The following is a 115,343-nucleotide window of genomic DNA, read 5'->3' as shown; positions in this document are numbered from 1 at the left end:
TCTATGACGATGCCCTTGCCCTTCTGGAAGACCAAGAGAGAAGCGGTACCCAAATCGATTCCTAAATCGCCTTTTTTCATACAAGACCTCCCGCGTTGCCTATATGGCGTGCTCGGTGGGATTTGAACCCACAATCTCTGGATCCGGAGTCCAGCGCTCTATCCGTTGAGCCACGAGCACTCAATAACCTGCGGACCTTCCGAGTTCAGATCGACCATCCCATCGAGCTCTTCTCCACAAGCGATTACTATTATATCGTAAGATGAAAAGTCAATATCGTCAACAATATTGACGGGTTTCATCCCTCTTCTTACGAAAGAAAGGAAGACTTGAGGATCCTCGACAAGGACACCCGGCTCAGTTTCAAGACAATCAAGACCTTCAATCATTGCAGATCGCGGCCTATAAAACAACACTCTACTTTCTGAAGCCAGCCTGGGTAGGTCTCTGCAAACGCCTCTTTCTTCTTTTACCTCCCATTTTTTCGACATTCCGGACGAATAGTTCCGCAGGATCTGGATAGCACTGAAAACATCCCTCGCTTTAGAGAAGTCTTGTCCGGCCTCACTCGAAAGACGCCTGGCAGTTTCGGTTGTAAGGGTCTCATCGACCAGGAATACTCGTCCAGGGAAGATACTCTTGACTTTCTCTGCAAATGAAACGGCCTTCAGAGTGGACTCACTGAATCTACCGGACATTGATATGGGGAGGCCGATTACAATCTCCTCAATTCCCTTCTCCTCAATAATCCTCAGAAGATTTTTTTTGTAGCCGGTGTGATCTATTGCGAATAGAGGAATTTCGATGTTCTCAACCTGTAATGCCAGTCCTATTCTGGATGTTCCGAAATCAATCCCCAGTCTAATCATAGAATGACTTCACGGGATTCTCATCGCACAAAGCGGAATACATAACTTCTACGTTATGTTGCTTGAGAAGCACCAGAACTGAATCGACAACATTTGAAGAAACTGCGATGGAAAGCGAACATCCGGGGAATAGACCGGGTGGTGTGGGGAAAACCTTTGTCTGGAAACCATGATTCCTCAGTAATGATAGAACTTTGATTATATCTCCTTGGGAGACTACTATCAGAGCATCCAGCTTACGGGTATCAACCAACCTTCAGCACCTCTTCGGCATTGGTTAGACTCCTTAATAGCCCCCTTGTAGTCATAGTAGATAACTTTGTAGCGAACCATCTCGTCATTCTCTTCTCTGCCACACCTTCTCTGTATCTCAGGGTCTTCTTCACCTGTGTCGTGTCGAGGGCTGCTTCCGAGTTACTGTACCAGACACCGTTGTCCGCACTCAACAACTCCATTTCCTCAAGCATTGAGAGGAAGACCTTAGAGATACCGTCTTCAAAGCTCAGAGCCTTCTTTATGTCTCTCTCCGACGCAGGGAGTACCTCTTTCAAGTCCTGATAAACGGCTTCCAACTCCTCAACAGTGGGAAACAAACGGTCCATTTCGCTTGTGTTTGAAACGAGGTCCGCCTTGTTGAAGGAGAGATTCAAGAAAAGTTCGGAATCTTCACCGGGCCTTGTAGCAACGGCATCGATTACTTCCAGGAAGTTTCTCGGAGCACTGTAAAAGACAATATTTGAATTGCCCAGTGTAACCCCGAGACCATCACTTGAAGGAGTCGTTATAAGGACCCGAATCTTCTGTCTTTCGACAAGAGAGTAGATAACCGATCTCTGGAAATCCTTGAGAAGATAGTTGTAGAAAATCAGTTCACCGTTTTGCAGAGCGTGAGACAACCTTGAACCCATAGATTTTGCAAGAGAAACCGTCTTGTGAGGAGAGTCAACAATTACTGCCACATTTTCCCCGTGGCCTACTATTGACATCACCTGCTCCACTTTCTTTCTCGAGCCGCGGTTGTCTATAATGCCAACTCTCTTTATTGGACTTGGTTTATACACGTGCGAGATTCTCTTGTCCAGGAAGAACTCTTTGAGGTCATCACAGAAAATGCTTCCAGAAAAACCGGAAATGCCGAGAACTTTATCGATGTTATTGAAGAAACCTTCAAGGTCTGGATGATCCTTAAATATGCCGGAAAGAATATAAGACGGTTCGTCAAAGATTATCTCGCCGGCTGAATCCGAAATTTCGTTGAATCTTTCAACGAAGAAGGGTAATGTAACGAAGACAACTGGCTCGTCCAGTTTGCCTCTGTAAAGTGAATTGGCAAAGATTGGCTTTATCGAATCCAGATAATGCTGCAAAGAATAATATGTGTGGGCAAGTGTGCCATTGATGGCAGAAACAATGAAAGTTCTCTTGCCCTTCTGATAATTCTTCAGAATCTTGAGCGCAAGGAACGGATTCTTCAGCCTTATGTTACCGAAGATTCCCCAGGGATTCTTCGCACTTACGTCCATGAATTCCGGACACTTATGTGACACCTTCTTCTCCAGTTCAGCTATTAGCGCCGAGACGTCCGACTTAATCTGCAAGCCCGGTTGTTGGTTCTTCCAGTCTCTTATGAACTCAAAGACAAAGTTCTTGTCTCTAACTTCCTCTTCGAATACGGGATCAATGTACAACCTCGCGTCAGACAAGGAAAGTTTTACACTCTGCAGTCCATAAAGATTATCATTCTTTATAGAGGCAATGGCGTCTACCTTGAGAAGGTTTGGCTTGACATACTTGAAATCATCGAACATGGTGCCCATGTTGTAACCTATTGCAAGAGTCTTTCGGTCTCCAGAGCGCAGTATGAGTTTCACATGGTCGCTTCCGCTACCAAACATCTTTGCCTTTTCAATGTTCAAGCCTTTGATCAAGAATTTCGGCTCGGGATTGGAATGCCCAAAAGGTCTCAACAATTCAAGCTTATCGAGTATCGAGGGGGTAATAGAATCAAGAGTAAGAACATCGTCAACGTCAATCTTGAAAACCGGCTGCTTCAAACCGTATAGCTTTATGTAAGCATCGTTAATTGCAGACCTGAATTCCGATATTTTTTCTTTGTCAATACTGAAACCGGCCGCCATCTCATGCCCGCCGAACTCCCTCAACAGACCCGAGACCTCGTTAAGCAGGCTTATTATGCTTACACCGGCAGGGCTTCTTGCGGAACCCTTTCCATCGGAGCCGTTTGTAGCTATCAAGAACACCGGCTTGTTGTGAATCGACACGAGTCTTGACGCGACAATCCCAAGCACTCCCAGATGCCAGTTGTCGCCATCTATAACCAGCGCGAAATCGTCTTTGAAACTCGCAGTATTCTCAAGATCCCTTTCCGTTTGTTCAAAGATTTTCGCCTCGATAGTCTGTCTGTTCTGATTGTGCTTCAATAGACGGCTAGCAGTGTTCATTGCCGAATCCATATCTTCGCTAATCAATAGTTCAAGTGCCACAATTGCTGAATCCATTCTTCCCGCAGCGTTGAGTTTTGGGGCAATCTTGAATGCAATGTCCTGTGCAGTAAGGTTTTCCGAAGGAATTCTCAGGTAAGAAAGAAGCGCTTTTAATCCGAGTAGCGGACTGCTCTGAATCTTTGCCGTTCCTTCTTTAACAATGTAGCGATTCTCATCTCTTAGAGGTACTATATCCGCAATCGTACCGAGCGCCACAATATCCAGGTACTCCTCGGGATCTATAGGACAGTGAAGGGTTTCGTTCAAAGCGACAAGCAACTTGAAGGCCACACCAACCCCGGCCAATCCTTTGAAAGGATAATCGTCGTCGGGCCTCTTTGGGTTGACAACTGCGTCGGCAGGCGGGAGGAGATCTTTCACTTCGTGATGGTCCGTAACAACAACGTTGAATCCGATCTCCTTTGCGAACTTGATTTCGTCAAAGGAAGTGACTCCGCAATCTACGGTTATGAGGAGGCTGTGCCCCTGATCCCTCAAATCTTTGATTGCGTCCTTGCTCAATCCGTAACCTTCTTCGAGTCTCAGAGGAATGTAATAGCTAACATTGAATCCCATCCTCTTCATTGCGAGGTATAGGAGTGCGGTGCTCGTCACACCGTCGACATCGTAATCGCCAAAGACGACTATGCTTTCGTTTCTATCGCGGGTCTCGATGATCGTACGAACCGCCAAAGGCATGTCTTCAAGAAGGAAAGGATCGTGGAGAATCGTCTTGTCGGGATTCAGGAACTTCATCGCTTCAACTTCGTTATCTATTCCACGCGTTACCAGTAATCTCGCCAAAAAAGCGTCAATGCCCATGAATTCGACCAATCTGTTTACGGCCTCATCATCGGGCTTTAGGAGAAGCCACTCCTTTCTCATAAAGATCCACCCTCTCTTTTTTTCTTTTGAGAAGATTATACCATTCTGACCAATAGCCCGGAGAAGTTGACGACTTGTATCCCAAGAAATGGTGTTGTACAATCTATGTATGAGACTAGACGCCTTTGTGTCGAGATTTGGGCGCTTCAGCCGAAGTGAAAGCAGGAGAATAATTAGAAGCAATGGAGTGAGTCTAAACGGAGTCCTCACGAACAATCCTTCTGAAGTAGTTGATGAAACAGACACTGTCATTGTTGACGGAAGACCTCTAGAGGCTTTTTGGAATGTTTATATTGCCCTTAACAAGCCTGAAGGTTACGTTTGCTCAAGAGAAAGAAGCGAAGGCAGAAGCGTATTCGAACTCATCGACGCGAACTTCTCGGCAGATCTGTCAACTGGAGGAAGGTTGGACAAGGACGCAACGGGACTTTTGATACTCTCTAACGACGGCAAGTTCATTCACGAAGTGATTTCGCCCAGAAAGCTTGTTGAAAAGGAATACCTTGTGGAAACAGCCAAAGAGATAACCAAGAAAGAGATTTCCATGATTTCACAAGGGCTCTTCATTGGAAACAATGAGTTTTCGAAGCCGACTCATGTCGAGCAAATCGATCACTTTCATATGAGGATCGTTCTAACGGAAGGCCGATACCATGAGGTAAAGCGACTTGTTTCTGCATCAGGAAACAAAGTAATCCAGCTGCATAGAAGGCGGATTGGATCTTACTGTCTATCTGAGGAGCTACGACCAGGAGACTGGCAGCTTCTCTCAGAGAACGACAGGAAAAAGATAACCGGGACTTGAGTCCCGGTTATCTTCGAAGCAACGAACGAATGTCAGTCTATCCTTGAAAGATTGAACGAGAGATTGTGATCTCCCTTTCCAAAGTAACGGTATGTCACCGACACGCGATACCCGTCTAGCACCAGGACTACCTCGTAGTATCCGGGATCTAGTTCTACAACTCTGTTGGTTCTGCCATAGTCTCTCCCGTTTATGAATATTCTTGCGTTAGAAGGATCTGAAGAAATGGTGATTCTTGCGACTGGCCTTTCCTCAACAAGTATTATCTTCGTTGAAGAACTCGTTCCAGCGGCAAGATTTACTTCCTTACTATCGGTGATATAACCTGATTTCTCTACTCTTATAGTATGTCTTCCGGCATCCACATCGATTGAGAGCGGTGATCTGCCGACATAAACGTTGTCAACAAAGACGGACGCATTGGTTGGCTCTGTCTCAACGGTTAACCTTGCCTTCTTTGCGTACAGGGTAGCGCTGACCTGCCTATCTCTATCAAGCGAAACGCTTGTGGAGAAGTCATCATATCCATTCGCAGTAACTCTAACCGTGTAGGTTCCTTCTCTCAAGTTAAGGTTCAGCGGTGTTCTCCCCTGATAGCTACCATTGATGTACACCAGAGCGTTCGAAGGCGAACTTGTAACGCTCAATCTGTACTCTCTCACTAGAGGCGACAGAGTAATCGACTTGGATATCGAACGGTCGAGCATAAAGCTTTCGGAATAAGTCTCATAACCAGACCTCTCTATTCTGAGGTTCTTCGTTCCAGCTTCGAGAGTTACGTTCAAAGGAGTGCGACCAATATAGGCATTGTTTACATAGACATCTGCCCCGGAGGGACTAGTAATTACTGAGAGCTGATAGTTCTGGACGATCGGGGTCAATGTAATTGATTTGGATATGTTCCGGTTTAGAACCAGTGTTTCCGTGTAAGTCACATAACCGGACTTCGAAACACTGAGATTCTTGGTCCCTTCTTCCAGAGTTACATTCAAAGGTGTCCGACCTATCAGACTTCCATCGATATAGACAACAGCATCACTCGGGTTCGTGACGATCGAGAGCTGATATTCGCTGACGAACTTCTTAAGGTCTAGCTGAACATCAACGGTTCTCCCGCTTATCACTGAGAACTGTCTGGTTTCGCTCCTGAAACCACTCTTATAAGCCGTAACAATGTGGTTTCCATCATCTAGATCCATGCTGAGCGGGCTTGTGCCAACCATCTTGCCGTCAATATATATCGTTGCGCCTGACGGGGTCGTAGTTATTCTTGCGCGTCCCGTGCTCGGCATTATGTCCAGGTAGAACCAGGTTGTGGAGACTGCATACTCCTGTTTGTCGATTACGGGTATTACTTTTGACACGACAAAGTCCTCGGCCTTAGAACTTGCTTTTGGAAAAATGTCTCCCGCTTCGGCCTTGGCCATCAGGGCATCCAGAAATCCAAGAGGCATCGTAGATGCCACTATTTGGAATATCTCCTTACCGCCACCGGTTTCGCTTGTCAACTGAAGCCTGTATCTCGTATTGGCGTTTTCCGTTGGAAGCGTGTACGTTACTCCAGCTTTCAGGAAATTGTTGCGGTCAAAACCATTTGGAAATATCAGCTGAATCTCGCCGTTGGGAGTGATATCGTAAATTGCCACATAGGCATCCTTATTGACTTTGAAATAAGTCTTTACCTCCTCGCCGGAGTAATATAGAGAGCCTATGTCTCTGTCCAGCCAAATTGAAACTTCAAGACCTCCTTGTGGTTCTTCAGGCACGATAATGACCTTCTGAAGATCGTAAGAAACTATACCAAACAAAGATATCGCCAGAAACAAACTGAGAAAAACAAGAATTATCTTCTTCACAATCCATCCCTCCTATCATCAGATATTAATTAGACTCGTCTTCGTCACTCTCGTTCAACAGTACTTCAACATCCTTACAGCTTCTACTATACTTCTTGACAAATGTAATCAATATCATCGAAACAACTGTCCCGAATAATAGACCGTACAAGCTTCTCAGCAGTCCCGTCCAAAGTGGGACGGTGGCATGACAGAAGGTATTGACGATCGACACTATCACAAGAGATCCTCCCGATGCAATGACTGGAGCGAGTTTTCCCTTAATGTTGAAAGAGAAGTGAATCAGGATGGCTAGCAAAGGATATGCAAGTAGCTCTTTGAAACGTGGACGAACCAGCAGGAGATTGTCTAGATAGTCCCTTACCATTCTTTCGGAGTCAAGAACAAAGGAAAAGTTTCCACTTCTTAGAATGTAGTAACCGGCCGCTATTCCGGCAAACACAAATACCAGCAGGTCGCCCTTAGATATTTTTCTGGAGACACTCTTCATAAAACCGGTTACGAATAACCAACCGGGGAGGGCAACAAGAGATACTTTCACACCCCTGAAGAGCTCTAGACCATTCTGGAATTCGACTCCGACCATGGATGCGTTGATAGAGATTCCCAGAAAAACAGAAAGCGAAAAGAATAGTAGTAACCCTCTGAAAACCCCGGTATCTAGAGAAGACAACCTTCTGTAAATCGCAAACTCCCCTGCAATTGCTGCCAGAGGCAGACCGATAGTCGGGAAAAGTAGAAATACAACTGTGATTCCAGCGGCGCCAAGCGGACTAACTGATAGGATCAACACAAATATGAACAACGCTGAAAGCAATTTGAATCTTGATGAGCCAGCCCTGGGAGATGTTATTTCGTCAGAGATTAGGTCCTGTTCATACAGCTCCTCGTAGGTTTTGTGAACTAGCTCATCATAGTCGAAATCAACCGGAGGAGTTAAGAAAAGCAATGCGTCAACACTTCGCTCCCTAACTGATCTAATGTACCTCGTTACAGCTCTATCGATATCGTAATTTGGATACTCTTTCTTCTTCAGATTGTGGACGCGGAAAACCAGAGACTTGTTATCTCGGGCCTTTAAGACGTCAAGAACATACTGCCCTCTTTCGTCAAACTCCATGTAGCCAGTATAAGCGCAATGACTATCCAGAATAGAAGCGAGTTCCGAAACAGGGTACGGAGAAACCCCCGTAAGTATCACAGGAACCTGCAAGTCTAGAATTTCCTCCAGTCTATTCCAGTCATCTCTAAGATCCATAAAGATAACCGCAGAGCCAAGTTCTGAAATTTCCGCCAGATTATCTACGTAAATCAGCTGCTTTGATGGAACGCCGTCAACCTTCTTCTCGGTAACAAGAGCTGCACGGTTGTACTTAGAATCCAGGGAGACTCTCCAAGGAATATATAGAAGAGACATAAGCAGACCAACAACAAAAACAACGATAACTATGCCGTTCCCAAGACTGATTACATTCTTCTGTTTTTCGTTTCTTCGTCTTCTTCGAGGCTTCTTAGGTCTAACGGGAACTTCCGCCAATACTTATCTCTCCTCCCGATCAGAAGATAAAGAAATAATACTACACCGACAACAAATGGGGAATATGGAAGCAAAAAAACAATCCTCCATTTTAAAAGCATTGAACGAACAGTGGATCCAAACACATTCAAAAAAGCGGTGTCTATTTCTCTTTCAGTAGAGAACTCATTGACAACTTCCAGTAGTTTGTTGTACGAATTCCTCTTGATAATGTAGTCGGCAAAGCTTGCCACTGCCCCGTAGAAGACACTTTGATCATCCTTAACCGGGTATCTCTCCTCGTATTCTGTGAAGTCAAAAAACGCTACTCTTAAAGCCGACCTCCTAGTCCCGGTGTGAAGGTTCTGAAATCCCTCGGCAATCACCTCATGATACCACAGCGGAATTTCGTCAGGATTAATATCCCTGATTCTCAGGTACTCAAAGAAATAAACATGGGCGAGTTCATGCCTCGCAACTCCCGGTTTATACGAAGAGGTGTAAAGAAAGATTTGATATATTCCATTATTGTCTATTGCCGCAGGCTGCTCGTGACCTTCACCCTTTAAAATCGTAAGACTGTATTTTACCGAGAAACCATAGATTTCTGAAAGCTCTGCATTCGCTTCCTCAATCTCACTTCTGATCTCCGCCTGACCTGCCACCGGGAGTGAAGAGAAAACAACCACAATAATGAGAAATACAAATCTTATTCGAGGCAACCCAGCACCCTCTTAAGGTCGCCGGGGAGTTCAGAGATGATCTCTATTTCTTTTCCGTCATTTCTAGCGAAGGAAAGCCTTGAACAGTGAAGAAAATATCGCCTGAGCCCCGTTTCTTTCTTGAAGTCTCTATTGAACAGTCTGTCTCCATACACATCGTCTCCGACAACTGGATAACCCGCTTCACTTAACTGTCGACGGATCTGGTGCTTCTTTCCAGTAAATAGATCGATCCACAACAAAGACGTCGTACCATAGCTCTTCTCAACTGTGAAAGCCAGGGATTCGACGAATTTCTCTCTCTGCGAAACAAGTTTTCCTCTCTTTTCAGGAAATCCCTTCACAAGAGTGAAGTAACCTTTTTCGACTCCCCGTTCTCTGAATAGCTTTGAAAGCTCTCTAGCAGCCTCCGGGGATTTCGCGAAGAGGATTACACCAGAAGTGTGTTTATCAAGCCTGTGAACGGGGCGAGGAACAAAACCTTTCGAATTCCCGTACGCCATCAATCCTTCAACCAGGGTGATTATCTGGATTCCCTTACCGGGATGAACGGAGATTCCTGAAGGTTTGTCAACTGCAACTATAAGATCATCTTCGAACAAAATGTCGAGTGGAATGTGTTTAGGCGTCAGTTCGCGCGATTCTTCGAGACGCTTCAGTTTCGAAGGATCTCCCGAGAAGACTACCTGAATCTTATCGCCTATTTCCATTTTCCATGAGCCGTCTCTGATTTTATTCCCATTGACCCTAACATTGCCCCTTCTCAGCAATTTGTATATTGAGGAGAGCTTCAAATCGGAAAGCTCTTTCCTCAAAACCCGGTCCAATCTCTCGTAAAAATTTTCTTTTGTTACTTTGAACTCCCTTTCGATCGAAATCACTCCACTCAAATTAAAGGGGGCATTAAGCCCCCTTAGAAAATTCAATCCTCAACGCCTAGACCTTTGCCGATACTCTCCACAATATCCCCAACTGTGGAGATGTTCTCGATCTGCTCGTCTTCAACCTTGAAATCAAATTCGTCCTCAAGTGCCATTACCAGGTCGACCAAATCGAGTGAATCTGCTCCGAGATCCTCGGTCAAATCTGAATCCATGGCGATTTCATCTTCCTCGACTCCAAGCTTCTCAGAAATTATTGTTTTTACTCTGTCGAATACTTCATCAACTGTCAAAGGACATCCTCCCTTCGAGATCTTTCTCAAATTGCAATAATTATAGTGATACCAGGCTCCAAAGTCAAATTCTGGATTCCTAGAAGCTTTCATTATTATATAATAATTTGAAGGTCTTTACTTCTGGAGGTTTGCTATGAGACTCTATAGAGAGATGAAAGAAACAGTTGCCAGGCGCCTAACAACTTTTCCGAAAGTTGCGATGATACTTGGGTCGGGACTGGGTTACCTTACTGAGCAATTTGAAGAACCCTTGGCAATAGATTACAGAGAAATTCCGGGATTTCCCACAGCTACCGTTGAAGGTCATTCAGGCAGGCTAGTCTTCGGGACATTCCAAGGACTCCCGGTGGTGGCAATGGAAGGACGTTTTCACTTCTACGAAGGTCATAGAATTGAAGACGTTTCCTCACCAATATATCTCTTTAAAGAACTTGGCGTAAGCAACTTGCTCATTACAAATGCTTCTGGCGGAATAAACAGAAGCTTCTCTCCCGGGGATATAGTTGCAGTGACAGATATCATAAACTTTGGATTTCGCAACCCTCTGAGGGGAGAAAATGACCGCCGTTACGGCCCGAGATTTCCCGACATGTCGGAGATAATTGATTTTGCCTGGCTAAAAGTCTTGAAATCAAGGCTCGAGAAAGCAAAGATAGATTTGAAGGAAGGAACCTACTGCTGGACTCTGGGACCGAGTTATGAAACGCCTGCAGAGATAAGGGCTTTTGAATTCTTCGGGGCAGATCTCGTGGGGATGTCGACGGTCCCCGAAGTAATCACCGCGAGACATTGTGGCATAAAGCTTCTGGTTTTATCGTGCGTGACAAATATGGCATCTGGGATCCTCAAGGAGAAGCTCACTCATGCCGATGTGGTGAAAACGGCAAACAGAATAAGACCCAAATTCACTGCAGTTGTCCAGCACGCGGTTGAGTCGATTAAGGAGACTGAACAATGATAAGGAAGATCACCAGCATTGTATCATGCATACAGAAGGCCAACGACATTCTCGTTGTGGGTCATATAATGCCAGACGGTGATTGTATCTCGTCAGTGGTGTCACTTTCGATGGGACTCGAGAAGTTTGGCAAGAAGGTTACACCGGCAATTGACTGGAAGATTCCGGCGAATTTTACAGTCTTTCCCTGGATAGATAGAATTAAGGATTTCAGTAATGATGTTGTGGAGCCCAATCTAATAATCATTGTAGACGCTTCATCTCCAGATAGAATCGGTAGATTTGAACAGCTTTTGCGAAAAGGAATCCCTTCAGTGGTTATTGATCACCACGCAACCAACACCTATTTTGCAGACGACTGTTGGGTAGATCCATCATATTCTTCGGCTGCTCAAATGGTTCTTGACCTTCTAAAACTCATGGATGTTGAATATGACGCCGATCTCGCACTGATGAACTACATAGGCATTGCAACAGATACTGGTTTCTTCAGATATTCGAATGTAGATAGCTCGGTTTTCGAGGCCGCTGCGGAGCTTGTGAGATTAGGAGCCGATCCCACCTTCGTGGCAACGTCAATCCTTGAAACAAGAAAGATCGAAGAACTTTTCCTTGAGAGGGATGCGATCGACAATATAAAGATGCTATCAAACGGCAGGTTTGCATATTCCTACCTTGAGTTGGAGGATTTTGAAAAGTACTCACTCACAGAAGATGATTTTGTGGGTTTCGTCGGCGATCTGAGATCGATAAAGAGCGTTGAAGTTGCTCTGTTTGCCTCAGAAGCGAGTAAAGGAGAAGCTCATGTCTCGCTGAGATCGAAGAGCTACTTCGACGTTAGCAAAATCGCCGTTGCGTTTGGAGGGGGAGGACATCAAAAGGCTTCCGGTTTCACTCTGAGATACGACGACAATCTAGAGGATGCTCTTGCCGAAACGATTGAAATGATAGATTCTCAACTTCAACAAAAAGAAAAACATTAGGCTATTAATCTAGCCAGAAGCTGTATGAACTGGGTTATAGGCCACATAATAAGCTGGATTATCCCCATGAGTGACAGCACGAGAAGTGTCAGTATTCCATATAGTTCATATTTGACAAGCCAGTTCACTTGGCTCTCCGGAACAAGCATTGTAACAATGTTTGCCCCGTCAAGAGGGGGTATAGGGATCAAGTTGAAAAGCGCAGTGTTAAGATTTATCACCATTGTCCAGTAAACAACGTCTGCTAAATAACTTGCGGGAAAAGAGCTGACCGTTTCTGGCATGAAGGTGGAGAACCTGTGAAGACCGGAGAGATAGAAGATCAGACCTGTGATAACTCCAAGCGAGAAGTTCGCAATAGATCCGGAAAGTGCCGTCAGTATTGCCTTGAAATACTTGGCTTTTCTGAGCTTCCAGTAGTTGACGGGAAACGGTCTCGACCAGCCGAACTTGAAGAAATAGAACATTAATAAACCGACAGGGTCAATTCTTCTGATGAAGCCGGGTCCTCCCCATTCCGGCTTGGTGGCTTCGAAACGTCTCGCGGTTATAAAGCGAGCATACTCATGGGAGAGTATTGCCGCAGCAATGGCGGGAGTTAGACAAAAGAAATTCCTCATCATCTCAAACATCTTTCTCATCCCTTCCCGATAGAACGACGGTTATCTCTCCCTTCACTTCGGAAAACGCGAACTTCTGGATAGCGTCAGAAACGCATCCGAAAAAAGACTCCTGGAAGAGTTTGGTCAGCTCTCTTCCGATGAATATCTCTCTGTCGCCAATAATTTCAAGGATTTCGCGCAATGTCTCCATTAGTCTGAATGGTGACTCGAAGAATACAATGAGGCTTTCGCCGTAACTGCCCCGAGAAATCTTTCTCAACAGTCTTCTCCGATTCTTGCCTCTAGGCAGAAAGCCGAGAAATGTGAAATGACTTCCTGGAAAACCGCTGACAGCAATTGCCGACGTAACGGCACTTGGACCTGGTGAAACGTCAACTTCAAAACCTCTATCACGGCAAATCCTGATAATTTTGGCCCCTGGATCAGAGATGACGGGCATTCCTGCGTCACTGGAAAGTGCGATCTCTGCTCCTTCGTCAAGTTTTCGAATTATGAAAGACAGTCTTTCTTCCTGGTTATGCATATTCAGGGATACCACATCTTTGTTTTCTATCCCTAGAGAGGAGAGAAGTGACCTCATTCTCCTCGTATCTTCTGCAAGGATCAAATCGGCTTCCTCAAACACTCTCTTCCCTCTAATCGTCATGTCATCGAGATTTCCAATGGGAGTGCCTACGATCCAGAGTTTCCCCTTTTTCTCAGTCACTTTCGACCTCCAAGAGGAAGCTTCGACGCAACTCCTGATCTTCTTGGAAACTCACTCGGAGTAGCTCTTTCCTTCTCGTAAACTACCATAAACCTCTTCGAACCGTCAGAAAGTCTGTACTCTTTTTCACACGAGAGCCGTAATCCAAGAACTCTTTCTGCTGCATCAGAAAACACCTTCTCATCAAGCCACCCGGGACCCTTGTAAAGGTAGATGTATCCCCCAACCTTAACTAGAGGAGCCGCGAGTTCCAGCGAAATATCGCATCTGCCAACTGCCCTCAAGAAGGCTGAGTCGAAAGTCTCTCCTGCTTCTTTTGCGAATTCTTCTGCTCTTGCTGTCTTTACGGCAACATTTGTCAGGTCTAAATCCCGGGCAAATCTTTCGATCTCCCTGGTTTTCTTTGCGATTGATTCAAGAAGTGTCCAGTTTGACTTAGGAAAAGAAATCGCCAAAACAAGACCTGGGATCCCGCCTCCACTTCCAATGTCTATGCAGCGGCCCGATAGAGAAGAACCTTCAAACGGAATAATGGTGTCTTCGATGTGAACTGTCATTGCTCTTTCAAATTCCTTAATTGAGCTTAGATTGTGGGGAGAAGAGAGCATGAGCTCTATAAGTTTTTCATATTTCGCGAAAAACGACGGCTCAAGAAATTCACTCGAGAAAACCATTTTTCATTCCTTTTCTATACATGCGTATGCTTCGTGATTGTGAATTGACTCCTGACTGATCGCTTCGACTCTGTACCAGTTGATCCGACTATCATCTTGAAGAAGTAAGACGACTTCTCGCGAAAGATCTTCCACAAATCTGGGGTTGTCGAAAGAGTGCTCGGTGATGAACTTCTCGTCTTCTCTTTTGAGCAAAGAAAAGATTGGAGCACTTGCGGATTTCTCGACATACTCGATGATTTCTTCAATCCAAACAAGCGAATTCATTCTTACGGAAACAAAAACCTCTGCCCTTTGATTGTGAGCACCTCTGTCACTAATCTCTTTTGAGCAAGGACAGACGGTCATGACCGGAACCTTGACTCCAAGGACAAAATCAAACGTCCCATCCTTCATTGCAATGAAGGAACACTTGAATGAGCTGAAACTCTCACTCCCGCTTATTGGAGCTTTCTTTCTTATAAAGTAAGGAAACTCAACCTTGATATGAGCCACATCGGCTTTCAAGGAGTCTCTCATGTCATTCAAGATTGACTCCATGCTTCTGGGAGTGATTTTCTTGTGGTGTCTCTCAAGGACCTCTACGAATCTTGACATGTGAGTACCACGAAAATCCTTAGGAAGATCCACAAACAGATCGAATTTCCCCACAGTATTCTGTGTTCCGAATTTTCTGTCTAGTACTACTATGGGATACTCAATTGACTTTATCCCGACCATGTTGATTTTGATGTTTCTCTTGTCCTTCTCATTCTGAACGTCTCTCAAGATCAAACACCCCTTGAATCTGTGGTCTCAAAGAGGTATAATCAGCTAAGTGGAGGCGTATCCTAACTGGCTAAGGAGCCGGTCTTGAAAATCGGTGGGGTTGACGCCCCTTGTGGGTTCGAGTCCCACCGCCTCCGCCAAAACCGGGGGTTTCCCCGGTTATTTCTTTAGCGGACCGAAATCGGAAAAAGGCCATATAGTCAACATCGGACTACCGATTATTGCCTCCTCTGGAACGAATCCAAAATACCTGCTATCGAAGCTATTTGCTGAGTTATCACCCATCATAAATTGGAACCCTTCCGGCACGGTAACTCTTACCACTCCCGTTGACGGATCCTGAGTGATGTACTTCTCCAGACCGAGGGGCTCCAACTCTGTTTCGAAGAACTCAGTATATTCGATCAGCCCCTTATAGGCCTGATAAAGCCTGTAATAAGGGGAGAATCTCACCGAGGGATCGTCGGGGTGAGCCAAGCCTAAATAGAAGCTGGGATCGTAAAACACTCCCTCTCTAACATAACGCCTTTCTTCAAGTGCAGGTGGAATCTCTCCATTTACGTAGAGCTGGTATACGGGATTCGCCGCAGTATAATCAGGCGCTCTTCTGAGTTCAAGAACGTCTCCAGCCTTTCCCACCAATCGCTTTACATATTTGACATGACCCCTGTACTTGGCTGGAGAAAAAAGATCCATGAATTTATCAAACCCTCTGAGATACTTCTGAGACTCAATATCCACATAAGGCGTCCAGAACACCACTATGTCCCCGTAATCAGGCTCTCTGTATTCGTAAGTGATCTTCTCCACAAACAATCTGGCGGGAGGATTTATGGTTGGTATCATTGAACCTGTCGGAACCAGCATTGTCTCAAAAACAAACAAACGAATAATCGTACCAAATACGACAGCATAAAGAATCGCCTTTCCCCACTCCTTAACTTCGTGGAGAAAGCGCGATTCCTTCTTGTCAGAACCCTTTTTCGACTTTTTGGCAGACACTTAGCCTCAGTCCCTTTTCTCTTTTATCTTTACCTTACCCTTCACGTCTCTAATGTAGTAGATCTTCGCTCTTCTGACCTTTCCCCTTCTAAGAACTTCAATCTTCTCGAGAGAAGGGCTTGTGAACGGGAATATCCTTTCTACACCAACACCCGCGGCTCCTACTCTTCTGACTGTAAAGGACTTACCCGTCCCGCTCCCTCTTATTCCCATTACAATTCCCTCAAAGGCCTGAATTCTTTCTTTGTTGCCCTCTTTGATTCTAACGCTTACTCTGACGGTATCGCCCGGGCCCATCTTTGGCAGGTCGTCCCTCAAATGCTCATTTTCCAGAGATCTTATGTACTGATCCATCTTTATCCCTCCTAACTTCTACTGTATCTTCATGAATTAATCTATCTAAAACTATTGCAACTGCTGCTCTCACAGAGAGGTGGTTAAAATCCGAATTCGCTCTAAGCGGTTCAAGAGCATAGTCGCAAATCTTCTCAATTTCACCGGGTAAGCCCCAGCTTGTTCCAAAGAGGAGAAGATGGGGTTTTACACTTTTGACAATTATCCTTCGCATGGCATCGAAAGTGATTCTGTCTTTTCCCCTCTTTGCCGAAGTAAAAACGAGGTCGGGCCTCTGTCCTTCGATTTCTTCTATTTGCTCTAGAACATCTTCCATGTATGATGCCCTCTCAACTACTTTAAGCGCTTCACTTCTGCTGGGGTTGTATTCCCTTCCAAACTCCTCAAGCCAGTAATTTAGAACGTTATCTACTATCTCTCTCTGAGCCGGGAGATTACTTACCACGAAGTAACCCTTGACATTGTATGTTCTGCACGTTCGGGAAATATCGTGAACATCCAGATTCGTGACTGCGCTGGAAACGATATTTCCATGTCTGCCCAAAACAGGGTAATGAATCAAAGCGAGATATATGTTATTCAGCATCCTTTTTCAGCTCCTTGAAGAGCAACAATAGTGCTTTCTTGTCAGTCAGGTCAAAATCATGCTTGAGAAAGATATCCGGCCTTCTTTCGATAGTTCTGAGCAAACTTTCCATTCTTCTATGAATCTCTATCATTTCATGGTTCCCACTGAGCAATACTTCGGGCACTTCCATGCCGTTTACTTCTCTGGGCCTCGTATAATGAGCATAATCAAGAAGATCTGAGAAGAAAGAATCGTTAATTACCGACTCCATATCACCGACAACTCCTGGAACAAACCTTGAAATGACCTCTATCATCAACAGTGCCGGGATTTCTCCACCGCTGAGTACGAAATCACCGATCGAAATCTCCTCGTCAATGGAACTCATTGCCCTTTCATCTATTCCCTCATAACGCCCGCAAACAAAAACTATGTGGCTAAGCTTACTCAGTTCAAGAGCTTTTTTGTTGTCAAAGAGCTTGCCCTGCGGAGACGGATAGACAACGTGGGGCTTGCTGTCATCCGAAAAGCGACTTGCAACTGCTTTGATTATTGGTTCAGCCTTCATTACAAGGCCGCTCCCCCCTCCGAATGGGTAGTCATCGGTTGTTCTGTGACGATCATCGGTGAAATCTCTTATATCGACCGATTCAAAAGCAATTATGCCGTTTTTAATAGCCCTTGATATTACCCCCCAGTTGAAGACCGTTTCAAATAGCTGGGGAAAGATCGTCAATACCTCTATCTTCATTCGGGCTTGACCTCTTCGAATTCCATAGATCTGGCAACAATCGTCTTATCTTCAAAATTGAGCTCGAGAATGTAGTCTCTAATTATTGGAATAAGCTCTTCACGAACAGTCAAGTCCTCTTCACGAACGACCACCATAACATCATTTGCTCCAGTTTCGATGATGTCATTTACAGTTCCTATGAAACGCCGGTTCTCATCGAATACACTACTCCCAAGAATCTGAAAGTAATAATACTCTCCCTGTTTCAACTCAGGCAAGACACGTTCTTCAACGTATATATGGAAGCCTACAAGCCTTTCTGCTTGACCCATAGAGTCTATTCCCTCGAAATGCAAGATCCAACCTTTGGTGGCTCTCCTGGCTCCATCGATTGAAGTTACAAACCGCGAACGGGTCTTTTCATCATAAAGCAGAACCTCCTGGATCTCTTTGAAAGCCGTTTCATCTTCAAGAGCGACTTTTACCTTCATCTCGCCACGAAGTCCGTGAGGCTTCACTATTCTCCCGATTGGAACCATTTCCTCCAAAGACTTCTCTTTCAGTTCGCTCATCTTACCACCTTTAGGATGAAACTCTCCTTTGATGATCCGGCGAGTGCGTTGAGGAGAACATTGATTGACTTGATAGTTCTACCGTCTTTTCCAATTATTTGGCCGACATCTTCCTCTGCAGCGCTGATTTCAAAGACCATGTTTCCGTTTTCGTCTACTGCTTCAGTAACAGTTATCCGATCGGGCTCCCTCACTATTCCCTTCAGAATATGTTCTAGCACTTCCTTCATTACTCTGCTTTCTCTCCCGATTCCTTGACATACTTCAGCTCGTGGACCTTCTTCATAACTCCGAACCTTGCAAGAATCGATCTTGCGGTCTCAGTCGGCTGAGCACCTTTCATTATCCAGCTTACTGCCTTGTCTACATCGACACTCATAATGCCGGGATCTCTTATCGGATCGTAGAATCCCAGAGAGTCAATATAGGCCCCGTCTCTACGCTTTTGTGAATCCACTACGACAAGCCTGAAAAACGGCCTGTTCCTTCTACCCATCCTTGTAAGCCTAATCTTTACCATTCTTTTCGTGCACCTCCTGATTCTCTACTATCTAAAATGAAAATCCTTTCATACCTTTAAGTAGTTTCCCTTTTCTTCCGAACTGCTTCATCATACTCCTCATCTGATCGTACGACTTAAGGAGTTTGTTGACATCCTGAATAGTTGTTCCGCTACCTCTCGCTACTCTTTGCTTTCTAGAATAGTTCAGAAGCTTTGGATTCCTTCTCTCTTTAGATGTCATGGAGTGGATGATCGCCTCTGTTCTCTTCATGCTCTTTTCGCTTCCTGCAAGATCAACGTCTTTAGGGGCGCCAGGTATCATCTCCATGATGTCTGCAATCGACCCCAGCTTTTTTACTTCTTTCAGTTGATCAAGGAAGTCCTCAAGATCAAATTTGTTCTTGAGAAATTTCTCTTCCATTTCTTTGGCCTTTTCTTCGTCAATGTTATACTGTAGCTTATCGATGAGCGACAAAACATCGCCCATTCCCAGTATTCTTCCTGCAACTCTGTCTGGATGAAAGGCCTCAATACCGTCGGGCTTTTCCGAGATTCCAATGAACTTGACGGGTTTTCCCGTTACATGCCTTATTGAAAGAATTACTCCGCCTCTCGCGTCGCCATCAAGTTTTGTGACAACAAACCCGGAAAGCTCGAGCGCTTCGTTAAATGCCTTAGCTGAGTTCACGGCGTCCTGTCCAGTCATGGCATCAACAACCATTAATATCTCATCGGGCTTAACAGCGGAAACGATTTCCTTCAACTCTCTCATCATCGCATCGTCTATGTGAAGTCTACCCGCGGTGTCTAGAATCACCACATCATTTATGTTCCTAACCGCCTGCTGCATTGCTTCCTGAACTATCTTTGCGGGATTCTTTCTGTCGCCCGTGAAAACAGGCATATCAATCTGTTTTCCAAGTTGCATCAGCTGATCAATTGCCGCTGGTCTGTACACGTCCGCAGCTACAAGAAGAGGTTTTCGGCCTTCCTTTCTCAACAATGTACCCAGCTTGGCCGTAGTAGTCGTTTTCCCACTTCCCTGAAGACCCACCATCATTATCTTCGAAGGCTGGCTAGAAAGCTTCAACGGAACCGACTTCTCGCCAAGCATCTTGATCAGTTCGTCTCTGACAATCTTTATAAACTGCTGATCAGGCGTGAACGATTTCAGTACCTCTTCTCCAAGCGCCTTCTCAGTGATGCCGCCTATAAACTCCTTGACAACCTTATAGTTGACGTCCGCCTCCAGAAGCGACAACTTGACCTGCTTTACAGCATCTTCTATATTCTTCTCAGAGATTCTTCCCTTTCCACTTAGCAGCTTGAAAGCTCTGCCCAGCTTTTCCTGGAGATTCTCAAACATCTGAACACCTCCGCAGCTTGAAAAGTATACAACGGGCCAGCGTTTGTATGTTGAACTTATCTGAACAACAACAGCGATTATCGGGCAACTATATTAATTTTTAGTTACCGTGAAGGTATCAATATACTTAATTAATCTATGAATCTTCGAAGAAAGTGTTTCTAAGGATTAATGTCAGTCATCCATCTTGGCATCGGAGAATTCTATAAAAAAGACCAAAAGAGGAAAATAGCTTCTTAGCCCCAGTCTTTCGCATTCAGTTTTTTGTAACAATCTCTACAAACCGCGATGTATTTTTCCATACCACCTATATCTATTTCACTGTCAGTTGGACCTGAAATTCTGTGAGTAACGGTGGCATTGTACTCACCGCATATGTGACAGACAGCCTTCTTCTTTATCACCTCGTCTGCCGCAGCCATCAGATTCGCGGTTACGGCAAAAGGCCTGTGCTTGTAACTTAAATCGAGACCAACACAGAATACATCTACACCACTGAAGATTATCTCTTCTACAATGCGAAGGAGGTTTTCGTCAAAAAAGTTGATTTCATCAATAAAAATCGCGTCGAGTTTCCCCTTTTCCTTGGACACGATTTCCTTGATTTCGGAGGAATCGTAAACATTTATCGCTTCCGCCATCTGACCGGAGTGACTTACAACATGATCAGAAGAGTATCTGTCGTCTATTACTGGTTTAAAAACCTTTATTCGCTTCTTTCCAAGTGTGTAAATTTCAATCATGGAAAGAAGCGTCGAGGTCTTTCCCGAATACATTGGTCCCACTACGACCGTGAGCTTACCGGACATATCCTCAACCCCTTATCACGTAATTAAGACTGCTCCTTATCCCAAGCACAAACTGCTCGACCGACCTGGTCTGTGAGCAAAACTCTCCGCTTACCTTTACTGCTTCTCCAATAGCTTCTTCTGGAGATGCTCCATTCATGAGAAGCAGCGAAAAAACCGATCCAAATATATCCCCGCTTCCGAAACGATTCTTCCCAACCACGGGTGGCAAATAATCTTTACCAGCAAAGTAAACGCCCTTTTCTGAAGCCTTTATAATCAGGCGCCTGTCGCTTTTTTCAAATGACATGTACTCATTTGCCAGAATAAAATCATACTTCCCCAGTCCATCGAGACCTTTGAACTCATGAAAGGGAGATGGATCAACAACTTTGATCCTCGACTTCACCGAACTAATAACTGATGCCGCTTGCTGACCAATTTCCAGAGTACTGTAGACCAGATCGTACTCTTCATCGATCAGAATTCCTACCAGCTCTTGATTTACGTCGACAGGCTGAGGTTTCTGCACGGCAATGACATCGGAACCGCTGAAGAGAAAAATACCGTGTGCACAATCAGGCATAACGGGGACTGATCTGAAAGACCACCGATCAGAATCGCAAACACCAAAACAACTCAAAAATAGGACTTCAGCACCGAGTAACGAAAGACAGGTTGCCACATTGAATGCCGATCCTCCATCTGTCTTGACTATACTGGCTTTGTGACCGCTGCCCGATACTTCAACATCCTCTAGGTAACCTCCAAGAACCAGGGCCCTAAACTTACTTCGTTCTGTAAAGTCTGTCACCGGCATCTCCTAGACCCGGAATTATATAGGCATGGTCGTTGAGTCTTTCGTCGAGAGCAGCCGTAAAGATCTTCACGTCGGGATGATTCTTCTCAATGAATCTTACACCCTCCGGAGCAGCGATGAGACACATTAGCGAGATTTGTTTCGCCCCGGCTTTCTTCACTACTTTCAGAGCCCACGATGAGGACACTCCCGTTGCCAGCATAGGGTCTAGAACGAATAGCTGAGTATTTTCATCAACACTCGGAAGCTTTGAATAGTACTCCACCGGCTGTATTGTGTCGGGATCTCTATATATTCCGATGTATCCGACCGAAGCGTTGGGCATCAATGAAAGAACTCCTTCCACCATTCCCAGGCCGGCCCTGAGGATGGGAACGACCGTCACTTTCTTATCCTCTATACACTGGCCCACCATCTTCACCAGCGGTGTCTTGATTTCCTTATCGTACGTCGGTATATGTCTCGTCGCCTCATAAGTAAGGAGTAATGTGATTTCTTTTAAGAGCTCCCTGAATTCCTTCGGACCGGTCTGATCATCTCTCATTATTCCAAGCTTATGTTGAATAAGCGGATGGTTGACTACCGTAAGCTGGTCAAACACCTGCATCACTCCTGTGAATCAGATCTGAATAGAGTGGGAATTTGCTTGTTAGCGTCTTGACTTCCTCACTGATCTCTCTCACTTTTGTCTGTGAGATCTCTCCCTTTTCTCCCTCTATGCTCTCTAGAACTCGAATAATTAAATCGGCAATCAAGGGCATTTCTTTCTCAGTCATACCCCTTGTAGTAATCGCAGGAGTTCCGATCCTTATTCCACTGGTGACAAAAGGTGACCTGGTTTCTTTTGGGATAGTATTTTTGTTGACCGTAATGTCCGCTTTTTCCAGGGCCTTTTCCGCAGCTTTTCCAGTAACATTCATAGGATTCAGATCAACGAGGAACAGATGTGTGTCTGTACCCCCAGATACTATCCTAAGACCTTTTTCCTCAAGCGACTTCGCCAGTCTGCGAGTGTTGTAGATGATGTTCTGCTGATAAGCCTTGAATTCGTCTCTTAGAGCCTCGCCAAACGAAACTGCTTTTGATGCGATCACATGCATGAGCGGGCCACCTTGAGTACCCGGAAACACCATCTTGTCAACCGACTTTGCGATCTCCTCATTATTTGTGAGAATCATTCCCCCTCGCGGCCCTCTCAGGGTCTTGTGCGTCGTAGTCGTCACAACATGTGCAAAATCTAGGGGGTTAGGGTAAAGTCCTGCGGCTACAAGGCCGGCAAAGTGGGCCATATCTACCATCAGAACGGCGTGTACCTCGTCGGCAATATCTCTGAATTTTTTGAAATCGATTATTCGGGAATAAGCGCTTCCGCCGGCAACAATTACAGAAGGTTTAGCATCAAGAGCAACTTTCCTCACTTCATCATAGTCGATTACCTCGGTTTCCTCATTGACTCCATAAGAGACTGCATTGAAGAGTTTCCCGGAGAAATTGACCGGAGATCCATGAGTTAGATGGCCCCCGTGGCTCAAAGACATACCCATAATCGTATCGCCTGGCTTGGCAACTGCCAGATAAGCAGCCATGTTTGCCTGAGAACCCGAATGGGGCTGGACGTTGACAAACCCTGCATCAAAAAGTTTCTTGGCTCTCTCACGCGCCAGATCTTCAACTTCGTCAACGAAGACACATCCTCCGTAATACCTTCTGGAAGGATAACCCTCTGCGTATTTGTTCGTCATGACCGATCCCATTGCTTCCATTACAGCCCTGGAAACAAAATTCTCTGAAGCGATCAACTCAAGCCCGTTTCTCTGTCTTTCAAGCTCTTTGAACATTATGTCGAAGACTTGTTTATCAGTTTTCTCTAGAGATTCCCACATCCAAATAACCTCCTCCAGATTCTATTCAAACATTCCTCTCAGCGATACGTCATATGGCGGCCTCGCAATTCCCTTTTCCGTGATTATTCCTGTTATCAAACTCGATGGGGTTACATCAAATGCTGGATTCAAACACCTCACGCCTTCCGGCGCAATTTGTTGATTGCCTATGTGAGTTATCTCTCTATGGCTCCTCTCTTCTATCGGTATTTCTTCTCCAGAAGCGGTTGTGAGATCCACAGTGCTCAGTGGGGCAGCTATGTAGAAAGGAATCCCATGCCTCTGGGCAAGTATTGCAACGGAATACGTCCCAATTTTATTCGCGGCATCGCCATTAGCTGCAATTCTATCTGCTCCGACTAGAACCAGGTCAATGAATCCCTTCTTCATTACCCATCCTGCCATGTTGTCACATATTAGTGTCACGTCGATCCCTGATTTAATGAGTTCCCAGGCCGTCAACCGCGCTCCCTGAAGATAAGGGCGAGTTTCATCGGCGAAGATTTTGATTCTCTTACCCTGTTCCACAGCAGCTCGCATTACCCCGAGAGCCGTGCCGTAATCGACTGTTGCAAGAGCTCCGGCATTACAGTGAGTTAGAATTCCATCTCCATCTCTCACAACCGTTGCTCCATTTCTTCCTAACGATTTATTGATTTCTATATCCTCTTTTGCAATACTCAGGGCCGCTCGCTCGAGCGACTCGATGAGTTTCTTCCTTTCCAAACCCCAGTTAGAATTAAGAGCGTTTTCCATTCTGTCCAGGGCCCAAAAGAGGTTCACGGCTGTGGGCCTACTCTCGGAAAGCCTTTTCTTAACAGTTGTCATGTGATCCAACAAGACTTCATCGGAAGCATCCAGTACTTCCTTTGCACCTAGCAGATAACCGAAGGCTGCAGTGGCGCCTATTGCTGGAGCACCTCTGACTATCATTTCTCTTATCGCAACATATACTTCTTCATGGTTCCTGCATTCTACATACTCTTCTGCCGTAGGAAGCTTCCTCTGATCAATCATTTTCAGGCGGTCTTCGCTCCACTCAAGTGTCAAACTTTTGAAATGACTCACTGAACTTTCACCCTTTTCACTATCTCCCTCACTGTTTCGCGGTAAGCGGTTTCCAGCTCAGATCCTCTCATGTTAGTCACAATGCTTTTCCCGGTGTCTGAAAAACCTACGAGTGCGGGATCAAATGGAAGAGAACCGATAAGCGGAATGTTGAAGAGATTTTCAAGTTCCTTTCCTCCGCCCTCGCCAAAGAGTCTTATCACTTCTCCGCAGTGTGGGCACCTCAAATAAGACATATTCTCGACAATTCCAAGAATATCTCTGTGCATGGTCTTGACAAGATTAATCGCCCTCTTCACGTCCTGAACGGCAACTGCCTGGGGAGTAGTGACTACAACGGCCACAAGATCGGTTAGAGTCTGCAGAACGGTGAGCGGCTCGTCTCCCGTCCCTGGAGGAGAATCGATTACGAGAAAGTCTAGTTCACCCCACATAACATCCCCGAGAAACTGGTAGATCGCTGTCGTCTTCATCGGCCCACGCCAAATCACCGGAGCATCCTCTTCAACGAAACTTGAGATGCTAATAACCTTCAGGTTAGGCAGAGCCTCGGGAGGGAAAATCTGTCCTTCTACAACTTCGGGCTGCTTTTTCAGACCGACCATCCTCGCTACGTTGGGTCCATGGAGATCTATATCCATCAGACCGGTCTTGAAGCCTTCATCTGCCAAAGCTAGCGCTAGATTGACCGCGACCGTCGTCTTGCCAACTCCCCCCTTTCCAGACATAACGAGTATCTTATTCTTTATTGACTTAACGTTGTCTCTTATGGTTTCCATTCTCTCTGCCATTTCTTTTGGATTCACTTTTCTTCACCTTCATATTCAATTCTCATTGACATATCAGCCGTTTTGCCAAGCATAGCCGAGACAGAACAGTATCTTTCCTGAGAGAGGGTAACCGCCTTTTCTATCTTATCCTTCGGTAGATTCTTACCCGAGAAGTGATATACGAGTTCGATGCTCGTGAATACTTTCGGATGTTCCTTTGCATACTCATAATTTGCAGAAATCCAGTACTCGTAGTCCGTAACCTTCATCTTGGAGAGAATCGAAACTACATCCATTGAAGTGCAACCCATCAGCGCGGCCATTACCATCTCCATTGGAGCTGGCGCCGATCCATCGCCTCCAGAACTTTCATTTGCATCCATATGTATATCATGGCCAGAAGGAGTCTTTGCATAGAAGGCCATCTTTCCTATTCTCCTTGCAGAGTATTCCATCTTCCTTCATCTCCCTTCAAAAAAAAAGGGCCTGAGCCCCTTTTAATTTCCATTCAACGCCGATTTGGCGATTTCACAATACTCCTTGAACGTTCCAAAATCGTTGACTGCAAGATCGGCAAGCATTTTTCTGTTTATGTTTACTCCTGCAATCTTCAAACCATGAATCAGATCGTTGTACTTAGTTCCTGCGATTCTTGCGCCAGCATTTATTCTAGTAATCCAGAGCTTCCTGAAATCTCTCTTTCTTACTTTCCTTCCTGCGTACGCGTACACTCCGGATCTTATGTAGTACTGCTTTGCAAGTCTGTACCTTCTACTGAGGGCACCTCTGTATCCTTTAGCGGCTTTCAAATATCTCAGCTTTTTCTTCTTAGAGTTTACTCCACCTTTTACACGCATCTAAATCTCACCTCACAACAGGGTCAAATGCCCAGGCTTTTCTTAACTTTCTTCTCATATCCGCCCTCGACCAGTTTCCACTTTCTGGCCTCACGACGGCTGCTTTCGCTCTTCTTACCGGTATTATGGCCAGTTCCAGACTGATTTCTCATGATCTTTCCACTACCGGTCACCTTATACCTTTTGGCACTTGCCTTATGAGTCTTCATTTTTACTTTGTTGCCCATTATCTTTACCTCCTTGAGGAGTTGTCTTTGGCTTAAGGATCATCCACATATCTCTCCCCTCCAGCTTTGGAGGCCGATCGATATCGGAAATCTGCTGAAGCTGATCTGCAACTCGTTCGAGAATCTCTCTCCCTTTATCTGAAAAGACAATTTCCCTTCCTCTGAACATAATTACCACTCTTACTTTGCTTCCCTTTTCAAGAAACTCTTTGATCCTGTTCGTCTTGGTCTGGAAATCGTGTTCATCGATTCTAATCCTGAACTTCATCTCTTTAAGCTGGGACTGCTTAGTTTTCTTCTTCGCTTCCTTCTTGCGCTTGTCTTTTTCGTACTTGTACTTCCCGTAATCCATGATCCTTGCGACTGGCGGATTCGCCGCAGGTGCTACAAGAACAAGATCCAGTCCCTTTTCTCTGGCAATTCTCAAAGCTTCTGACGTCTGGACTACCCCAAGCTGTTCGCCGTTCATGTCAACAAGTCTAACCGTCTTCGTCATTATTTCGTTGTTCTTCGGAGTTGAGTCACCTCTTGCGATACTACATCACCTCTCAAAAAAAATTGGCGGAAAATCCCGCCATGTCAATAACCCTTCTTTCAGGTATCGACCCCTCAACCTTAGGGCGGGGGTGGGAGAACTTCTCCACTTAATCTTCTCACTCTGGTGAGCCGTGCAGGGATCGAACCTGCAACCTATTGATTAAGAATCAATCGCTCTGCCTGCTGAGCTAACGGCCCACTAACGGTATTTATTCTATCTCATGCGAATGAACCTGTCAACCGGGTTTCAACGGTAAAGATCGTCTCTAAAGTTGGAGAAATAACCGTGTGAATCACGGCTCTCTCCGAATCGATACTTCTTGACCAGCCCAATGTCGATCTCGGCAGAAGCAAAACCTTCGGCTCCTCCGCAATCTACAATAATCTCGCCTGAAGGTGAGATTATTCTGCTTCCTCCAACAAAGTTCATTGTCTTATTTGTACCGCACTGGCTAGAGGCGACCAGGAAGCATCCATTCTCTATTGAGCGGGCTCTGGTTGCTGTCTCAAAGATCAATTTCCTTTCCCTTCCAAAGGCAAATGGAACCAGGAGAACCTCTGCCCCCTGTTTACATAGCTTTCTTGAGATCTCTGGAAACCCTATTTCGTAACACATAAGCACTCCGAACTGGATTCCAGAGAACTCGAAAGTCTTGAATTCACTACCGGGAGTGAAGACTTTCTTTTCATCGCGGAAAAGGTGGGTTTTGTTGTAGTAAATCGGTTCTAGATAAGGCAACATTATGACAGTAGAGTTGAAAAAACCTCCGTTCGTTTCGTTTGCGATTCCACCTACAACTGCAATATCATTGTAGTCTGCAAGAGCAGAGAGAACCTCCACGGTCTCTTCTTGCATTTCAGAGGCATTGCTTATAGTCGCCTCATCTGTGCCGTACCCGCTGTTGAACATCTCGGGGAGAAGAACAAGATCTACATTTTCTTCAACGAGACTCTCTATGTAACTGGTAATCTTCTCCAGATTCTCCCCAGGGGCATCATTATCGGCTCTGAATTGAACAATCCCAATTTTGATCTTTCCCGTGTTACCCATTTCAGCCTTCACCATCCTGTTCAAAGGGACTTCTAACTAATGGCTTGTAGATTCTCCTGATGTCTTGAAACGCAACAAGAGCGATCAATGCAATACCAAGGATCAAACCGCCGCTTCCAAGTCGCATCCATGCAATTCTGCTTAACGCAGTTCCAACCAGAATCCAGTATCCCAGGGAAAGGACGACCGATAGAGATCTTCTGTGGTGAAAAAGCCCATAGAACCCCGAGACTCCCTGTGCTACTGCAAGGATTACAACTTCGCTTCTGTAAACCATGCCTGCCGTGTCTTGAAAATAGCCAAATAGAATTACAACATAGAACAAAGTAAGCGTCAAATTCTGAATCCTGGCAACCCGCTCAGTTTTGCTACCGAGGATCACTCCGATCAGGACCAGGGAAACCACAATCGCCGAGAGCATAATAGAATAGTTCAGGAATGGCATGATAAAGAGAAGAAACAGAGAAAAAATTATCCTGTATATCATCAGTAACCGTTATCTTCCAGCCACTTCTGAGCGTTTTCTTTTGCTTCCTGACCTTGAACGATAAAATCGGGCTGGAGTTCGAGTTCAAGTACCTTTCTGTAATACTGGGCCGCCAGATCCTTCTTCTTCCAAACCTGATAAAGCACCGCCAACTCATAATAGCTGTTGAGATATCCCGGATCGTTTTCGATAGCCTTCATGAACCGCTCTTCCGACTTCCCGTAATTTCTGTACGGCCAGGGTGTATCACGATCCCTCATGCCCTTAGCAATGAATGGGAATGGGCTATCAGGCATCAGTTCCATTGCTTTGTCAATACTCTTGTCGAAATCCGATATGAGAAACATGGACTGAATTATTCCTGCCATCTGAGCGAGTTGTCCTATTGCCGCTCCCTTAACATAGTAGGCCATTCCATATGAGTCATCCATTTTTATTGCCTGTTCTGCAAGCTCTCTTGCCTTGTTATAATGAGTCTCTCTTGTCTTCTTATCCTCTATCCAGTTCGCGTATTCCCGGTGACAATCCGCGAGAAGAGTGAGGATTTCTATATCTTCCAGGTCCTCAGACTCAAGTTTTTCAATGAACTCGGCCATCATTTCGGTGTCTTCCATGGCCCTTATTTGAACAAACTCGGAAAGCAACGCTTCGTATTCAGAAGCAAAGAAAACCGATGAAAAGACAATCAAAAAAATGATCACAAGCATTTTCTTCATAAAACAGCACACCTCCAAACGAAGATTGTATGATAGGAATATTATATAACTACATGAGGGAAAGATTGACGGAGGTAGGTTAATGAATAGATTTGTTGTGGTCAGGTATGGAGAAATCGCTCTGAAGAAAGGGAACAGAAAGCTTTTCGAGAAAGTCCTCGTAAACAACATAAAGAGGCAACTGGGAAGATCGACAGTCGAAAGAATCAGAGGACGGATAATCGTCTCTGTTCCCTCAGAGAGACTAAGATCGTCGATAGAAATAATGTCCAGAACGTTTGGCATACAGAACTTCAGTGTCGGAACATGGACTTCCTATGATCTGGAAGATATTTACCTGACCTCGGTCGATCTTGCAAAGGATGAAATGAAGAGAGGAAGAAAGACTTTCAAGGTTGAAACCCGGAGACTGGACAAGAGATTTCCTCTAAAAAGCGTTGAGCTGAATCCCCTCGTTGGGGAGAGAATTCTCGAAGAACTCCCTGAAACGAGTGTAGATATTCACAATCCTGAATTCAAGATAGAGATTGAGATAAGGGATGAAGGAGTGCTGATCTCGAGTGGGAAGACAACAGCAAGCGGAGGTCTTCCCGTTGGAGTTAGCGGTAGGGCTTTGTTGCTGCTTTCGGGCGGAATTGATAGCCCTGTAGCAGGGTGGCTGGCTCAAAAGAGGGGGTTGGATCTCGATGCAATACACTTCTCCAGTCCTCCTTACACCGGAGAAAGATCATTTGACAAAGTTCTGTCACTAGCGAAAACTCTCTCAATCTATAACGGTGGAAGAGAGTTCAGGCTATATTCCATGCATTTTACCGACGCTCAGATTGCAGTCCATAAACACGTTGAAGAAAGATATAGCCTGGTCTGCCAGAGAAGACTGATGATGAAAATCGCAAGTAAGATAGCAGAAGCTCAAAGAATAATCGCAATCGTTACGGGAGAGAACCTGGGCCAGGTTGCAAGTCAGACCCTTGAAAACTTGAGAGTTATCGAAGAACAGACTGAGCTAATAGTGCTCAGGCCGCTACTATCTTACGATAAAATCGAGACAATAGAGCTCGCGAAACAAATAGGCACGTTTGAAACGTCGATTTTGCCATACGAAGATTGTTGTACTGTTTTTGTTCCCTCGAATCCAGTAACAAAGGCGAGGCTTTTCGACATAAATCGGGTCGAAGCTGGACTAGACCTGGAATGTCTTGCAAAAGATATAATTGAAAAGTCCAAGATGTACCGGATAAAGAATGGCGATATACTGGAGGTAAAGAGCATTGAGATTCCTGAAGAAGCTTCTTAGCTTACTCGTAACTGTCTGGATTGCCGTGCTCGGAGTTCTCTACATCTGTGTTTATGGCGGTATAGTCATTCTAATTGGAAATGTGATCGGGAAATTCAAAGGGAAGAAAGAGAGAAAGACCTTCATTTCAAGAGAGGTCTCTAGATTCGGCAGGGCGGCTTTCGTGCTTTCGGGGTCAAGAGTAAGGTTGTCTGGTAAGGAAAACGTTCCAGAGACTGGCCCCATGGTTATCGTCGCAAATCATCAAAGCGCATTCGATATACCTCTTATACCCGGCTACGTCTACCCAGAGATAGCTTTCATTGCAAAAAAAGAGCTCTCAAAGATTCCTGGCATAAGCTGGTTCATAAGCGCGCTGGACGGAGTATACATTGAAAGAGGAAACAGATTACAAACGGCCGGCGCAATGAGGAAAATATTCAGAATTCTGAAAGAGGACGGAACGATTCTTCTTTTTCCAGAAGGGACACGAAGCGAGGCCGGTGAAATTGGGAAATTCAAAGAAGGGAGTCTATCAATTCCCTATAAACTTGGTGTGAAGGTCCTCCCCGTGGCACTTGACGGAACACGCAATCTTCTCAGGAAGAACAGCTTTCTGATCACACCTTCGAGAATCTCTCTTTCTGTTTGCAAACCTATCCTTCCCCAAGATTTCAATTCCGAGGAAGACTTCAGCGGAGAAGTCTATAATATAATTAAGGCAGCTTTGGAATCAATGAGAAATTGAGGTGGGTTCTATGTTACAGGTAAGACTGAGGGGCCTTGCTCTTGACCAGAGTAATTCCCCGGTGGTAATACTTGAAGTTGAAAAGACTAACAAAGGTTTCGGAATATGGATCGGACCGTTCGAGGCCGAAGCTCTTGCCCTCGCGATTAGCGGAAAGGACTTCCCAAGGCCCTTAACATATGACCTATTTGTAAATACGGTTACTCAACTTGGCGGGGTATTTGAAAAGGCGGTGATCGGACAGGTTAAAGACAATGTTTATTACGCTTCTCTGCACTTGCAGGATAGAAGCGGACAGCTTTACGTTGTCGATGCACGTCCTTCCGATTGTCTTGTGCTTGCCGTCAAAAAGGGCTTCCCGATTTTTGTAGAAGATTCGGTGTTTAAAGAGAGTTCGATCGACCTAAGCAATCTACAGACCGACGCGCTTCAGCACGGCCAGGAAGAAGATACTGAGGGTTTCAAGAAGTTTGTCGAGAATCTCGATATCGAAGAGCTGAAAAAACATTTTAGGAGCAAGGAAGACGATAGTGAAACTAGCTGAATTCTCTCCCTTTTTCAATTGCAAACTCAAGAACTTTCTGGACGAACTCCACATATCCAAGCCTTTCAAAGATGTCGTCAGCTATACTCCGCTGGCTGGAGGCAAGAGGCTCAGGGCATATCTAATCTGGGAACTTTCCAGGTACACGGGGTTTGGAGAGGAAAACGCTTTGAAGGCTGGAATTGCCGTTGAGCTGTTTCACAGCGGGAGCCTGATTCACGATGATCTACCTGCCATAGATAACGACACTATTCGGCGAGGCCTGCCATCAAGTCATATCAAATTCGGTGAATCCAAGGCAATACTTGCGGGAGATTTTCTTATGCTTTTTCCAGGCAGGGTCTTTTCCTCCCTTGATCTTGAAACCAGATACATTCATCCCATTCTAGAGCTGTGGCAAGAGACATCACTTAAAGTTGTAGAGGGTGAATTCGATGACGTCTTTCCAGAAGACGAATCCATAGAACAGATGGAAAGGATCCATGCTGCAAAGACAGGAGCTCTTTTTGGCTTCTGCTTCGCTGCCCCCTTCATAAGAGAGAAAAGAGAAAAGATAGACGAGATGTACAAACTCGGTGTGAGATTCGGAAAACTCTTCCAAATGATGGACGACATAAAGGACGTCATTTCTACCGAAAGTGAACTTGGAAAGACACCCGGAAAAGATGGGAAACAGAATAGACTGACTATTCTATCCTTCGAGTCTCTTGAGGAGGCCCAGATAGAGGTCAAGGAGTCGTTTCATTCGATTCTCGGAGAAATAGACTCTTTTACCGACCTCAAGAAAGAGATGAGAGATATATACTATCTGATTGCCAGAAGATAAATTAAAATCCAAATAGCCTCGCCCTCAACGCTTTTCTGAAGTGATCGGCGTCTGTGTACCTCTTGTCTGCAACTAGAGACATTGACTTTTCCAGAATTCTTCGTGCCTTCCTGGGGAATAGATCTAAGACAAGTGGAATTCCCTTAATCCTCTCTGTCGAAGGAATAGGATCCTCTCCACTCAGGAGAAAGAAAAGGATACCTCCTACGGAATAGACGTCCCATGAATAGCTTGGAGTTGAAGAAGATAAGAATTTCTCGGGACAGGTGTAACTCAAAGAAACAACCTTAGAAAGTGAATTCATCAAGTAAACATCTTTCAAACAGGCTGCGCCGAAATCCATGACCTTTATTTTTCCTTCATCTGTAAGCATGACGTTGGTCGGCTTTAAGTCACCATGAATGTAACCTCTTTCATGGATCGAGGACACACCCTTAAGGATTTCATCGATGATTTCTAGAGCTTCAGACTCATCAACAACTCCATCGGACTTCACCGAGTCTCTTAATGTTCTTCCGCTTATAAATTCCATAACATAGTAAGCTGTGTTGTTCTCCGTAAAAAGATCAAGTACCTTCACGACCCTATCATCGTCGATTTTAGACATGATTGTGAATTCTTCTGAAAAAGAAGAAAGCCTTTCGAAATAGGCTTCCTTCAGATCGCTGCTTATGGGTTTAACGAAATTACCTTCCCTTTCTGCACCTCTTGGAAAGAACTCCTTAACAGCCACGCTATTTCCGGTATGGAAGTCTGAGCATAAATAGGTCATGCCAAAACCGCCCCTTCCAAGGGGCTCGATAATTCTGTAACGTTTTTTCAAGATTGTTCCTTCGTTGAGGTAGTATTGTATTGTGATCACCTCTAGTAGAATAATATCATCATTGATGTAAAAGGTGGTAGCTGAATGTTTGTAGACTTTCACTGTCATTCTGATCATTCCGACGGCACGGACTCGGTTGCGGCAATAGTGCAAAAGGCTGCGGACAAAGGAATCTCCATTCTCTCTGTTACCGACCACGATACACTGGCTGGCCAGAATGAAGCCAGGGAACTGTGCTTGAGAGCTGGAATAAAGTACATAAGGGGAGTAGAGATAAGCTGTGACTTTCATGAGACCCTCGATGTTCTTGGTTACGGTATGGTTTTCGAAGCTTCGTCTATGGAAGAAGAGCTCAGACAGTTGAGGCTTAAGAGAGATCTTAGGAACACAAGGATTCTCTCGAGGCTGCGATCTCTCGGTGTTCAGATTACCGATGAAGAGCTGGAAAGTTCATTTCCCGGTGAAAGTCTGGGAAGACCACACATAGCCAATCTAATTGTGAGAAAGGGTTATTCTGACTCAACAGAAAATGCCTTCAAAGAGTTTCTAGGAAAAGATGGAAAAGCGTACGTTGAGAAAGAGAAGCTATCCATAAAGAGTGCAATTGAACTCATTCTCTCCGCTGGGGGTGTTCCCGTCCTAGCCCATCCTCTTTCGATGATGCTAGATCGAAAAGAAACGATAGAGATCATTAGGACAATGATACGTTACGGATTAAAAGGCATGGAAGTGTTTTACAAGACCTATGAAGAAACAACTCGAGAAGAGCTTTTCGAAATCTCAGGAAACCTCGGATTGATAGCCACGGGCGGCAGTGATTATCACGGGAAGCACAAGAAAGATCTCGAGCTCGGGATTGATATTCCAGACTCTGCAGTTTCCAGATTCCTTGAATCCTTACCCGCCGACAACGGCCTTAACTATTAGGGCTTCCGAGTTGTCTCCAGAAACGTATTAAGATTTGCGATCTTACCGTTCTCAGTCACAATATACTGATCATAATCGATCGATAGAGAACTGAGCAGCTCGCTAAATCATGTTTCCTTCGGTATTTATAGTCTCATCTCTAAAATTGCCCTTCATGAGCTCTTGCCGATCGAATAACTGGCCAGGGCGATAGATGCCAGTTTAGAAGCAGCCGAATCGGCTCTGGATACAATAACGATTGGGGCAGTTGCACCCAAAATAAGACCGGCGATCGTTCCACCGGCAAGATAGACGGCCGACTTGCCCACAAAATTACCACTTGCAATATCCGGTACGACTAGGAGATCGGCCTGCCCTGCTACCGGCCCGGAAATCTTCTTGATTTGTGCCGCTGCAAGCGAAAGCGCATTGTCCACACCTAGAGGCCCATCGATTACACAATCGCTGATCTGCCCTCTTTGGCTCATCTTGGAAATAACGGCCGCATCGATAGTCTCTTGCATATCTTCGTTCACAACCTCAACAGCAGCAATAAGCGCGACTTTTGGTTTTTCATAGCCTATTGACTTCAGAAAGGCAACGGCGTTCTCGATTATCGACACTTTTGTCTGTAGATCCGGGCGGATTATCATTCCTCCGTCGGTTACGAAAACAACCCTGTCGACTACCGGAACATCCATAGCCGCTATGTGGCTCAAAACCCTTCCCGATCTTAAGCCCCATTCTTTGTTCAGAACCGCTTTCAGGAGAATCGATGTCTTCAACAGTCCCTTCATCACAACATCGGCTTTGCCGGAACTAACTAACTTTATCCCCTTCTCGCAAGCTTCTTCGGGGGAGGAGGCGGGTATCAACTCTCCCTCAAGTCCTTCTTCTTTCAAGATTTCGAGAGTCTCTGCTTCTCTGCCAACAAAAACCGGCGTCGCGATCCCTTCGTCAAATGCGTGTTTGAGAGCCCTTATCCCCTCTCTATCTTCTGATCCTATAAGAACAACTCTTCGAGTACCGCCTGCCTTGGCAAGCGAAACAAGTTCAGAAAAGTCTTTCAACAAAAACCCTCCTTGACACCGATTTGCACTTCTTCCCAAAGGAAAGTATAACCCATACGGAAGTCAAGGAGAAAGTTATCTCTCTTGAGCAGGTTTAATTATGATGCATTACGGCAAAATTTGTAGGCAATTAAACCATCTCCTTAGTACAGAGGCCGGCGCATCTTCTGGCAACCTTAAAAAAATAGATCTTTCCTCCGAGATAGCCCAGCCTTTGAATCAGTTTGCCGCATCTTGGGCAAGGGTTCCAGCAGGTCACTTTTTCCATTGACGTTCTATGCCCTTTGGGATTACCAAAGAAGTCCTTTTCGGAATCCCTGCCTCCATGCGGAGCCATCTCCTTTAGAATGCTCCTTATTGAAGAAAACATTGTGCCTTTCTCCTCATCGCAAAGACTCTCCATCTTGATTCTCGGGTGAAGACCTGACGTCGACGATATATTGAAGCGTTTCATTTCCCAAACCGGTGATTCGCTGCTCTTTTGCAAGAGAAGACTTCAAGCTGTGTTTGCCGGCTCCTTAACAGCCGAGCATATCAAGAAAAAAGTAAGCCTCGTTGAACTGATCGCCAAGCGGTGAAGGCTTTTCCTGAGCCGCAAGATAGTACTTGTTGTTGAATTCTCCTTCACTGAAGCGCCAAATGCCACCGTAAAGCTTGGTTTTCTCATTAAAAAATGTTCCGTCACTGAATATTATTCTCAGCTGCGATTGGGTTCCGGCGTTTCGACTTTATCGTGAAAGGCATTTGCCGCTCCATCAGACAAGAGTGATCCTCTGCTTTCAAAGCATATCTCTACGATTCCACCCAGTTCTCGTGAAGAAGTAAAAAGTAACCACACAATTCACCGGATTCCCGTATTGTAAAGATCGCGAAATGGAAGGAGTATTTTCTAGACTTTATCGGTACTTCAACCGTCTTTGCCTTTTTGTCCGAAAGAGTTTCGTCGATCTGATTTGCAAGAACCAATGCCCCCGGTATCTCGATCATTCTTAGCCCCCACTAATAACTACTGTCAAGTGTCGCAGGGGGTCCTTCCAAATCGAGAAGTACCAAATTCTTCCTGTCGTTCACTTGCTTCTTCCGAAGACTCGAACTGTCACAAAAAGAGAAAGGCCGAAGAGAATCACTATGGTACAGCAGGAATGTGCTGCATCAATCTTCGACCCCACTTACAAGTTATCCGCCAATTTCAGTATAATGACGTACATGAACCGTCTTCGAATAGAATCTTCTTGAGATACTGTTCCTCTCAAGAAAGCAGAGACAAAACTGTCTAAAGAGTTTCTAGATCCCCAGCTCCTTCTTCATCTGTTCAAGCTCCTCATCGACTGCAAAGGAGCTCTTCGCCGCATACTTCTCTTCCAGAGCCTTTGCTTTGTCAATCGGCTCAGTATTGAGTTCGGCCATGGCATTTGCTTCATCAAGCATCTTCTGTGCCTTTTCTTCCAGTCTCCCAACCGCATCCATTGCTCCCTGCGTCTTACCTGCCGAAGAACTGACTTCATTAATCTTCTTCTGAGTTTTTGCGACGGCCACCTTAGCTTTGATCATTGCGCGTCTGTTTTTGAGAGACTCAATATCCGAAACTAGCTTGTCGTGCATCTGGCGCATTTTAACAGCGTTTTCGTGGGCTGCCGCGTAAGCCGTCATTAGCCCTGCGCCCACGTTTTCGAGCTCCTGCTTCTTTGCGATAAAGACCTTTGCGTCTCCGTCGTTTCTTGCCAGCAATGCCCGCTTTGCAAAGTCAGCGTATTTTGCCACTTCTGCCGCATTTTCATCGACCAGTCTCTTCGTTCTCGTCTCCTCTGCAATTACACCTGCAGTTCCTCGCTTCACTTCGGCAAGATCCTCGGTAAGTTCACGAAGGTGCTGGTCGATCATCTTCGAAGGATCTTCCATCTTGTCGAACAAAGCATTTACATTTGACTTGATAATGTCATTGAACCTGTCAAGAATACCCATCTTTTCCTCCCAGAATCAAGCCTCTAAGGCTCGTGTGATAGTTTCAACTTTCTTTTGACTCATTTCCTTCATCTTTCTTCTCATATTTTTTGGTTAATTCCTCAACTTCCTGATCTCCGAACTTTTCAAGAGGGGTGTTCAAGATCTCTTGCGTCTGCTTCGCCTCGATATTCTTCTGTCTCTTCACATTGCTCCACCAGAAAAGCAAGAGCACAATCACTGCTATGATTCCTATTACAATGAATACCGGAATCCAGGGAGATCTGGTTACAGTCATGATCCTGTCTGCCGCGTCGCTGAATGCCTTGGCGAAGAACTCTTCATCGGCAAAGTTATCGTAATAATAATACTTGTCTATATAATCGAGAAGGATGTCGGCAGCCTCGTTGTCGATAACTGTCTTCGCCTGATTACCGCATACATATCTATCCATATAACCGTCGCCGTATTCGAAAAAGACTATGAGACAATGGGCTTCGTCTGTGAAAAGTTTGTCGTAAAGTCCACCAGCGAAATCCGCGAGGTCATCATCAGTTGGATAGTGAGAGCCGTTTACTGTATCTGTTATGTACAGATAAGGTTGAACGCCCGTCTCCTGATAGAAGTGTTTCATGCCGTTGATAAGAACAGAGTCTTTGTTAATCCACCCGAGCTCATCTGTATAATACCCGGTTTCGTTAACCGATCCTTTTGGCAGCGGTTCTCTCGCGATCGTTGATTTCGTGATCTCGATATTTCCAGGATTACTCCCACAAGAGGAGAATGTCCCTGAGACAACCAGTACAATCAGTATTATAGCGATAACGATCACACCAAATGCAAAGACGCTGCAGCCACTGCATCCGGCGGTGTTCACTCCAGACCCACCCGTAGTCGGCCTCTTGAAACCTCCGACAGGAATTCTGAAGGGCGATGTAAAAACCTTTTTGCGGGAAGAACTACCAAATATACCAGAAGGGAATGAGCTTCCAGGCCTGGAAGTGCTTCCCCTGGAGCTGCTTGAGCTGCTGCTCGAGGATCGGCTGCTTCGACTGCTGCTGAACGATCCTCCGCTTCTTCCGCCACTGCTTCTGTTGCTGGATGACGACCCGCCGCTACTCCTTCTAGCCAATGCTTATCTCCTTTCAGGCAAGCAACCCTTTTCAGCTAATTATAGGCCATCCAATCTGGAATTGCATAAGAATTAATGAGTGTTAAAAGTAGTTGAAGCCACCCATGCTTATCTTTACTAATGGCTCGTTGCCGCACAACGCAGTTTTCATTCGTGGCCAGCGAGTTCTTGTTTTTTAGCGTACAGCGATTCATGGGATCGCGATGATGAAATAAGTTCAGATAACGAGATGTAGCGTTTTTTCGGAGTAACCATTCGATGTCATCTTGGGATCCGGGATCTGGTTCCAAGAACGAACAACGAAGAACCGGTCTTCTCGGCGGAGAATGTCAAACTATTCCAGGAGGCTTTCAGTCCTCCGCAAATTCCTGACAGGTTACCTGCCGCTTCATTTCTTGACTCTCAGTTCCTTGCTTTCGGAGATGCAGATTTCCAAGCTATGTGAAGCAAACTCCACTCGGTCGACTTTATCGCTTTTTGACAAGACACACAACTGTTTCCACGTGCCATGTCTGGGGAAACATATCGAAAGCCTTTACCGTAGAGATTTTGTAGCCTGACTCTCTGAGCTTTGCGGTATCTCTCGCCAGGGTAGTAGGGTCACAGGACACATAAAACACCATGGAAGCGCCGAACTTATCGAGAAGCCCAATCTCCGAACCGACTCCGGATCTGGGCGGATCGAGAATTATCGTAGAGTAGTGACGCTGATCAGACTTGAGAAATTCAATAACATCGCTCGACACGATTTCGATCCCAAACATTCCGTTAAGATTCGAATTTGCCTTGAGAGCCTTAACAGATACGGGATTCGATTCTACCGCGGTGACACTGCCCATCTTCTTCCCAACGGTGATAGAGAATGTTCCTATGCCACTGTAAAGATCAAGAAGAGAGTCGCCAGCCGTATCCTTCATCTCATTAAATATATGACTGACAATCGACTCCGTAACTTCGAGATTGTTTTGAAAGAAGGCTACGGGCGGAATCTCAAACTTTCTTTCGGAAAGCTCCTGGTCGATTACCCCTTCCCCGAAAAGCGTTCTCGAAACGCCTCTCATAACTACCCTGTCGTTCGCATTCATAAGATGAACGAGCGTCGAGACATAGGGAAGCTTCTTCCTAACCTCCAAGACAATACGGTTTTCATCGGGAAGACATTCTCCTTTTGTAACAAGTATTGCCATGATTTCTCTTCCGTTGCCTCTTAGAATTACATGCTTGAGTTCGCCTCTTCCAGTAACCCTGTTATATGGAATGATTGCCGTTTTCCTCAGTATCTCCTCGAAACCCGATCTGGCCTTTTCGAAGTCTTTCAGGCCCAACACACAACCCTGGCAACTAACGGGAGAGTTGCTATTCCTCCTATAAAGACCGAGAGAAAGCCCATCTTTCCCCCCGTGACACACATACTCCATCTTAAGTCTGTAATTCGTCTCTCTTGGTGAAGGAACAATCTCAAAGTCCTCCAGTTCAATCTTTCCTACTCTTTTGAACTGCTCACTAATTACCTCTCTCTTCCAGAAAAGCTGTTCTGAATAGTCAAGTGTCTGCCAGTCGCATCCGCCGCATACCGGAAAGTTCCTGCAAAGCCTTTCTCTCCGGCTATTTGAAGGGACAAGCACTCTCTCAACCTTCATCGTATGGAAGTCGCTTCTTCCCTTTTTCTTGCTAGCTTCAACAACTTCGCCTGGATAACCCGCATCGAGCAAAGCTACTTTCCCGTCAGCTGTTCTGGCGAGAGAGAAACCTCCTGCGATTAGCTTCTCAATACGAAGTTCTTCCATTACATACTATCGGGAGCCTCAACGCCAAGAAGCTCTAATCCGCTCCTTAAAATGTTCTGAATCGCTTCGCACAAAGCTAACCTTGCACCTGAAAGTGCCGGGTTCTCCGGGTCTACAATGATATTCTTGTTGTAGTAACCGTGAAATGCCCTGGACAGATCCTCCAGATAAGACGTTAGACGGTTTGTTCTGTAATCTGCGACTACCGAATCCAAAATCTCAGGAAAAATCGTCAGCAGCTTGATGATCCTCCTGTCTTCCTGAGAATCGAGAAGCTCAAGCGAATCTCTCGATCTTTTCACGTTCTTCTCCTTAGCAGTTCTGAATACATTGCTTATTCTTGCGTTGGCATACTGGACGTAAAAGACAGGATTGTCATTCGATCTCTGCCTTGCCAGATCTATGTCAAAAAGCATGTGAGTGTCAGGATCGAACATCGCGAAGAAGTATCTCGTCGAATCCACTCCAACAGCTTCAACCAGCTCATCCAGGGTTGTGAATTCCCCTCTTCTGGTCGACATCTTTACCACTTCACCCTCTCTTTTGAGATTTACGTACTGGTGGACAATCACATTCAGAAATCCATCTTCTATTCCCAGGGCCTTCATAGCAGCATTCATCCTAGGAATGTGGCCCATGTGATCCGCACCCCAGATATCAAATACCTTTTTGAAACCCCTATCATGCTTATTGTAATGATAAGCAATGTCGGTCATGAAGTAAGTATAGCTTCCGTTCGATCTCACGAGGACCTTATCATCATCCTCCACAAAGTTTGAGACTTTAAGCCATCTCGCCCCTTCCGATTCATATATCAACTCTTTTCTGTCAAGCATGCCAATTACAGAGTCAACAGTTCCATCGTCTATCAGAGAGCTCTCAAAGAAGACGTTATCAAACTCCACTCTCAGCCTCTTGAGTGTTCCCATAATATCTTCCAGCATCTTGTCGAGAGCATATTTCTTGAAAAAAGCTTCGGCCTCCGAGTTCCAAACCGCCTTGAAACGCTCTCCGATCTCACCGGCAAGTCCCCTGGCAATATCGATCAAATACTCACCCTGATAGCCATCCTCAGGTAGCTCCTCTTCTACACCGAGGTATTGATTGTATCTAACCCACAAAGAGCGGCCCAGGAGTCCAATCTGCCTTCCCGCGTCATTTATGTACATCTCTCTTTGGACTCTGTATCCTCTTGAAGAAAAGATTCGGCACAGAACATCTCCAAATACTGCCTGGCGCCCATGACCAACTGTAAAGGGTCCCGTTGGGTTGGCGCTTGCAAATTCAAACTGAATTCTCGTATCGCCCTTTCTCTTCCAGAAATCCGGCGCATCGATCAACTCCGCCAGTACAGAGGATAGATATGTAATGGAGAAATCAACGTTTATGAATCCTGGTCCGGCAACCTCCACTCTGCTATAGTCGGCTTCGTTGCCGAGTCTCTCGCAGATTATATTAGCGATTTCTCTCGGACTCTTCTTCAAGATCCTCGAAAGAATAAACGCGGCATTTGTAGAAAGATCACCAAACCCCTCAGGAGGTATCTCAACCTTAAAATCGATTTTGTCATCATAAATGTCAAATTCCTTCAGCACTTTCTTTATTGAGTTCTCCAGCTTCTCCTTAAACACAATCCACCTCCTAATCTGGCCAATATACCTTAGCATACAAAAGCATAACACCGCATTGTTGTGATATGGTTTAATCTGCGTTTCCTCGTACGAATAAACGCAATTGAAAGCATAGTCTTATATATGTATTATATTAGAGATAACTAAAACAAGGAGGGTTAAGATGGGCGTAAACCTTAAAGGAAAGAGCTTTTTGACATTGCTTGATTTCACGACAGACGAGATTCGCTATCTACTGGATATTGCAAGACAGGTGAAGGTCGAAAAGAGGGCCGGTACGCCGACAAGTAGATTTGCAGGGAGAACGCTTGCCATTGTATTTGAGAAGCGCTCAACAAGGACAAGAACTGCTTTCGAAACTTCCTTCGGTGAAGAGGGCGGCCATGCGGTCTTTCTCTCAAAGGACGATATTCATCTTGGAGTGAAAGAGGATTTGAAAGACACGGCAAGAGTACTAGGAAGAATGTTCGATGCGATAGCGTTCAGGGGCTTCAAGCAAGAGACTGTTGAAGTTCTGGCGCAGTGGTCTGGCGTTCCTGTCTATAACGGGCTTACCGACCTATACCATCCAACCCAAATTCTTGCGGATTTCATGACTATCGAAGAAAGCCTCGGCAGCCTGAAAGGACGAAAGCTGGTCTTTGTGGGGGATTCCAGAAACAACATGGCCAACTCCCTCATGATAGGGTCCGCGAAGATGGGGTTGCATTTCGTAGCGTGCGGTCCGGAGAGACTTCACACCGATCCGGCTATTGTCAGCAAGTGCAAAGAGATCGCAAAACAATCCGGAGCTACGGTCGAGGTCACTGAAGATGTCGACTCTGCACTAAAGGACGCCGATGCAGTCTATACAGACGTCTGGGCATCGATGGGTGAAGAGGACAAGCTTCAAGAAAGGATTGCTCTGCTTAAACCTTATCAGGTTAACGCTAAGATGATGAAAAAGACCGGAAAGGCAGAGACTATCTTCCTTCACTGTCTGCCTGCCGTGAAGGGAAATGAAGTAACCGAAGATGTCTTCGAAAGTCCTGCCTCTAGAGTCTTCGAGGAAGCCGAGAACAGAAAACATACAATAAAAGCAGTAATGATAGCCACACTGCTATAGGGGGAAGTATGAAGAGAATCGTAGTTGCAATAGGCGGCAACGCGCTCAACAAACCAAATGAAAAACCTACAGCAGAAGTTATGGAGAAGAACCTGCTCTCGACGACTGCCTATCTTGCAGATCTTGTAGAGGAAGGTTATGAGCTTGTAATTACTCATGGCAATGGACCGCAGGTTGGAAATCTCCTTGTTCAGCAGGATATCGCGAAGGACGTTTTCCCTCCCTTTCCGATCGACGTAAACGATGCAATGACACAGGGTTCAATTGGTTACTTGATAACCCAGACTTTGAACAATGAACTTGTCAAGAGAAACACAAGAAAGAATATAGCGTGCGTTCTGACTCAGATAGTTGTGGACAAGAACGACAAGGGTTTCGAGAATCCTTCCAAACCCGTCGGACCGTTTTATGATAGTGAGACGGCCAAAGAACTCGAGAGAACCAAAGGCTGGACCGTCAAAGAAGATGCCGGAAGAGGTTATCGACGTGTAGTGCCTTCACCTATGCCCCTTGACGTTCTTGAAATCGAACCTATTAGGGAGATGATAAAGGACGGCACCATCGTCGTGGCGGCTGGCGGCGGTGGAATACCGGTGGTCAGAGACGAATCGGGACAAATTAAAGGCGTCGAAGCCGTCATTGACAAAGACAGAGCTTCTGCCCTGCTGGCGAAGTTAATTGAAGCGGACGCACTTGTTATCCTTACAGGAGTAGACTACGCGTACATAAACTTTGGAAAAGACAACCAGAGGGAACTGAAGGAATTGACTGTAAAAGAAGGAAGAGAGTTGATGGAAGCCGGTCACTTTGCTAAGGGAAGCATGTTGCCAAAGATAGAATCCGCAATTGAATTTGTCTCTCTAACCGGAAAGGAAGCGATCATTACTTCTCTGGAAAATGTAGATCTCGCGCTCAAAGGAGAGTCGGGCACAAGAATCGTTGCATAGACAGAAGTCGGAGAGATTCTCCGGCTTTTTTTGTTTTTCCTGTAACCATGTGATATAATCTGTGTTATACGAATGATTGAAAGGAGTGACGACAGTGCGCGGTCAAGAAACAAGAGAGAGAATAATGGAGGCTGCTATACAGGTCATCGCTGAAGAAACGATCGAAGGCCTGAGCACACGTAAGGTTTCAGGGATAGCAGAAGTGAACCTTGCGGCTATTCACTATCACCACCGTTCCAAAGAGGGAATGCTAATCGATCTATCAAGGCATATTCTCAACAACTACGTCCTACCGAGAATCGAACCACTCATCGATCAAGGCAAACAGCCTGTAGAGATTACAAGAGATCTTTACGCAGAACTGTTGAAGCTCTATTCTGAAAGGCCAGATATAATGGTTTCTCTTGTATATCTCTGGCTTCACGGAATGAAGAACAAAAGAGTGAGGGAGATCCTTATCAATGCGAGGGCCGACTTCTACGATAGATTAGAGAGAGCGCTAGGATCTTCAATGTCAATGAGACGTGCTTCCAAAGTGTCTCATCGTCTTCTATCTTACATAGCAGGCAAAATCATGGAAATGGCAGTTGATGGTGAGATGCCTGACGAAAAGGAAGTAGACGAAATAGCCAAACTTCTTTCATAGTTTGATTTCTGCGGAAAAACTATCAGGAAAGGCAACGTAAAATCCCTTCCGATGATTATCGGAAGGGTTTCTATTGGTTTATAAATCCCAGATTAAACTGGATTCCTACAAAACTGTACGCAGGAAAGGGGCTGAAGGAAGAGAGGTCATCTTCTATCTCCCATTTTAATGTACCAACAAGCTCGACACTTTCGAGGTTGATAAAGTAAAATTGCTTTCCAATTTCCAGCCTTCGCCTGGCGGAGAAACCAACAGAGGTATAACTTTGCTTCTGCGTCTCGCCAGCAACCTTCTGAAATCTGCCAAGGGTAGCGTTGACAATGCTCAAATCATTATCGAAAAACACTTCAGCCTTCAATTGTCCGCCAAGAAACGAGGCATCGGGAGCGGCGTATTCATAAAGCCCTCCTACCTCTAGATAAACAACGTTGAAATCATATCCTAACTCCGCGATTACTCTCGCTTCTTGAAGTGAGGAGAAGGAAACGCGGGAAGCAAAATGAAAGTTTTCATCGTAGCCCACGGTGAAGTAAGGACCTTCATCAGTGAACCAACCGGCTTCAAGAAAGGAAAGAATTCCAATTCTCAGTCCAACGTCTTTGAAACCAGCCATTGCTCTGACAGATCCAGGAGCCATCATCCTTGATGAATGCATCGAGCCAAATGAAACAAATGCAATAAGAAAAAAGACTGTCAGGATAATATATACTCTTTTCATAAAGGCACCTCAAAAGATATTATACATATTGAGTATACAACAGATTTGTCACTATTCTCCGGTGGAGGGCTATTATGAAGAAAGCAAAGTTCTGGGTTCTTGGATATTTCATAGCAGTGTTCATGACACTCTTTCTCTTTCCTACTACCTCAAGGGTTCTCGGACTGGCCTTTATATTTTCGCTAATTATCAACACACCGGCTCAATTTGTCAGTAGAAAGATCCCTAGGGGAGCCCTAAGCATAGTAACCGGCATAGCTCTTCTATCGTTTATGTTCTTCCTTATCTACAGAGTAGTCCCAATAACCATCAATGGTGTGAAAGGCCTTTCGTTGGAGCTGGATTCTCTTTTCAATGGCGGTACATTCGACAAGTGGCTGGAGAAGCTTCCCCCATTCATTTCTGAAGCGATAGTCGACATAGTCGAGAGCGCATCCCAGTGGTTGAGTGATGCAGCAATCATGATTGGGCAATACGTTGCCTCAAACATCACTTCATGGATTACAGGTGTTGTCTTGCTGATTATTGCGGGTTTTGTGGTCGCAAGAAAGACCAATATGATCCAGAAAAGCGTGCCCGTGCTCTTTCCCGGTTGTGATCAGGACAAGGTGAGCAGCTTTTTTCATTCATTGTACAAGGATTTTCAGACCTACATTGGCGGCCAGCTGATAATTGCTCTTGTTGTTGGAACAATAATCGCTATCGGATCGGCCATTCTCGGTATCCCGAATGCGATATTCCTCGGTTTGCTGGCGGGAATCACTAATTTTGTCCCTTATCTTGGCGTGGTTGTTACATCGATTCCGATGATCGTGCTTTCTTTCGTAAGCAAAGGGCTTTGGGGGGTTGTTGGAGCCATCGTCTTGCTGGTCTTCGCCAACCAGATGGAGATCTGGTTCCTGTCGCCGAAAATTCTCTCGAACAGAGTTAAGATTAACTGGTTCATCGTGCTGGTATCGATAATAGGGTTTGGCGAACTGCTGGGCGTCTTTGGCGTTGTTTTTGCAGTTCCAATCCTTATATTCATAAAGAGGTACTGGATGGATTTCATTCTCAGTGAAAGGAGTGGTAGTAATTGGGAATCTACGATAGAGACTGGTACAAAGAAAGCCAAAATCAGGAAAGAACACCACCCCGAGGAACCGACAGGTTCTCAAGAGGATTGATTGTAGGACTGATAATCGGATTCCTAATAGGATTCCTTGTATTTGGCTTCATATAGTCCTGTTAGAAAAAAGGGACGGGTCATTTCTCGTCCCTTTTTATGAAGACATTTACAGGAGTAACGCACTTTCTAGAAGACGTAGGACATATAAGGCCTGATCTCGAAAATCGGTCTTTCATACCCTCCGTTCTTCTTGAAATAATCTCCAAAGTATAGAGAGAAGTCGCTTCCGAACGTAAAGTCCCTGTAAGGGATCATTGCATTGAGCTTCAAGATGTTCGCATTAACAGTTTCACCAACTGGCCCGCTCCAATCTTCAGGAGCCGTAAACTCACCGGGGTCGTCTTCCGGCTCTTCCATGTTCAAGTAAGGGGTTTTCAGAGTAACTTCTCCCTGTTTGAAGTATTCATATACAAAGGAGATTGAAAGCCCATTGGTCATTATTGCATTAGCCATAATCGAGAACCCATTGAGATCAGGTCCGTACTTAAATCCCAGAGGATAATCTGTGAAATCCCTGCTTCCTGGAAGCTCGGACTTAGTGTAGATTCTGTTTGTGAATGTGAGAAACGGCTGCCAGCGATTGTACATCCACGTGTCAGTGTGATAGAGCTCTACAGAGGCAAGAAGCAACATTCCCTTAATATCCACCGCGTATCTAAAACCACCACCATAAGCCAGGGCAGTTGGTTTGCCCCGCGCCCCGGCCTCAGTAGAACCGAAAGAGACGTCATCTATGGCGATTTCTCCGTAGAGTTCAATACCCTTGAAAGGAACCAGAGAAAGGTCAAGCGAGGCCATGACGTTTGAGAAGTCTTCGCCGTATGTATTGTGGAAGATTATGAATGGATTGGCATCGTTCAGATCGGGGTGTTTCCCTCCAACGACGTTAAGTTCTCCTACACCGATCCTCCCCCACGTCGAAAACTGAACATCGAAGCGGTGCCCAATGATAGTCTTCGCTCCTTCGGTGTACGGCCTTCTCTGGTTCAGATCCCACACTTTCCCCTGTTTTACCCACTCTTCATCGTTCAGGAGTGAAGTCGGGGTTATAACCAGAAAAGAATAGGTAAAGTGGCCGCTCTTCCAGAGAGGCGTAGTATATGAAGAAGAGACATTGTCGTAATAAGACGATGCGTCACTTATAGTCAATCCATTTCTCATAGGTCCCCAGGCCACCTTGTATCTACCCAGCGAAGCATAGAAGTTATCACTAGAGTAGGACACGTAACCGAGTGTTGGCCAACTCATGTCAAGCGCCTCCAGTTTTCCCTCAAAGAGCTCCACTGGAAAGTTCATATACGGCTTCGAATCAAAGTTATCGCCGTGACTGATGTAGCTCCTGTAGTCTTTCGGGATGTCGAGATTTATGAAGCCCGTGACATTGTCGGATACTTCGCTCTCAAAACCCAGCACAAGCCAGGGCTTCAAAGTATCGTACCGATACCTCAAATAAAGAGGAACAACAGACTGCAACCACCCCTTTTGTTTGAAGGGTTCGAAGTTATGTATCATGAACTGCGGAGTAACTCGGAGAAAAACGTCGGTTCCAGCCGCGGTCTTTACCGTAGGCTGCTCAACCTGGACTGAAGCAAATCCCTCTGGAATTGCAGTATTTGCAGTAAAGAGAGTTCTCCCATCAACCAGGTTTCTGCCCAAAAACAAGTTGTATTGATCTGTGCCCTTGAACATCAGGGTTCCCTGACTACCAAACACTGTCGCTAACAGTGTAAAGAACAGAAGCAAGGTAAACTTCTTCATCTGCGATACCTCCCTATAGTAGTGAAAACATTCTAATAAAACCGACATTTATCCCGAAATCAACCTTTCTGGAAAAGGTCAGCTTACCGGCAACGAAGAGAGTTGTATTTTGATTTGCTGCATAAAAACCTTCTCCAGTCAGAATGAAAGAAGTGGTTATCGGCTTCTTCGGTCCATACCACTCAGGATCGAAGGGTGGAGAATACGGAGAATCTATGGTGACTGAACCGGCTCGCAATAGTTCTGCAGCGATTTTCAACGAAACGTTCTGGCTCTCGTATTCTATGCCTATCAGCGTTAGTGTCGAATCCGGGCCATAAGGGAATCCGTAGAATCCCGTGATGACGGGCCAAGAGTCTAGATGTAATACATTGAATCTATAGGGATAAGTGAACTTTCCTATATTTGTTCCCCTGTTGTAGAGATACGTGGTGGAATGGTAGTGCTCCATCCTGACTCTGAGGCCACCGTCTTGCAGAAGAGTTTTATCTCTAATTTCATGCTCCGATTCATCTAGTTTAGGTCCAGTATATGGCCTGCCATCGGAAATTCTCCAGAGAAAACCTGCAACCCAGCCAAATGCCGTTGGATTGGAATTCGAGCTTTCTGATGTAAGTCTGAAGTCATCAAGTGTGAACTCTCCGTAAGCCATTACATCGCTTAGTTTAACCTCTGCTGCAAGTGTGGCAGTGACATTTGAGTTGCTTTGATAGGTATGGTGGTAAATCAAGAACGGTCCGAGGTCCTGCAGATCGGGATAGACACCATAAACAAGATTCTCCTCACCAAACGTAACTTTCAAGTTTTCGTTCATGTAACCGAAGCGATGACCCAAAAGCGTCTTTGGCCCGCCGCTTATCGTTCTGTCGGCAGATACTGCGAAGAAATCATAAAGATACTCACCTGATTTTGCCTGCCCGTTCAACTCTATCCACAGGTGGTCGAAATACGGAAGAAAATTTGAGATAACAAAGCTGTAAGTTGAAACTCCGAGACCGAGCTTCCTTCTTCCCAACGATATGAATGAATTTGAATCTCTCCGTTCGAAGTAACCCAGTCTGGGAAAGTTCACGTCAATGGCAGGAAGAAAGGAAGTCGTGGAAAGCGGCAGATTGCTTAACCAGTCTCCCATCAGGTAATCCGAAAACTCCTGTCTCAAGTCCATATTCACGTACAACTGCGAATTACCGATCGCTATCTCCATACCCCCCGAAAAGATCGCCGGAATCCGCATATACCTGTCTAAATCTTCTAAATCGGGAACGTAGTTGCTCGCGACAGAGGGGATATTATCGAGAGATAATGAAGGTGAAAGAGTCACGTGCAGGCCGGTGCTTCCCAGAATCATTAGTGGTATGATAAGCATCAATAGAGATAAACAACATTTCGACAATGGATTCACCCCCATAAGAATTTTACACCAGGAGGACTGATAATTGGTGCCGCTTTTTCTTTCTGGAGCCTCTTCCAGCGCTCGTGAGACAGCTACAGAAATCTTTATCTACTCAAATCTAGGCGTTATGGCTCTTTTCAGTCAGTTTTTCCAGAGCAAAGGCTTCTCTTCAGTCGAAATCGGAATTCTAATGGCGGTTACTCCTATACTTTCAGTAATTGCCAATCCCTTCTGGTTCAAGAGGTCAAGAAAAAGAGGCGGCGCTTTGGTAATGGGGACGCTTTCGATCGTCTCCGCGATCACCGTATGGGGTGTCTTTCTGACTCCAACCTTTGAAACCTCATTGATTGCGATGTCCCTTTTTGCATTCTTTGCGGTCAGCATCGTCCCAATCTCAGAATCCGTAGTAGTACCGTCTTTGAGGAGCAAGGGAAAACGCTTCAACATGGCAAGGGCATTCGGTACTGTAGGTTATTCGGCAACTGCCCTAATCTCTGGAATCGCATTGAGGGCAGGCTTCGTAATGATCTTCATAATTGCCAGCGTATCGCTGCTGACAGCTGCCGCAGTGAGCAGAGCTTATCCGTCAAAGCGGATGCTTGGAAGGAGTGAAAGCGAAAGGAATTCCACGCCATTGCCAGTCGAATTCTACTTGCTTGTGCTGGCAGGAGTTGCATCGATTACAGTCGGTGCGTTTGGATCAACCTTTCTCCCTCTTTTGACCAGTGAAATGGGGTACGACCTTTCATCGGTAGGTTTCTCCTTTTCGTTGATGGCACTCTCAGAGGTGCCTTTTCTTCTTTTCGCCGAAAAGATCATAGATAGAATAGGCAATACCAGACTGCTTCTTGTGGGAATCTTTGCTACGGGGCTAAGATGGTTCCTGACTTCAATTGCTCCATCTTTTCCAGTCTTTCTACTATTTCAAGCTTTGCACGGAATCAACTACATTGTGGTCTATTATTCCGTTACAAACTTCATCCACAAAAATTTCGAAGAAAACAAAGCAACAAGGGCGCTCACAATCTACTGGATGTCAACTATGGGGCTGAGTTATCTCCTGGGTTCAGTCATGGGAGGCGTTTTGATACGTGCATTCGGTATTAGGAGAATGTACACCATTGCCGGGATTTCGGGAATGGTAATGGCCGCCTTTTCTTCACTACTCTTTGCGGCCCTTCGTAAGAGAGGGAGATTTACCAACCGGTAACTCTAATCCCGATTCATTTAGTATACTTTCTCTATGAGGCAAAAAAAGAGAGGGTGGTTAGATGAAGGCATTCGAAAATATAAGACAGACTGGAATCGACATTTCAGAAGATCTAAAGGCTTATCTAGAAAAAGATCCGACAGTTTCCAGAAAGTGGCATGTCTTTCTCTTTTCTGCCGGGTTCCATGGTTTACTGCTGTACAGGATCTCCAACCTTCTATGGAATGGAGGCCTCGGTCTTTTCGCGAGAATTCTACATTATTTCTCAAGAGTTGCTTATTCTATGGACATTCATCCCGCCGCAAGAATTGAAGGAGGAGTCGTCATTGACCACGGCTCAGGGGTAGTAATTGGTTCCACCGCATCGGTAGGCAAAGGAACACTGATTTATCACGGCGTAACCCTTGGTTCAAAAAACGTCATGACGGGAAAGCGTCATCCGGACGTTGGACGAAACGTAGTGCTAGGTGCGGGAGCCAAGATTCTTGGTCCTATATATGTATGCGATAATGCAAGAGTGGGGGCAAATAGCGTCGTGCTCGAACACGTGCCTCACGGCTCTCTTGCAGCGGGTATCCCCGCAAGAATTCATGTACCAACCGTAGAAAGGGGGAGAAATCAGGATGAACCTGTTTGATGCGATAGGCAATACACCGCTTCTGGAACTAAGTTCTTTTGGCCATTCTGCAAAGATCTTCCTGAAGATTGAAAAGAATAACCCCGGCGGCAGCATCAAGGACAGGGCCGTTCTTGGAATGATTCTTGATGCTGAAAGTAGAGGAATCCTGAAAAAGGGAATGACCATTGTGGAGCCGACAAGTGGAAATACCGGCATCGCAATTGCAATGCTTGCGGCCCCAAGAGGCTACGGAGCGGTCCTCTTCATGCCGGAATCTGCAAGTATCGAACGTGTAAAGATAATGGAAGCGCTTGGTGCTGAAGTAGTGAAAACTCCCTCCGAAAAGGGGATATCGGGTTCCTATGACGGGGCAAAGACCTATCTGAAAAACAACACGGACTCCTTCATGCTCGATCAGTTCAACAACCAGTCGAATCCAGGATACCATTACGCTTCGACAGGCCCTGAGATATACTCTCAAGTTGGGGAAGATATCGACGCTTTCATATGTGGAATGGGTACTGGGGGAACCGTTTCCGGTGTCGGAAGGTTCCTCAAAGAGAAGAAACCGGACGTGTACATCGCGGGAATAGAACCCGAAGGATCTCCCTTCATTTCAAAGGGAAGAAGCGGAAGTCATAAGATACAGGGAATCGGTCCCGGTTTCAAACCGCAAACGCTTGATCTTTCATTGCTGGACGAAGTGATGACGATTGAAGACGAAGAGGCGCTTTCAATCATGAAATGGCTGCACAAAAAGGAAGGGCTACTCGTAGGAATTTCGTCCGGAGCCAACGTCGCCGGAGCTTTACAGCTATCAAAAAAAGGATTCAAGCGAATTGCAACAATCGCCCCGGACACCTACGAAAGATATTTAAGCGTAGATCTCAACTAGATTTAAGTAACAGCAATGCTCCCGTGTTCTTTCCGGTTTGCCAATCTTCTTGAAGCAGCACGGCCATTTCCATTCCGTTGAAGACGAGATCGACCGGATACCCATCTAACTCTACAAATTCTATCGTAATTCCTCGACTATCAAGAACCTCGAGTGTTCCAGTAACGGTCTCCAGAACGTAAATTTTATCTTCACTGTGAACGACTTTTATCGGACCGCGACCCATTAAATCAAATTTCTTGGTACTGTAGGTGGACAGGTCTACTGTCATTATCTGGTCTTCGCCGGTCAATGCGATCCAGATCTTTCCGTCGTGAATCACGGGAAAATTTGGATATCTACCCAGCTGAACCGTGGTGATCTCAGCTAAATCACTCTTAGAAAGAACCTTGAGATTTTCATCCACATATGAAACCAGGAAGATTCTTTCTCCCTCTAAAAGAATGTAAGATGGCCGTTTACCGACATTTGCTTCGTTTACCAGATTACCCCATTCATCAAATACGAGAAGCCCTTTTTCGGTCTCGTGGGAATGTGTAAGAAGATTATAGTTATGGAAGAGCGATACGAAAAAGAAATTAGAATCTTCCGCTATAGATAGAGCTATGACCGGGAGCTTCTGCCTCTTTATTATCTCCCTCTTGGATATGTCCAGCAGCAGGAACTCGAACTCATTAGTCAATATTCCAACCTTTCCATCTATGAACGATCCGGTGATTAGCCTGCTGGATGTTGGAATCTCGTCGATCTTTTTCCATTTACTAGGATGAACGGAAGCGTCCACAACAATCAACCTGCCACTGTAGAATCCGAAGCAGTAGAGTTTCCCGTCCCTGTAGATGATATCGTTGATTCCATCATTGCGCATCGAGTCGAAGATCGTCACAGGTCTGAAATTTGCATCGAAGACTATTAACTCGGAGTCGCCCTTAACGAGAGTTATGTAATAAGTACCACTGCTGTTCTTAATTTTCAGCAGTCCGGATGGCATTATGCCCAAGGGATACCTCTGGCCGAGCGTAATCGCTCCCATTCCCGAAACAGCTATAATACAGGCAAATAAGAGAATAACAGTTACTAATCTACTCAAGGCTTCTTCACCACGTACACAAGAAGATCCTCTTTGAAATTCGATGCCGTATCGAAGTCATGGGTATATACATCGATCTTATTTCCTTTGATCGAGCTCCCGGTATCCTCCACAACAAAGAAGCCCTTGTTTGGAGAAGATGAGAAGAACGGAATATAGACAATTGAACCAAGAGGAATTACAACTGGATCTGCTGCTACCGTTCTATATCCCTTAACGAAATCGCCGCTCGCAGTCATCTTGAATGATGGCGACGTAGGATTCTTTGCATCATCCCATTCGGTGTACATAGTCACTTCAAAAGTCCCGACATTCTCGAATATTATATCGGCTGGATTGACAGGCACATCGGCTTTCCAGAACTCGAAATGAAGATTACCTTTGGCATCCGAGGCCGATCCGATAGTATCCCCAACCCTAACAAAATCACCCTTCATAACCATGCGGCTGCCCAGACGCGCGTATACGGTCTTCATGTTGTTTCCGTGGTCCACCACAACCATCTCGCCATACAAATCATTTACTCTTTCCGAAAGTATGACCTTTCCCGGAAGAAAAGCCGTGATTCTTGAGCCTGGAGGCACGGTAAGGTCCATACCGGGATTTGCATAACCATAGTCGTAGCTTCCAAAATTAGATTCTATCGAATCCACAAGAAAATCCACGCCAAGATTCAGTCCAAAATGAGTGGCAATGGAAGCCTTGGCCATGAGATTGTCCAAAGAAAGCGGGATCTTTATCTCATCGCCACGATAGATCAGATCCCAGTTCTTGATTTCAGGATTCATCGCCTTAAGCTGTTCCACCGTTACCCCATACGCTTGAGCAATGCTCCACAGGTTATCGCCCGATTTAACAATGTAAGATACATGGGAAGTCGGTTCAATTGTCTCGTATGCGGCTGCACCGAGCCTGCTTCTTATATCGGAAATCTCTCCCAGGAAAGTGGCCATCGTCACAAAGTTCTTCTCTTCAGGCTCCTCCTGCCGCTCAATGCTCTGGAGATTATCGGCGAGTTCGCGCGTTCTGGAATCCATTTCGTCTATTCTAGAAACGAGTTCGTTGAAGACCTCAGAATCTATCACAGATGAACCTACGGTCTGCTCCAGCTCGGCAAGTCTTCTTGCCAAGGAATCATACTTAGCGCTGTCAAGAACGGAGATATCGGTTCTGGCGGCGAGCTCCTCAACCTTGTTAACGAGTTCTTCGTACCTGCGATCATCTTCATCGGATTCCTGCTGTACAACGACAACTTCTGCGCTCTTTATCTCCTCGATCCTCTGGAGCAGCTCTTCATACTTCGCCTCGTCAATGGAACTATCGTAAGTGCCAATCTCGGAGATTCTCTGAACTAACTCCGAGTACCTCGAAGAGTTTAGTGATTCAAGCGCCTGAACCTTTCTGTTCAGGTCATCGATTTCCCGAGTAATTATGTTGTTTTCCACAGTACTGGTTAGAACTCCGTCGATTTTGTCGTAGAGTGTTTTAACGATCGCTGCGGAAGATGCTGAATCTATAACCGACTCGGCAAGCATGTTCTTGATTATCTGAAGCTCCGCCCTAACAGCCTCAAGTTCTTCATAACCGGCATATGTAGGTTCAATTGCCTGAACGAAATTTATCCTGAAAGCAAGCTCCTCGACGGCATCCTCTAGCTGGGCAAGCTTCTTCTGGCCAGCTGCCAGAGAATCGATTTTTTGTTCGAGCGCATCCATTCTTTGGGTAAAATCATCCCTCGTAATAAACGGGAAGTCACACCCCGTGAAGAAAACCATGATAAGTACCAGAAGAAATAGAAGGGCACTTTTTCTCAACTGAATCAACCCCCTCCCGCGGGAATAGTGATAAATTCAAGAGGCAGAAAAGTCATGTCAATCTCCCTGCCTGCAAAAAACTCCTTCAAGAGACCCAGACCGGAAACAAGATAATCATACTCGCCCAAAACCTCTATCACAATGGGCGAAATTTGAGTCGGTTCATCATTAATTATAACAGTTGCGCCTACACAGCGTACATATGTGTATGGCATTATCCTCTTACCGTTGAGCGAGATCTCCGTGGCCCTCAGAGCGTATAACTCGTTCAAGATCATCAGGATATCGCTGTCATGAAGAATGCTGCTCCCCTTGAAGCCCGATTCTATTCTTATGCGAACGCCTTTTCCGACTTCCTCTTTATAAGACTGATCAGCCTGACTTGAAAACGCGTTAACATTCATGACCGCTTTCTTCAGATCAGCTGTGCTCGATTCGAGCAGCTTCTTCAGCTCTTCAACCTGCCACTCGAGAGATACGATCTTTCCCCGTACCCCTTCAATTTGAGTCGAATAGTCGACGCTTTCTCCACTGTCCAGTGAGTCGATGGATCTCTTTATCAGCTTCAAATCTGAGGAAAGCTGTGCGATGGAATCAAGCACGGGAGTACTGCTCAAGGAGTTCGAGACATAGTTAATATCTGCGATTATTCTTTCAAAGTCCGTAATGATTCTCGAAAGATCCTCTCTCACTTCAACAGAGGAAAGAGAATCTAAATTCGTGTTAAGGAGGGAGACTCTTTCAGACATCTGCTGAAGTTTGCTCTCGATCTCTCTCGTGCTTAGGCTAGAAATCATTTCATCGCCGAACTGCTTCAGAAAATAGATATTAAAGAAAGAACCCAAGGCCACAACAATGATCAAGGCAATAAGAAAAAACCATAATCCTTTCAAATCCTTCACTCCAAAACAAAAGCGGCGGCAACTCCGGCCGCCGCAGAGTCCACGACACTATTTTACCTTTTCCTTCAGTTCCTTTCCAGGTACAAATTTCGGAACTTTTCCGCCCGGTATAGTGATGGGCTTCTTGGTTCTCGGATTGACACCCTTTCTGGCCTTCCTTGACGCCACCATAAATGTGCCAAAGCCAACAAGTCTTACGACATCACCCTTTGAAAGAGTCTTCTCGATGATGTCGATCACCGTGTCAAGGGTCTTTCCAGCATCCTTCTTAGTAACACCTGTTTTCTCAGCGATTTCAGCGATGAGTTCTTTTTTGTTCATTCTGTTCCCCCCTTCGCATGAGATGTCGCTATTATTCTACCACTCAGAGCTCAAATTACCAAACTCCTCATAGAGGGCGATCTTGGCCTTTGCGGGAGAAAAAAGCACGCTGAGATCGCAAATTCGGCTCCGGGCTCTCAATTTGGCCTTCATAGCTGATAAGCCGTCGTCGGAGACGCTAATTCAGTGTATAATTGGGTATGGAGGTGGTTCTTAATGAGGAAATTCGTTGCAGTGTCAACTCTGCTTTTCATCACTCTCTTTTCTTTTGGGGTGAATTACATCAATCCAGTAGGCCCAACGTTGATTCCGATAGCCGAGCTGCTCTCCTCTAATTTATCAGAAGAGATTCCCGGTCTCGAGATCAATCTCTGGAGAAGCGTAGATGAGGCTATTTCGATGATGGTTACCGAAAAGGCACAAATTGCCCTTCTTCCCGTCACTGTAGGGGTTAAACTCGCATCGTCCGGTGTAGACATAAAGCTAGCAGCCGTCAGCATGTGGAACGGTTTCTATTTCATATCTACAGAAAAGACGATAGAAGACATTGAGGACCTGGTCGATACAGAAGTATATACTCTTCAGGCACCGGGACAGACTGCAGATACTATCCTTCGCGGTGCTCTCGAGTCGAAGGGATACGAAGTCGGAAGAGACCTGGATATTGTCTATGTCGGTGGGGCAGAGGCAGTTCAGTTGCTCGCCGGGGGCAAGGCCAAGGTAATTCTCGTGCCCGAGCCCTTCGCATCGCTTGCCGAAACACGTGTGCAAGGTTCGATAAGATCGATGCCAATAGAAGATCTTTGGGAGAGTTTCAACGAACAGAGGATTAACATCCCCACATCGGGAATATTCGTCAGCGGCACTCTCGACAGAGGCGTTGCGGAGTCGTTCCTGCTTCTGTATCAGCAGTCTATGAATCTCTCTCTTACAAACAGGGAAAAAACCGCTGCAACCGTATCGGAAAAGATGGGCGGATTCCCTGCACCGGTACTGCAAAAGGCAATGGATACGGCAGGTTTCCTCTTTTTGACGGCCGAAGATGCGAGAGAGGACATTGCGATCTACCTTAATAGACTCAAGGAACTTGATCCAGAGCTAACGGGTGATTTCGATATCGATGCTCTCTTCTTCTAGAAAGAGGACGTTGGCCCCAATCGTCTCGGTAGGCTTTCTGCTGCTGGGGTGGTTCATCGCATCTGCAATAGTCTCGAGCGACCTGTTGTTGCCCGGCCCGTTAGAGACAATGGAAGAATTTCTAAGAATCATCTCGAGCAGGAAGGGTTGGTCGGACATCGCGGAAACTTGCGCAAAGGCATTCCTCGGATTGTTCATTGCGCTGGGTCTTGGCCTTGCTGTTGGTTTCGTTATGGGACTAATCGATGTATTATATGAGCTGATTAAGCCGATAGTAGTTATCCTGCAATCTATACCAATTGTGTCGTGGCTGGCCCTGGCAATATTCTGGTGGGGAGTTGGCTTCTCCTCCCCTGTATATATAGTATTCCTTACCTTGTTTCCGATCTTCACAATAAACATAGCAGAGGGCGTAAGAAACGTGGATAAGAAGCTTGTCGAAATGGCCAAGATTTACAAGATTCCCAGGAATACAGTCTTCGGAAAGATCTATCTCGCTTCTGCATTTCCTTTTATCGTATCTTCCATGAGAGCGGGAATAGGAATAATGTGGAAATCAGTTGCGGTAGCCGAGTTTATGGTGGGAGCATCAGGGATAGGAAGAGCAATGTCAGACGCAAAATACTCCATAAACATAGAAAGGGTCTTCGCGTATACACTTGTTCTTGTTGTTCTGGGTATTTTGACGGAAAGGCTTCTCGACATGATCATCAAAAGGGGTAGCCGGTATGCTCTTAAGAGTTAGCAATCTCAGCAAGGCTTTCGACGGAGAAACAATAGTAGACAGATTCTCCTATTCTGTTGAAGGCGATTTCTTTCTCACAATTCTTGGAAGCTCGGGGTGCGGAAAAACGACTCTTTTGAGAATGATAAGCGGTATACTGAAACCGGATGCAGGTAGGGTCGAGCTCCAAAGCGAGAGGCTGGGATTTGTTTTCCAGGACGACAGATTGATTCCATGGCTGAACGCCTTCCAGAACATCTCGATAGTGTCTCCAAAATCTAATCCTGTGGAGTACCTCTCGTTTGTGGGCCTAAAAGGTCATGAGAATAAGTATCCTTCACAACTAAGCGGTGGAATGAGGAGGAGACTGAATATCGCAAGAGCACTCGCATTCAACCCCGATCTGATTCTCATGGACGAACCCTTCAACTCTCTTGATGTCGTGATAAAGGATCGACTCATCGAAGATATTCAGAAATTATGGACTGGCAGGAAAATCAGCATCATCATGGTTACTCACGATCCTTCAGAGGCAGCCAGGCTTTCAACGGATATAATACTTGTACAAGATAGGTTCTCTAAGGTCGACGAAATCAAACTGGGAGATCCCCTGGAAAGGAGTCCCGACGATATCGACTTGATCTCTAGAGATCTGCTATCCAGAATGAAGAAATTTTCTTCTTATCTTCATTGAAACGAGAGTGTTTCGCAATACCCTTGCTGTAGTATTTGCTGGCACAGAGGTGATTTGTATGGCTAAGATTCATGAGTTGATTGTTGATCTTAACAGTTTCGAATTCAAGAAGACTATAGATTTAGTTCTGGATCCGGGTTTCACCGATGAGATCAAGCTCTTGAGCAACGTAGATGTGCACATCGAGCTTTACAAAGATAAAGATTCGATTATCGTTACCGGTTCCGTAAAAACCGTCGTAGAAGACAGATGCGCCCGCTGTCTGAAAGTACTATCCATTCCAGTTGAAGGAACAGTTGAGGCAACGTATGTGCAAAGGGATTCTCTTCCACTGGTAAGAGAAGGCGCAGGCGATGATTTGGAGAATCTCTTGCCACTTGAAGGCGATCTCCTGGACTTGTCAGATCGAGTAATTGAGGCTATAATTGTTGAGGTTCCTCAAAAGGTTCTCTGTAAAAAGGATTGTGCAGGTCTTTGTCCGTTTTGCGGAGCGGATCTTAACGAGGAGCCAAATCATTCTTGCCAGAAGAAGGAAGAAATGCCTGATGGCTGGCACAAAGCGATAGCTGAGCTTAAGGGAAAATTGAAGAGTTAGATATTGGAGGGATTAGCGTGGCCGTTCCAAAGCAAAAAAGAAGCAGAAGCAGGACTCACTTGAAGCGAGCAAAAATGTATAGCTCAATAAAGGTCGCTGTTTCTACGTGCCCAAACTGCGGTGAACCAAAACAGCCACACAGGGTTTGTCTACATTGTGGCTACTATGGAGGAAGACAGATTCTTGAGATCGGTGAGTAATAAATGCAAAGCATAAGAATTGCCCTCGATGCCTTTGGTGGAGATAATGCTCCTCAGGTCAACGTAGACGGTGCCTTTCTTGCTTTGAAGGAGTTTCAGGATCTCGAAATATTACTGGTAGGCAGAGAAGAGGATCTCAAACCTCTGATAAAAGAATCTCCTGAGACCTCAAGAATTTCAATAGTAGATGCCAGAGAGGTTTTTCCAATGTCGGAGAAACCTTCTCTTTTGCTGAGGAAAAAAGAGACTTCTCTATACAAGGCAGCTATTCAAGTAAAAGATGCGAATGCCGATGCTCTGGTATCTGCAGGTAACACCGGTGGAGTGCTTGCAGCGGCGCTCTTTGTCGTGGGCAGAATCAAGGGTGTCGATCGTGGAGCAATTGCGGTTCTTGTTCCTTCCAAGAATGGCTTCACCATACTGATCGATGCGGGAGCAAATGCCGAGGCGAGGGCAGAACACTTGAGGGATTTCGGCACTATGGGTTATGAGTACGCGAAACTCCTGGGGAGAGAAAAACCGAAGGTAGGGCTGCTCAATGTCGGAGAAGAGCAGGAGAAGGGAACGGAACTCACGAAACTTGCCTTTGATTATCTCAAGAATGATCTGGGCGACTCTTTTGCGGGAAACGTCGAAGGCCGCGACATCAATTATGGAGACGTTGATGTCGTAGTTTGCAGCGGGTTTGACGGCAATATCGCGATGAAGACTATGGAAGGAACGGGCAAGTTGATTTCCGCCACGCTTAAGAAAGAGATCAAGAAAAGTGGTCTTTATGGAATTATAGGTGCTCTCTTTCTCAAACGTGCGCTCGGAAGACTGAAAAAAACGATGGATCCCAGCGAATATGGCGGGGCATTCATTCTCGGAGTCAAGGGAGCGGTTGTCAAGGCTCATGGAAATTCAAACGCCCTTGCAATAAAGAATGCAATCAGAGTCGCCTACCAGGGAGTGAAAGGCGACTTGATAAAAAAGCTAGAAGAGAAACTCGGGGGAAAGTGATTTGTGCGGAATAGTCGGGATGGTAGGGAAAGACCTTACTATAAGGAAGCTTGTCGATGCCTTGAAAAAGCTCGAATACAGGGGTTATGATTCTGCCGGCGTCGCAGTTAACAGTCGTGATGGTCTCCGGGTTATGAAGGCCGTTGGGATGATTTCCTCCCTCGAGAAGCTTCTTGGGGACGATCTCGACTCGAGTGTAGTTCAGGGAATTGCCCACACCAGATGGGCGACTCACGGAGGCCCCTCCGATTTCAATGCGCACCCTCATACGGATTGCACCGGAAAGATTGCAGTTGTGCACAACGGGATTATCGAGAACTACGATGTTCTTCGTCTCGATCTCGAGAAAAAGGGTCATATCTTCAAATCTGTGACTGACACAGAGACTATCGCCCATCTCATCGAAGAACACTATTCGGGAGATATAATTTCCGCAGTCAGACATGCTCTGCTGGATCTTGAAGGTGCCTACGCTATCGGCGTAGTTCATCAGGATCATCCCGACGTAATTGTCGCAGCAAGAAAGGGCAGTCCTCTCGTTGTAGGATCTACCGGGGAGAGCGGGTTTCTCGCCTCAGATGTCACACCTTTATTGAGGTATATAAGAGATGTATACTTCGTCGATGATGGAGAGTTCGTGGTTATTCGCCCGGAAGGCATAAGCATATCCAGAATGGACGGAACGAGCGTCAGAAAACCCTCCACCAGGATAACCTGGAGTGAAGACTCTGCGGAAAAGAGCGGTTACGAGCACTTCATGCTTAAGGAGATATTCGAAGAGCCCCAGACTTTGAGGAATGCCCTGATGGGCAGGATACGGGGTGGCGTGCCGAACTTCAATGAGATCGAGCATTTAAGAGAAGAAATAGAGAAGGCCAGATCGCTCACTATTCTTGCATGTGGTACGAGTTTTCACGCCGGGTTGGTCTTTCAAAGATTCCTCCAGGACTATACAGAAATAAGAGCAGAGGTTGAAGTCGCTTCAGAATTTCGATACAGAAGATTGCAGGAAGGGTTTAGCGATCTCGTGGTCGCGATTTCACAATCCGGAGAGACGGCAGACACTCTTGAGGGCATTAGGAAAGCAAAGAAGCTTGGAACAAAGATCATTTCACTTACAAATGTCGTTGGGTCAACTATCTCAAGAGAAAGCGATGCGGTAATCTACATAAATGCCGGTCCCGAGATAGGTGTTGCTGCGACTAAGACTTATGTTGCCCAGCTGGCGGTCTTGCTTCTCCTGGGAGCGGCCATTGCCGACATTGCCGGTAGAAGCGGGTTCGACATCCCGAAGATCGTAAACGAGCTGGAAGGAATGCCCACCGTATTCGAAAATACTCTCCCAACAGCAGACGAGCAGTGTAAGAGATTGGCGGCCGAACACTCGGATTATAAGCATTTCATGTACATAGGTAGAGGATATAGCTACGCATCCGCTCTTGAAGGAGCTTTGAAGCTCAAAGAGATAAGCTATATTCACGCCAGCGGTTATCAGGCCGGAGAACTGAAACATGGGCCGATTGCGTTGCTTGACAAAGACTTCCCGGTCTTTGCAATTGTCCCCGAAGACGAACTGAAATCGAAGATGATTTCAAATATCATGGAGACACGGGCCAGAGACGCAAAGGTACTGGCTCTGTGCTCCGAGAATGACAAGGAAGTAGCAAAGTCGGTAAACAGCCGAATAGAGGTACCGCGAGTTCTGGATCCAATTTATCCGCTCGTTATGTCACCCTATCTACAGCTCTTTGCATACTATGTCGCCGTCAAGAAGGGACTTGATCCCGACAAACCTAGAAATCTAGCAAAGAGCGTCACAGTTGAATAGAGTTAAATCTGACGATTAGTGTAACATGATAGATGAAACAGGCATTGTATGAAACATATGAGTTGAAGCTACTACTCTGGAATGAAAGCGAAAGAAATCTACTGAGTCCTGCTTGAACCGGGGGAGTGTGATCTTCAGAAAGTGCTTCCTCTGTGGATACTCGTCGTTTGTTCGATCAAAGGGACCTTCAGGAGTAGTAAGGAAGTTCGGCTATTCGTTCGTGGGCAAGTGTCTATTCATGATCAGTGAAGTGGGCTTGAGAATTTTGTGAATTAGGCGGACGGTCAACGGAGAACTGAGAACGTGTCTATAATGGGGGAATCAATCTTGGATAAAGTAGTTAAGGAAATTGCTGAGATAATTGACGAAAAACTTGGAGAAGACATAGTAATACTTGATGTCTCGAAGGTGTCAAACCTTGCAGATTATTTCGTGGTGACTACGGCAAATTCCGACCCTCATATGGACTCGCTACGGGAGGCGATACTGCAATACATTGAAAGGGAAGCCGTAGAGATTATCTACTACGATAAAGGTAAGGGTTACAACTGGATGGTGATTGACGGTGGTTATTTCATCGTCCACATTTTCAGTAAGAAGGGAAGAGAGTTCTATTCTCTCGAGGACCTATGGTTGAACGCAAAGAGGTACACATACAGAGATCTCGTCAAAGACGAGGATAACACACGGCAATAATCGCATTCGGTCCCGGTGCCCTCATTGCGGGGGTCGATCGATGGCGAAGCCGGAGGAAAACCAAAACGGAGGTGTATTTGTGTCGGTAGTATCAATGAAGCAGCTTCTCGAGGCCGGAGTTCACTTCGGACATAGGACGAGAAGATGGAACCCCAAGATGAAACCCTATATTTACGGTGAAAGAAAGGGTATCTACATCGTAGACTTACAGAAGACCTTGAAGCTCATCGAAGAGGCCTACGACTTCGTCAGAAACTCCGCTCAGGAAGGGGCTACCTTCTTGTTCGTAGGTACGAAAAGACAGGCTCAGCAGATCGTCGAGGAAGAAGCCAAGAGATGCGACTCTTTCTACGTAAACAACCGCTGGCTCGGTGGTCTTTTAACGAACTTCACCACGATAAAGAAAAGAATCGAAGCTCTGAAGAACTTCGAAGAAATGGAAGAGTCTGGAAAGCTTTCTGCCCTGCCTAAGAAAGAGCAGAGCATGATAAACAAGAGACTCGACAAACTGAGAAAAAACCTCAGCGGTGTCAAGGAAATGCAGAAGCTTCCCGACGTTATCTTCATCGTTGATCCGAAACAGGAAGAGATCGCCGTCGCGGAAGCAAACAAACTGGGAATAAAAGTAATCGGAATCGCTGATACCAACTGTGACCCGGATGTCATCGATTTTATTATCCCGGGAAACGACGATGCTATAAGAGCGATCCAGCTAATAGTGCATACGATGGCAGACGCAATCCTCGAGGGTCGCGAGGGCCTCGAAGCGGCTGCAATCGAATCGAAGAAAGTGACTACCGAAGAAGAAGCCGTTGAAGTTTCCAGCGAGGAAAACGATACTTCTTTAGAGGACCTTGAAGATGTCTCTGACGACGAAGAGGACGACGAATAATACAATCGGTAGGTTTCTGCTAAGGAATCGATCATGATCATTTTGAACAAGGGGCAAAATGCCCCTTGTTTTTTCATAGCTGAATCTTCGCGAGAAGTGTAGACAATCTGTTCTGCTTACGAAAAAGATCTAATGCTTACCAACGCTTGAGATCAGAATCTCTTCAATCTATACGGGATCCGTATGGTTATCTAGATCATATCAGACTAAATGTCTTCAGGGTGATATTTAGCATTATTACGAAGAAAACTGTGAACAGAGCTCCCATTAGCAGTTTTATCTTCGCTGCGGCCTGCGTGGACGTCATGAACTCCTGAATCTTCTTCGTCGACGAGCTGAAGTAAGCTATCAGCGTGATTGCAATTATCGGAACTGTGAAGCCTAGATTGTAAGCAACAAGGAATCCCAGCGCCCTTCCAGTTACGCCGGAGCTGTTTATGATATAGACGATCGTGGGAAGGTAAACCTGACCGGTGCACATGAACTCTACAAAAGAAACGAGAATTCCAGTTACGAGCGATGCGATCCATATGGTCTTCGCCCTCGCGTTCTTTCTAATAATCTCGTGCGTCTTCTTTTTCAAACCAGGTGTAAGCTCAAGGATCGCCTTCTTGTTCCTGTATCTCATCCTGTAGAAATCAACGACCGAAAGTACAGCGAGTAGCCCTGTGAAGATCGCCATAGCGGGATAGAAGATTAGCTGGAACACCTTGGAAATGCTCTCGACGTATCCCACAGCTCCCAGAAGACCGGTTCCCATGGCGAGATAGGCCGCAAAGATCCCCACGGCAAAGAATATTCCCGCAATTAGAATCTCGTTTCTCCCTCTTCCAACGTAATAAAGATAGGAGACAAGGAAAATGAGAACAACAAACGCACACGGATTTATTCCGTCAATCAGACCGGCCCCGAGAACGACGAAGAGGCTGAACTGCTCGTATCTATCGTTCAGCCTGTGGGTGACATCATCACCTAGGGCCTCTATCTCCCGAAGTTTTGTTTCTCGCTCTTCCTGAGAGTAGTTGATCATACTTTCCAGCACACTGTCAGGAGTGGTATTTGACGGGGTAAAGGCATCTTTTCCAATGAATATCATTGGGTAAAGATCGAGTTCACTTTCAGATACCCCGTACACCTTCGCGTACTTCAGCTTGAGCTCCTGATTCTCTGCCTCGCTAAGCATGAACTTGTTTAGAATAACCTCATCCTCTACTTCATACTTAAGGCTCTCGATCATCATTTCAGCTTCAAAACATTCCTGACATGTCGCAACGCCGAAAAAGTCTATCTCGATCGCTCCCACACAGTTGGCTGAGAGAAACGTCAAGACTGCAAGGATTGCTAGCCTTCTGCCAAACGCGATCTTAGACAATTCAATCCGACCCCAGATTCATCTCTGTTGCAGACCTTCCTAGAAGCTCATCAACCACGTAGAAATTCTCAGGCCACGTATGGCTCTGCGGGCAGATTCCTTCCGTGCTATCAAAAACATTTCCCCCACCAGTTACAGTGCCCTTGAATACCTTCCCACCACAACCACAGTCCGTGCACATACTCAAATATAGGTCGAGTCCGTGAATAACATTTTCATAGAACATATTGTTACTCACTTCAGTGACTCCAACCGAACTAATAAGCAGACCATTTTCAGCATTCCCTGTGAACTTATTATTGGAAATATACCCGTTAGTATTGCCGGCAACAGAAACAGCTATTCTGTTCTCCCTGAAGACACTTTCGACAATCTCGTATTTGACGTCATTTGTAATATATATACCCGTACCCGACCTGATAAAATCACACCCCTCAATTCTTACGGTCCCGCTGCCGTAAGCATAAAGACCAGTCAATCGAGAGTTTATTTCCCCTTCAGCATCAGGCAGAGAGGAGAATGAGCAATTCTTTACTATTAGAGTAGAATTGTCAATACTGCTATATGAAACAGCAAAGCGACCGCCCACAACATGACAGTCAACTATTGTCCCGGTGATTCTCGAAACCTGAATCGTGGTTAAGTTGCTTTCAACAGTCATTCCAGAAATCATGAACCCATTCCCCGTCCTGACCATTATTACAGGAGCATTCTGATTTTGACCTCTCAGTATGACACTGTCTCGGGATGATCCTCTGAGCTCTATTGCCCTGTCCAGAATTAGATTTTCACAGTATTCACCTGGCATGACTAGCACGACGTCGCCGTCCCTTGCCTGATCAATCGCAGCCTGAATCGAAGTGTACAGGGCTTCCTCGCCCCCTACGATGAGCGTCCTCCTCTCAGATGAGTCTGCAGGCATTACGTGCACTCTGAACGATCCGCGACCGAGACCTCCCCTGTCATCCTCTACCTCTACTGTTACTGTATGCGTTCCGCTCGATCCGTGAGGAGCGGTCAGTATGTATATACCTTCGTCGCTAACCGTTCCCGGCCCGCCGAGGACCTCATATTTCACGATCTCACCATCCGGATCCCTTGCAAACTGGGAAAGATCAACCCTCACAGAGTCCCCCTCGACAACAGACTGATCACCTATACTGAGAGTTGGGGAAAGATTTCTTCTTCTAACAAAATAGGGTACTTTGAATTCGACTGAATCCTCGCCATCAGATGCCCTTATTAGCAAAGCATCCTCCCCGACAGCGTCGTCTGACGGCTTAAGAGTAAGTACTCCGTCCTCTACAAACGCATTCAGAGAAGCATTAGCTTCAATAATCTCAAACTCCAGATCATCAGACGCCAATCTAAATCCAGGGAGGCCCAATCTAATAACATCCCCCACTTCGACATACTGTTGAGGAACAACGAAATCCAGTCTTGCTTTTGAATTGTCAGGAAGCTGCCCTTCAGAAATGTTCACGAAGAAAGCCGAGCTGAAGTCATTACCTTTATTGTCTCTTATCAGAAGTGAAACCCGAGCACGACCAGACAGATCTGATTCGGGCACAAGCTCATAGACTGATCCCACAATTCTTCCCGGACCTTCCTGCAGGGAAAATAGGAGGTCGCTCTCGCTGTCTGAAACAAAGCTTGAAAGATCAACTTGAAGCAATTGATACTGTCTCACGCTCTGATCAGGAATGACAATCTCAGGCGGTTTCGAGCCACTGCACGAAGAAAACGCAATCAAAATCAGGACAAAGAAGATTGGGTAAACACTTTTAAGGGACTTCCGGTCAAGCATGAGCATCACTCCTTGAGGGACTTTAAAAAATTATACCATGTTTGTGATTATACTCACAATGACCTTCGGATTTGTACGGAATAGGATTTGAGAAGATTGTATCTGCCTGCTAAATGTATTGATGGGTTCTTTTAGGCTGTCAGGTTCTGTGTAGAATCACACTCAAGTAATCGCCCAAAAAACCAGCAATCTTAAAACCCGGAACGAAGCCCTGTGATATGAACTGATACTACCAGATTGTTACCTGGAAAACTCATCTATTCTCAGGTTCCAAATAATCACAGCAATTGGTTTCCGCAGTTCCTGAAATATTCTGGAATGAACTAAAACACTCACAAATTATCCCCAGACAGATTGATTTGTCGGAGTTCTACTCGGTGCCGTCAAAAGTGTCGTCATATCCCACGATAGTATTTGCGTGATTTGTGTTTGGGTTCGTATAGTTTTTCGTGTTCCACACATCGTTTGCCGTCAGATAAGCATACTTGCTGGCATCTATTGAAATCGAGATCAAATAACCCGAGCTAATGTATGACTTGAGGGCATTGATATCCTGATCATCCTCGACAGAAATCACTCCCACAGTCTCATTGCGGCTTCTGTACCTTGGTGCCTCCCTCCAGGCATTCTCTAATGGCCATGAGGTGTGATCGCTTACACTGTATGGCATCCTTCTCCAGCTACATATTCCAAGTCTAGCGATGAGATTTATCGCATCAACATATGAACAGCCCGTGTCTCTACCTCCATTTATCTGGTGATAGACAAAATCAGGGCTGAATATTCTGTCTTGATATGAGTCTGAAGGAGCCCCATAGAAGCCCCCCTCCCAGGCAGCCCCAGAGAGATTCCAGTTTCTGTCACGGGCCTCATAGAATGTCGATGTATAGTAGCCCAAAGAGAAGGCGACACAAGAACCTTCGCTTCCTTGATTTCCTATAGGTGGAAAGTACACCGAGCCTGAATGGTCAACTGAATAAGGCAGTCCATCTTGAGGTGAGAAGCCCTCAATTTCATGCCAAGAACTCTCGATCGCTCGCCATTCTTCTTCCGATGGAGGCCTCAAACCTGTTCCATGTCCTTCTATTATCTCGTTGTAGTCGACACCTTCTTCATAGATCCCAAGCGTCTCCTTCATTTTCAAAAGAAGAGAAGTCGAGAGTCCTGAAGATGCAAAGGAAGAGCCAATGCTTGTAGATGAGACCGAGACATCGTTGATGCTTACGCTAACATACGAACCGTTCATAGTATCCTTTGGAGTCTCGACAGCAGAGAATACCTGAACAGGAGATCCAGAAGGATAGTTGTCATATACCTCGACGGAGAAATGACTTATAACTCCGGTAGACATTGAACCTCCATCAAAGACTTTGAGAAAAACTGTGTTCTCATCGAATGGCAGCAACTCGGTGATATCAATGACCATCTTGTTGGCTGGATACGGCCAACCACCACCACGATAATAGAAATCATCGAAGCTCTTGAGTTTCAACGGATTAGCTGGATCACCTACTCCTACCCAGATCTTGCATTCTTCTCTCAGTGGATGCGAGATTTCGAAGACAGCAATCGCCCTGGGCTCATAGTTGTCTCTGGGATCCAAAACAAAACAAAGAACTTCATTCTGCTTCATAGCTTCATACGTAATGAATATGAACCCATCAGGAATGCTTTCCCACCCGCCAGTTCCCCATGAGTTTGCTACTTTGAATGCCCCTTGTTCAATATAAGCAGGAACGTAAACGAAACTCCAGCCTACCGTCTCGGAATAAGCGCCTTGATTGTCCCGGGCTCTTACTTCAAAGGTGTGCGGGCCCTCCGAGTACCCGCTCCAGTTGAAATAAGTCTTGGTGCCAATGTCTATCCAGTCTCCTCCATCCTCTCTGTACTCATATCTTTCAATATATCCATCGGGGTTAGTTCCATTCCACACAAACCTTACCTTGCTTTTCTCAACCTTTCCTTCGGGACCATTGAGCTTTTCGACGACAGGAACGGCATTATCCACCTCAAAATGCGCAGTAAGCTCGAAATTACGCGATACTATTAAATTTATCTTGTTTTCTCTGGAGAACGTTGCACCATTCTCGCTCCACTCCTTGAACCGATATCCGGAATTTGGAACCGCCACAATCTCAACTTCGCTTCCACTAAAATAACAACCACCACCTTCGACTACTCCCCCAGCAGGTGGGTCCGCAGTAACCTCGACCAGATACTCCCTTTTGACGAAAACAGCTGTCACGTGTTTCTCCGAGTCCATGATAATTTTTCCCGGATTATCTAATCCGTCTAGATCTCCTTGCCAAATCTCAAATTCCCATCCTGCGGATGGTACAGACACAATCTCTACAAGCGTCTCATACTCATATACACAACCGGAAGAGGCAGGTGAACAGGAGACGCTACCATTTCCACTTATCGAGATGTTTAGAGCAAACACTTCTCGTTCAAATGATGCACATAATGATTTGTCACCGTCCACTACTACTGCGATCGATTCATCGGTAAAGCGATTACCATCAACCACCCATTCCGAAAACTCCCAGCCATAAGAGGGATGGGCTGTCAATACAATCTTCTCTCCAAAAGAGTATGTTTCTTTATCGGGAGATATTTCAATACTCCCATTTTCATTTACTTCTCTACTGACGTGATATTTCTCCTCAAAGAAGCAAGCCACTAATGTCGCGTCTCTTTCTACAAAGAAGGTGAACGTAGTCGTCGAAGCCAAACAGTCGTTTCCCTCATACCATCCCGAGAAACTGTATCCTTGACTTGGAGTTGCCTGAACCGTACCCATGTCTCCGTATTGAAAGATCCCTCCTCCAGATATAACTCCGCCTTCAAGGGGTGAAGCGTTCAAAGTGATCTCGCAAGAAATGAGGTCAACTACGATCTCGAAAATGCAACTCGATTCTCTATCTTTGCTGTCATTCACGGATATCTGAACTTCGTACAGCCCGTTCTCATCCAAAGCGGGGAGATAACTGTAAACATCTTCGTCGATAATGCCGACTCCAGAGACAATTCGGAAAACAAGATCGTCGCTGTCTTTACAATCGACAAACTGCTTGAGGTTCAAGAGTAAAGTTTCACCCGCAAGTATTCTTTGATCAGGAATCTCGAGATTCAGCGGTGCCAAAAAACCCCCAAAGCATCCTGACAATACTAATGAAACAACACACAATACCATTAGACAAAATGACTTTGAATTCAAGCCCCGAGCCCCCCATCTTAAGGATTAAAGACAGTCAATTATATGGTACTTCTGAATGCAGATAGGCTCTCTTGACGCCTCCGAACTCTTGATTATATTCAAGCGAAACCTAAAAAATGTCTTTTTAAAATACCGTATCTTCCTAGCCGGCACATTGTCAAAGCTCCGCTCAATTCCAATACCATACAAAATGGAGACCCTCGCTAAGGAGGGTCTCCATTCGTCTAGAGCAAGATTCAATTAATCAAAACTCAGGAGCTGTACTTCGTCCAGTACCTTCTCGCACAAGCGGATCGATGTATATTCCCTCACAAGCCCCATCTACAGACTTAATCGAGTAAAGCTCCAGCTTGTAAAGCCCATCAAGAACTATGGGATAACCGGTTGGGGAAGCACTTGTGCTCACTAGCTGCGCTCTCTTCAAGTCTACATTATCGTCACCAGTGATGCCTTCAGCCCATTTCCATAGATCTCCATGAACATACGTCTCAAGCATCCATTTTGTGCTGGTATCGTCCCATCTCCAGATGTTGGCGGTTGCTTCTGAAGTGTCAATTGGGACGTTGAAGTCAACCCAAATGGTACCAAGAACTGGAGGAGCGAGTGGCGGATCGTAAGGAACTTGGAAGCGGAGCGCAACAAACTGCGGCCCAACATTGCTCACGTAAGCGCTTACTGTCGCAGGATCGCTTTCCAGGCACCCGTTTGCCTGCTGTGCTGTAATCGTTGCCAGCAATGTATCACCTGCAACTTCGCCAAACTCCCACTTAACTGTTCCAGTCGCTGCGGGGGACTCAAATACATCTACTGTTCCATCGCCCTGCTCCATAAGGATCTCCACACCTGCATAGCAGCCAGTAGCCCCATCTGTAATATAAATATCGTCCGCATCCCAGTAAAGGTAAACGAAGTCAGTAGCACATGCCGTAATAGAAGCTCCATCTGTAGATACTGTGATAGTACCGTCTCCAGTCAACGGCCCGATCAGTGCAGTACTTGTTCCGCTCTCCGAAACAAAGTAGAAGCTATTGACTTTAGGCTTGACGTTGTCGATGTCGATCTCAAGTCTCTCATCAGACAGATTCGGATCTACACCTTCACAACAAACATCACCAACAGTTAGCGTGGCCACCAGTGTCGCACAGTTAACATTCTCAAATTCAATCAAGTGAGTATTCGTTGCGATTCCGGTCTCATCGTCAACATACAGAGTAATTGGCGTTTCAGTTGGCTGAGTTACCGTTCCATTTTTGTACACGAATTCAGTTGTGATGGTAGCGGAAACCGTCCCGATGAATCCCACGAAAGAGCCATCGTACACTTCAATGGTGGCGGTTGCTTCCGTAGCGCAAGCGGTCGGAACGGTCAACCAATCGAACGTGAGAATCTCTGGAGCCTTTCTGTCGATAAGAGCAAAATCGTCAACAACACGAGTGTAGGTCATTGGATCATCGATGTCAGGCTTGCATGTCTGCACTGCTGTGATAGTTGCTACGAAATCTTCGCAGTCGAGATTGGAGGGCAGACAGACCTTTATCGATCCCCAATAGGCCTTGACTGGTTGATCATCATCCTCATCCTTTGTATAAGTAATTTGACTATCCATGTCTATCAGGCCGGCATTTTCGTAACACATAGCATCAAATCCCCATCCGCTTTCAGTATTTACAGACATACCGGGGTAGGAGAAAAGCAGATATTCATCCTCGAGATACTCACCCGTTCCTCCCGTCTCGCATACTGAAGGATAGTTCGACCAGATTTCAATCGATTCCAGACAGTTTTCGAATACTACCCAGTTTACCCACACGCAAGTTGCATCGCAGCTTGGATCACTCAGCGGATCTCCGTAGATTTCATCTACTTCATCAGCTTCTTCACCATTAACATACAAGAACGCTCCAGGAAGCAGTTTGTCAATCTTCAATGTTGTCAAACTCGCTTCTGTGGAGTTCTCGCATCTGAAATCTACAGCCTCTGCGAAAATCGTCAGTTCTGTACAATCAAAGACACAGTCTTCCCAGCTCCACTGAATTATTCCACTCTGTGTGGTCGTTCCATCAGGTGTATAAGGATACAACACTTCCTCGCCATTCTCCATGACTACATAGTCAAGCTGTCCAATCGGAATCCACGTGTCGAAGTAAACAGTAGGAGTGCAAGGATCGTCCATCGTCCAGCTAAATCTTGCAAACGTCGCGTCACATGTTTCAGGTTCGACGCACCATTCGAGATCGAGTTCTGGAGGCACGTTGTCAACGTCGAACTTAATGGTCTTAGAACTCTCGTTCTCACAGTCATCTACTGCTTTGATTGTGGCGGTTATCTCTCTACAATCCGCAAACGGGAATTCCCAGAGTACAGTTCCGTCCGTGGATTCGGTTACAAATGTGTTGCCACACTGACCATCAGAACAGAGATTTCCGTAGTTTACACTTATCTCTGCATAGTCAAAGTTGACATCTCTTATGTGCCAAACAAGAGCTGTCTCTGTTGCTTTACACAGATCGCAATCAGTTCCAACGCAATCAAGACCAAAGTACGTTATCGTCGGAGCCACGAAGTCTATCGCACAGGTTTCGCTTGCCTCATCGCTTACGTTGCATGATGTGTCCTCTGCATATGCATAGACAGTGTAGCTGCCGCCGAGCGTCGGGCTTACGATCTTGGCAGGATCAAGTTCAATGGTCGCATTTACCTCGTATATCGTACCAGTCGCGGGGAACTCCCATCCTTCATCGAAGTCAGAAGTGTCAGAAGTGAATGTGGTCGTCGATTGACCCGTCGGTGTTGCATCAAACGTGACTTTCTTGATTAATCCAGGAACCGATTCATAAAACCAAACATTGGCATCCTTCAGACCGGCCCCATCGGTGAACCGGATCGGAACTACAGTAGTAGTTGCATCGCAGTCACATTCAAGAAGGATATCAACTTCAGGTGTTATGAAGTCAAAGTCCTCGTCACATTCTACTTCAACACTCTGACCTGTTACCGTGGTTACAGTCCATATTAGAAGAGCATCACCAGCAAGCTCTGGGAAGTCTTCCTCGCGAATAATTGCTCTTATTACCAGATCATCTCCGTCTTCAACCGGAGCTTCAATAAGGGTTGCAGGAATAGTCTCCCCGTTTATTGTAGCAGAGACATCAAAGAAATCGCTGTCTTTGAACAGCAAATTCATTATTCTCACACCAGGGTTAAACTCACCATTCCAGCACGGAGTACAAGGCGCACAAGTACAAAGTTCACAGTCCAGCGTGACTGTTTTGTCAAAAACTAACTCGATGTCTTTTTCATCGTCTGGGCAGTAGTTACATGGCATCGTCCCACAGATTTCGTTGTAGACAACAATTCTTAGCTTATCGTAACCTACACCAGACTTGAGCTTAGTGAGATCAAGCTCAAACGTCTCTTTCTCAGTTGACGAAGCTTCTCTAGTTAAGAATCCATCGTAAAGAAGGGCATTATCAGCACTTTCACAATCCCACACACCTTCATAAGCATAGATTCTAACTCTTACTTTTGAGTCAAGAGTTATCGTTGCTTCAAGAGTAGCCTCGTCACCGGTCAAGATAGCTGTTCCTTCAAACAAGACTATGTCACCGGCGAAATCGACCCCGTCAATTACCGCTTCATCAGTGTGGACATAGAAATCGATTTTCTCAGTCTTAGAGATTCCACCGGTCTTCGTTGCAGTCATCGTCAGCGAATAGATTCCACCAACTGGATCCGCACCAAGCATTGCTGCAGTAATAGCGCCAGTCCAAGAATTGTAGAATCTTGAAGAAGGAATTGCTATAGGCCCGTAAACGACTTCCTCACCTTTTACTATGCTCCAGGACGCTTCCGTCAAAGAGCTGTCAGAGTCGCCTACCAGGTACTGAAAGCCAAGACCATCTTCAGGCGCAGTACAAGGTGCTCCAAGAACCATGAGATCTCCCAATGTCCACTCAAGAATGATCTCAGGCAAAACACCGGGTTTGAGATCGAAGTAAGCAGTTGCGTCAATGTCTTTCGTCATTGTTGCGACTACTGTAGCGTCTTCATACTCGACATTGTCAACAACCCATTTGTCAAAGACGCTGTTCTCGTCAGCTTCAGCGATTAGCGTCACTTCTTTCCCTTCGTCATACTCATAGGTTCCCTCTTCCGGAGTAACGGTACCATCGCCATCTCCAGCTTTAGCTACCGTCAGGGTAAATTGCACGCCAGCTACTTCCTCAAAGACCGCTTTAACAGTTTTGTCGGCGTCCATCTTGACTACTAAAAGATTTTCTGTTTCCTCTGTTTCACCGACTACCCACTTAACAAATTGCCATCCTGCATCGGCTTCAGCGGTCAGCGTTACATCTGTTCCCGCTGTGTATTTGCCGCTTGTATTGGGTGCAGGATCGGCAGTAACGGTTCCATTGCCAGTCTTCTCAATAGTCAACGTGTATTCTGCCGGTGGTTTGGGACAACCAGTCAGCATGAACACGAGGAGAAGAATAGCTAGCAATGTGGTTAATTTCAAGAGTTTCTTTGCCACTGCACACACCCCCTATAAGGCGTTTGGTTGTGAAAAGTATTTGCTAAAGAACATATAGAGACTCATATATACCTAAAAAACGCTTTGAACGATCCCGAACAGACGAACAGGTAACAATGGATTTAGCGAACAAACAAAAGACCTCAAATATTATATACCACATTCAAACCGCTAGAAACAAGATGAATCGAGAATATTGTACCATTTCTAATAACCAGATGTCAAACTATTTCAAGGAGCAAACCGCTTCTTCAAGCGAGTCAAAGCCTCATTTGAATTACGAGATATACTGTGAACCACTTCTTCTAAGAGCAAATCATCGCTTCGAATAACCTTCATGAGAATTATTATACACCAAGGAGAGCTTGATTTGGCCTTTAACTAATGACAATCTCCCATCCGTCAATCACAATCTTCTGCGCTGGCCGGCACGTGATTCGTTCTCATTTGGTTTTACCAAGTCGTACGAATATTATTAAAGGATTCAACTGAAGTCCCTTCAATTTGGAATTCACGATCTACGATAAAGCAAATTCACATAAGAATCGCAACAGGATTAGCTTAATACGCATCTTATTACTTGTTACTTGTTACTTGCCATACCAGGTCCTTCACACTCTTTCTTTTACGGTGATCGGGGTAACCTTATCTAGTAATGTATAATTACCTTATGCGTAGTGAGTCATTTGTGAGCAAATACTTAAAGAAATTCAATAATGTTTTTCGCCTTTTCGTCCTCTTAACTGCGCTTCTGCTGCTGACGTCCGGGTGCTGGTTTATAAAGAAGCCGTCGGAAGAAGCTGAATTAGCTTTTGAGAGATCGATTATCACAGTCCAAGAAGGTTCAAGTTCTTCAACCAGATTAATTGCAAAGAATTTTGAAAGGATCTATGTTTTCGAAATAGTGTTAGAAGCCTCTGGAGGAGTCGAGATAACGGACGTAGAATCAAATCTGGATTGCTTGACCTTGATTGCTGGAAGCCATATCCAGTCAATGGTAATTATTCACGGGGCTTTCCCTTACGATGAGCAGGAGGAAGTCAGAAAGGATTTTTTTATTGAAATTATATTTAGCGCCAGTGAGAACGGCAGTTTGAGTATCATTTCGAATTACGCTCTGGATAATGATCTATCGACTGTGAATATTAATACACTTTCAGCAACTCTTGAGGTGGCCGTCAGATGATCGGCAGATTCACCCTTCTATGCATGATCGCCACTGTTCTTTTTTCGGCGGTTCTCATTGGAGCGCCCAGTTTCGGTGGAGTGATTACAGCTTATCAACCTGACGGCACTCGAATCGAATTCATACAGTATGGCGATGAGTATCGAAACTTTATCCTGGATCTATACGGAAGACCTCTTAAGCAAGATCCTCAGAGCCGTTTCTGGCATTATGGTGTCGTTGTCGACGGTGAGATACAGAGCTCAGATCTCCTGAAAGGGATAGACCAGCCTATTGGCATTCCCTCGTTTGAACCCCGGCAGCTTCTCGAATCACTGAAGTTTAGTACACAGAGCACTACTGAATCCCGAGACGCCGCGGTGTCTACAGAAGGGACTATCAAGATACCGGTGATACTGATTGACTACCCCGACTACCCCCATACTTATCATGTAAAAGACTTTGAAGAGATAATCTTCTCATCATACCCTGAGCTCGCTCCTTTTGGTTCTATGAGAGACTATTATAGTGAAGTGTCTAACGGTTCAGTTGATCTGTCAGGAGAAGTATACGGCTGGTACACTGCCGATAAATCAAAGGCCTATTATTCACAAAATGAATTCGAACTCGTGAGGGAAGCTATTTCAAAAGCCGACAAGGATATCGACTTCTCCCTTTATGACAATAATGATGATGGGGTTGTCGATATGATAATCGTTATTCACGAGGGAATGGGGAGAGAACTCTCTGGAGATCAGCTAGATATCTGGTCTTTTCAGTCGAGATTGTTCGATTACGAGACGAATGATGGAGTAACCGCAGATCTCTTCACAATTCAGCCGGAGAGGGTTGACTGGCCGAGGGAGAATGGGGGAGATCCCGTTAAAGGAATTGCGACAATTGGGGTAATGGCACATGAGACAGGTCATCTTTTTGGCCTGCCAGACCTCTATGACTATTCCGGGGCAACGTGGGGAATCGGATACTGGGGAATGATGGCTTACGGTTGCTGGAACTATGTTGATAGACCGGGGGATATGCCCGCCCACTTCTCGGCTTGGTCCAAGGCGAAACTGGGCTGGTTTGAACCGCTAGAGATTTCTAGACTTTCTGGAGATTTCTTTCTCGAAGATGTGAAGATCGGCGGCAGGCTTCTTAAGTTCTCTAATATTGGCAGACCGGAGGAATACTTCCTCATCGAAAATAGAACGAAATTCGGTTTTGACTACGCCCTCCCGGGAGAAGGTCTCCTCATATATCATATCGACGATGACGTTTACGGGAATAGCGGAGAGCGCAAGCAGGTCTATCTGCTTCAAGCCGACGGAAGGGATGACCTGATGGATCCCTCATCGCGCGAGAACAGGGGAGACGACGGCGACCCTTATCCTGGTTCATCAAATAACGTATCATTCGGCTCAGAAACAACCCCTAACTCAAACTGGTATGATGAATCTCTAAGTGGGCTAGAGCTTTCATCGATTTCCCATCGCGACAATGAGATCCACTTTGATTTGGGCTCAAGGAAGACGGATTTCGTGTTGTTCGATACGGTTATTAGTGGAAACGGAAATGGAATTTTGGCTCTCAAGCTTATCGAAACTGAAACACCAATCGCATCCATTCAGCTGTTATTCGAACTGGACGGTGTCCAGATTGATGAAATCATAGTCAGCGAAAGGTTTGATGAAACTCGAAGAAAAATAGCTAGCTCTGCCGACGGCGTTCAGATAAAGCTTTCACTGCTTTCTGTTGAATCGGATGAATTCTTACCAGGAGCAGTTGTTACCATTTTGTCTAGTGGGAACTCAAAGGCATCGATTCTTGAGAGCGCGTTTCTAACCGTTGAGTATTCTGACGGTAGTCTTATGGAGAGTTTCATCGACAGTAGAACCAATCCTGCAGATGTCAACAATGATGGACTATTCGATGGGTCTGATCATCAAGTCTTCTTCGAGAAGTACTTCACTAAGTATGGTGACGAAACCTGGGATATGCTTTCAACTCTTTGCGACTTCGATAATGACGATTCAGTTGGATCTAGTTTGATTGATATTGCCCTTTTCGGTATTTATTCCGCTCGATGAAAGCTTCTCTAGAATCTCACTATTATTCATTGAGAATTAGCTAAGATACTTGCCTCTTTCATTCGCTGAATAACGTGAAATAACACACTAAGACTGACAAAAACGATGCCAACATTCTGCGGTTCGATAACGGGAAATCGCTATAATGTTCTCCATCATTAAGTCAACAATCTTCTATACTGAGCTGAAATCAGCTTATGCAATCTATCACAAAGTCACATGTTCATATTGTAGTATTAGATTATGTCCATCGATTGTTTATTACATGCTGACGATGTGTGCGATTAACCGTTATTCTTTTCTCACCGATCATCTCATTGAGGACTACTCGCAAATTGCATAGATGGCACTGTGTGGCGCTAAAAGTAACCATTACCTCATTTTACCGAGAAAAGGACGTGTTTTTCAAATCAAAATGATCTTAATGTCCCATTCATCTTTGAGTAACTGTAAAATTACCTATTAAAGTGTATCGTTCGTATGATTTTCTTCCCCCAATGATATAGAATGAGACTAGATAACTTTGATCGACCGATTAGCTTGTCATTTTTGGGGTGGGTTTTCGTTTCTTAGGGAGGTGTTGTAATGAAAAGGCTTTTTTTGTTCTCAACGGCAATTTTACTTTTGGCGGTGTTCTTGAGTAGTTGTTTTCAGCCTCAGAAGAAAGTAGAGGTTATAGATCTTGGAATTGTGGAACACACGCAAGAAATCATTTTCTTGACTCAGGAAGATTCTGGAGAATATGTTTTCTTCATTCGAGCTCCAGATTCGTTTGTAGAAGTTGACGGTGAGTTCATTGGTAAGATGACTTACTGGGTTGACTATGATACAAAAGAGTTGGTTGTAAATCACACTTTCGAGAGTGACTGGATGTTAACGGAACTGTGGCTTGGTTATTCACTGAGCGTGCAAGGACTGGACAAAAACGGTGATGGTGAACTTGAAAAGGATGATCTTGATGATCACGTAATTGTCAATCCCAAGTCGGCTAATTTTACTTACAGAAAGAGTTTAGAGTCTTTCATTCAAGAAGACACAACGGTTTTTTACTTTGCAGTTCATCTTTTTCTGGAAAAGGAAGTGGAGGAAAACGTCTTCAGTTCCAAACTTTTCAAATATGAACATGGAGTATGCAAGTTCCAAGTTACCTATTTCAACGAGAACGGGCAGAAAGATCCCTGGCTGAATGGATTCATCGATGGAGATGCTAAGGGAAGCAAATCAGGAGAATATGACTGGATACTTACGAAAACGGCAAGTCCAACAGTAGTTCCCAATTTCCCCTCGAGCAGTGGAACTGAGAAGCAGATTGAATACATTCTTGAGGCAAAGAGGCTGCCTCTCAAGGAAGGCACAACTTTTTCAATCTCTGGTTCAGCCGGCGTTCTTAATTCAGGCGATGCAACTGCCAAGAACGTTCAGGTGGAACTGCAGCTACAGAAGTCGGTTGGGGCGACATGGCAGGATATCGGCAGCCCGAAAAAGAGAAGCCTCGGGGACATTGATCCTGGATACAAAAGTGTTCCCTTTTCTTTTTCATTCAGTGGTAATGAAGGAGATTATTTTAGGGTATCGATGAAGATAACTTCGGATAATTTCCCTACAACATTTGTGTATGAGACTTTCTTGATGCCCAAACCCGCTGAAATGCAACCTTTGGATGCTAATGCCACAGTTGAAGATCAACCGTTTCCTCCTACGGGTTTTGAAGTTTTGAATCATTCTAGTGCGGGTTGGCCATGGAATATTGCCGACACCTCACTGGCTACGAAGACATATTTCGTAACTATTAGAAGCATTGAGCAGCTTCAGGCAGGAGAATACTGGTTGACAAACACGGCAACTCTTACCGAATCAGACACAAAAGATGAGAGAGTTGACGATGCCATAGTGCAGATTATCGTGATTGGGGGAAGTGAGGATTCAGGAACCCTTCAAGCCACCACAACGCACGAAATTGTATGGAACAGGGAAATTGAGTATGATTGGGAGCTCGAAAAGCGTGTTCTTCCTGGTAGCGTGACGCTTACTCAAGGAGCTTCTCAGACATTTGTCTATACACTTTCCGCCACAAGGCTTGAGACTCCCGTCGCTTCAGGCTCTGATGTTCATAGCCTAACCGGAGAGGTGGAAGTCTTGTTTACCAGCACGGGAATTACTACGGCTGATAACCTGAAAATCCATGTGCAGCTTGAATCAAGTATTAATGGTAGCGATTGGAGTACAGAAGGAGCTACAGTCTCGGTTGACACTTCTTCCAAGAACTCTTTCTCTAGTGGTGAAGAACATACATATCCTTTCTCAATACCTGGTTTTACACCGATAGAAGGCAAGTTCTACAGGGTCACCGCTTATGTCAAAGCAGATGGCCCTTTCCCCACGCAGGACACGAGTGATCATTCGGGACCTCATTATCCAAACATCACAAAGAAGTACGATGAAGAAGCAAATGTAGATGATCTTTTGGACAATATCGAAGATGTAATCGGAAATTCGGTAACCGGTTTTAGCATAACTGATATTGTGAGTCACCCCTCTTGGCCCACAGATATAAGTACCAACACTAAATACGTTTACAGCATTAGGATAGAAAATATCGGAGCGGATCAAGGCACTTATTTCTTGACAAACAATGCTACACTCACTGAGAAAGACAGCAAGACGGGGCATTCAGATGATGCACGTTTGATAGTAACAGTTCCGCAGCCTTCCATAGATAATCCAAATCTAAAGATAGAGAACGAACATGATATGGAATGGGACAAAGAAAAGGTATACAGCTGGGAGATAGACAAGAGCGTAGATCCCGAGAGTGTCGAACTTGAGGAAGGAGAAGACGGTACCTTCTTATATACTCTGCTTGCCACAAGGACAGTCTCTGAAGAGACGAACGTGGCTACCCTTACAGGCCTGGCAACCGTAACTAATACAGGCGATATTGACCTCACGAACATAAATGTAGAGATTGTCTTGAAGGACGCAGACGACAATGAGATTGATTCTTACACTGGTTCAATTACTACGCTGGCCGTCGGCACATATGAGAAATTCCCGTACAGCTTTACGTTTGACCCGACATTATACAGTGCACCATTCACACTTGTTGCAACAGCAACAGATGGAGCGAGTGATACCCACACAAGTAATCCAGCACTGCCTGCTAATCCAAACCTAACGGAGATTGACAAGGACGCCTTCGTCGAAGATGAATTCGACGACAGTGGTATTCCGGCTGGGATAGAGTTAGGATTCCCACAAAGCTGGACAGATATGTCAAACATCTGGACCAACATTATAGAAGGCAGCGATTGGAATTCTTCCACAAATAGCTGGAGTGCAAGCTACACAGTTGTAGCGACCAACACCGGAGCCGCTCCTGGAGAATACCCGCTTGACAACACGGTCGTTATCCATGGTGAAGATTCTAAAGATGGGTTAGACAGTGACGATGAAGAAGTAACTATAATAGTTCCTGAAACAGTCAAGCTCAGTGCAGAAGTTGCTGCTGAATTCTTCTGGAATAACAGCAAGGTATATGCGTGGGAGATAGATAAGCAGGTTCATCCAACTTCAATAACCTACTACGTAACTGAGTTTGAAAAGGAAATCGACTACACAATAACGGCAACGAGGACACTTGAATCAGATGTTAGTAAGCATTCTTATCAAGGGTCAGTAACGGTTACCAATAGCGGCCTGAGTGAAGCTAAGAATGTGAAACTGCTCATAGAACTCCAATACTACAATGGCACTAACTGGATCACTATTGAGACGCTTCCACAAGTCTCTCTTGGGAATCTGGCATCTGGATCGTCTACCGTTACCAACTTCGGACCTTCAGTCTTCACTCCGGTTGATGTTTTCGCGGAACACAAGATAACAGTGGTAGCTTCGGCCGATGCCCCGGCAAACACTGCCGATGACTTCTACAGTTCATCGCTTAACGTAACCTCCAGTGAAACGACAAACGCAACAGCAACCTTGGATGATGAATTCACTTACATTTCGGACGGATTCCAGATTGTGGATACAGATCCCGAACTGCTTTCTTTCCCAATGGAGCTGACGAATACCACAATTGTTCAGTTCTCTATAACGCTTAGGAAATTCTCTTACAACGGCACAGTAGATGATGTTTCTTACGAAGTCGGTGATCTCGGCGCCTATTTGAGTGCAACGGTTTCTGGCGATATGGAAGGCACTTACCCTGGCTGGTGTATTGAGGTAAATACCTCAGGTATTGAAGGCCCTTACACGATAGTCGATATCTACGACGGAGGAGCGCCAGATTCAGAAATGGCTAAGATCAACTACATTCTCAACACCTATAGAGATGGAGATTACTCCGGAGCCGACTACAGGCATATTCAGATCGCAATATGGGCGATAATGGAAGGTTATCTGGACTGGAGCTCATGGAGGACTAAGTTCGACCCCGGTGTTCCAAGAAAAGATAAGTCTCTCGTTGAATCAATAATTAGTACCGCCGATCACTCGTTTATTCCTGGTTGCGGAGACGTAGTCCTAATAGAGGCCCAAAGTTCAAACAATCAGAATCTGATCCTAGAAACCGTTTTAGATTGTCAGGAAGAGTTCTATATTGAAAACACGGCAACTCTAGTAGTAACCAAAACAGACGAGCTTTGGGACAAAGCAGTAGTTGAAATAAAGTTGACTCCTACCAACCCCGAAACCTGGGGAGAAGAGACTGCCTGGGGTGGAAACTATGAACGCGGCGAAAAGCCATGGTGGTACTACTTCGATACAAACGGTCCCGCCATTCAGGATATTTACGCGGGCAATAAGAAGGTCGCCGGAGCGTCAGTAACTTACAAGAACGGAAAGTTGATAATAGTCCTTGGGCCTAATATGCGTCTGCAGAATACAGATGAGGCTGTGAAGATTCAGGGATATGCTGAAGGCGAGCTACCGACAGAAAGGCCAGAAGGAGGTCACTTCTCCTACAAAGGCACTGATCTGGTCGTTTCTGTTAGTCCGGCAAGATACTTTGCGATTCATCTGGATGTAGAAGTACTAGAATAGCAGCTGCATACTATGACCTTTATAGCTCAAAAACCCTCCCCACGGAGGGCTTTTTGCTTCCAGAAACAGGAAATGGCTATTCGATCAATTGCATATTCCTACATACTGTATTGAGCTTCCTGAATTACCCGGATCGGTAAAACTTGGATTGATTGACTTGTAAACAGCACTTCCCCCTCTGAGATCCTTTGATCCTCCAGAATAGAACTGAACCGCTATTGAGTTGAAATCACCGTCGCCTCGGAAGCCATAGGGTCCTGAGCCGTTTTTGAGAACCAGAGCAATCCTGAAATCAGTAAGAATTTCGCCTAAGGATTTCGTGACACCATACTTAGTTAACGCAGAAACGATGACATTTGATGAATTGTCATTGCTAAGAAGAATATCTCTGAATATTGCATCATTGCCTGCCTGAGCTCTTATGTATTGAAGGAAGATATATGATAAAGCATAGCTGGATAGAGTATCTCCATTGTCACCCCAATACAGAACTGAGTGTCCGTCTCGGATCCTAGGAGAACTATTGAAGTACGAGATCCTTCTGGAAAGAACACCAGAGTAAAGATGTTCAGCAGCCAAAGATAACCCTTCATTTAACCATGTTGGCATTGTGGAACCCTTTTCAACAAGAACATTTCTGTTGTAGTTCACCATGTGTTGAAACTCATGTGCAATTGTGGAGAAAGCCCTGGAAACATCAATTGGGTTTGTCTTAGGATAGTGCATTGATGGATAAGTATCAATATAGAAAAGTTCACCCATGTTAGATATTGAATGATTGAACAGGTCACCCGAGCTAAAGTAACCGGCATAATACGAGCCAGTCGTCTCAAAATTATCTTGTATATCGAAGCAAAGGATCTTCACTTTACCGTTTCCGTCAAGATCTGAAGGAGTGTAGAAGTAATTAGCAATAAGTGGATATATACTATCGTCAAACTCGCTACCAAGCTGCTGGGCTTGTTGCTGACCTATCTCTTCTGTATTCTCAACCCAAATCTCAGACTTAGATCCAGAATACTGAAGAGTTGCAGTTAGTTTCTCGGTGGTATTAGTCTTGAAGTTATAGACCCAGAATTCCGATGTGCTTCCAACCGCTGCAATCTCAAAATTGTCCCCGAGTTTTACGAGTTTATCAAGTGTCAAACCGTCCGGCTCCGGAAGGATTGGATTCATAGCATAAGCTTCCAAAGGAAGGGCGTCCGGTAAAGATGCTGTTTGAACGAAATCCTCAGACAGGGAACCCGTATTTTCGTAAGAATAGCAATCTGGGTTTTCGTTGCTTATAAGCAATAAATTGCCCAAGTAAACGGGCCCTACCTTGTCGACCCCGTCAGCAGGAAGGGAATTCTTCGTCGAGAAGCTCCATACAGAGCTTTCGGAAGTAGCTCCCTTACTGTCCTTTGCAACGATCTTCCAGTAGTATGTGACCCCTTCACTGAGGTCCCCAGACTGCCAGTTATTGGCTACGATATCTGATGCAACTTTTTCTGGACTTGAAGAAGAACCGAAATAAATGTCAAAGACAAGAGCATCGCCGTCTGAATCTGAACAAGTCCAGGAAAGCTCTATGGATAACTCCTGATCGACAGAACCACTTGCGGGCGATGGTGAACCCGGAACGGCTGGCGGGTTGTTCTGCTCTGTCACAGTTATCGTAAATCCATCCGCTGCATACCCGCCTCTGCCATCGCTAACCTCTATTGTGATCTCGTGAACTCCCGCATTCAGTTCACTCGTGTCAACTGAATAGATTCCGCCTGAAATACTTCCAGGGCCGGATAATAGCGAGTAAGAGAGCGTATCACCATCCGCATCTGCCGAATGTTCGCTTAGCAGCAACTCCAATACTCCGCCTTTGGAAACCTCTCGATCTTCAAGGGAAATCGTTGGAAGTGAATTGTAAACTGCCTGTGCTACCGTCGGCTCATCAATGATGAACTCCAGAGTTGAGCTCTCTCCTGCCTTCACTCCGTTCACCGACCAGTGAAGGAAGTTGTAGCCTTCCACTGCCACAACATTCAATACAACTTTCTCGCCATCGCGATACCATCCTGCGCCACCAATCTGAACAATACCGAAGGGTTGGGTCACTGCCTCGAGTTTGAATTCTTTGCCGAAAGCTGCAACGAAAGAAAGGTTGGAGTTCAGTTCTATAGTTCTTGTAGTTACAGTACTTCCGTCATTCCACCCGGAGAAGTCATATCTGACATCGTTCCCAACAATCTGTGTTGAAATGTCCTTCTCTTGAGGAGTAATCGTGGATATTGCGTGTGAGGATCCTTCTGCGGCAGTGATCTGGTATGGCGAAACCATTTGGTTGCCATCAATCTTGACAAGCAGTCCTTCAGGGGTAGTTGAAACAGTCAGAGTCTTGTTGCTAACAACTGCTTCTTCGTATACTGCAACAATTTTCTTAGGAGAATCAACGGTTACTGATAAGGGATTTCCGACTGCTTTGGTCCCATTAACACTCCAGGAAACAAATCTATATCCCGAAACCTCCGGCGCAGTTATATTAAGAGAGTAGCCCTTCCTATACCAACCAGTTCCTGCGATTTGAGCGGTTTCCGATGACACCTCCACTAGATACTCCGTATTCGCTGTGGCTTCGAGTCTGGTATCTTCGGTTAATTCAAAAGTTCTGGTATTTTCAGCCAATCCATCTGCCCATTTTGAGAAAAGGAATCTTGTATCATTTCCCGATACCTGTTCACTGTTGTCTTTCTCCTGTGAAGCTGGGAAGGAAACCCCGATGGAGGTTCCGCTTTCGAAGACAAAACTCTTCGGAGCGGAATAGACTTCGCTGTTAAGGCTAAACACGAGACCTTCGGGATTGGACGCTATCTCAAGAGTCGATTCTTTCTTGTTTTTGTAGACAGCTATGATCTTCATTGGTCTCTCAACCACCAGATCAAGAATCTCTCCGTCTACACGTTCTCCGTTAACTTCCCAGTGTGAAAAAGTATATTCGATTAAATCACTTGACTCGTAAGAAATAAAAGAGCCTTTGGCTTTCCATCCTGCCCCTGGGATTTCTGAAAGTCCTTCGGGCATTGTATCCGTTTCAACGAGGTATTCGATTTCCATTGTCGACGTATATGACTTGTCTGAGTCGAGCTTTATCGTTCTCTTGTTAGTCTCTATCGAATCGTTCCATCTGCCAAATGTGTAACGCGCGTCTATTCCTATAACGAACTCCGATTCATCTCTTGTTTGAGGTTCAGGTATTTCGACAGTAAAAAGGTCACCATAACTGCCAGACAGAGAAGCGGGCGAAGTAAAAGTCTTATCGTTTATCAGAATTTCCAGTCCCGACGGGTCGGTATCTAAAGAAAGCTCATGTCCTACAAGGCTGTAGTTAGCAACAACACTCTTTGGTGAATCAACAATCACAGAAAGCTCCTCCGTCAGTACAGCTTCGCCATCGATTTCCCAGTGTGAAAAGATGTAGCCCGGGACTTCGGGAGCAACAAAAGAGACTGAAGAACCAGCCGTCTTCCAGGCTGCACTAGAAAACTTACCTATTCCTTCTGGAACGGTTGAAGTCACAGTGAGATATTCAATTCCAGTAATTGCATTCAAAGACAGATCGGTATTCAGCAATACCGTACGGGGATTACTTGTACCACCATCGCTCCAGGATTTGAAGAAGTATCTAGTGTCTGTACCGTTAACGAGGTTACTAAGATCCCTTTCCTGAGGAAGAAAGGCAACTGTGTGTGATTCCCCGTCTTCTAACTTGATAGTGTAGGGGGTGAGAATTTCCTGGCCATCCACACTCATATTCAGTCCGGAGGGTTGTGAATCAATCTCGAAACTTCTTAGAGGTCTGTTCTCATAGACAGCTTCAATCTTTGTTGGTCCATCGAGTTTCAAAGAGAGCTCCTGACTGTATTCTCTACTTCCATCAATATTCCAGTAAGAGAAGTGATAATCTCCAACCTCAGCAGGTGCGGTCAAGTCAAGCTCCGTATCAACTGGATAAAAACCGCTTCCCGCGATTTCGACAAGATTTCTGGGACTCGTTGATATAGAGACCCTAACATTCTTCACTGTCTTGATTTCCAGTTTCTTATTCGAATCGGCCGTAATTGCTCTTGGATTCGCCTTAGATTCGTCGGCCCAGCCATCGAAAACATGTATAACCTCAGTTTCTTCAAGTGGTTCTTCTTCTATAACTTTGACGACTACAGTCTCCTGGGGTTTAAGGTTAAGAACTAGCGGGGTTTTCTGGACATCTGAAGCTTCATAATTCGCCTGTTCGATGTCTTTTAGAAGGGCAACCGAAATTGCATCCGGCTCCGAAACAACCTCCACAGTGAATAGGTTCAATCTGGGAACGCAACTGCTGAAGATCAAGGCTATGAAAAGTAAAACGCTTATTAGAATTGTATTCCTGTATCTCCTCATAAGATCTCCTCCGGACGGTTTGTGAAAAACCGGGTGTACAGGAATATTATATACGATTCATTCATAAGTATTATCTATTTGATATATTCTTATGATGTAATCATACGATTAGTTTTTAAGAATACGAAATTCGATATATTTCCATACATTCTAAGTAAAATAAACATTATTTAACGGATCATAGGAATTAATAATTTTTAGTAGAACGTACGAATGATTTTTTATTCCAGATCGAATTTCGTCTAATTGGTTATATTTACTGCATCTTAACAAGGGTATAACATTGCAAAAAGCAATCGGGTTTTGCCAACAAATAACTGCAAATCGTTATATTCAAATGATCACTTGCGAAAGACAGCCTTTGATTTCTTCAACGAACTATTGATTGTTCTGACAACAAATCAGATGGAAAGCTATTATGTAGTTCAGATGTCTAAGAACTTGAGCTAAGCAACCAACACCAATTTTGCTTTTTCTTTTAACTGAAAACAGTTTCTCCAGCGAAGGAATCTTGTTTCCAAATACATTGCATCGAGGATTGCGCCCCGTTGTTTCTTGGAGGGAGGATTATCGGAAAGAATTTTGATCATTTGTCTTCAATAGCGCCGTCACACTGCCATTCACACTTCTAAATGTCCATTCTGCACAAGGCGAACCCATCTAAAGATAAGCGATATTCGATCGTAAGAAGGAGTTTCGATACTGTCTTATCGAAGCATTAGTCCAACTGAGGCAAGATACAAGTCTGACTATCCTGATTCAAAGGAGCATATCGCAATCTTCAGCGTTTTGCAATTTTGCATTGCCTCAAAGATGAGGAGCAGGCTGAACACTGTCCTTGCCCGACCGGTAATGAAACCTTTCTCATGAATTGAAAAATCGATGCTAAGTGAGTAGAGATACCTCTCTACATTGCCTTGCTGAATGTAAAAGAGTCACTCCCGCGCCTCCCAAGAAGGAGTTTCTCTCCTGTATTTCGTAATATCCTCGACATCCATCGAATCTTACCCGATAGAAAGCAAAACTCTTCTTATCCTTTCCGCATGAACTCCCCAACCGGCATTCAAGAACTGGTTTTCTTCGATTTCACGACCGTCTCTTCTCACCTTCGGACTGAAACCGAGTGGCAGATGCACCGTTCTGCTTTGGATGCCCCACACTCTTCCTTTCGTATCTAATATGGGACCTCCACTTTGACCGAGAAGGCCGGGAGAAGAAGTCTCGATGAACTTCGTCATATTTTTAGCCCCTTTGAAAGCCGGTGCTTCAACTGTTCTGGTGTAAATTCCATCGATTGGGTAAAGTGAGGGCAGACTCTTGCCATCCATGATGAATCTAGAGTTCTTTTCATCAAAGGAAGCACGAATTCTGGAAAAGGGGTATCCCACCCTGCAAAGACTTGTCCCAATCTTCATTTCATCTTGTGTCACAAAAGCAGGGTACTCAACTATCTCATCCGGATCAAATGGTTCAAGTCTTCCGATTACCAGGTCATCCTCAGGAAATGGCCTGATCTCCTTGAGGACCTTTCCATCTCCACCCCACCAGAATGAATGATTCTCGATTCTTTTCGCAGGCTCTATGTTATTCTGGTTGTGCTGTTGCTTGAACATGAAATAAGAATGCCATAGGTGCGCCATTGTCACTATCCATCCTTCTCTGTTCAACACAATGAATGATCCGCAATTTGCGACGACCTCTCCCGCTCCATTCCGCGTAAGTACCACTACCGGTCTTGTAAACTGGCTTGCAATTCTAAAAGCTTCTGAAAACATGTTGCACCTCCAATAGCACTCGCCGAATTTCTCATCTCTTCTAACTCTTGGACAGCATTTATGATCCATGCTGACAGTGAATTCTTCCTATTAGAATGGTAACACAACGTGGTTACTCGTCCCCGACTAATGAGGTACAATTTAGCTGAGCAATGATATCGGAATAGGAGTGATCTTTTGAAAGTAGCCTTTAGAACCTTTGGATGTCAGATGAATATCAACGATACAGAGGCAATGATGGGCGTTCTATCGAAAGCCGGTCACGAAATTGCTGCCAGTGAGGAAGAGGCTGACGCCGTCATCGTAAATACTTGCGCAGTTAGGGCAAAGTCCGAAGACAAGTTATACGGCAAACTCGGGCAGTTGAAAGCAGTGAAGAAGCGGAAAGGAAGACTTCTCGTAGGTGTCTGTGGATGTGTAGCGGAAAAGAATGCGATAGAGTTACTCACTCACAAAGAGGTTGACTTTGTATTTGGGACTCGTGCAATCACTAGAGTAGATGAACTGCTCGGCAGAGCGGAGTCAGGTGAGAGATTCATTGAGATGGGTGATTTTATCGACGAACTCGATTCAACCACTCCTAGAATCAGGACAAGCGCGCATCACGCATGGATAACCATAATATTTGGATGCAACAAGTTCTGCTCATACTGCATAGTACCCTACACCAGAGGCAGGGAAAAGAGCAGAAATATGGATGATATACTTTCGGAAGCGAGAGAACTTGCCGTAAATGGTTACAGAGAAATCACCTATCTCGGACAAAATGTGGACTCGTATGGAAAGGATCTTGAAGATGGTTCTTCCCTTGCAAAACTGATTAGAGAGACTATTGAGATAAACGGGATTGAGAGAATCTGGTTCTTGACATCTTATCCCAGGGATTTCAGTGACGAACTAATAGATGTGATAGCATCCTCGGAAAAAGTGTCTCGTGCGATTCATTTACCGGTTCAATCTGGAAGCAACAGAATTTTGAAAGACATGAACAGAGGTTACACTAGGGAATACTATCTAGACCTACTAGGCAGGGTTAAGAATAGGATTCAAGGAGCTACTCTCAGTACTGATTTGATTATCGGGTTTCCCGGAGAGACTGAAAAAGAGTACGAAGAGACAGTGTCGCTAGTAAAGGAAGTTAGGTTTGAGCGCGTCAATCTCGCTATGTATTCGCCAAGAGAAGGCACCCTCTCTGCAAAGAAGATGAAAGATGATGTGCCTCAAGAAGTTAAGACGAGAAGATTAAACGATCTCCTTGCAATTCAGAAACACATTAATAGGGAAGAGAACGAAAAGTATCTTAATGAAACAATCGATGTCATTGGAGAAGGCAAGGTAAAAGGGAATGGCAAAATCTACGGAAGAACAATGAACAACAAGATAGTAATTTACGAGGCCGAAGCTGATCTGATCGGTCAACCTGTTAAGATCAGAATAGAACGGGTATCGGCTGGACCTTTGTACGGAGTGATAGTCAAATAGACTTGTGAAGGCAGCGGAGGGGAACGAGGTTAGAGGTCGGTGGTCCGTGGCAGTAAGAACAGGGAAATCGCTGTCAGTTGAAAAGTTCTACGAAAAGAGAGAGCAAGATGCTGAAACAAGTTCAGCATGACAGGATGTGACGTTATCGCAATCACGAGACATTGTCATCCCGAACTTGATCCGGGATCTGGGTTCTTGAAGACCGTGGTCCGTGGTAGCAGGTAGGGAGTTCGAAAGAACAAGAGAAACTGGTTGATCGTTAAGCGTTTCTCCGTCCTCAGAAAAGAACGGTTGCAAGTTCCAAGATGCAAGTTGTAAGAAGAAGACCTTTTTCTAAATGGCGATGAAGTAAGCTCGTTACTGACATCAACAAGAGAGCGAGATTCTGAATCAAGTTCAGAATGACAGGATGTGACGTTATCGCAATCACGAGACATTGTCATCCCGGACTTGATCCGGGATCTGGGTTCTTGAAGACCGTGGTCCGTGGTAGCAGGTAGGGAGTTCGAAAGAACAAGAGAAACTGGTTGATCGTTAAGCGGTTCTCCGTCCTCAGAAAAGAACGGTTGCAAGTTCCAAAATGCAAGTTGTAAGAAGAAGACCTTTTTCTAAATGGCGATGAAGTAAGCTCGTTACTGACATCAACAAGAGAGCGAGATTCTGAATCAAGTTCAGAATGACGCGATGTGATGTTTTCGTAAGGCCCGCCGGGATGCTGAAACAAGTTCAGCATGACGGAATCCTCGACAAAGAACCGAAAACTTGGACGTGCAGCGACTAGCGGGTTTTTGTTCTTAAGCGTGCAGCGAATCTTTGGATCGAGATGCTGAAACAAGTTCAGCATGACGGAATCCTCGACAAAGAACCGAGAACTTGGACGTGCAGCGATTAGCGGGTTTTTGCTCTTAAGCGTGCAGCGGCTCTTTCGAGGGGCGGGTCCATGATGCTGGACGAAGGACAAAGGACGGCTACTGATTCAGCATGATGGAATGTAACGTACTCGTAATTACCTAACACTGTCATCCCGGACTTGATCCGGGATCTGGGCTTTGCTCGAAGGACGGGTAAGAACTTTTGGAGTTCATACTCTTGATGGAGTCGGTAGTCCTTCTTGAAGCTTGCAGCTTGCAGAACATGTAGTTGAATAGAATTGCTGCCGGCGAGCGCTGTATATGGGAGGTTCATATATGAAAGTACTCGGTCTCGTAGTTGAATACAACCCCTTTCACTATGGACATCTCTACCACCTCGAGAAGTCAAAGGACCTTGTGAAGCCCGACGTGACCGTTGCGGTGATGAGCGGAAACTTCGTCCAGCGAGGCGAACCGGCCATCGTCGAGAAGTTTGCAAGAGCGGAAGCAGCCCTAAAGCAGGGTATCGATCTCGTTGTTGAGCTTCCTGTGGTCTATTCTTTGCAGGATGCTGGTGGATTTGCCACGGGAGCTATCTGGACTCTTGACCACATTGGAGTGACGGACATAGTTTTCGGCAGCGAAACAGATGATACGGAACTGCTGAAAAAAGTTTCGAAAATCCTAATCGAAGAACCGGAATACTATAGAGATCTACTTAAAAAGCATTTGAAGAAGGGCCACTCGTTCCCCAACGCAAGGAAGTACGCTCTCAGGGATTTCATACATATTGAAGATAAAAATCTTTCTCACAGAATAGAAGAGATTGGTTCGTCCAACAATATCCTTGGCGTCGAATATCTAAGGGCAATTAACGAGATTGGCAGCAAGATCGCACCTCTCTCGATCAAGAGAGTGGGCTCTTCTTATACGGATGAAGAACACAGAGGCAAGTTCTCATCGGCAACGGCAATAAGAAAACTCATTCAGAAAGGCAACATTGAAAGCTCTTCTCAAGCTATCCCCAAAGAGTCGTTTGACATAATCTTGCGGGAAATCAGAAGCGGAAGAGGTCCTGTATTCAAGGAGGACGTAGAATCGTTTTTCATCTCATTTTACAGACTTTTGTCAAGGGACGATTACAGTAGCTATTACGGATTCGTTGAAGGCCTGGATGCGAGATTTCAAGAGTGTTCCCTTTCAGGAAGCCTTGAAGAGTTTCTCCACTGCGTCAAGTCGAAGCGGTTTACTCTGTCCAGAATAAGAAGACTTATGTATTATCCCGTCTTCAGATTCACCGATAATCTTATAAGAAAAAGCAACGAATTCGGCCCCCAATACATTCGAGTACTGGGCTTCAATGAAAAGGGAAGAAATCATCTTTCGAACATCAAGCACTCAATGAAGATTCCAATAATAACTACGGCTTCTCTATGGAGAAAGGTCGTAGATGGAGCATTGAAGAAGGAAATGAAAATAGATGCAGATCTTTTAGAGGCTCAGCTAGAAAGGGATTTTGCAGCCGTTAGATTCTACGCAAGCCTTTTCAAATATCCCGAAAGCAGATCGAGATGCTCCGACCTATTATCGAGAGTCATATACAACGAGGAGGACTCTTAACCAGTGCTTATCCAGGTTGCGATATCGAATTCCCCACTATATGACACATATACTTATATGACTGATTCTCCAGTCGAACCTGGAGAAAGGGTTGAAGTGAACTTTTCGGGACGCAACATTGTGGGTTATGTTGTATCGCTGGAAGGTAAGACTGGGAGATACAGGATAAAGAGTATAAACAAGAGATTGGACGGTAGGCCATTTCTCTCATCTAAGGATCTCGAACTGGCGGAGTTCGTCATGAAAGAATATATCGCGCCTCCTGGAAAGGTCTTCGATCTCTTCTTCCCGCCTGGAAAACTCCTATCTGTAGATGACTTTGTCGTGCCGCTTTCCGACGAGCTGGGATTCTCTCCAACCAAGAAAGATAAGTTTATTAAGCAATATGGAGAGGAAAAACTTACAGAGCTTCTTTCATTGCGTGACGTCAAGATCATGCATAGCTTCGAAAGGAGAACTCCGAAAAAACGCAAAATTAGACGCATATCGCTCTCTTTGAAAACAGACCTTTTGAAGCAGAACCTTACTCCACTCTGGCAAACGATAGTCGACTATCTTCTTTCCGTTGAATCTGCCGAAGTTTCCGAACTTGAAAAAAAGCTGCAGCTCAAAAGCAGAAGTCCGATTGAAACCTTGATTTCTAAGGGAATTCTAACTGAAGAGGAGACGGAAGAAGACGATTCTCACTGGGTGATTCCCGCAGTGACGGAACTTAACGGTAAGCAGAAAGAGGTCTACAAGAGCATAATGGAGAGCGGATCGAAAGCCTTTCTGCTCCATGGACTTACCGGGACGGGAAAAACTGAAGTCTATTTTAAAGTTATGGAGTACTTGTTGAATAAGGGCAGACAAGTCCTATATCTCGTCCCTGAAATCTCTCTAACACCACAGCTTCTCGCGAGAATAAGAGGTGCTTTTCCAGGCAGAGATGTAAGACAATACCACAGCTATATGGCTAAAGGCTTGAGACAGCAAATATGGCTAGACGCAGTTGAAGGAAATGTTGACATCCTTGTCGGTACTAGAAGTTCACTTTGGGTACCGATGAAGAACACCGGTCTAATAGTCGTTGACGAAGAGCATGACACAAGTTTCTATCAGCAGAGCGTGCCTTACTATGATGGAGTCGAAGCCGCTATGAAGAAGGCCGAGCTGTTGAATGTTCCCATAATTCTTGGCTCGGCAACTCCAAGAGTGAGTCACTATCACTTGACGGAATCTGGAAAACTGATTCTTCTCAGCCTTACCGAAAGACCCGTCGGTTCCTTCCCAATAATTGAGCTTATCGATATGAAGGAAGAAAAGAATCCCATAATCAGCAAGAGGGCTCTTGAAGAGATCAAGAAAACTATTTCGGCAGAGAAGCAGGTCTTCGTCTTCGTTCATAGAAAGGGCTATTCAAATTACGTTGTTTGCTTTACGTGCGGAAATACGATTACCTGTCCACACTGTTCGGTTTCAATGACCTACCATAAGGCCGACAATTCACTGAAGTGTCACTACTGCGGTTATAAGGAGCCTATTCCAAAAACCTGTCCCAGCTGCGGATCAATGACGCTTTCTGCAAGGGGCTTTGGAACAGAGAGAGTCGAACACGATCTTCAAAAATACTTTCCTTCAGCGAAGATTATGCGGATGGACAGGGAGACTATCGATAACCCAGTGGCTTATGAAAAAGCCCTTCTTGAGATCTCAAAGAAGGAGTCTCAGATAATCGTTGGAACCAAGATGATCACCAAAGGCCTTGACTTTCCAGATGTTGAGATGGTTCTCGTGGTCGATGCAGACAGGCTGATGAGTTTCCCGAGTTACGACAGTCCCGAAACTGCATTCCAGCACATATCTCAAGTCAGCGGACGCTCCGGCAGAGCCGGCATAGGGAAAGCCTTCATTCAGAGTTTCAACCCGAAGAACAGGATAATCAAAGCAGCATTCGAGAGAGACTACGAAGCCTTCTACAAAGATGAGATAGCTCTCAGGAAGGAGCTAAACAATCCGCCATTCGCTAAGATCGCAGAAATCATATGCTACGGTGATACGGAAGACAAGAGCGGTGAGCTGGCAGAGAGGATTCTAAGTGAAGTCAAAGCAGAAAGACTCGATACAATAGAGGTCTTCGGCCCTCTCACACCAGTGCTTTCGAAGCTTAAAAACTCCTACAGAATGAAGATAACGATAAAACTTCCTTCAGATAGTGATTGCGGATTCCTCGAAAAGATCCAAAAGAGACATCCCGCCGATGTCCAGATAATAATAAACGGAATCGGCGGAATTATATAGTCTTAAAACCCTCTTTTCAGTTCTCCTGGGAAGAAGCAGGAAACGTAATGACCTCCGCCAATATCTTGCAGCTTAGGCTCTTCTTTGGAGCAGATATCCTTTGCAATTGGACATCTCGGATGGAATCTGCAACCGGTTGGCGGGTTTATGGGACTTGGCACATCCCCTTCAAGAAGAATTCTCTGCTTCTTTTTCTCGGGGTTGGCCTCTGGAATTGCCGACATTAGAGAGACAGTATAAGGATGAAGTGGGTTATCGAAAAGCTTCTTTTTGTCTGCAAGTTCGGCTATTTTCCCAAGATACATGACGGCCACTCGTTTGCTTACATGCTTCACGACACCGAGGTCGTGGGCAATGAAGAGATACGTGAGGCCAAAATCCTTTTGCAGATCGCTGAGGAGATTAAGAATCTGAGCCTGAATCGATACGTCGAGAGCCGAGACGGCTTCGTCACAGACAATGAGCCTGGGATTCAAAATGAGAGCTCTGGCAACGCCTATACGTTGCCTCTGACCACCGCTGAACTCGTGAGGGAATCTAGACATATGATCCTTTGACAGACCGACTTTTGTCATTATGTCGGCCACTTTGTCCATAACATCTCTGCCGGTAGCGAGTCCGTGAATTCTCGCACCCTCGCCAATAATATTCTTGACTCTCATCCTGGGATTTAATGAAGAGAAGGGATCCTGGAAAATTATCTGAGCATCTCTTCTGAATGCTTTTCTCTTTTCCTCTCTATTTCCCAGAAGACTCTTTATGAATTCCCCGGCGTCCTCGTTGAATTCTTTGAAGTACTTCTCTGCCATTTTTTTGTCAAAGCCGTCTTCGATGGAGCTGATAGCGCCTTCGACCGATCCCGACTTCTCTTTAAGGTCAGAAAACTTCTCGATGTAAGTTTGCTTAATATACTTTCTGGCTTTGAGAGAAGGCATAAAGAAATGGGTAGTGTCTTCGTCGCCCACAATTATTCTTCCCGAAGTCGGCTCGTAAAGCCTGAGAACAGTCATACCGGCTGTGGTTTTTCCGCAGCCGGATTCACCGACCAGTCCAAGAGTCTCCTTTTCGTAAACACTGAAGCTTACGTCATCGACAGCTTTGACCTGAGCAACGACTCTTCTAAAAACACCTGCCTTCACCGGAAAGTACTTCACTAAATTATCCGTTCTGAGGAGAAGTTTGCTTTTGTTATCGTTGCTCATGCGCTCTCACCTGCCCTTGCCACTTTGATCGTTTCGATAAGTTTATCTATGTGCCAGCAGGCAGCTGTATGATCATTTTCTATCTCAACCAACGGTGGTTCTTCCTTTCGACATTTTTCCGTTGCGAGAGGACATCTTGTGTTGAATCTGCATCCATCGGGAAAATCTAGAGGGTCGGGGACTACACCGGGAATATTATAGAGAACCTCTTTGTCCTCATCCAGCCTGGGAATCGCGTTCATAAGCCCCCATGTGTAAGGATGCCTTGGATTTTTGAACAAAGTGTGTACATCGGCGTATTCAACGACCTTTCCCGCATACATAACCACCACTCTCTGAGCCATCTCGGCTATTACCCCGAGATCGTGAGTAATCATCACGAGTGCCATGCCATATTGATCTTGTAAAGACTTCATCAGCTCGAGAATCTGAGCCTGAATTGTCACATCCAGAGCCGTGGTAGGTTCGTCGGCAAAGAGCAGTTTAGGATTGCAGGACAAAGCCATTGCAATCATCGCTCTCTGGCGCATTCCTCCGGAAAGCTCATGAGGGTATTCATCTATCCTTTTCTCCGGTTCAGGAATCCCGACTTTCTTGAGCATATCTATGGCCATTTGCCGGGCCTTCTTTTCATCTACATCCTGATGAAGCAGAATCGCCTCCATGATCTGGAATCCTATTGTAAAGACTGGATTGAGAGCAGTCATGGGTTCCTGAAAGATCATGGCCATTTCGTTTCCCCTGATCTTCATCATCTTCGATTCAGGAATTGCCATGACGTCTTCGCCGTCGAAGATGATCTTGCCACCTGCTATCTCACCCTTTTCGTCAAGAAGTCTCATAATAGAGAGCGATGTCACGCTCTTTCCGCAACCCGATTCTCCGACTATTCCGAGAGTCTCACCCGGAAAGACGTCGAATGTGACTCCATCGACGGCTTTCACGATTCCATCTTCTGTATGGAAATAAGTTCTTAAATCCTCAACCTGCAACAGTGCTTTCCTTTCATTCATGACTCAAACCTCCTCAGCTTCTCATTCTCGGGTCAAAGATGTCCCTAAGGGCATCTCCAACAAGATTCCACGCAAGAACGAAGAGCACCATGGCAGTACCAGGGAAAACAATGGCAAACCACGACTGGTCGAGCATAGTCATCCAGTTCCTTGAATAAGAAAGTATTGTTCCCCAGTCGGCATAACCCGGTTCTGCACCAACTCCTAGAAAGCTCAGTCCTGCTGCAGTTATGACATAAGATCCAATTCTCATTGACATCTGAACAACGACTGGAAAAATCGTGTTGGGAAGGATATGTTTAATAATGATCTTCCAATCTTTCTGTCCCAGAGCCTTGGCAGCGAGAACATATTGTTCTTCTCTAGCTTGAAGAATGTTTCCCCTAATGAGACGTGCAGTGCTCATCCAGCCGAAGATTATCAGCGCGATTATGACTTTATCTAGCCCCTTTCCCAAAACCGTAGTCATTACCATAGCTGCAACGAGGAAGGGGATTGACAAGAATATGTCCGTTATCCTCATTAGGATTTCGTCAACCCATCCTCCGAAATACGCGGATATTGAGCCAACAATCACCCCAATAAGGGCAGCCATACTGGTAATTATCAAACCCAGTCTAAAAGCCGTTCTAGTCCCCCAGATTACGCCGTAGAAGACATCCCTCCCACCGATTACTCCGAAGGGATGTTCTGCAGAAGGCGCTATTGGTTTTGATGACCAGGAAGCTCTTGGAATCTGGTAGTTATCACCCATCTCATTGACGCCTGCTATCTGAGGGGCAAATATTGCAATGATTATGAAGAAGATCAACAGACAAGTACCAAGAACCGCGGTTCCGTTTGTCCAGTATTTCTTCATGATCTTTCTAAATTCACTCTTTCTCTTTGCCGGCATCTGCATTTTCCCCCTCATTCAAGCCTTATTCTGGGATCAACCAGAGCGTAAGAAACGTCTACGATCAGGTTTCCAACAACCATTATGAAGGAGAAGAACAATGCTCCACCTATAATCGACCAGTAATCCAGAAGACTTGCTGCATCGGCAAGGAATCTTCCCATTCCGACGCGGGAGAAGATCGTCTCTACAAAGACTGTTCCTCCCAACAACCCCATAACCGATCCTCCAGCAACCGTAATGACTGGAATCATAGCGTTTCTCTTGGCATGCTTTTTGATAACCGTTCTTTCGGGCACGCCTTTTGCTCTTGCCGTCCGTATATAGTCCTTCCTCAGCACTTCAAGCATGCTCGAACGCGTAATCCTTAGTAGATAAGCCCACCAAAGGTACGCAAGGGTGAGGACAGGAAGTATAATGTGTCTCAATGCATCGATGAATATGTCAAGTCTCCCATTCAGTAATGCATCAAATGTTGGCATACTTGTTATTGTTCTCCATTCATCTGATCTCATGACCAGATCAAACTCCGTGCTTACCATACCCGGGGGAAACCAACCAAGAATTGAGTAGAAGACAAGAAGGAGCAAAAGCCCAAAAACAAAATCAGGAAGAGACCAACCCACAAGGGCAAAGACCCTTATGAATTGATCTGTAAATTTGTTCTGATTAACGGCAGAAATCACTCCCAACCATATTGCAACAAGAATTACAGGAACAATTGCATAGATTGTCAACTCCAGTGTATACGGGAATCGCTCAAGCATAGACGGGAGTACTCCCTTTTTCCCAACCATGGAGTATCCAAAATCACCTTGTAGGATATTTCCAAGCCATTTCAAGTATTGAACAGGCATTGGTTCATCAAGACCGTATTTCTTGATCAGTCTCTCTGCCGCATCTGGAGTCTTCAAAGCTTCAGGACTCTTTACGTAAGAGGCAAGAAGCCTATCGGGGCCAAGGGCCCAGATCATAGAGAAAATAATCAGAGTAACACCTATCATTATCAATGGCAGTAGAAGAAGTCTCCTGATTATGTAAGCAGTCACCCGAAAATCACCACTCTTTCTTCAAAACAAAGGCAATAGTTTATTATAATCTATATCTCTAGTCAAAAAAAGAGCCGGGCAAGAAAAACCCGGCTCTCTACGGGATATTTCAATTACTGATTCTTGGAAAGCTGGTAATAGTAGAATCCAGACCTTACAAGATGAGGATACCAGCCCTCAACCCAAGGTGCTCTAACGTTGAGACCTGTTGGCATATACAGAGGGATACCGATTGCGGCATCAATTACCTTTTCCTGAATGCTTCTATAAAGCTTTATACGCTCTTGGTTGTCAATAGAGACAGCAGCTGCACTTATTTCGGCATCAACATTTTCAGCTGCCCATTCCTGGAAAGGAACTCCCTGTCTGGATGCGTATACACCGTAACTTGCATAGTAAGTCGCAATGAAATTATGCGGGTCTGGATAGTCAGCCAACCAGCCTATCGTGAACAACGGAAGGAAACCGTTTCTCTGAGCCGCCAGATATGTCGGCCACTGTACACCAAGCGGCTCAACCTTGAACTTCGGATTGATCGAGTTCACAAAGTAAGCGAGCATCTCAGCAATAGTCTGTCTAGCATCGTTACCTGTGTTATAGAGAAGCTGAATCTTGAAACCTTTCTCCCAGACTTCTCCGCCCCAGGCCTTCTTGAATTCTTCAGCAGCCTTTGCGAGATTGAATTCCGGCAGGGGTAGCGTTTCGTCATATCCGAGGAAACCTTTGGGAAGGTCAGATGGAACAAGCTCTCCAAGGCCATTCAATACCTCGTCTACAAAAGTGGCTCCATCGTAGCAGTAGGCAAATCCTCTTCTAACATGGATATCAGAGAAGAAATCTCTTGGCACTCCGTTCCCGTCTAGTTTTCCACTGCCTAAGTATTCACTGCCCTCTGCAACGAGCCAGTTAAAGTGAAGGGAAGTAATACTTGCTGTCGGATAACCCTTCGTGACAACTGCTTTCCCCTCTGCTGCAAGAGCCTCAGCCTGATCTAGATATGGAGCGCCAAAGTATGCAATATCTGCATCTCCTGCTTCAAATATCGCTTTTCTGGTTGAGAATTCGTCAATTCCCCAGATCACGACGTTCTTGATCGCTGCAGGGCCTGCCCAGTAGTCGTCAAATCTCTCTAGAATTACTTTCATTTCTGCAGAGTCCCATTCTACAAGCTTGAATGGTCCTGAACCAGCTTCCGCATTATGGTACGGGCTCTCCTGCGGCTCGAGATCATGCCACTTCCACCACCCGTCTGCTTTGCCGTCCCATGCTCCATTTTCGATTCCCCACTTGGAATCAGTTATAGCTGCCCAAGAACCAAAATGAGCTATCGTGTTCAAGAAAGGACCCCAAGGAGCATCAAGAGTAAATACAACACTGTTTCCCTCTATCTTGACCTTCGGGCTTACAACTTCCTCATAGAAGGAAATCAGTTTCTGCCTTGCCTCATCAGAAACGACGTTCTTGTCGGCATCAACTGCTTCTGAATATGGCATACCTGAGTAAGCTTCGAACCAGCTTTCAACGCTTGCGTGAGCACCACCGGTTAGAGCTTCGATGATCATCCACTGAGGTCCACCAGATGGGTCACCAAGAATGTACCTATGGAACGAATACTTGACGTCCTCAGGAGTAAGAACGTTTCCAGTGTGGAATTTGACCCCTTCCCTTATCGGGAATGTGTATACGGTCCCCTCTGGATTGATCAGGCCGTTCTCCACAGAAGGTACTTCTGTAGAAATCATCGGCAGGTAGTCAGTAACAGACTCACCGTCGTACTGAATCAAGTTGTCATACAGATTCAATATTACCTCACCACTGGCCGTATCATAAGAGTGAAGCGGATCGAGAGTTTCCGGTTCACCAATACCGAGACTTACAAATGTGTCTGGGTCACTAGCAAACGCAACTAACGACACGAAAAGTACAGTAAGTGTTACCAGTAAAATCTTTCTCACTAATGTTGCCCCCTTTCAAAATAGAGATGAGTGTGATACTACAATTATAATCTATGGAGCCTCCAAATTCAAAATACCGTTAACCTGTACGTATTATTTCGGAAGCCAAAGCATTTTCACTTGTTCTTGACAACGCTCTTAAGACGATGGTAGAATCAATCTTGTTCGGGTGCGTAGCTCAGTGGAAGAGCGCTTCCTTGACGAGGAAGAGGCCGTAGGTTCAATCCCTACCGCACCCACCAAAGGGGAGAGTGTAGCTCTCCCTATATTTTTTCTAGAGTCTTAAGTATCAATTTGCTTATATCGTTGCCAGCTTTTTTTGCCATTTCCAGAACTTCTTCGGCAGTTAGCGGCTTCAGATCCTCGGCTACTGCCCTGTCGGAAATCGCCGATAGTCCCAATACTCTAATACCTGCATGCCGGGCAACGATGACCTCCGGAACTGTCGACATACCCACGGCATCCGCACCGAACCGTCGCAGCATTCTCAGCTCTGCTGGAGTCTCGAAGTTTGGCCCGGCCACTCCAACATATACACCTTCATACACTCCGATTCCAAGTTCTTTCGCAGAAAGAAGAGCCTTGCTCAAGAGGTCTCTGTCGACTGGCTCGCTCATATCGGGGAAACGCGGGCCCCATTCGTCAACATTCTGACCTATTAGAGGGTTGTCGCCCATGAAATTGATAATATCCCTTATAAGCATGACTCTACCTACTTCAAAGTCCGGATTCAGGCCACCGGAAGCGTTTGTAATCAGGAGAACCTCCACACCCAGTTCCTGCATTATTCTTATGGGAAAGGTGACTGTTCTCATTGAGTAACCTTCATAAAAGTGGAAGCGACCATTCATAAGCATTACACTATGATGGAGGGCATTTCCGAAAATCAGTTCGCCCTTATGACCCGGAGCGGTAGACAACGGGAAGCCGGGGATCTCATCGTAAGGAATTGAAACGGCATTTTCAAGGCTCTTCGACACGTCTCCAAGACCGCTGCCAAGAATTACCGCAACTTTAGGCTGCAAATCGACTTCCTTTTCTATGAAGTGAGCGGCTCTTTTGACATTTTCTACATAGTCCCTAAGCTCTTCCTGAAGCAAGGAAATACTCATGCTCGTCCTCCTTATAAGACATATACTTCATTATATCAAAACGTCAAACAGCTTGCTGGAACTATGCTATAATCTCACTGAATTAGTCCTGATTAGCTTATTTTCGAGAGGAGAGATCTAATGAGGTTTTCACAGCTTTACGCCCCAACATTGAAAGAAGCTCCCGCCGACGCCGACTTGATAAGTATCAAACTACTCGTTCGTGGTGGATTTGTGAGAAAAGTAGCGGCAGGCATCTATTCCTTTCTTCCGCTCGGTTTTCGTGTTCTGAAGAAGATTGAGGATATCGTCCGTCAGGAGATGAACGCTATTGGTTCTCAAGAAATTCTTATGCCGATCATTCAGCCGGCTGAGTTATGGCACGAGACTGGCAGATGGGACGACTATGGACCGGAAATGATGAGAATGCAGGATAGGCATGAGCGGTTCTTCACGCTAGGGCCTACCCATGAAGAGATCATTACCCATCTTCTAAGAAACGAGCTTAATTCATACAAGCAGCTTCCCGTTTCGCTTTATCAGATAGCTATGAAATACAGAGACGAGATTCGCCCCAGATTCGGACTCATGAGATCAAGAGAATTTCTTATGAAGGACGCATACAGTTTTCATGGTTCATGGTCCTCATTAGATGAGACCTACAAGCAGTTCTATGGTGCATACAGTAAGATTCTCCAAAGGATAGGACTGGAATTTCTCGTTGTGGAAGCTGATTCCGGGGCCATTGGCGGTAATGAGTCTCACGAATTCAACGTTCTAGCCGATTACGGTGAATCCACTCTGCTCTATTGCGACTGTGGCTACGCGGCCTCCGATGAAAAAGCGGAGTATCTGTTGCAAGAAGAATCTCAAGAAGGGGCTGTTGCTGACTTAAAGATAGTTCCTACGCCGAATTCCAGGACGGTAGATGAGGTTTCGGCTTTCCTTGAAGTGACCTCGAGGGATATTGTGAAGTCCCTAATATATAAAGGTAGAAAGGGCTACTATATGGCTCTGATTCGCGGAAACGAAGAGTTGAACGAATCAAAACTGAAGGCCGCTCTAGAGGACCAGACTCTCGTTATGGCAACCCCTCAGGAGGTTCTGGATTTACTGGGAGTTCCGATCGGTTTTGTCGGTCCAATTGGCCTTCCAAAAGAAGTCACAATCATTGCAGATCATACAATAGAAGGTTTGAAAAACGCGGTTTGTGGTGCACTGAAAGAGGGGTATCATTATTCCGGTGTTCTTCCCGGACGCGACTTCAAAATTGATTCCTGGCACGATCTCAAAATGGTTACTGAAGGAGATCCCTGTCCTAAATGCGGGGCACCTATGAAATCGGCAAAGGGCATCGAAGTAGGACATATTTTCAAACTCGGGACGAAATATTCGGAAAAGATGAACGGATACGTGACCGACGAAAAAGGTAATAGTATTCATTATATTATGGGCTGTTACGGCTGGGGTGTGTCTAGAACTATTAGCGCCATAGTTGAGCAGCTTCATGATGAAAATGGTATCATCTGGCCGCTAGCTGTAGCTCCGTTCGACATCATCGTAACTGCGGTCAACATAAAGGATCCTATCGTCTCAGAGAAATCCATACAACTATACGATATTTTAAGTGACGCGGGCTTCGACGTTCTCCTCGACGATAGAGAGATATCTCCCGGAATGAAGTTCAAAGACGCAGACCTTATAGGGATTCCCGTAAGAATAACGCTCGGCAAGAAGCTTGCCCAAGGTATAGTCGAAGTGAAACCAAGAACGGAGAAGAAACCACTTGAAGTTAGTATTGTAGATGGATTCGATACCCTTTTGGAAGAGATCAAGAAAGAGCTCTCTAATTACAGACCTGTTAGCAAGATGGAGGCCGAATAATGGGAGTTTTTTCTAGACTTAACGATGGTTTGAAGAGGACCAGAGAAGGCTTCTTCAAGAGGGTAAGAAAACTTCTCTCTTTTGAATCGCTTGATTCTGACTCACTTGAAGAAATCGAGGAGCTCCTGATATTGTCCGATATGGGTTCCGAAACGGCTGAGGAAGTCATCGAAGCTTTGAAAGATAGAATGGATAAAGGGAAGGAACCCGTTGAGGTACTGAAAGAAGTCCTTGTCGAGATACTTGACATACCCTTTGAGGTGCCACAATCGAGACCTTACGTAGTTTCGGTGGTCGGCGTTAACGGCACCGGAAAGACAACCACAATAGGCAAGCTTTCCAAACTCTACTCGAGCAATGGAAACAAAGTGGTTCTCGCTGCCTGTGACACTTTTAGGGCAGCCGCAGTAGAACAACTTAGAATTTGGAGTGAAAGAGCGAACGTTGACTTCATAAGCCAGGGTCAGGGCGCCGATTCCGCAGCAGTGGCCTTTGACGCTGTAAGGCACGCAGTAAGTAAGGGAAAGGATGTAGTGATTGTCGACACGGCAGGCAGATTGCACACCCGAAGCAACCTGATGGAAGAACTGAAGAAAGTACATAGAGTAATCGGCAAAGCATCGCCCGGAGCTCCTAATGAAGTATTGCTTGTAATTGATGCAACTACGGGACAGAATGGTCTGGTACAGGCCAAAAAATTCAAAGAAGCTGTCGATGTCACCGGGATCGTACTGACGAAGCTTGATGGTACCGCTAAAGGTGGTATTATTTTCGCTATTGTAAAGGAACTTGGGATACCGGTGAGATATATAGGCGTAGGAGAAAAGGAAGATGATTTGAAACCCTTTGACAGCAGGGAATTCGTGAACGCTCTTTTGTCTACCGGGGAAGAGGGTTCAGAGGAGGCTTAGAAATGGGTTTTACGCTTAAAAGCAGTTATGCTTTGAGAGCACTTTATAAAATGGCAAAGTCGACCCGCGAAGGAAAGGATAAGCTCTCGCTCGTCGAGATCGTCCAGGGAAATGAGATTCCGAGAGATTTTCTGGAGAAGATCTTCGGTGAACTGAGACAGGCGGGGATAATAAAAGCCGTAAGAGGCAGGTATGGCGGATACTGTCTGGCGAGACCTGCAAACGAGATACTACTGAGAGACGTTATACTGAAGCTCGATAAACCTATGAATTCATATCCGTGTCTTCAGCAGAACGGAAAGTGTCTTGAAGACCCGAATTGTACTGTTAAGTATGTATGGTTCAAACTATACAACGCAATGATGAGAGAACTCGGTTCTATGACTCTCGAGAATCTGCTTGAATACGGCGATAAAATTGCTCAGAACCCCTTGGAATCAAATGAGATGAAGGATAATCTCGAGTAGAAGACTTTGAAAGGAGGGGCGCCTGACCGACAAACAAAGAGTCGTTGGCGTCGAATAAAATGAAAGCCGTTTATCCAGGTTCCTTTGATCCGATAACATACGGTCACATAGATTTGGTCGAAAGATGCAGCAAAATCTTTGACGAGGTTCTGGTGCTCGTCATGGAAAACGTAAACAAGAAACATTTTTTTAGTCATGAAGAGAGAATTGAAATGGTAAGGTGTGGCGTGTCTCATCTGGAGAACGTTACGATCATAACTTACAGCGGGCTTCTAGTTGATTTCGCCAAAGCCAATGATGTTAAGATCATAATTCGTGGTCTCAGAGCCGTATCAGACTTTGAGCTCGAGCTTCAAATGGCTCACGCCAATAAGGCTATGCTTCAAGAGCTGGAAACGCTTTTTCTAATGACAGACACTTCCAACTCTTTCATTTCTTCTTCTATGGTCCGCGAAATAGCGGCATTTGGGGGAGACATTTCCAAATGGGTTCCGCCTTGCGTACAGGAAGAATTCAGAAGAAAGCTCGGGAAATGACTTAACATCACGGAAAATATTAACTGTACAACTGGGTTATAATTTTTCTTGGAATTTTAATGGAGGAGGACATGAAAAATGGCAAATATCACCAGCGACATGGTAAAGAAACTCCGTGATGCCACTCAAGCGGGCATGATGGATTGTAAAAAGGCGTTGGTCGAAACCGATGGAGATTTCGATCAGGCAAAGGACTATCTCAGGAAGAAGGGGATACTGAAGGCAGACAAGGTTTCGGGAAGAGAGACGGCCGAAGGACTTGTTTATTCTTATATTCATCACAACGACAAACTCGGGGTACTTCTCGAGCTCAACTGTGTCACCGACTTTGTGGCGAGAATGGAAGAATTCAAAGAGCTTGCTCACAAGATCGCTCTGCAGTTGGCTGCTATGGGAGCTAGATTTATCTCCCGCGAACACGTGCCTCAGGAGATCATAGATAAAGAGAAGGAAATATACACTGAACAGATGAAAGATAGTGGAAAGCCAGCAAACATAATAGAGAGAATCGTTGAAAGCAAGCTCGAGAGTTTTTACAAGGACAATTGCCTTATCGAGCAGGAATACGTTTTTGAAAGCGGCAAGACGATAAACGATCTCCTTGTCGAACTGATTGCGAAGACCGGCGAGAACATTAAAATCAGCAGATTCGTCCGCTGGCAAGTTGGAGAGTCTGAGAACTGAGTCTGAAAGGTGAGCCTGGTGCTCACCTTTTTTTCGGAGGTGCTTATGTATAAGAGAGTGCTCTTGAAACTCAGCGGTGAGGTTTTGAGCGGAGAAGGCGCGAGAGGATTTGATTCAGAGAGAACTTCCTTTCTCATCGAAGAACTCCGCCCGGTTATTGAAAAGGGTATTCAACTTGCAATAGTGGTCGGTGCGGGAAATCTTATAAGGGGTCGTGAACTGTCGAATATGAGAGGATCAAGAGCCGATGAGCTTGGAATACTAGGCACCATAATGAATGCCCTGTATTTGAAGGAAGCACTCTGCGTAAACGGTTTCGAAACGATAGCTGTCTCCTCGATCGCAGGGATTTCTTCTCTAGTTGAGCACAGATACGATACCATTGAGGATGCTCTAAATGAGGGAAAGATAGTCGTTTTCGGCGGCGGGACCTACCTGCCTTTTTTCACGACGGACACTGCTGCCGCTGTCAGGGCGGTCGAAATCGGTGCCGATGTTTTGATAAAGGGTACAAAGGTTGATGGAGTGTATGACAAAGATCCTAAGGTGAATGGAGATGCCACCAAGATTGACAAGACAACTTTCTCTGAGGCTATCGAAAAGGGGTTAGGAATCATGGACATCGAAGCCTTCTCGATCTGCCAAAGATATGGATTATCCGTTAGAGTTATAGACTTCTTCAACAAGGGTAACCTGTTCGATGCTATAATAGGCGGGAAAACAGGTACGGTAGTTTTACCTGATTAATTGGAGGTGGAGAAATGTACGCTCAAATCGTTGATCTAGTAGCCAGGGAGGTACTTGATTCAAGGGGGACTCCAACAGTTGAGGCCGAGGTATGGCTTGACGACGGTGGCCATGGCAGGGCAATAGTTCCTTCAGGAGCTTCAACTGGGAAGTTCGAGGCTCTTGAACTAAGAGATGGAGACAAGAAGAGATTTCTCGGAAAGGGCACGCTGAAGGCGGTTGAAAATATAAACGAAGTAATCGCTCCTGAAATCATAGGAATGAATGCCTTTGACCAGATAGCTCTCGATGCGGCTCTTCTAGAGCTCGATGGAACTGAAAACAAGGACAAGCTTGGAGCCAATGCAATTCTTGCCGTCTCGATGGCAGTTGCACGTGCCGCGGCCGACAGTATTGATACACCGCTGTACAAATACCTGGGCGGAGTCAATGCAAAGGCTCTTCCCGTACCGTTTATGAACATCGTGAATGGCGGAAAACATGCAGACAACAACCTGGATATTCAGGAGTTTATGATAGTGCCCGCCGGTTTCAAGTATTTTAGGGATGCCCTTAGAGCCGGAGTAGAAGTCTTCCATAATCTGAAGAAGCTGTTGAAGGATAGCGGTCACGTCACTGCAGTAGGTGATGAAGGCGGATTTGCTCCGAGTTTTGAAAATAACGAGGCCGCGCTGAAATACATCATAAATGCTATAGACGCTGCCGGTTACAAGGCGGGAGAAGAGATCATGATTGCCCTTGATTGTGCGGCAAACGAATTCTACAACGAAGACAAGGGACTTTACAACATCGATGGAAAAGAGCTTACTCCCGACCAGCTGATAGAATACTACTCGAATCTCACGAAGAGATATCCAATAATTTCGATTGAAGACCCATTTGCCGAAGAGGACTGGGAAAGCTTTGCGAAGTTCACAAAAGCGATAGGGGATGAGATTCAGATAGTGGGAGACGACCTTTTCGTCACCAATATTAAGAGACTCGAGAAAGGTGTCGAAAAGAAATCGGCCAATTCAATTCTCATTAAGCTCAACCAGATCGGATCTGTCACCGAGACTCTCAACACGATAGAGTATGCGCAGAAGCACGGAATGACCTGTGTAATCTCACACAGATCTGGAGAAACTGAAGATACTTTTATTTCTCACCTTGCCGTAGCTGCTAATACGGGCATGATAAAGACAGGTTCGGCATCAAGGACTGACAGAATCGCGAAGTATAACGAGCTTCTGAGAATCGAAGAAGAACTTGGAGAACAGGCAGAGTTCAGAGGAAGGGAATCCTTCTATAATCTCTAATTGATAATCATTATAGCGCGGGGCCTGTAAGGTTCCGCGTTTTCATTGGAGGAAGAGCGATGCTCCTAGACATCATTGGTCCGGCAATTGTCGGGCCGTCGAGCTCCCATACCGCCGGAATGGCTAGGTTAGGCAGGGCCTTTCGGTCACTCCTTGCCAAGGTGCCTAACGAAGTGAGATTTGTTCTCAACTCACCGCTCTTCGCAACTTTCAGGGGTCACGGTTCAGATAGAGCTCTCGTCGGCGGAATAATGGGGATCAAGGAATCCGATCCCATGCTGAGAGATTCCTTCCAAATAGCGAAAGACAAGGGCATCTATTTCACTTTCGAAGAAGAAGACATGGGCGACTTGCATCCAAACACGGTTAAGATCAATGGGAGTTCCGGAGAACTCTTCTTGTCAGTTACAGGAGCATCGGTGGGTGGCGGTTCAATAAAAATTACTGCGATAGATGATTTCGACACCGACGTTACTGGAAAGTATCCCTCGCTGGTGATATTGAATGCGGATATTCCCGGGGCTCTTTCTCAAATCGTTGGGGAGATTTCTTCGAGCGATATGAACATCAGCAATCTCTTTCTTTCAAGAGTTGACCCGTTCAGGCACGAGGCTCTTTGCGTAGTGGAACTGGATAATGAACCCGACGAGCATCTGCTTAGGGCAATAAAAAGGCTTGAAGTCGTGAAGAAAGTATCCTATCTCGAAAGGTTGGATTCACTCGTATGATAATGAAGTTTGAAGACCTGGTGAAAGCTGCAAGAGACTCGAAGACACCGCTTCATAAAGTCGTCTCTAACTGGTACATGATGAATACTGGAAATGATCCAAGATTTGCCGAAGATACTGCAAAAGAACTGGTCGGAGAGATGATGAATTCTTACCGCAGCAGGCTCGAAAAACCCGAGAAATCTCTTACCGGCTGGGTCGGAGATAACGATGAAAAGGCGAGAAATCACAGTCCTGAGTTTCTCAGTTCGCTGGTCTATTCAGGAGTTGGAATTGCCCTCTCGATGTCTGAGCACAATGCAAGCATGGGAAAAATAGTTGCATGTCCTACTGCGGGTGCATGTGGTGTCGTTCCGGGAGCCCTCCTTTCTCTTCACATCAATCGAAATATTGACCTCGAAACCCTTGGAAACGCATTGTTGGTTTCTGGAGCTGTGGGCGAGAGGATCAGGAAAAGGGCGTCGATTTCCGGTGCCGTGTCAGGCTGCCAGGCAGAGATAGGTACCGCTACGGCAATGGCTTCAGTTGCCATAGTCTACGCTACGCATCCCGAAGAATACAGTGCGCTTGAGAATGCCCCGGCGCTCGCGTTGAAGTCCCTAATGGGACTTGTGTGTGACCCCGTTGGAGGTTTCGTTGAAATCCCCTGCGTCAAAAGAAATGCGTTTGGTGTATCCATTGCATTCACAGCGGCAGAACTTGCGCTTGCCGGAATTAAGTCGGCCATCCCCTTTGAAGAAGTTGCCGACTCTCTCGGAAGAGTTGGGAGAAGATTACCCGAAGAACTCAAGGAAACGGCAAGAGGCGGGATCGCAATCACTCCGACTGCAAAGAAGATGGTAGCGGACTTCTTAGGTGGAGTTGACAAGAAGGTCTGATCGGTTTAGAATAGCCTTGCCCTATTCTCGGTTTGAGGCATAGCCCATTCCTAGATAGAGGATTATATCGGGAGGCAGATGCATGGAAGTTAACAAGCAAGAACTAGTTAAGGAGTATCAGATTCACGACAACGACTCGGGTTCGACCGAAGTTCAGATCGCAATTCTTACTGCGAGAATCAGGCATCTCACTGAGCATCTCAAGAAACACCCCAAGGATTTCCATACAAGAAGGGGTCTTCTAAAGTTGGTCGGAAGAAGAAGAAAGATGTTGAGATACATCAAGACCAAGAAGCCTGAAGTCTACCTCGAACTGATAAACAAACTCGGGCTGAGAGGTTGATAGAAGTAGAAATCGTCTGGAGCGGTTTACCGCTCCTTTTTTGCGTGGGTTTTACTCAGCTGATATAATTGATTATTTGATGAAATGAGAAAAAGAGGTGTTATTGTGAGTTATAAGAGATGGGAAAGGGAATTCTTTGGCCAGAAGCTCGTCATAGAAAACGGGAAGATGGCAAAACAGGCTGATGGAGCCGTTGTACTCAGGTATGCCGATTCAGTCCTGCTAACTACGGTGAATGGAAATGAACAGGCAGTGCCGGGAACTGATTTTCTTCCTCTTACCGTTGAGTATCAGGAAAAGTTCTATGCGGCGGGAAAGATACCGGGTGGTTTTCTTAAAAGAGAAAGCAGACCGAGCGATAATGCCGTTCTCTCTGCAAGAATAATAGATAGACCTATCAGGCCTCTCTTCCCAGACGGGATGAGAAATGAGATTCAGGTTATCGTGACTGTCCTGTCTGCCGATCCAGACAATCCGCCCGACATCTGGGGGATAATGGCATCGTCACTTGCATTAAATATTTCTCCGATTCCCTTCGAAGGGATCGTCGCCGGCGTGCAGGTCGGATATATTGATGGAAAATACGTTGTGTTTCCTTCTGCTGACGAACTCGAAAGATCTGAACTCGATATTGTTGTTGCAGGGACGGAATTTGCAGTTGCAATGGTAGAAGGAGAGGCGAAAGAAGTCTCTGAAGAAGTAATGGTCGGAGCGCTTGAAGCAGCGCACGAAGCTATTAAATCGCTCGTCGCCTTCCAGAAGGAAATAATCAGTGAGTTCCAGACTGAAAAGTGGGAGCTCGAAATACCGGCTGCACCAGAAGGATTTCTCGAATCATTCGACACACTGGTTGACAGAAATAAGCTCGCCGAGATAATGCTCACTCCTGGTAAGAAGAACAAGGACAAAGCCTTGAAAACATACAGGGACGAGCTAATCGAGCAGTTTATAGAAAAAGCAAAAGAAACATGGTCCGAAGAGGAAATCGAAGACAACATTGGTTTCGTGAAGGACTTCTATCACGACATAGAGAAGAAAGTAATGAGAAGGCGAGTAATAGAAGACGATGTAAGGATGGACGGGCGTAAGCACAACGAAATCCGTCCGATCAACATTGAACTCGATCTCCTGCCAAGAGCACACGGTTCGGCTCTTTTCACCAGGGGCGAGACCCAGAGTCTGGGAATCGTCACTCTCGGGGCAACGATGGACGAACAGATAGTCGATACGATGTTTGAAGAGGGTTCGAAGTCGTTTATGCTTCACTACAACTTCCCGCCTTTCAGCACCGGGGAAGTGAAGAGGCTTAGGGGGCCAGGCAGAAGAGAAATTGGACACGGTCATCTTGCCGAGCGATCTCTGAAGAACATTGTGCCTAACGGCGAATCTTTCCCATATACAATAAGAGTCGTATCTGAAGTTCTTGAATCCAACGGCTCCTCTTCAATGGCAACCGTATGCTCCGGATCGCTCTCATTAATGGCGGCTGGAGTTCCGATGGAGAAGCACGTGGCGGGTGTTGCCATGGGCATGATTCAAGAACCGGAAAAGACCGTCGTTCTCACAGATATTCTGGGAAACGAAGATCACATGGGTGACATGGATTTCAAGGTTACAGGAACTCGTGACGGTATAACCGCTTTTCAGATGGATGTGAAGGTTTCCGGCGTATCAAGCGAGATAATGACAAAAGCGCTTGAGCAAGCGAGACTGGCAAGACTCAAGATACTTGATCTTATGTACGAAGCCATTCCCGAACCGAGAAAGTTTGTCTCCGACTATGCACCTATTATAAGGACGATTAATCTCCCTTACGAGAAGATTGGGGAGATTATCGGACCCGGCGGAAAGGTCATAAAGAAACTTTCAAGCGAGTATGATTCAACGATCTTCATAGATGACGAGAGATCTCAGGCTAAGATCGTTGGAAGCAATCGAGAAAAACTCGATCAGCTGGAAAAAGTAATAGATGCGATAATCTCTGAAGTGAAACCCGGACAGCTTTTCGAAGGAAAGATCTCGAGAGCGGAGGCCTATGGATTCTTCGTAGAGATTGCGCCAGGAAAGACCGGGCTCCTGCATATTTCGAAGATGGGTGCAAGCGGCAAGGATTTCCTTAGAGAGCACAAGGTCGGAGACACGATTGCCGTCGAAGTGGCAGGAACTGATCAGATGGGAAAGATAAGTCTGAAGCTCGAAGGTGTCGAGGTTAAAGAGGACAGTAAGCGAGACAATAAAAGGCCATACCATAGGAACGACAGAAACGACAGAAACCGAGGAGACAGAAACAGAAAGTAGGTAATTGATGAATAATCATTATATTGAGCTGCCGAACGGCGCAGTTATTATAGGTGAGCGAAAAGAAGAGACAAGAACGGTCTCGATGGCTTTCGCGATGAAGGTAGGTTCCGCTGATGAGGAAGATTCCATCAGCGGCGTTTCTCATTTTATTGAACACGCTCTTTTCAAGGGAACCCTTAGAAGAAATGCTTTCGAAATAAAAGAGCCGATCGAGAGAATAGGTGGTAGTCTTAACGCCTACACGGGAAGAGTCTCAACTGTTTACTATGCAAAGGTTCCCGACACTTATGCCTCTGAGGCTCTGGAGATCCTCTTCGATTTGATAACCTCCCCTCGTTTTGACGAAGCCTCTCTGGAACTCGAGAGAGGGGTCATTATGGAGGAGATCGCCGCGGCTGAAGACGACCCCTACGACAGAATATACGATATGACCATTGAGAAGGTTTGGGACAGAGATTTTGGCAGGCCGATTCTCGGCTACCAGGATACAGTCGGAAATTTGAAGAAGGAAAAGCTCACCAACTTCTACGATCACAAATATGTCGCAAACAACGTTATTTTTGCCGTTTCGGGAAACTATAGCGAGGATCTCCTGAAGAATACCGAGAGAAAACTTCTTTCCATGAGAGTCAACGGTTCTAAACCCGTTGCCAAATCTCCCGTGATTTCACAAAGACCGCTGTGGATTGTTGAAAGAAGAAAGGACCTTCAGCAGGTTCATCTTCTATTGACTAGAGACGCCCCGGGCAGAAGAAACAAGGATGATTTCGATGCCTTCAAGATATTCAACACTCTCTTTGGAAGCGGAATGAGTTCCATTCTGTTCCATAATATCCGAGAACAACTTGGAATGGTATACAACATCAGTTCTGAATTCGTCTCTTATGCAGATTCCGGCGCATTCATGATAAATGCAACCACCGGCCCGAAGAACCTTGACAATCTGGTGGCTTCGCTGAAAAAGGAAATAGGGAACCTCATAAGCCGGGGCGTAACCGAAGCTCAGTTCAATTATGGAAAGGAAAGGGCAAAAGGAAAACTATTGATGTCTACCGAAGGAACACTGCAGACGCTGAGCAGATTCCTGGATGACGTAGTTATTTGTGGAAAACCGGACTCTCTGGAGGACTTGATCGCAAGAATAGAAGCCCTTACCATTGATGATATAAACGACTCCATCAAGAGACATATCGCCGGCCCCTGGAATGTATCGCTACTTCTCCCTGAACAAATGCAGAACTCCACATTCTTGACAGAAGAACACTTCGAAATTTGAGTTAATCCGCATGGATTCGCTCGAAGAAGGGACCAGAGGAAACGAACCTGTAAC

At 45.4% G+C, this 115,343-nt stretch carries 103 protein-coding genes and 4 tRNA genes (1 of these 107 running past the window's edge); 44 read left to right on the top strand and 63 right to left on the bottom strand.

Features of this window, described 5'->3' with window-relative positions; translation table 11 throughout:
• From Y696_RS01795 to recJ, 5 genes are all read right to left on the bottom strand, one after another.
• Positions 1-80 carry the start of a rod shape-determining protein gene (locus Y696_RS01795; protein ID WP_014730180.1) on the bottom strand. Its footprint begins 931 nt before the window's first position, so the window shows 80 of its 1,011 coding nt (coding positions 1-80); it begins with the start codon at positions 78-80; its stop codon lies off the left edge, out of view.
• A 24-nt stretch (positions 81-104) separates the two neighbouring features.
• A tRNA-Arg gene (locus Y696_RS01790) sits at positions 105-180 on the bottom strand.
• Positions 159-869, bottom strand: a complete 711-nt coding sequence (gene ruvX / locus Y696_RS01785; RefSeq protein ID WP_081484590.1) for a Holliday junction resolvase RuvX — start codon at positions 867-869, stop codon at positions 159-161. Before ruvX ends, Y696_RS01790 begins: the two co-directional genes overlap by 22 nt.
• Positions 862-1,122 carry a DUF3343 domain-containing protein gene (locus Y696_RS01780; protein ID WP_014730179.1) on the bottom strand — a complete coding sequence of 87 codons (261 nt, stop codon included), beginning with the start codon at positions 1,120-1,122 and terminating at the stop codon, positions 862-864. Before Y696_RS01780 ends, ruvX begins: the two co-directional genes overlap by 8 nt.
• Complete coding sequence (gene recJ, locus Y696_RS01775; protein WP_014730178.1) at positions 1,115-4,258, bottom strand: single-stranded-DNA-specific exonuclease RecJ; 3,144 nt, start codon at positions 4,256-4,258, stop codon at positions 1,115-1,117. The genes Y696_RS01780 and recJ overlap by 8 nt, the downstream gene beginning before the upstream one ends.
• Before the next feature lie 109 nt (positions 4,259-4,367).
• On the opposite strand from recJ, the gene Y696_RS01770 reads away from it, so the two are divergent.
• Entirely contained in the window at positions 4,368-5,063 is a 696-nt protein-coding gene (locus Y696_RS01770) for a pseudouridine synthase (RefSeq protein WP_014730177.1), read from the top strand.
• 32 nt (positions 5,064-5,095) lie between these two features.
• Here the strand turns inward: Y696_RS01770 and Y696_RS01765 are convergent, their stop codons facing one another.
• Genes Y696_RS01765 through acpP form a run of 5 tightly spaced genes read right to left on the bottom strand, consistent with a single transcriptional unit; the run spans position 5,096 to position 10,331 of the window.
• Complete coding sequence (locus tag Y696_RS01765) at positions 5,096-6,919, bottom strand: PEGA domain-containing protein (protein ID WP_006491774.1); 1,824 nt, start codon at positions 6,917-6,919, stop codon at positions 5,096-5,098.
• A 25-nt stretch (positions 6,920-6,944) separates the two neighbouring features.
• The gene (locus Y696_RS01760) at positions 6,945-8,456 is read right to left on the bottom strand and encodes a DUF5693 family protein (RefSeq protein WP_259459824.1); all 1,512 of its coding nucleotides are present in this window, start codon (positions 8,454-8,456) and stop codon (positions 6,945-6,947) included.
• Positions 8,387-9,157, bottom strand: a complete 771-nt coding sequence (locus Y696_RS01755) for a hypothetical protein (protein ID WP_121509681.1) — start codon at positions 9,155-9,157, stop codon at positions 8,387-8,389. The genes Y696_RS01760 and Y696_RS01755 overlap by 70 nt, the downstream gene beginning before the upstream one ends.
• Positions 9,145-10,083 (bottom strand): RluA family pseudouridine synthase, encoded by a 939-nt coding sequence (locus Y696_RS01750; protein ID WP_099771815.1) that lies wholly within the window; start codon positions 10,081-10,083, stop codon positions 9,145-9,147. The genes Y696_RS01755 and Y696_RS01750 overlap by 13 nt, the downstream gene beginning before the upstream one ends.
• Positions 10,080-10,331 (bottom strand): acyl carrier protein, encoded by a 252-nt coding sequence (gene acpP / locus Y696_RS01745; protein WP_006491769.1) that lies wholly within the window; start codon positions 10,329-10,331, stop codon positions 10,080-10,082. Before acpP ends, Y696_RS01750 begins: the two co-directional genes overlap by 4 nt.
• Before the next feature lie 136 nt (positions 10,332-10,467).
• Between acpP and Y696_RS01740 the strand changes: the two genes are divergently transcribed.
• Both Y696_RS01740 and Y696_RS01735 read left to right on the top strand, forming a co-directional pair.
• Complete coding sequence (locus tag Y696_RS01740; RefSeq protein ID WP_099771814.1) at positions 10,468-11,292, top strand: purine-nucleoside phosphorylase; 825 nt, start codon at positions 10,468-10,470, stop codon at positions 11,290-11,292.
• Positions 11,289-12,275: a bifunctional oligoribonuclease/PAP phosphatase NrnA gene (locus Y696_RS01735; protein WP_099771813.1), complete on the top strand. Its 987-nt coding sequence runs from the start codon at positions 11,289-11,291 to the stop codon at positions 12,273-12,275. Before Y696_RS01740 ends, Y696_RS01735 begins: the two co-directional genes overlap by 4 nt.
• Here Y696_RS01735 and Y696_RS01730 read toward each other — a convergent pair.
• Genes Y696_RS01730 through folE2 form a run of 4 tightly spaced genes read right to left on the bottom strand, consistent with a single transcriptional unit; the run spans position 12,272 to position 15,052 of the window.
• Positions 12,272-12,907 carry a site-2 protease family protein gene (locus tag Y696_RS01730; RefSeq protein WP_006491766.1) on the bottom strand — a complete coding sequence of 212 codons (636 nt, stop codon included), beginning with the start codon at positions 12,905-12,907 and terminating at the stop codon, positions 12,272-12,274. The two genes, Y696_RS01735 and Y696_RS01730, sit on opposite strands and share 4 nt — an antisense overlap.
• Complete coding sequence (gene rsmI / locus Y696_RS01725; RefSeq protein WP_099771812.1) at positions 12,900-13,604, bottom strand: 16S rRNA (cytidine(1402)-2'-O)-methyltransferase; 705 nt, start codon at positions 13,602-13,604, stop codon at positions 12,900-12,902. The genes Y696_RS01730 and rsmI overlap by 8 nt, the downstream gene beginning before the upstream one ends.
• Positions 13,601-14,278, bottom strand: a complete 678-nt coding sequence (gene rsmG / locus Y696_RS01720; RefSeq protein ID WP_014730175.1) for a 16S rRNA (guanine(527)-N(7))-methyltransferase RsmG — start codon at positions 14,276-14,278, stop codon at positions 13,601-13,603. The genes rsmI and rsmG overlap by 4 nt, the downstream gene beginning before the upstream one ends.
• A 3-nt stretch (positions 14,279-14,281) precedes the next feature.
• Positions 14,282-15,052 (bottom strand): GTP cyclohydrolase FolE2, encoded by a 771-nt coding sequence (gene folE2 / locus Y696_RS01715; RefSeq protein WP_006491763.1) that lies wholly within the window; start codon positions 15,050-15,052, stop codon positions 14,282-14,284.
• A gap of 45 nt (positions 15,053-15,097) precedes the next feature.
• Between folE2 and Y696_RS01710 the strand changes: the two genes are divergently transcribed.
• Positions 15,098-15,186 (top strand) — tRNA-Ser (locus tag Y696_RS01710).
• 19 nt (positions 15,187-15,205) lie between these two features.
• Here the strand turns inward: Y696_RS01710 and lepB are convergent.
• From lepB to Y696_RS01600, 22 genes are all read right to left on the bottom strand, one after another.
• Positions 15,206-16,048, bottom strand: a complete 843-nt coding sequence (gene lepB, locus Y696_RS01705) for a signal peptidase I (protein WP_014730174.1) — start codon at positions 16,046-16,048, stop codon at positions 15,206-15,208.
• Between the two features lie 6 nt (positions 16,049-16,054).
• Complete coding sequence (rplS, locus tag Y696_RS01700; RefSeq protein ID WP_006491761.1) at positions 16,055-16,402, bottom strand: 50S ribosomal protein L19; 348 nt, start codon at positions 16,400-16,402, stop codon at positions 16,055-16,057.
• Positions 16,371-16,988 carry an RNA methyltransferase gene (locus tag Y696_RS01695; RefSeq protein ID WP_099771811.1) on the bottom strand — a complete coding sequence of 206 codons (618 nt, stop codon included), beginning with the start codon at positions 16,986-16,988 and terminating at the stop codon, positions 16,371-16,373. The genes rplS and Y696_RS01695 overlap by 32 nt, the downstream gene beginning before the upstream one ends.
• Positions 16,978-17,721, bottom strand: coding sequence for a tRNA (guanosine(37)-N1)-methyltransferase TrmD (gene trmD / locus Y696_RS01690; RefSeq protein WP_014730172.1), 744 nt, complete (start codon positions 17,719-17,721; stop codon positions 16,978-16,980). The genes Y696_RS01695 and trmD overlap by 11 nt, the downstream gene beginning before the upstream one ends.
• The gene (rimM, locus tag Y696_RS01685) at positions 17,718-18,275 is read right to left on the bottom strand and encodes a ribosome maturation factor RimM (RefSeq protein ID WP_121509680.1); all 558 of its coding nucleotides are present in this window, start codon (positions 18,273-18,275) and stop codon (positions 17,718-17,720) included. The genes trmD and rimM overlap by 4 nt, the downstream gene beginning before the upstream one ends.
• The gene (locus Y696_RS01680) at positions 18,272-18,505 is read right to left on the bottom strand and encodes a KH domain-containing protein (protein ID WP_006491753.1); all 234 of its coding nucleotides are present in this window, start codon (positions 18,503-18,505) and stop codon (positions 18,272-18,274) included. The genes rimM and Y696_RS01680 overlap by 4 nt, the downstream gene beginning before the upstream one ends.
• Positions 18,505-18,795 (bottom strand): 30S ribosomal protein S16, encoded by a 291-nt coding sequence (rpsP, locus tag Y696_RS01675; RefSeq protein ID WP_006491752.1) that lies wholly within the window; start codon positions 18,793-18,795, stop codon positions 18,505-18,507. Before rpsP ends, Y696_RS01680 begins: the two co-directional genes overlap by 1 nt.
• Positions 18,796-18,826: 31 nt before the next feature.
• The gene (ffh, locus tag Y696_RS01670; RefSeq protein WP_121509679.1) at positions 18,827-20,143 is read right to left on the bottom strand and encodes a signal recognition particle protein; all 1,317 of its coding nucleotides are present in this window, start codon (positions 20,141-20,143) and stop codon (positions 18,827-18,829) included.
• 236 nt (positions 20,144-20,379) lie between these two features.
• On the bottom strand, positions 20,380-20,952 hold the full coding sequence (locus Y696_RS01665; protein ID WP_014730169.1) for a thymidine kinase: 573 nt from the start codon (positions 20,950-20,952) through the stop codon (positions 20,380-20,382).
• A gap of 4 nt (positions 20,953-20,956) precedes the next feature.
• On the bottom strand, positions 20,957-21,751 hold the full coding sequence (locus Y696_RS01660) for a carbohydrate kinase (protein ID WP_121509678.1): 795 nt from the start codon (positions 21,749-21,751) through the stop codon (positions 20,957-20,959).
• Positions 21,720-22,358 (bottom strand): uracil phosphoribosyltransferase, encoded by a 639-nt coding sequence (gene upp, locus Y696_RS01655; RefSeq protein WP_041928061.1) that lies wholly within the window; start codon positions 22,356-22,358, stop codon positions 21,720-21,722. Before upp ends, Y696_RS01660 begins: the two co-directional genes overlap by 32 nt.
• Positions 22,345-23,634: a serine hydroxymethyltransferase gene (gene glyA, locus Y696_RS01650; RefSeq protein WP_121509677.1), complete on the bottom strand. Its 1,290-nt coding sequence runs from the start codon at positions 23,632-23,634 to the stop codon at positions 22,345-22,347. The genes upp and glyA overlap by 14 nt, the downstream gene beginning before the upstream one ends.
• A gap of 21 nt (positions 23,635-23,655) precedes the next feature.
• Complete coding sequence (gene mtnA, locus Y696_RS01645; RefSeq protein WP_014730166.1) at positions 23,656-24,702, bottom strand: S-methyl-5-thioribose-1-phosphate isomerase; 1,047 nt, start codon at positions 24,700-24,702, stop codon at positions 23,656-23,658.
• The gene (locus Y696_RS01640) at positions 24,699-25,508 is read right to left on the bottom strand and encodes an Mrp/NBP35 family ATP-binding protein (RefSeq protein ID WP_014730165.1); all 810 of its coding nucleotides are present in this window, start codon (positions 25,506-25,508) and stop codon (positions 24,699-24,701) included. Before Y696_RS01640 ends, mtnA begins: the two co-directional genes overlap by 4 nt.
• A complete protein-coding gene (locus Y696_RS01635; RefSeq protein WP_121509676.1) occupies positions 25,505-25,927 on the bottom strand; it encodes an OsmC family protein in 423 nt (140 codons plus the stop codon). The genes Y696_RS01640 and Y696_RS01635 overlap by 4 nt, the downstream gene beginning before the upstream one ends.
• Positions 25,928-25,969: 42 nt before the next feature.
• The gene (rplT, locus tag Y696_RS01630; protein WP_099771804.1) at positions 25,970-26,329 is read right to left on the bottom strand and encodes a 50S ribosomal protein L20; all 360 of its coding nucleotides are present in this window, start codon (positions 26,327-26,329) and stop codon (positions 25,970-25,972) included.
• A gap of 23 nt (positions 26,330-26,352) precedes the next feature.
• Positions 26,353-26,556, bottom strand: coding sequence for a 50S ribosomal protein L35 (rpmI, locus tag Y696_RS01625; RefSeq protein ID WP_006491740.1), 204 nt, complete (start codon positions 26,554-26,556; stop codon positions 26,353-26,355).
• Positions 26,525-27,091: a translation initiation factor IF-3 gene (gene infC, locus Y696_RS01620; RefSeq protein WP_257212000.1), complete on the bottom strand. Its 567-nt coding sequence runs from the start codon at positions 27,089-27,091 to the stop codon at positions 26,525-26,527. The genes rpmI and infC overlap by 32 nt, the downstream gene beginning before the upstream one ends.
• 124 nt (positions 27,092-27,215) lie before the next feature.
• Positions 27,216-27,291 (bottom strand) — tRNA-Lys (locus Y696_RS01615).
• Positions 27,292-27,340: 49 nt separating this feature from the next.
• On the bottom strand, positions 27,341-28,159 hold the full coding sequence (locus Y696_RS01610) for a carbon-nitrogen hydrolase family protein (protein ID WP_121509775.1): 819 nt from the start codon (positions 28,157-28,159) through the stop codon (positions 27,341-27,343).
• On the bottom strand, positions 28,146-28,631 hold the full coding sequence (locus tag Y696_RS01605; RefSeq protein ID WP_121509675.1) for a hypothetical protein: 486 nt from the start codon (positions 28,629-28,631) through the stop codon (positions 28,146-28,148). The genes Y696_RS01610 and Y696_RS01605 overlap by 14 nt, the downstream gene beginning before the upstream one ends.
• Positions 28,631-29,347: a tetratricopeptide repeat protein gene (locus tag Y696_RS01600; protein WP_014730160.1), complete on the bottom strand. Its 717-nt coding sequence runs from the start codon at positions 29,345-29,347 to the stop codon at positions 28,631-28,633. The genes Y696_RS01605 and Y696_RS01600 overlap by 1 nt, the downstream gene beginning before the upstream one ends.
• 82 nt (positions 29,348-29,429) lie before the next feature.
• On the opposite strand from Y696_RS01600, the gene thiI reads away from it, so the two are divergent.
• The 4 genes from thiI to Y696_RS01580 are packed head-to-tail and all read left to right on the top strand — an operon-like array spanning position 29,430 to position 32,741.
• Entirely contained in the window at positions 29,430-30,644 is a 1,215-nt protein-coding gene (gene thiI, locus Y696_RS01595; protein ID WP_014730159.1) for a tRNA uracil 4-sulfurtransferase ThiI, read from the top strand.
• Complete coding sequence (locus Y696_RS01590) at positions 30,619-31,371, top strand: 1-acyl-sn-glycerol-3-phosphate acyltransferase (RefSeq protein WP_006491732.1); 753 nt, start codon at positions 30,619-30,621, stop codon at positions 31,369-31,371. Before thiI ends, Y696_RS01590 begins: the two co-directional genes overlap by 26 nt.
• Before the next feature lie 10 nt (positions 31,372-31,381).
• Entirely contained in the window at positions 31,382-31,915 is a 534-nt protein-coding gene (locus Y696_RS01585) for a bifunctional nuclease family protein (protein WP_006491731.1), read from the top strand.
• The gene (locus Y696_RS01580) at positions 31,902-32,741 is read left to right on the top strand and encodes a polyprenyl synthetase family protein (RefSeq protein WP_099771801.1); all 840 of its coding nucleotides are present in this window, start codon (positions 31,902-31,904) and stop codon (positions 32,739-32,741) included. The genes Y696_RS01585 and Y696_RS01580 overlap by 14 nt, the downstream gene beginning before the upstream one ends.
• Before the next feature lies 1 nt (position 32,742).
• Here the strand turns inward: Y696_RS01580 and Y696_RS01575 are convergent, their stop codons facing one another.
• Positions 32,743-33,564 (bottom strand): serine/threonine-protein kinase, encoded by an 822-nt coding sequence (locus Y696_RS01575; protein WP_259459823.1) that lies wholly within the window; start codon positions 33,562-33,564, stop codon positions 32,743-32,745.
• Positions 33,565-33,648: 84 nt separating this feature from the next.
• Here Y696_RS01575 and Y696_RS01570 point away from each other — a divergent pair, with 84 nt between their 5' ends.
• Positions 33,649-34,491: a PHP domain-containing protein gene (locus tag Y696_RS01570; protein ID WP_121509673.1), complete on the top strand. Its 843-nt coding sequence runs from the start codon at positions 33,649-33,651 to the stop codon at positions 34,489-34,491.
• Between the two features lie 152 nt (positions 34,492-34,643).
• Here Y696_RS01570 and Y696_RS01565 read toward each other — a convergent pair whose 3' ends face one another.
• The 7 genes from Y696_RS01565 to argS all read right to left on the bottom strand — a co-directional run bounded on the left by Y696_RS01565 (position 34,644) and on the right by argS (position 42,031).
• Positions 34,644-35,540: a bifunctional enoyl-CoA hydratase/phosphate acetyltransferase gene (locus Y696_RS01565; protein ID WP_099771799.1), complete on the bottom strand. Its 897-nt coding sequence runs from the start codon at positions 35,538-35,540 to the stop codon at positions 34,644-34,646.
• Positions 35,541-35,670: 130 nt separating this feature from the next.
• Positions 35,671-36,027, bottom strand: a complete 357-nt coding sequence (locus tag Y696_RS01560; RefSeq protein WP_147431768.1) for a hypothetical protein — start codon at positions 36,025-36,027, stop codon at positions 35,671-35,673.
• 305 nt (positions 36,028-36,332) lie between these two features.
• Positions 36,333-36,527: a hypothetical protein gene (locus Y696_RS01555; protein WP_121509671.1), complete on the bottom strand. Its 195-nt coding sequence runs from the start codon at positions 36,525-36,527 to the stop codon at positions 36,333-36,335.
• Positions 36,528-36,824: 297 nt separating this feature from the next.
• The gene (locus Y696_RS01550; protein WP_121509670.1) at positions 36,825-37,502 is read right to left on the bottom strand and encodes a PspA/IM30 family protein; all 678 of its coding nucleotides are present in this window, start codon (positions 37,500-37,502) and stop codon (positions 36,825-36,827) included.
• A 43-nt stretch (positions 37,503-37,545) separates the two neighbouring features.
• A complete protein-coding gene (locus Y696_RS01545) occupies positions 37,546-38,613 on the bottom strand; it encodes a hypothetical protein (protein WP_121509669.1) in 1,068 nt (355 codons plus the stop codon).
• A 467-nt stretch (positions 38,614-39,080) separates the two neighbouring features.
• On the bottom strand, positions 39,081-40,400 hold the full coding sequence (gene rlmD, locus Y696_RS01540; RefSeq protein ID WP_121509668.1) for a 23S rRNA (uracil(1939)-C(5))-methyltransferase RlmD: 1,320 nt from the start codon (positions 40,398-40,400) through the stop codon (positions 39,081-39,083).
• Positions 40,400-42,031: an arginine--tRNA ligase gene (argS, locus tag Y696_RS01535; RefSeq protein ID WP_121509667.1), complete on the bottom strand. Its 1,632-nt coding sequence runs from the start codon at positions 42,029-42,031 to the stop codon at positions 40,400-40,402. The genes rlmD and argS overlap by 1 nt, the downstream gene beginning before the upstream one ends.
• Before the next feature lie 163 nt (positions 42,032-42,194).
• Here argS and argF point away from each other — a divergent pair, with 163 nt between their 5' ends.
• The 3 genes from argF to Y696_RS01520 all read left to right on the top strand — a co-directional run bounded on the left by argF (position 42,195) and on the right by Y696_RS01520 (position 44,729).
• A complete protein-coding gene (gene argF / locus Y696_RS01530; protein WP_121509666.1) occupies positions 42,195-43,136 on the top strand; it encodes an ornithine carbamoyltransferase in 942 nt (313 codons plus the stop codon).
• An 8-nt stretch (positions 43,137-43,144) separates the two neighbouring features.
• Positions 43,145-44,083: a carbamate kinase gene (arcC, locus tag Y696_RS01525; RefSeq protein WP_014730148.1), complete on the top strand. Its 939-nt coding sequence runs from the start codon at positions 43,145-43,147 to the stop codon at positions 44,081-44,083.
• A 94-nt stretch (positions 44,084-44,177) separates the two neighbouring features.
• Positions 44,178-44,729 carry a TetR/AcrR family transcriptional regulator gene (locus tag Y696_RS01520; RefSeq protein WP_006491714.1) on the top strand — a complete coding sequence of 184 codons (552 nt, stop codon included), beginning with the start codon at positions 44,178-44,180 and terminating at the stop codon, positions 44,727-44,729.
• 70 nt (positions 44,730-44,799) lie between these two features.
• Here the strand turns inward: Y696_RS01520 and Y696_RS01515 are convergent, their stop codons facing one another.
• A complete protein-coding gene (locus Y696_RS01515) occupies positions 44,800-45,447 on the bottom strand; it encodes a hypothetical protein (protein ID WP_014730147.1) in 648 nt (215 codons plus the stop codon).
• A 74-nt stretch (positions 45,448-45,521) separates the two neighbouring features.
• Here Y696_RS01515 and Y696_RS01510 point away from each other — a divergent pair, with 74 nt between their 5' ends.
• Positions 45,522-46,613, top strand: a complete 1,092-nt coding sequence (locus tag Y696_RS01510) for an AI-2E family transporter (protein WP_121509665.1) — start codon at positions 45,522-45,524, stop codon at positions 46,611-46,613.
• Positions 46,614-46,741: 128 nt separating this feature from the next.
• Here Y696_RS01510 and Y696_RS01505 read toward each other — a convergent pair whose 3' ends face one another.
• Both Y696_RS01505 and Y696_RS01500 read right to left on the bottom strand, forming a co-directional pair.
• Complete coding sequence (locus Y696_RS01505; RefSeq protein WP_121509664.1) at positions 46,742-48,373, bottom strand: capsule assembly Wzi family protein; 1,632 nt, start codon at positions 48,371-48,373, stop codon at positions 46,742-46,744.
• A 13-nt stretch (positions 48,374-48,386) separates the two neighbouring features.
• Positions 48,387-49,775 (bottom strand): hypothetical protein, encoded by a 1,389-nt coding sequence (locus Y696_RS01500; protein ID WP_259459836.1) that lies wholly within the window; start codon positions 49,773-49,775, stop codon positions 48,387-48,389.
• 37 nt (positions 49,776-49,812) lie between these two features.
• Here Y696_RS01500 and Y696_RS01495 point away from each other — a divergent pair, with 37 nt between their 5' ends.
• The 3 genes from Y696_RS01495 (at position 49,813) to cysK (ending at position 52,490) form a co-directional block, all read left to right on the top strand.
• A complete protein-coding gene (locus Y696_RS01495) occupies positions 49,813-50,976 on the top strand; it encodes an MFS transporter (RefSeq protein WP_259459835.1) in 1,164 nt (387 codons plus the stop codon).
• Between the two features lie 61 nt (positions 50,977-51,037).
• The gene (epsC, locus tag Y696_RS01490) at positions 51,038-51,613 is read left to right on the top strand and encodes a serine O-acetyltransferase EpsC (RefSeq protein ID WP_121509661.1); all 576 of its coding nucleotides are present in this window, start codon (positions 51,038-51,040) and stop codon (positions 51,611-51,613) included.
• Positions 51,600-52,490: a cysteine synthase A gene (gene cysK, locus Y696_RS01485; RefSeq protein ID WP_121509660.1), complete on the top strand. Its 891-nt coding sequence runs from the start codon at positions 51,600-51,602 to the stop codon at positions 52,488-52,490. The genes epsC and cysK overlap by 14 nt, the downstream gene beginning before the upstream one ends.
• On the opposite strand, the gene Y696_RS01480 is transcribed toward cysK, so the two are convergent.
• Genes Y696_RS01480 through Y696_RS01465 form a run of 4 tightly spaced genes read right to left on the bottom strand, consistent with a single transcriptional unit; the run spans position 52,483 to position 56,617 of the window.
• Positions 52,483-53,580, bottom strand: coding sequence for a YncE family protein (locus Y696_RS01480; RefSeq protein WP_121509659.1), 1,098 nt, complete (start codon positions 53,578-53,580; stop codon positions 52,483-52,485). The two genes, cysK and Y696_RS01480, sit on opposite strands and share 8 nt — an antisense overlap.
• Entirely contained in the window at positions 53,577-55,394 is a 1,818-nt protein-coding gene (locus Y696_RS01475) for a peptidoglycan DD-metalloendopeptidase family protein (RefSeq protein ID WP_121509774.1), read from the bottom strand. Before Y696_RS01475 ends, Y696_RS01480 begins: the two co-directional genes overlap by 4 nt.
• Before the next feature lie 5 nt (positions 55,395-55,399).
• The gene (locus Y696_RS01470) at positions 55,400-56,296 is read right to left on the bottom strand and encodes a DUF881 domain-containing protein (protein WP_121509658.1); all 897 of its coding nucleotides are present in this window, start codon (positions 56,294-56,296) and stop codon (positions 55,400-55,402) included.
• Between the two features lie 48 nt (positions 56,297-56,344).
• Positions 56,345-56,617: an HU family DNA-binding protein gene (locus Y696_RS01465; protein ID WP_006491697.1), complete on the bottom strand. Its 273-nt coding sequence runs from the start codon at positions 56,615-56,617 to the stop codon at positions 56,345-56,347.
• Positions 56,618-56,833: 216 nt separating this feature from the next.
• On the opposite strand from Y696_RS01465, the gene Y696_RS01460 reads away from it, so the two are divergent.
• From Y696_RS01460 to rpsB, 9 genes are all read left to right on the top strand, one after another.
• On the top strand, positions 56,834-57,754 hold the full coding sequence (locus tag Y696_RS01460) for an ABC transporter substrate-binding protein (protein ID WP_121509657.1): 921 nt from the start codon (positions 56,834-56,836) through the stop codon (positions 57,752-57,754).
• Complete coding sequence (locus tag Y696_RS01455) at positions 57,723-58,499, top strand: ABC transporter permease (RefSeq protein ID WP_121509656.1); 777 nt, start codon at positions 57,723-57,725, stop codon at positions 58,497-58,499. The genes Y696_RS01460 and Y696_RS01455 overlap by 32 nt, the downstream gene beginning before the upstream one ends.
• The gene (locus Y696_RS01450; protein WP_121509655.1) at positions 58,483-59,172 is read left to right on the top strand and encodes an ABC transporter ATP-binding protein; all 690 of its coding nucleotides are present in this window, start codon (positions 58,483-58,485) and stop codon (positions 59,170-59,172) included. The genes Y696_RS01455 and Y696_RS01450 overlap by 17 nt, the downstream gene beginning before the upstream one ends.
• 58 nt (positions 59,173-59,230) lie before the next feature.
• The gene (locus tag Y696_RS01445) at positions 59,231-59,767 is read left to right on the top strand and encodes a DUF177 domain-containing protein (protein ID WP_121509654.1); all 537 of its coding nucleotides are present in this window, start codon (positions 59,231-59,233) and stop codon (positions 59,765-59,767) included.
• Positions 59,768-59,784: 17 nt separating this feature from the next.
• Positions 59,785-59,967, top strand: a complete 183-nt coding sequence (rpmF, locus tag Y696_RS01440; protein ID WP_014730134.1) for a 50S ribosomal protein L32 — start codon at positions 59,785-59,787, stop codon at positions 59,965-59,967.
• 12 nt (positions 59,968-59,979) lie between these two features.
• On the top strand, positions 59,980-60,969 hold the full coding sequence (gene plsX / locus Y696_RS01435; protein ID WP_183084173.1) for a phosphate acyltransferase PlsX: 990 nt from the start codon (positions 59,980-59,982) through the stop codon (positions 60,967-60,969).
• A 1-nt stretch (position 60,970) separates the two neighbouring features.
• Positions 60,971-62,797 carry a glutamine--fructose-6-phosphate transaminase (isomerizing) gene (gene glmS / locus Y696_RS01430; protein ID WP_121509652.1) on the top strand — a complete coding sequence of 609 codons (1,827 nt, stop codon included), beginning with the start codon at positions 60,971-60,973 and terminating at the stop codon, positions 62,795-62,797.
• A gap of 327 nt (positions 62,798-63,124) precedes the next feature.
• Positions 63,125-63,493 carry a ribosome silencing factor gene (rsfS, locus tag Y696_RS01425; protein WP_259459540.1) on the top strand — a complete coding sequence of 123 codons (369 nt, stop codon included), beginning with the start codon at positions 63,125-63,127 and terminating at the stop codon, positions 63,491-63,493.
• 79 nt (positions 63,494-63,572) lie between these two features.
• Complete coding sequence (rpsB, locus tag Y696_RS01420; RefSeq protein WP_121509773.1) at positions 63,573-64,385, top strand: 30S ribosomal protein S2; 813 nt, start codon at positions 63,573-63,575, stop codon at positions 64,383-64,385.
• 196 nt (positions 64,386-64,581) lie between these two features.
• Here the strand turns inward: rpsB and Y696_RS01415 are convergent, their stop codons facing one another.
• From Y696_RS01415 to Y696_RS01400, 4 genes are all read right to left on the bottom strand, one after another.
• Positions 64,582-65,757 (bottom strand): cytochrome c biogenesis CcdA family protein, encoded by a 1,176-nt coding sequence (locus Y696_RS01415; protein WP_121509650.1) that lies wholly within the window; start codon positions 65,755-65,757, stop codon positions 64,582-64,584.
• 1 nt (position 65,758) lies between these two features.
• Complete coding sequence (locus Y696_RS01410; protein WP_183084171.1) at positions 65,759-67,564, bottom strand: right-handed parallel beta-helix repeat-containing protein; 1,806 nt, start codon at positions 67,562-67,564, stop codon at positions 65,759-65,761.
• A 370-nt stretch (positions 67,565-67,934) separates the two neighbouring features.
• Entirely contained in the window at positions 67,935-70,709 is a 2,775-nt protein-coding gene (locus Y696_RS01405) for an InlB B-repeat-containing protein (protein ID WP_183084170.1), read from the bottom strand.
• 319 nt (positions 70,710-71,028) lie between these two features.
• Positions 71,029-75,315, bottom strand: a complete 4,287-nt coding sequence (locus tag Y696_RS01400) for an InlB B-repeat-containing protein (RefSeq protein ID WP_121509647.1) — start codon at positions 75,313-75,315, stop codon at positions 71,029-71,031.
• 688 nt (positions 75,316-76,003) lie between these two features.
• Here Y696_RS01400 and Y696_RS01395 point away from each other — a divergent pair.
• The 3 genes from Y696_RS01395 (at position 76,004) to Y696_RS01385 (ending at position 83,610) form a co-directional block, all read left to right on the top strand.
• Positions 76,004-76,501, top strand: coding sequence for a hypothetical protein (locus Y696_RS01395; protein WP_121509646.1), 498 nt, complete (start codon positions 76,004-76,006; stop codon positions 76,499-76,501).
• Positions 76,498-78,567, top strand: a complete 2,070-nt coding sequence (locus tag Y696_RS01390; RefSeq protein ID WP_121509645.1) for a M6 family metalloprotease domain-containing protein — start codon at positions 76,498-76,500, stop codon at positions 78,565-78,567. The genes Y696_RS01395 and Y696_RS01390 overlap by 4 nt, the downstream gene beginning before the upstream one ends.
• A gap of 585 nt (positions 78,568-79,152) precedes the next feature.
• Positions 79,153-83,610 (top strand): FxLYD domain-containing protein, encoded by a 4,458-nt coding sequence (locus tag Y696_RS01385; protein WP_121509644.1) that lies wholly within the window; start codon positions 79,153-79,155, stop codon positions 83,608-83,610.
• Positions 83,611-83,694: 84 nt separating this feature from the next.
• On the opposite strand, the gene Y696_RS01380 is transcribed toward Y696_RS01385, so the two are convergent.
• Positions 83,695-88,023: an InlB B-repeat-containing protein gene (locus Y696_RS01380; RefSeq protein WP_121509643.1), complete on the bottom strand. Its 4,329-nt coding sequence runs from the start codon at positions 88,021-88,023 to the stop codon at positions 83,695-83,697.
• Between the two features lie 1,004 nt (positions 88,024-89,027).
• Positions 89,028-89,798, bottom strand: coding sequence for a serine protease (locus Y696_RS01375; protein ID WP_121509642.1), 771 nt, complete (start codon positions 89,796-89,798; stop codon positions 89,028-89,030).
• 177 nt (positions 89,799-89,975) lie between these two features.
• On the opposite strand from Y696_RS01375, the gene miaB reads away from it, so the two are divergent.
• From miaB to priA, 3 genes are all read left to right on the top strand, one after another.
• The gene (miaB, locus tag Y696_RS01370) at positions 89,976-91,280 is read left to right on the top strand and encodes a tRNA (N6-isopentenyl adenosine(37)-C2)-methylthiotransferase MiaB (RefSeq protein WP_121509641.1); all 1,305 of its coding nucleotides are present in this window, start codon (positions 89,976-89,978) and stop codon (positions 91,278-91,280) included.
• A gap of 1,187 nt (positions 91,281-92,467) precedes the next feature.
• A complete protein-coding gene (locus tag Y696_RS01355) occupies positions 92,468-93,751 on the top strand; it encodes a nucleotidyltransferase (RefSeq protein WP_121509638.1) in 1,284 nt (427 codons plus the stop codon).
• A gap of 3 nt (positions 93,752-93,754) precedes the next feature.
• Entirely contained in the window at positions 93,755-96,031 is a 2,277-nt protein-coding gene (gene priA, locus Y696_RS01350) for a primosomal protein N' (protein WP_121509637.1), read from the top strand.
• A gap of 2 nt (positions 96,032-96,033) precedes the next feature.
• On the opposite strand, the gene Y696_RS01345 is transcribed toward priA, so the two are convergent.
• From Y696_RS01345 to Y696_RS01325, 5 genes are all read right to left on the bottom strand, one after another.
• Positions 96,034-97,233 (bottom strand): ABC transporter ATP-binding protein, encoded by a 1,200-nt coding sequence (locus tag Y696_RS01345; protein WP_006491456.1) that lies wholly within the window; start codon positions 97,231-97,233, stop codon positions 96,034-96,036.
• Entirely contained in the window at positions 97,230-98,246 is a 1,017-nt protein-coding gene (locus Y696_RS01340; protein WP_014730111.1) for an ABC transporter ATP-binding protein, read from the bottom strand. Before Y696_RS01340 ends, Y696_RS01345 begins: the two co-directional genes overlap by 4 nt.
• 13 nt (positions 98,247-98,259) lie before the next feature.
• Positions 98,260-99,141: an ABC transporter permease gene (locus tag Y696_RS01335; RefSeq protein ID WP_014730110.1), complete on the bottom strand. Its 882-nt coding sequence runs from the start codon at positions 99,139-99,141 to the stop codon at positions 98,260-98,262.
• Between the two features lie 14 nt (positions 99,142-99,155).
• Complete coding sequence (locus Y696_RS01330; protein ID WP_006491453.1) at positions 99,156-100,190, bottom strand: ABC transporter permease; 1,035 nt, start codon at positions 100,188-100,190, stop codon at positions 99,156-99,158.
• 113 nt (positions 100,191-100,303) lie between these two features.
• Positions 100,304-102,145: an ABC transporter substrate-binding protein gene (locus tag Y696_RS01325; RefSeq protein ID WP_121509636.1), complete on the bottom strand. Its 1,842-nt coding sequence runs from the start codon at positions 102,143-102,145 to the stop codon at positions 100,304-100,306.
• 167 nt (positions 102,146-102,312) lie between these two features.
• Between Y696_RS01325 and Y696_RS01320 the strand changes: the two genes are divergently transcribed.
• A tRNA-Val gene (locus Y696_RS01320) sits at positions 102,313-102,387 on the top strand.
• A gap of 21 nt (positions 102,388-102,408) precedes the next feature.
• Here Y696_RS01320 and Y696_RS01315 read toward each other — a convergent pair.
• Complete coding sequence (locus Y696_RS01315) at positions 102,409-103,257, bottom strand: purine-nucleoside phosphorylase (RefSeq protein ID WP_099771492.1); 849 nt, start codon at positions 103,255-103,257, stop codon at positions 102,409-102,411.
• A 120-nt stretch (positions 103,258-103,377) separates the two neighbouring features.
• Between Y696_RS01315 and Y696_RS01310 the strand changes: the two genes are divergently transcribed.
• From Y696_RS01310 to Y696_RS01255, 12 genes are all read left to right on the top strand, one after another.
• Positions 103,378-105,120, top strand: a complete 1,743-nt coding sequence (locus Y696_RS01310; protein ID WP_099771491.1) for a proline--tRNA ligase — start codon at positions 103,378-103,380, stop codon at positions 105,118-105,120.
• Complete coding sequence (ftsY, locus tag Y696_RS01305; protein ID WP_121509635.1) at positions 105,120-106,031, top strand: signal recognition particle-docking protein FtsY; 912 nt, start codon at positions 105,120-105,122, stop codon at positions 106,029-106,031. Before Y696_RS01310 ends, ftsY begins: the two co-directional genes overlap by 1 nt.
• 2 nt (positions 106,032-106,033) lie before the next feature.
• Complete coding sequence (locus Y696_RS01300) at positions 106,034-106,498, top strand: Rrf2 family transcriptional regulator (RefSeq protein WP_099771489.1); 465 nt, start codon at positions 106,034-106,036, stop codon at positions 106,496-106,498.
• Positions 106,499-106,557: 59 nt separating this feature from the next.
• Positions 106,558-107,034 (top strand): pantetheine-phosphate adenylyltransferase, encoded by a 477-nt coding sequence (gene coaD / locus Y696_RS01295; protein WP_014730104.1) that lies wholly within the window; start codon positions 106,558-106,560, stop codon positions 107,032-107,034.
• A gap of 78 nt (positions 107,035-107,112) precedes the next feature.
• Complete coding sequence (gene tsf, locus Y696_RS01290; RefSeq protein ID WP_014730103.1) at positions 107,113-107,718, top strand: translation elongation factor Ts; 606 nt, start codon at positions 107,113-107,115, stop codon at positions 107,716-107,718.
• Between the two features lie 45 nt (positions 107,719-107,763).
• On the top strand, positions 107,764-108,465 hold the full coding sequence (locus tag Y696_RS01285; protein ID WP_121509634.1) for a uridine monophosphate kinase: 702 nt from the start codon (positions 107,764-107,766) through the stop codon (positions 108,463-108,465).
• 14 nt (positions 108,466-108,479) lie between these two features.
• The gene (eno, locus tag Y696_RS01280; protein WP_006491441.1) at positions 108,480-109,763 is read left to right on the top strand and encodes a phosphopyruvate hydratase; all 1,284 of its coding nucleotides are present in this window, start codon (positions 108,480-108,482) and stop codon (positions 109,761-109,763) included.
• A 59-nt stretch (positions 109,764-109,822) separates the two neighbouring features.
• Positions 109,823-110,491, top strand: coding sequence for an L-serine ammonia-lyase, iron-sulfur-dependent subunit beta (gene sdaAB / locus Y696_RS01275; RefSeq protein WP_006491440.1), 669 nt, complete (start codon positions 109,823-109,825; stop codon positions 110,489-110,491).
• The gene (locus Y696_RS01270; RefSeq protein ID WP_006491439.1) at positions 110,488-111,369 is read left to right on the top strand and encodes an L-serine ammonia-lyase, iron-sulfur-dependent, subunit beta; all 882 of its coding nucleotides are present in this window, start codon (positions 110,488-110,490) and stop codon (positions 111,367-111,369) included. The genes sdaAB and Y696_RS01270 overlap by 4 nt, the downstream gene beginning before the upstream one ends.
• Positions 111,370-111,451: 82 nt before the next feature.
• Entirely contained in the window at positions 111,452-111,712 is a 261-nt protein-coding gene (rpsO, locus tag Y696_RS01265; protein ID WP_006491437.1) for a 30S ribosomal protein S15, read from the top strand.
• An 84-nt stretch (positions 111,713-111,796) separates the two neighbouring features.
• Positions 111,797-114,010 (top strand): polyribonucleotide nucleotidyltransferase, encoded by a 2,214-nt coding sequence (locus Y696_RS01260; RefSeq protein ID WP_409071677.1) that lies wholly within the window; start codon positions 111,797-111,799, stop codon positions 114,008-114,010.
• A gap of 7 nt (positions 114,011-114,017) precedes the next feature.
• Positions 114,018-115,289, top strand: coding sequence for a pitrilysin family protein (locus Y696_RS01255; protein ID WP_121509632.1), 1,272 nt, complete (start codon positions 114,018-114,020; stop codon positions 115,287-115,289).
• Positions 115,290-115,343: the final 54 nt, after the last annotated feature.

This window comes from Mesotoga sp. H07pep.5.4, assembly GCF_003664935.1.
Taxonomy (GTDB): Bacteria; Thermotogota; Thermotogae; order Petrotogales; family Kosmotogaceae; genus Mesotoga; species Mesotoga prima.
Note: the sequence above shows the minus strand (reverse complement) of the source record. Positions and strands in the feature narration are given on the sequence as shown.

Coding starts and splice junctions, on each gene's coding strand:
- ruvX (WP_081484590.1), bottom strand. CDS start 869: ATGATTAGACTGGGGATTGATTTCGGAACATCCAGAATAGGACTGGCA.
- recJ (WP_014730178.1), bottom strand. CDS start 4,258: ATGAGAAAGGAGTGGCTTCTCCTAAAGCCCGATGATGAGGCCGTAAAC.
- Y696_RS01770 (WP_014730177.1), top strand. CDS start 4,368: ATGAGACTAGACGCCTTTGTGTCGAGATTTGGGCGCTTCAGCCGAAGT.
- Y696_RS01740 (WP_099771814.1), top strand. CDS start 10,468: ATGAGACTCTATAGAGAGATGAAAGAAACAGTTGCCAGGCGCCTAACA.
- Y696_RS01735 (WP_099771813.1), top strand. CDS start 11,289: ATGATAAGGAAGATCACCAGCATTGTATCATGCATACAGAAGGCCAAC.
- Y696_RS01730 (WP_006491766.1), bottom strand. CDS start 12,907: ATGTTTGAGATGATGAGGAATTTCTTTTGTCTAACTCCCGCCATTGCT.
- rsmG (WP_014730175.1), bottom strand. CDS start 14,278: ATGGTTTTCTCGAGTGAATTTCTTGAGCCGTCGTTTTTCGCGAAATAT.
- rplS (WP_006491761.1), bottom strand. CDS start 16,402: ATGGATCAGTACATAAGATCTCTGGAAAATGAGCATTTGAGGGACGAC.
- Y696_RS01695 (WP_099771811.1), bottom strand. CDS start 16,988: ATGCTGAATAACATATATCTCGCTTTGATTCATTACCCTGTTTTGGGC.
- trmD (WP_014730172.1), bottom strand. CDS start 17,721: ATGAAGATAGAGGTATTGACGATCTTTCCCCAGCTATTTGAAACGGTC.
- rimM (WP_121509680.1), bottom strand. CDS start 18,275: ATGAGCGAACTGAAAGAGAAGTCTTTGGAGGAAATGGTTCCAATCGGG.
- Y696_RS01680 (WP_006491753.1), bottom strand. CDS start 18,505: ATGAAGGAAGTGCTAGAACATATTCTGAAGGGAATAGTGAGGGAGCCC.
- rpsP (WP_006491752.1), bottom strand. CDS start 18,795: ATGGTAAAGATTAGGCTTACAAGGATGGGTAGAAGGAACAGGCCGTTT.
- ffh (WP_121509679.1), bottom strand. CDS start 20,143: ATGTTTGAGAATCTCCAGGAAAAGCTGGGCAGAGCTTTCAAGCTGCTA.
- Y696_RS01665 (WP_014730169.1), bottom strand. CDS start 20,952: ATGTCCGGTAAGCTCACGGTCGTAGTGGGACCAATGTATTCGGGAAAG.
- Y696_RS01660 (WP_121509678.1), bottom strand. CDS start 21,751: ATGCCGGTGACAGACTTTACAGAACGAAGTAAGTTTAGGGCCCTGGTT.
- upp (WP_041928061.1), bottom strand. CDS start 22,358: ATGCAGGTGTTTGACCAGCTTACGGTAGTCAACCATCCGCTTATTCAA.
- glyA (WP_121509677.1), bottom strand. CDS start 23,634: ATGTGGGAATCTCTAGAGAAAACTGATAAACAAGTCTTCGACATAATG.
- Y696_RS01635 (WP_121509676.1), bottom strand. CDS start 25,927: ATGGAATACTCTGCAAGGAGAATAGGAAAGATGGCCTTCTATGCAAAG.
- rplT (WP_099771804.1), bottom strand. CDS start 26,329: ATGCGTGTAAAAGGTGGAGTAAACTCTAAGAAGAAAAAGCTGAGATAT.
- rpmI (WP_006491740.1), bottom strand. CDS start 26,556: ATGGGCAACAAAGTAAAAATGAAGACTCATAAGGCAAGTGCCAAAAGG.
- Y696_RS01610 (WP_121509775.1), bottom strand. CDS start 28,159: ATGGTGAAGGCTGAAATGGGTAACACGGGAAAGATCAAAATTGGGATT.
- Y696_RS01605 (WP_121509675.1), bottom strand. CDS start 28,631: ATGATATACAGGATAATTTTTTCTCTGTTTCTTCTCTTTATCATGCCA.
- Y696_RS01600 (WP_014730160.1), bottom strand. CDS start 29,347: ATGAAGAAAATGCTTGTGATCATTTTTTTGATTGTCTTTTCATCGGTT.
- thiI (WP_014730159.1), top strand. CDS start 29,430: ATGAATAGATTTGTTGTGGTCAGGTATGGAGAAATCGCTCTGAAGAAA.
- Y696_RS01585 (WP_006491731.1), top strand. CDS start 31,382: ATGTTACAGGTAAGACTGAGGGGCCTTGCTCTTGACCAGAGTAATTCC.
- Y696_RS01570 (WP_121509673.1), top strand. CDS start 33,649: ATGTTTGTAGACTTTCACTGTCATTCTGATCATTCCGACGGCACGGAC.
- Y696_RS01555 (WP_121509671.1), bottom strand. CDS start 36,527: ATGATCGAGATACCGGGGGCATTGGTTCTTGCAAATCAGATCGACGAA.
- Y696_RS01550 (WP_121509670.1), bottom strand. CDS start 37,502: ATGGGTATTCTTGACAGGTTCAATGACATTATCAAGTCAAATGTAAAT.
- rlmD (WP_121509668.1), bottom strand. CDS start 40,400: ATGGAAGAACTTCGTATTGAGAAGCTAATCGCAGGAGGTTTCTCTCTC.
- argF (WP_121509666.1), top strand. CDS start 42,195: ATGGGCGTAAACCTTAAAGGAAAGAGCTTTTTGACATTGCTTGATTTC.
- arcC (WP_014730148.1), top strand. CDS start 43,145: ATGAAGAGAATCGTAGTTGCAATAGGCGGCAACGCGCTCAACAAACCA.
- Y696_RS01515 (WP_014730147.1), bottom strand. CDS start 45,447: ATGAAAAGAGTATATATTATCCTGACAGTCTTTTTTCTTATTGCATTT.
- Y696_RS01510 (WP_121509665.1), top strand. CDS start 45,522: ATGAAGAAAGCAAAGTTCTGGGTTCTTGGATATTTCATAGCAGTGTTC.
- Y696_RS01505 (WP_121509664.1), bottom strand. CDS start 48,373: ATGAAGAAGTTTACCTTGCTTCTGTTCTTTACACTGTTAGCGACAGTG.
- epsC (WP_121509661.1), top strand. CDS start 51,038: ATGAAGGCATTCGAAAATATAAGACAGACTGGAATCGACATTTCAGAA.
- cysK (WP_121509660.1), top strand. CDS start 51,600: ATGAACCTGTTTGATGCGATAGGCAATACACCGCTTCTGGAACTAAGT.
- Y696_RS01465 (WP_006491697.1), bottom strand. CDS start 56,617: ATGAACAAAAAAGAACTCATCGCTGAAATCGCTGAGAAAACAGGTGTT.
- Y696_RS01460 (WP_121509657.1), top strand. CDS start 56,834: ATGAGGAAATTCGTTGCAGTGTCAACTCTGCTTTTCATCACTCTCTTT.
- Y696_RS01450 (WP_121509655.1), top strand. CDS start 58,483: ATGCTCTTAAGAGTTAGCAATCTCAGCAAGGCTTTCGACGGAGAAACA.
- Y696_RS01445 (WP_121509654.1), top strand. CDS start 59,231: ATGGCTAAGATTCATGAGTTGATTGTTGATCTTAACAGTTTCGAATTC.
- Y696_RS01410 (WP_183084171.1), bottom strand. CDS start 67,564: ATGCTTGACCGGAAGTCCCTTAAAAGTGTTTACCCAATCTTCTTTGTC.
- Y696_RS01390 (WP_121509645.1), top strand. CDS start 76,498: ATGATCGGCAGATTCACCCTTCTATGCATGATCGCCACTGTTCTTTTT.
- Y696_RS01385 (WP_121509644.1), top strand. CDS start 79,153: ATGAAAAGGCTTTTTTTGTTCTCAACGGCAATTTTACTTTTGGCGGTG.
- Y696_RS01380 (WP_121509643.1), bottom strand. CDS start 88,023: ATGAGGAGATACAGGAATACAATTCTAATAAGCGTTTTACTTTTCATA.
- Y696_RS01375 (WP_121509642.1), bottom strand. CDS start 89,798: ATGTTTTCAGAAGCTTTTAGAATTGCAAGCCAGTTTACAAGACCGGTA.
- Y696_RS01355 (WP_121509638.1), top strand. CDS start 92,468: ATGAAAGTACTCGGTCTCGTAGTTGAATACAACCCCTTTCACTATGGA.
- Y696_RS01345 (WP_006491456.1), bottom strand. CDS start 97,233: ATGAGCAACGATAACAAAAGCAAACTTCTCCTCAGAACGGATAATTTA.
- Y696_RS01340 (WP_014730111.1), bottom strand. CDS start 98,246: ATGAATGAAAGGAAAGCACTGTTGCAGGTTGAGGATTTAAGAACTTAT.
- Y696_RS01335 (WP_014730110.1), bottom strand. CDS start 99,141: ATGCCGGCAAAGAGAAAGAGTGAATTTAGAAAGATCATGAAGAAATAC.
- Y696_RS01315 (WP_099771492.1), bottom strand. CDS start 103,257: ATGAGTATTTCCTTGCTTCAGGAAGAGCTTAGGGACTATGTAGAAAAT.
- Y696_RS01310 (WP_099771491.1), top strand. CDS start 103,378: ATGAGGTTTTCACAGCTTTACGCCCCAACATTGAAAGAAGCTCCCGCC.
- ftsY (WP_121509635.1), top strand. CDS start 105,120: ATGGGAGTTTTTTCTAGACTTAACGATGGTTTGAAGAGGACCAGAGAA.
- Y696_RS01300 (WP_099771489.1), top strand. CDS start 106,034: ATGGGTTTTACGCTTAAAAGCAGTTATGCTTTGAGAGCACTTTATAAA.
- coaD (WP_014730104.1), top strand. CDS start 106,558: ATGAAAGCCGTTTATCCAGGTTCCTTTGATCCGATAACATACGGTCAC.
- tsf (WP_014730103.1), top strand. CDS start 107,113: ATGGCAAATATCACCAGCGACATGGTAAAGAAACTCCGTGATGCCACT.
- Y696_RS01285 (WP_121509634.1), top strand. CDS start 107,764: ATGTATAAGAGAGTGCTCTTGAAACTCAGCGGTGAGGTTTTGAGCGGA.
- eno (WP_006491441.1), top strand. CDS start 108,480: ATGTACGCTCAAATCGTTGATCTAGTAGCCAGGGAGGTACTTGATTCA.
- sdaAB (WP_006491440.1), top strand. CDS start 109,823: ATGCTCCTAGACATCATTGGTCCGGCAATTGTCGGGCCGTCGAGCTCC.
- Y696_RS01270 (WP_006491439.1), top strand. CDS start 110,488: ATGATAATGAAGTTTGAAGACCTGGTGAAAGCTGCAAGAGACTCGAAG.
- rpsO (WP_006491437.1), top strand. CDS start 111,452: ATGGAAGTTAACAAGCAAGAACTAGTTAAGGAGTATCAGATTCACGAC.
- Y696_RS01260 (WP_409071677.1), top strand. CDS start 111,797: ATGAGAAAAAGAGGTGTTATTGTGAGTTATAAGAGATGGGAAAGGGAA.
- Y696_RS01255 (WP_121509632.1), top strand. CDS start 114,018: ATGAATAATCATTATATTGAGCTGCCGAACGGCGCAGTTATTATAGGT.